Annotated in this window: 73 protein-coding genes and 4 pseudogenes; 46 read left to right on the top strand and 31 right to left on the bottom strand. The window is 69.5% G+C overall.

All coding sequences use genetic code 11. The annotated features are described in order from the left end of the window. The first annotated feature begins 113 nt into the window (after positions 1 to 113). The 4 genes from AC07AB_RS35175 to AC07AB_RS35160 all read left to right on the top strand — a co-directional run bounded on the left by AC07AB_RS35175 (position 114) and on the right by AC07AB_RS35160 (position 2,749). Positions 114 to 317 (top strand): MafI family immunity protein, encoded by a 204-nt coding sequence (locus tag AC07AB_RS35175; protein WP_478575847.1) that lies wholly within the window; start codon positions 114 to 116, stop codon positions 315 to 317. 441 nt (positions 318 to 758) lie between these two features. Beyond that, on the top strand, positions 759 to 1,175 hold the full coding sequence (locus AC07AB_RS35170) for a hypothetical protein (protein WP_478575840.1): 417 nt from the start codon (positions 759 to 761) through the stop codon (positions 1,173 to 1,175). 4 nt (positions 1,176 to 1,179) lie between these two features. Next, positions 1,180 to 1,683, top strand: a complete 504-nt coding sequence (locus AC07AB_RS35165) for a hypothetical protein (RefSeq protein WP_478575839.1) — start codon at positions 1,180 to 1,182, stop codon at positions 1,681 to 1,683. Positions 1,684 to 1,729: 46 nt separating this feature from the next. Next, positions 1,730 to 2,749, top strand: coding sequence for an ISL3 family transposase (locus tag AC07AB_RS35160; protein WP_478575838.1), 1,020 nt, complete (start codon positions 1,730 to 1,732; stop codon positions 2,747 to 2,749). A 320-nt stretch (positions 2,750 to 3,069) separates the two neighbouring features. Here AC07AB_RS35160 and AC07AB_RS35155 read toward each other — a convergent pair whose 3' ends face one another. Continuing rightward, positions 3,070 to 3,285 (bottom strand): hypothetical protein, encoded by a 216-nt coding sequence (locus AC07AB_RS35155; protein WP_478575836.1) that lies wholly within the window; start codon positions 3,283 to 3,285, stop codon positions 3,070 to 3,072. Between the two features lie 99 nt (positions 3,286 to 3,384). After that, on the bottom strand, positions 3,385 to 3,882 hold the full coding sequence (locus AC07AB_RS35150; RefSeq protein WP_478575835.1) for a hypothetical protein: 498 nt from the start codon (positions 3,880 to 3,882) through the stop codon (positions 3,385 to 3,387). Positions 3,883 to 4,166: 284 nt separating this feature from the next. On the opposite strand from AC07AB_RS35150, the gene AC07AB_RS35145 reads away from it, so the two are divergent. Beyond that, complete coding sequence (locus AC07AB_RS35145; protein WP_478575834.1) at positions 4,167 to 4,430, top strand: DUF6087 family protein; 264 nt, start codon at positions 4,167 to 4,169, stop codon at positions 4,428 to 4,430. Positions 4,431 to 4,835: 405 nt separating this feature from the next. Continuing rightward, on the top strand, positions 4,836 to 6,650 hold the full coding sequence (locus AC07AB_RS35140) for an ATP-dependent helicase (RefSeq protein ID WP_478575832.1): 1,815 nt from the start codon (positions 4,836 to 4,838) through the stop codon (positions 6,648 to 6,650). 477 nt (positions 6,651 to 7,127) lie between these two features. Here AC07AB_RS35140 and AC07AB_RS35135 read toward each other — a convergent pair whose 3' ends face one another. The 6 genes and pseudogenes from AC07AB_RS35135 to AC07AB_RS35110 all read right to left on the bottom strand — a co-directional run bounded on the left by AC07AB_RS35135 (position 7,128) and on the right by AC07AB_RS35110 (position 11,332). Further along, entirely contained in the window at positions 7,128 to 7,862 is a 735-nt protein-coding gene (locus AC07AB_RS35135) for an ATP-dependent DNA helicase (protein WP_478575831.1), read from the bottom strand. Between the two features lie 46 nt (positions 7,863 to 7,908). Continuing rightward, the gene (locus AC07AB_RS35130; RefSeq protein WP_478575830.1) at positions 7,909 to 9,483 is read right to left on the bottom strand and encodes an AAA family ATPase; all 1,575 of its coding nucleotides are present in this window, start codon (positions 9,481 to 9,483) and stop codon (positions 7,909 to 7,911) included. A gap of 116 nt (positions 9,484 to 9,599) precedes the next feature. Continuing rightward, positions 9,600 to 10,025: an SLOG family protein gene (locus AC07AB_RS35125; protein ID WP_478575828.1), complete on the bottom strand. Its 426-nt coding sequence runs from the start codon at positions 10,023 to 10,025 to the stop codon at positions 9,600 to 9,602. Next, positions 10,022 to 10,345, bottom strand: a complete 324-nt coding sequence (locus AC07AB_RS35120; protein WP_478575850.1) for a hypothetical protein — start codon at positions 10,343 to 10,345, stop codon at positions 10,022 to 10,024. The genes AC07AB_RS35125 and AC07AB_RS35120 overlap by 4 nt, the downstream gene beginning before the upstream one ends. 191 nt (positions 10,346 to 10,536) lie before the next feature. Beyond that, positions 10,537 to 10,890, bottom strand: a pseudogene (locus AC07AB_RS35115) (DUF6083 domain-containing protein); the annotation flags it as partial. A gap of 178 nt (positions 10,891 to 11,068) precedes the next feature. After that, positions 11,069 to 11,332, bottom strand: a complete 264-nt coding sequence (locus tag AC07AB_RS35110; protein WP_478575827.1) for a helix-turn-helix transcriptional regulator — start codon at positions 11,330 to 11,332, stop codon at positions 11,069 to 11,071. A gap of 167 nt (positions 11,333 to 11,499) precedes the next feature. Here AC07AB_RS35110 and AC07AB_RS35105 point away from each other — a divergent pair, with 167 nt between their 5' ends. Further along, positions 11,500 to 12,519, top strand: coding sequence for a hypothetical protein (locus AC07AB_RS35105; protein WP_478575825.1), 1,020 nt, complete (start codon positions 11,500 to 11,502; stop codon positions 12,517 to 12,519). 879 nt (positions 12,520 to 13,398) lie between these two features. On the opposite strand, the gene AC07AB_RS35100 is transcribed toward AC07AB_RS35105, so the two are convergent. The 4 genes from AC07AB_RS35100 to AC07AB_RS35085 all read right to left on the bottom strand — a co-directional run bounded on the left by AC07AB_RS35100 (position 13,399) and on the right by AC07AB_RS35085 (position 16,890). Further along, positions 13,399 to 13,971, bottom strand: coding sequence for a transcriptional regulator (locus AC07AB_RS35100; protein WP_478575823.1), 573 nt, complete (start codon positions 13,969 to 13,971; stop codon positions 13,399 to 13,401). After that, entirely contained in the window at positions 13,971 to 15,506 is a 1,536-nt protein-coding gene (locus AC07AB_RS35095; protein WP_478575822.1) for a helix-turn-helix domain-containing protein, read from the bottom strand. Before AC07AB_RS35095 ends, AC07AB_RS35100 begins: the two co-directional genes overlap by 1 nt. Further along, a complete protein-coding gene (locus tag AC07AB_RS35090; RefSeq protein ID WP_478575820.1) occupies positions 15,503 to 15,862 on the bottom strand; it encodes a hypothetical protein in 360 nt (119 codons plus the stop codon). The genes AC07AB_RS35095 and AC07AB_RS35090 overlap by 4 nt, the downstream gene beginning before the upstream one ends. 278 nt (positions 15,863 to 16,140) lie before the next feature. After that, on the bottom strand, positions 16,141 to 16,890 hold the full coding sequence (locus tag AC07AB_RS35085) for a hypothetical protein (RefSeq protein ID WP_478575819.1): 750 nt from the start codon (positions 16,888 to 16,890) through the stop codon (positions 16,141 to 16,143). A 319-nt stretch (positions 16,891 to 17,209) separates the two neighbouring features. Between AC07AB_RS35085 and AC07AB_RS35080 the strand changes: the two genes are divergently transcribed. The 3 genes from AC07AB_RS35080 to AC07AB_RS35070 all read left to right on the top strand — a co-directional run bounded on the left by AC07AB_RS35080 (position 17,210) and on the right by AC07AB_RS35070 (position 21,471). Beyond that, positions 17,210 to 17,968: a TnsA-like heteromeric transposase endonuclease subunit gene (locus AC07AB_RS35080; RefSeq protein ID WP_478575817.1), complete on the top strand. Its 759-nt coding sequence runs from the start codon at positions 17,210 to 17,212 to the stop codon at positions 17,966 to 17,968. Between the two features lie 131 nt (positions 17,969 to 18,099). Next, entirely contained in the window at positions 18,100 to 20,382 is a 2,283-nt protein-coding gene (locus AC07AB_RS35075; protein WP_478575816.1) for a transposase, read from the top strand. A 45-nt stretch (positions 20,383 to 20,427) separates the two neighbouring features. Continuing rightward, positions 20,428 to 21,471 carry an ATP-binding protein gene (locus AC07AB_RS35070; RefSeq protein ID WP_478575845.1) on the top strand — a complete coding sequence of 348 codons (1,044 nt, stop codon included), beginning with the start codon at positions 20,428 to 20,430 and terminating at the stop codon, positions 21,469 to 21,471. Here AC07AB_RS35070 and AC07AB_RS35065 read toward each other — a convergent pair. After that, positions 21,419 to 23,881, bottom strand: coding sequence for a helicase associated domain-containing protein (locus AC07AB_RS35065; protein WP_478575814.1), 2,463 nt, complete (start codon positions 23,879 to 23,881; stop codon positions 21,419 to 21,421). The two genes, AC07AB_RS35070 and AC07AB_RS35065, sit on opposite strands and share 53 nt — an antisense overlap. Positions 23,882 to 24,133: 252 nt before the next feature. Here AC07AB_RS35065 and AC07AB_RS35060 point away from each other — a divergent pair, with 252 nt between their 5' ends. Continuing rightward, positions 24,134 to 25,297, top strand: a complete 1,164-nt coding sequence (locus tag AC07AB_RS35060) for a hypothetical protein (protein ID WP_478575812.1) — start codon at positions 24,134 to 24,136, stop codon at positions 25,295 to 25,297. Between the two features lie 19 nt (positions 25,298 to 25,316). Here the strand turns inward: AC07AB_RS35060 and AC07AB_RS35055 are convergent, their stop codons facing one another. Further along, positions 25,317 to 28,073, bottom strand: a complete 2,757-nt coding sequence (locus AC07AB_RS35055) for a helicase associated domain-containing protein (RefSeq protein ID WP_478575810.1) — start codon at positions 28,071 to 28,073, stop codon at positions 25,317 to 25,319. A gap of 427 nt (positions 28,074 to 28,500) precedes the next feature. Here AC07AB_RS35055 and AC07AB_RS35050 point away from each other — a divergent pair, with 427 nt between their 5' ends. The 6 genes and pseudogenes from AC07AB_RS35050 to AC07AB_RS35025 all read left to right on the top strand — a co-directional run bounded on the left by AC07AB_RS35050 (position 28,501) and on the right by AC07AB_RS35025 (position 39,629). Beyond that, on the top strand, positions 28,501 to 30,009 hold the full coding sequence (locus AC07AB_RS35050; protein WP_478575808.1) for a DUF2397 family protein: 1,509 nt from the start codon (positions 28,501 to 28,503) through the stop codon (positions 30,007 to 30,009). Then, positions 30,006 to 31,274: a DUF2398 family protein gene (locus AC07AB_RS35045; RefSeq protein ID WP_478575806.1), complete on the top strand. Its 1,269-nt coding sequence runs from the start codon at positions 30,006 to 30,008 to the stop codon at positions 31,272 to 31,274. The genes AC07AB_RS35050 and AC07AB_RS35045 overlap by 4 nt, the downstream gene beginning before the upstream one ends. After that, complete coding sequence (locus AC07AB_RS35040) at positions 31,267 to 36,561, top strand: SbcC/MukB-like Walker B domain-containing protein (RefSeq protein WP_478575804.1); 5,295 nt, start codon at positions 31,267 to 31,269, stop codon at positions 36,559 to 36,561. The genes AC07AB_RS35045 and AC07AB_RS35040 overlap by 8 nt, the downstream gene beginning before the upstream one ends. Next, positions 36,551 to 37,945: a DUF2399 domain-containing protein gene (locus tag AC07AB_RS35035; protein WP_478575802.1), complete on the top strand. Its 1,395-nt coding sequence runs from the start codon at positions 36,551 to 36,553 to the stop codon at positions 37,943 to 37,945. Before AC07AB_RS35040 ends, AC07AB_RS35035 begins: the two co-directional genes overlap by 11 nt. 215 nt (positions 37,946 to 38,160) lie before the next feature. Further along, positions 38,161 to 38,577 (top strand): annotated as a pseudogene (locus AC07AB_RS35030) (P-loop NTPase fold protein); the annotation flags it as partial. Between the two features lie 65 nt (positions 38,578 to 38,642). Next, the gene (locus AC07AB_RS35025; RefSeq protein ID WP_478575848.1) at positions 38,643 to 39,629 is read left to right on the top strand and encodes a hypothetical protein; all 987 of its coding nucleotides are present in this window, start codon (positions 38,643 to 38,645) and stop codon (positions 39,627 to 39,629) included. Between the two features lie 727 nt (positions 39,630 to 40,356). Here the strand turns inward: AC07AB_RS35025 and AC07AB_RS35020 are convergent. Continuing rightward, positions 40,357 to 41,007, bottom strand: a complete 651-nt coding sequence (locus tag AC07AB_RS35020; protein WP_478575801.1) for an HAD family hydrolase — start codon at positions 41,005 to 41,007, stop codon at positions 40,357 to 40,359. 282 nt (positions 41,008 to 41,289) lie between these two features. Beyond that, entirely contained in the window at positions 41,290 to 41,643 is a 354-nt protein-coding gene (locus tag AC07AB_RS35015; RefSeq protein ID WP_478575799.1) for a hypothetical protein, read from the bottom strand. 487 nt (positions 41,644 to 42,130) lie between these two features. On the opposite strand from AC07AB_RS35015, the gene AC07AB_RS35010 reads away from it, so the two are divergent. Beyond that, positions 42,131 to 42,670, top strand: coding sequence for a hypothetical protein (locus AC07AB_RS35010; RefSeq protein ID WP_478575797.1), 540 nt, complete (start codon positions 42,131 to 42,133; stop codon positions 42,668 to 42,670). Between the two features lie 169 nt (positions 42,671 to 42,839). On the opposite strand, the gene AC07AB_RS35005 is transcribed toward AC07AB_RS35010, so the two are convergent. Next, entirely contained in the window at positions 42,840 to 43,202 is a 363-nt protein-coding gene (locus AC07AB_RS35005) for a helix-turn-helix domain-containing protein (protein WP_478575795.1), read from the bottom strand. 75 nt (positions 43,203 to 43,277) lie between these two features. Here AC07AB_RS35005 and AC07AB_RS35000 point away from each other — a divergent pair, with 75 nt between their 5' ends. From AC07AB_RS35000 to AC07AB_RS34980, 5 genes are all read left to right on the top strand, one after another. Next, positions 43,278 to 43,691 carry a hypothetical protein gene (locus AC07AB_RS35000; protein ID WP_478575793.1) on the top strand — a complete coding sequence of 138 codons (414 nt, stop codon included), beginning with the start codon at positions 43,278 to 43,280 and terminating at the stop codon, positions 43,689 to 43,691. After that, positions 43,679 to 44,203, top strand: a complete 525-nt coding sequence (locus AC07AB_RS34995) for a hypothetical protein (RefSeq protein ID WP_478575791.1) — start codon at positions 43,679 to 43,681, stop codon at positions 44,201 to 44,203. The genes AC07AB_RS35000 and AC07AB_RS34995 overlap by 13 nt, the downstream gene beginning before the upstream one ends. Then, positions 44,203 to 46,023: a hypothetical protein gene (locus AC07AB_RS34990; RefSeq protein WP_478575789.1), complete on the top strand. Its 1,821-nt coding sequence runs from the start codon at positions 44,203 to 44,205 to the stop codon at positions 46,021 to 46,023. Before AC07AB_RS34995 ends, AC07AB_RS34990 begins: the two co-directional genes overlap by 1 nt. A gap of 228 nt (positions 46,024 to 46,251) precedes the next feature. Further along, complete coding sequence (locus AC07AB_RS34985) at positions 46,252 to 47,172, top strand: helicase associated domain-containing protein (protein WP_478575787.1); 921 nt, start codon at positions 46,252 to 46,254, stop codon at positions 47,170 to 47,172. A 95-nt stretch (positions 47,173 to 47,267) separates the two neighbouring features. Continuing rightward, complete coding sequence (locus AC07AB_RS34980) at positions 47,268 to 47,582, top strand: hypothetical protein (RefSeq protein WP_478575786.1); 315 nt, start codon at positions 47,268 to 47,270, stop codon at positions 47,580 to 47,582. A gap of 46 nt (positions 47,583 to 47,628) precedes the next feature. On the opposite strand, the gene AC07AB_RS34975 is transcribed toward AC07AB_RS34980, so the two are convergent. The 6 genes from AC07AB_RS34975 to AC07AB_RS34950 all read right to left on the bottom strand — a co-directional run bounded on the left by AC07AB_RS34975 (position 47,629) and on the right by AC07AB_RS34950 (position 58,223). Further along, positions 47,629 to 47,937: a hypothetical protein gene (locus AC07AB_RS34975; RefSeq protein ID WP_478575785.1), complete on the bottom strand. Its 309-nt coding sequence runs from the start codon at positions 47,935 to 47,937 to the stop codon at positions 47,629 to 47,631. Between the two features lie 379 nt (positions 47,938 to 48,316). Then, a complete protein-coding gene (locus AC07AB_RS34970) occupies positions 48,317 to 50,332 on the bottom strand; it encodes a hypothetical protein (RefSeq protein WP_478575783.1) in 2,016 nt (671 codons plus the stop codon). A gap of 43 nt (positions 50,333 to 50,375) precedes the next feature. After that, on the bottom strand, positions 50,376 to 52,451 hold the full coding sequence (locus AC07AB_RS34965; RefSeq protein WP_478575781.1) for a hypothetical protein: 2,076 nt from the start codon (positions 52,449 to 52,451) through the stop codon (positions 50,376 to 50,378). Continuing rightward, entirely contained in the window at positions 52,451 to 53,161 is a 711-nt protein-coding gene (locus tag AC07AB_RS34960; protein ID WP_478575779.1) for a hypothetical protein, read from the bottom strand. Before AC07AB_RS34960 ends, AC07AB_RS34965 begins: the two co-directional genes overlap by 1 nt. Positions 53,162 to 53,286: 125 nt before the next feature. Next, on the bottom strand, positions 53,287 to 57,381 hold the full coding sequence (locus AC07AB_RS34955) for a hypothetical protein (RefSeq protein WP_478575777.1): 4,095 nt from the start codon (positions 57,379 to 57,381) through the stop codon (positions 53,287 to 53,289). Between the two features lie 263 nt (positions 57,382 to 57,644). After that, entirely contained in the window at positions 57,645 to 58,223 is a 579-nt protein-coding gene (locus AC07AB_RS34950) for a hypothetical protein (protein WP_478575775.1), read from the bottom strand. Between the two features lie 632 nt (positions 58,224 to 58,855). Here AC07AB_RS34950 and AC07AB_RS34945 point away from each other — a divergent pair. From AC07AB_RS34945 to AC07AB_RS34930, 4 genes and pseudogenes are all read left to right on the top strand, one after another. After that, a pseudogene (locus AC07AB_RS34945) lies at positions 58,856 to 59,118 on the top strand (helix-turn-helix transcriptional regulator). A gap of 221 nt (positions 59,119 to 59,339) precedes the next feature. Further along, positions 59,340 to 60,143 carry a DUF6083 domain-containing protein gene (locus AC07AB_RS34940; protein ID WP_478575774.1) on the top strand — a complete coding sequence of 268 codons (804 nt, stop codon included), beginning with the start codon at positions 59,340 to 59,342 and terminating at the stop codon, positions 60,141 to 60,143. Then, complete coding sequence (locus AC07AB_RS34935) at positions 60,140 to 60,619, top strand: hypothetical protein (protein WP_478575772.1); 480 nt, start codon at positions 60,140 to 60,142, stop codon at positions 60,617 to 60,619. Before AC07AB_RS34940 ends, AC07AB_RS34935 begins: the two co-directional genes overlap by 4 nt. Before the next feature lie 71 nt (positions 60,620 to 60,690). Then, entirely contained in the window at positions 60,691 to 62,160 is a 1,470-nt protein-coding gene (locus AC07AB_RS34930) for a UvrD-helicase domain-containing protein (RefSeq protein WP_478575771.1), read from the top strand. A 291-nt stretch (positions 62,161 to 62,451) separates the two neighbouring features. Here the strand turns inward: AC07AB_RS34930 and tpg are convergent, their stop codons facing one another. Together tpg and tap are read right to left on the bottom strand one after the other, a co-directional pair. After that, entirely contained in the window at positions 62,452 to 63,009 is a 558-nt protein-coding gene (tpg, locus tag AC07AB_RS34925) for a telomere-protecting terminal protein Tpg (protein ID WP_478575769.1), read from the bottom strand. A gap of 6 nt (positions 63,010 to 63,015) precedes the next feature. Beyond that, a pseudogene (gene tap, locus AC07AB_RS34920) lies at positions 63,016 to 65,137 on the bottom strand (telomere-associated protein Tap). 394 nt (positions 65,138 to 65,531) lie between these two features. Between tap and AC07AB_RS34915 the strand changes: the two are divergent. The 4 genes from AC07AB_RS34915 to AC07AB_RS34900 all read left to right on the top strand — a co-directional run bounded on the left by AC07AB_RS34915 (position 65,532) and on the right by AC07AB_RS34900 (position 67,772). Then, positions 65,532 to 66,089 carry a DUF2813 domain-containing protein gene (locus tag AC07AB_RS34915; RefSeq protein ID WP_478575767.1) on the top strand — a complete coding sequence of 186 codons (558 nt, stop codon included), beginning with the start codon at positions 65,532 to 65,534 and terminating at the stop codon, positions 66,087 to 66,089. Beyond that, entirely contained in the window at positions 65,987 to 66,754 is a 768-nt protein-coding gene (locus AC07AB_RS34910) for a UvrD-helicase domain-containing protein (protein WP_478575844.1), read from the top strand. The genes AC07AB_RS34915 and AC07AB_RS34910 overlap by 103 nt, the downstream gene beginning before the upstream one ends. Continuing rightward, positions 66,724 to 67,260, top strand: coding sequence for a 3'-5' exonuclease (locus AC07AB_RS34905; RefSeq protein WP_478575843.1), 537 nt, complete (start codon positions 66,724 to 66,726; stop codon positions 67,258 to 67,260). Before AC07AB_RS34910 ends, AC07AB_RS34905 begins: the two co-directional genes overlap by 31 nt. A gap of 119 nt (positions 67,261 to 67,379) precedes the next feature. Continuing rightward, a complete protein-coding gene (locus tag AC07AB_RS34900; protein ID WP_478575765.1) occupies positions 67,380 to 67,772 on the top strand; it encodes a hypothetical protein in 393 nt (130 codons plus the stop codon). Between the two features lie 233 nt (positions 67,773 to 68,005). On the opposite strand, the gene AC07AB_RS34895 is transcribed toward AC07AB_RS34900, so the two are convergent. Next, positions 68,006 to 70,312, bottom strand: a complete 2,307-nt coding sequence (locus AC07AB_RS34895) for a helicase associated domain-containing protein (RefSeq protein WP_478575763.1) — start codon at positions 70,310 to 70,312, stop codon at positions 68,006 to 68,008. A gap of 119 nt (positions 70,313 to 70,431) precedes the next feature. Here AC07AB_RS34895 and AC07AB_RS34890 point away from each other — a divergent pair, with 119 nt between their 5' ends. The 5 genes from AC07AB_RS34890 to AC07AB_RS34870 all read left to right on the top strand — a co-directional run bounded on the left by AC07AB_RS34890 (position 70,432) and on the right by AC07AB_RS34870 (position 75,909). Further along, on the top strand, positions 70,432 to 71,502 hold the full coding sequence (locus tag AC07AB_RS34890) for a TniQ family protein (RefSeq protein WP_478575761.1): 1,071 nt from the start codon (positions 70,432 to 70,434) through the stop codon (positions 71,500 to 71,502). Positions 71,503 to 71,872: 370 nt separating this feature from the next. Then, positions 71,873 to 72,604 (top strand): TnsA-like heteromeric transposase endonuclease subunit, encoded by a 732-nt coding sequence (locus AC07AB_RS34885; protein WP_478575759.1) that lies wholly within the window; start codon positions 71,873 to 71,875, stop codon positions 72,602 to 72,604. Further along, positions 72,601 to 73,806 (top strand): transposase family protein, encoded by a 1,206-nt coding sequence (locus tag AC07AB_RS34880; RefSeq protein WP_478575757.1) that lies wholly within the window; start codon positions 72,601 to 72,603, stop codon positions 73,804 to 73,806. Before AC07AB_RS34885 ends, AC07AB_RS34880 begins: the two co-directional genes overlap by 4 nt. Beyond that, positions 73,772 to 74,743: a hypothetical protein gene (locus AC07AB_RS34875; protein ID WP_478575755.1), complete on the top strand. Its 972-nt coding sequence runs from the start codon at positions 73,772 to 73,774 to the stop codon at positions 74,741 to 74,743. Before AC07AB_RS34880 ends, AC07AB_RS34875 begins: the two co-directional genes overlap by 35 nt. A gap of 38 nt (positions 74,744 to 74,781) precedes the next feature. Beyond that, positions 74,782 to 75,909, top strand: a complete 1,128-nt coding sequence (locus AC07AB_RS34870) for an AAA family ATPase (protein ID WP_478575753.1) — start codon at positions 74,782 to 74,784, stop codon at positions 75,907 to 75,909. Positions 75,910 to 76,049: 140 nt separating this feature from the next. Here the strand turns inward: AC07AB_RS34870 and AC07AB_RS34865 are convergent, their stop codons facing one another. Beyond that, positions 76,050 to 77,147 carry a hypothetical protein gene (locus AC07AB_RS34865; RefSeq protein WP_478575751.1) on the bottom strand — a complete coding sequence of 366 codons (1,098 nt, stop codon included), beginning with the start codon at positions 77,145 to 77,147 and terminating at the stop codon, positions 76,050 to 76,052. A 313-nt stretch (positions 77,148 to 77,460) separates the two neighbouring features. On the opposite strand from AC07AB_RS34865, the gene AC07AB_RS34860 reads away from it, so the two are divergent. Further along, complete coding sequence (locus tag AC07AB_RS34860; protein WP_478575749.1) at positions 77,461 to 79,698, top strand: hypothetical protein; 2,238 nt, start codon at positions 77,461 to 77,463, stop codon at positions 79,696 to 79,698. Between the two features lie 82 nt (positions 79,699 to 79,780). On the opposite strand, the gene AC07AB_RS34855 is transcribed toward AC07AB_RS34860, so the two are convergent. Beyond that, positions 79,781 to 80,887, bottom strand: a complete 1,107-nt coding sequence (locus AC07AB_RS34855; protein ID WP_478575747.1) for a hypothetical protein — start codon at positions 80,885 to 80,887, stop codon at positions 79,781 to 79,783. Positions 80,888 to 81,329: 442 nt separating this feature from the next. Between AC07AB_RS34855 and AC07AB_RS34850 the strand changes: the two genes are divergently transcribed. The 3 genes from AC07AB_RS34850 to AC07AB_RS34840 are packed head-to-tail and all read left to right on the top strand — an operon-like array spanning position 81,330 to position 84,126. Continuing rightward, positions 81,330 to 81,905, top strand: coding sequence for a hypothetical protein (locus AC07AB_RS34850; RefSeq protein ID WP_478575745.1), 576 nt, complete (start codon positions 81,330 to 81,332; stop codon positions 81,903 to 81,905). After that, a complete protein-coding gene (locus tag AC07AB_RS34845) occupies positions 81,902 to 82,636 on the top strand; it encodes an endonuclease domain-containing protein (protein WP_478575743.1) in 735 nt (244 codons plus the stop codon). The genes AC07AB_RS34850 and AC07AB_RS34845 overlap by 4 nt, the downstream gene beginning before the upstream one ends. Continuing rightward, positions 82,633 to 84,126: a TerD family protein gene (locus tag AC07AB_RS34840; RefSeq protein WP_478575742.1), complete on the top strand. Its 1,494-nt coding sequence runs from the start codon at positions 82,633 to 82,635 to the stop codon at positions 84,124 to 84,126. Before AC07AB_RS34845 ends, AC07AB_RS34840 begins: the two co-directional genes overlap by 4 nt. Before the next feature lie 467 nt (positions 84,127 to 84,593). On the opposite strand, the gene AC07AB_RS34835 is transcribed toward AC07AB_RS34840, so the two are convergent. Together AC07AB_RS34835 and AC07AB_RS34830 are read right to left on the bottom strand one after the other, a co-directional pair. After that, positions 84,594 to 85,622, bottom strand: coding sequence for a methyltransferase (locus AC07AB_RS34835; protein WP_478575842.1), 1,029 nt, complete (start codon positions 85,620 to 85,622; stop codon positions 84,594 to 84,596). Positions 85,623 to 85,772: 150 nt separating this feature from the next. After that, entirely contained in the window at positions 85,773 to 87,098 is a 1,326-nt protein-coding gene (locus AC07AB_RS34830; RefSeq protein WP_478575741.1) for an FAD-dependent monooxygenase, read from the bottom strand. 412 nt (positions 87,099 to 87,510) lie between these two features. On the opposite strand from AC07AB_RS34830, the gene AC07AB_RS34825 reads away from it, so the two are divergent. From AC07AB_RS34825 to AC07AB_RS34800, 6 genes are all read left to right on the top strand, one after another. Beyond that, on the top strand, positions 87,511 to 88,326 hold the full coding sequence (locus tag AC07AB_RS34825; protein ID WP_478575841.1) for a class I SAM-dependent methyltransferase: 816 nt from the start codon (positions 87,511 to 87,513) through the stop codon (positions 88,324 to 88,326). Positions 88,327 to 88,440: 114 nt separating this feature from the next. Continuing rightward, positions 88,441 to 88,635, top strand: a complete 195-nt coding sequence (locus AC07AB_RS34820) for a hypothetical protein (RefSeq protein WP_478575740.1) — start codon at positions 88,441 to 88,443, stop codon at positions 88,633 to 88,635. A 568-nt stretch (positions 88,636 to 89,203) separates the two neighbouring features. Further along, positions 89,204 to 90,568: a tryptophanase gene (locus tag AC07AB_RS34815; RefSeq protein ID WP_478575738.1), complete on the top strand. Its 1,365-nt coding sequence runs from the start codon at positions 89,204 to 89,206 to the stop codon at positions 90,566 to 90,568. Beyond that, positions 90,565 to 92,265, top strand: a complete 1,701-nt coding sequence (tsrT, locus tag AC07AB_RS34810; RefSeq protein ID WP_478575737.1) for a tryptophan 2-C-methyltransferase — start codon at positions 90,565 to 90,567, stop codon at positions 92,263 to 92,265. The genes AC07AB_RS34815 and tsrT overlap by 4 nt, the downstream gene beginning before the upstream one ends. Positions 92,266 to 92,447: 182 nt before the next feature. Next, positions 92,448 to 93,116: a Type 1 glutamine amidotransferase-like domain-containing protein gene (locus tag AC07AB_RS34805; RefSeq protein WP_478575735.1), complete on the top strand. Its 669-nt coding sequence runs from the start codon at positions 92,448 to 92,450 to the stop codon at positions 93,114 to 93,116. Next, positions 93,079 to 93,414, top strand: a complete 336-nt coding sequence (locus AC07AB_RS34800) for a hypothetical protein (RefSeq protein ID WP_478575733.1) — start codon at positions 93,079 to 93,081, stop codon at positions 93,412 to 93,414. The genes AC07AB_RS34805 and AC07AB_RS34800 overlap by 38 nt, the downstream gene beginning before the upstream one ends. Positions 93,415 to 93,575: 161 nt before the next feature. Here the strand turns inward: AC07AB_RS34800 and AC07AB_RS34795 are convergent, their stop codons facing one another. Beyond that, positions 93,576 to 94,688 (bottom strand): carboxylesterase family protein, encoded by a 1,113-nt coding sequence (locus tag AC07AB_RS34795; RefSeq protein WP_478575731.1) that lies wholly within the window; start codon positions 94,686 to 94,688, stop codon positions 93,576 to 93,578. Positions 94,689 to 94,788: the final 100 nt, after the last annotated feature.

Genomic DNA, 94,788 nt, shown 5'->3' with positions numbered 1-94,788 from the left:
CCTCAAGCGAATGCAGCACCATCCCGGCCTCGTCGAGGGCTACCTCGCCAAGACCGGCTTGGACCTCGAACCCCCGTAACCCCAACCATTAATGACCTCTAGAGGAATCTCCCATTGCTGCGCCTTCAGTCGCAGTTGACGTGCGAGACCTGCTGGCGGCCGAAGAGTTCGCCCTAGCTTTCGACACCATGTGCTCATGGATTTACGAAGACGAGTTGTCGATTAGCGAGGAGTATTACGAGCGGCTTGTTCGGCTGTCGGGAGACCTCGGATCTCGTGATCTAATCGCGCGGATGCGTGAGCTGGTAACGGGATAAGCGAGTGCGTGCGATCCCGCCGCTGCTTCGGATTGGGGTGCGTCGTGATCGTCTGATACGGACCAGCTCGGAGTGAGCGATCGCAAACCTGAAGCCCCGCCAGGTGCGTCCTGACAGGGCTTCTGCGTGGGGTGACGGCAGTAGTTGACGGCAACGTCAGCGGACGGGGGCCGCGCAGAGCGGTGGTTCGTCGCCGCCGTCGGGCTTGCCGGTGATCGTGGATCCACTTCACCGACGACGGGCGCCGGCCTTCTGAGTCCGGCTCCTCCCCATCCCCCTCCGCACGCTGGCTGATCATTCCGCTGACACGGCTTCGGCCCCGTGGCAGGGTGCGGTGATCGGTTCAGCAGATAGCAGGGGGCTCCCGTGGAAGCACGGATGTGGGACAGACTGGTCGGAACGACGAAGGGTGCGTACACCGCAGGTCTGGGTGCAGGGGCCGTGCCACGTCCACTGATGATGCCGCTGGTGCGCGGCGAACTGGTCGGGATGATCTGGGTCCGCCCGCTCAAGGTCGGCCAGGACGAGGTCGTCCTCGCCGGCGAGCTGCCGATCGTCGGCCCGGCGCCCTGCTCGAACATGGTGCTCACTCCCTCGGGCGGGCACGTCCTGTACCAGTTCCTCTGCAGCGAGCAGCTCCTGTCCCGCGGCCCCGAGGGCTGGGCGTCGGTTGCCCCCGACTGGAGGCCGGCCCCCGCGCCGCAGCCCGGCGGCGAGCTGGTGCCGCCAATCCAGGCCGCGGCGAACTTCTCCTTCACCCCCATCGAGCTGGACTACCCCGATCCGTTCGGCGTCACCGTCGGGCTGATGGAAGAGGACGGCTATCGCATCAGCCTGACCGAAGCGTTCGCCCGCTGATCCCATGGCCCGCGACTTCGACGACGACGCTCCCCGCCGGATCGGGGACGCGAACGACCTGGTCCTCGCTCGCCAGCGGGACGCCGACGAACGGATCTACGTGGTGACCACCAACCTCGTCATCGACGCCCAGGAGCAGCTCGCCCGGCGCCGGCGGCTGGACCGCATCGGGCGCGCCGGGGCGGCCATCAGCTGGCTGTCCTTACTCGCCGCCGTCATCGGCACAGCTATCGCCTGGGGCACGGCAGGCGATCCGGCACGGTTCGTCGTGGGGTACCTGATCTGCGGCAGCCTGCTCCTGATGTCTCTGCTGACGCTGGTCGGCGTGTACTTCGCCGGGCGGAACGTGTCCAGCCTTCAGCAGCTGGAGGCCCGTCTCGCCTCACAGCAGGAGTCGCTGTGGCAGCAGAAGGTCAAGAACAACCCGGACGTGGACTGGCTTTATCGAGCAGTAGTGGGTTCAGGCACATATTCCGTGAGGACGATCACCGGCATTCCCATGCGGTGACACAGCGTCATCTGGGACCGTGGTGCGGTGTGATGACCTCGTCCGTGTGCTGTTCCCGTATCTCGACTCCGTGCTGGTGAAGCGGGTCTTCCTCGCGGACGGGACGGTCCGCATCAGAGCCCGTACCGGTGACTACGACGTGTCGTGCCCGGACTGTGCGGTGGTGTCGGGACGGGTGCACAGCACCTACGACAGGCACCTTGCGGACAGCCCAGTGGGCGATCAAGCGGTGCTGATTGTGCTGACTGTTCGGCGTCTGTACTGCGAGAACACCATGTGTTCGCGTCGTACGTTCGTTGAGCAGGTCGCGGGGCTGACGGTGCGGTACGGGCGGCGAACTCCGCCTTCTCGTCGGGTCCTTGAGGCCGTTGCTGTGGCTCTCGCGGGTCGTTCCGGTTCCCGCTTCGCGGGGGTCCTGCACGGACTCGTCAGCCGCACCACGTTGCTGCGGCTGGTGATGGAACTGCCCGACCCCGACTGGACAGTGCCCAGGGTCCTGGGCGTGGACGATTTCGCTACCCGCCGCGGTCAGCACTACGGCACTGTGCTCATCGACTGCGAAACCGGTCAGCCCCTCGACCTGCTGCCCGGCCGGGATGCCGGAACGCTGGCCTCCTGGCTCCGAGCCCATCCCGGAGCCGAGATCATTTGCCGGGACCGGGCCGGCGCCTACGCCGACGGCGCCCGCACCGGAGCGCCGAACGCGGTGCAGGTCGCAGACGGCTTTCATTTGTGGCAGAACCTCGGCACCGCCGTGGAACGCTGCGTGCACCGCCACCAGGCGTGTTTCCAGGAGGCGGCATCCAATGCGGTCGGCGTCGCGGACATCTCCTTCGCCGACGCGACCGCTCCGGTGAAGGAGATGTCGCCGATCGAAGCCCGTTTCCGCGCACGGCATGCCGCCGTCCACGCCCTGCTCGACCAGGGCCACGGCATCCGGGAGATCGGCCGCGAACTGCACATGGGCGGCAACACCGTCCGCCGGGCCGCTGACTCGCGTGACTTGGGGATCGTTCTGATTTCGGTCCAGGGTGGGTGGCGCAGCGGGCCTCTTGCCGGGCCTTGACGCTTGGCCGACCATGCGTTACAAGCGGTTTGCTGAACCGCGGCGGTCATGTCCACGGGAACGGGTGCTGCTCACATGCGTCGGTCGCGATGTCGCGACCTGGAGATCCTCCGCAGCGCGTATTCGATGATTCGTGCCCCCAGTCCTGCGACAACTGCCCAAAGGACGAGGAGCCCCACGCCGCTCAGACTGTTCAAGCCGCCGGCGGCAGAGCTGAAGACCTCCCGGAGTATTACCAAGAGCACGAGGCTGATGACGACAGGGCGCACGGGGTGCGCTGCTTCGGGGGACTCGTGAGTGCCGTTGACCGTTTTCATGCCTCAGTTACCTCGCGCTGTTTGGTAGCCGTAGACGCCCAGCCCCGCCAGGGCTCCGCCGAATCCGCCGACGACGGCACCGGGAACGCAGCCGGCTTCCAGCGAGCCGACGCAGCCGGCAATGGTGCCTCCGACCGCCCAGTCTATGGAGCTCTTGGCTGCGTTCTTCATGCCGTTCCACAGGCCGTCCCAGAAGCCGCCCCCGCCCGAGTCGGACACTCGAGCGGCAAGCTCGGGGCGGATGTTGATGTCGTGGCCGGGGCCGGTCGGGGAGTCGCTGCCGCACGGGCCGTAGCGGCAGGCGCCGGCACCGGGCGGCTACGGTGTGCCGTCGTATCCCGCGTCGCTGCCGTTGAGGTTGCCCACATTGCGGCGGTAGCGGCCCTGGGCGGCCTGCTCGGACTCGACGCCGAGCGCATCGGCGATCCGCCGGAAAGTCAGCAGCGGCTTCCCGGTACGGGTGCTCGTGGAGCGCGCGGCCAGCAGCAGAATCCCCTCCAGCCCGTCGAGATCGGCGCGGGCCACCCGCAGCAGAGCGAGGGCATCGGCCACATCCTCGGCCCGGTCCTCGGGGATCTCCGTCACCCCTGTGGCCTCCCGCCAGCGCGAATCACACGCGAACAGACGGCGGGCCTGGTGAGCGTGGACCGCGTGCAGCACCACCGGGACCGAAGTCTCCTGTTGGCGCTCGCGGATGCCCTCCAGCGCATCGGCGTACCGCTCACGCAGCCGCACCAGGACCGCGGCCTGCGCCTCATCCATCACATGCGGCACCGGCCGCGGCGGCCGGGCCCGGGTGTCCTCGGAGTTCGGCATGACCGCACCGTCCTGCCACAGCGCCGTGCTGTCAACCTCGCGCTGTGCGACGCGCAGGAAGCCGCCGCCGGGCCCGCTTCCGCGACGCGGACCGGCGCATCACCGGTCCGTACGGGCCGGTGATGCGCGGACCCTCGACCCCGTGGGCCCGGGCCAGGAAACTCGGAGCATGGCGCGTGAGGATGCGGACCAGAATGGCCAGGTCACCGAGGAAGCCGCCGACATGAGTCCTTTCTCCACGCTCGACCCGGGTGACACGAAAGATCAGGAGGAGGACGAGGGCGATGCCGGCTGGCTGGTCCGAGGAGGTCGTCGAACGGTGGGGGCGGCGGCTCCTGGCCCGCACCTACCAGCCAGGCCGACTGCGGACGGTGACGCTCGGCCAGGACCCACCCCGTGCCGCGCACATCGACCCCGAGCTCCCGCGGGCCGTCATGCGATGGACCGGTGAGGCGACCGGCTGGAAACTGGTCAAGGTCGTACCGGACCTCATGGCAGCGCAGACCCTGATGAGGCCCGCTGGGAAACCCCGTCCCGAGCCCTGGTGACCACAGTTGGCCGTTCTCACGGTGCGTGCCTGCCCAATTCGAAACAGCTGCCGGCCCGTCCGGACAGCTCCGTGTTCCCTGGGCCCAAGTCGTCGAGTTGTATCGCAGATCGGCCGATCGGAGGCACGCGCATTGGAGATCATGTGGCCCGGCTGTAGGCGCTCGGCTGGTCACGAAGGTCCCGCTGCTGTTTGAGGTGAGCCCTGGTGTGATCAGCCGGTGTCGGGCATGGGCGGACAGGGCCGCTCGGCGCGACGTCGGTTCTCGTCCCAGATCGCCCCGAATACCGGTGGCAAACCAACGGGGCGGGGGTGGGCGGAGCAGACAAGGTTGTGGGGGATGCGGACGTGGGCATCAGCGGGTACCCGGCTGTCGCCCCATTTCAGAGCGCGTCCGTCCGGGACGATGAGCCAGCGCTTCCCTAGTACTCCAGTTGCGGTTCTCCACCCCGGCGATGTCGTCCTGCGGGCCGGGCCCGGCAGCGGCAAGACGCACACTCTCGTCGCCCGCATCGCCTATCTGCTGCAGACACAGATCTCGCCCTTTCGCGGAGTCGCGTGCATCGCCTACACCGATGCCGCGGCTGACGAGATACGCCGTCGCGTCCTGCGCAGCGGTGTGTCCGAAGGACGGATCGCCTGCTCCACGGTCCATGCCTTCTGCCTGAACGAGATCCTGCGGGCCTTCGCCTCCCTCACCCGTCAGCCGACACCTCATGCGGGGCAAGTCTTGAACAGAACAGCCACCGAAGCGCTCCTGCAGCGCTGCTTCGACCAGGTGGGCATCAGCGAGGCCCTCGCCCAGTACCGCACCGCCGAATGCACCCGCATTCGCCGCGCTCTGGCCTGCGAGGAGCCACTGGACGTCTTCGACCCGCGCGAAGTGCAAGCCGCCCGCCTCTACGAGGAACAGCTCCTTGCCCGCGAAGAGACTGACTTCGAAGCCATGGTGACGCGCGCGGTGCGCATCGTCCGCGACCACGAGCCGATCCGCGACCTCCTGCACGCACGGTTTCCTCACCTGATCGTGGACGAGTACCAGGACCTCGGCGGAGTTTTGCACGAACTGGTAGTGGCTCTACACGACCTGGCCGGCATCACCGTCTTCGCGGTCGGGGACACCGACCAGTCCGTCTACGGATTCAGCGGTGCCGACCCCAGGTATCTGACTGCCTTGGCGGCCCGGGATGACTTCCGCGACCTGGAACTCGACGTCAACTATCGAAGCGGGCAGAACATCATCACCGCCGCAGAAGCCGCCCCGGGGGCGTCGGGCACGCGACGAGGCACCCCCGGAGATGTCAGTCTCGTACAGGTTGAGGGGGCGCTTGATGCGCATGCCCTCCTGGCCTGCGATCTCGTTCAGCAGGCAGAGCACCAGCAGATCAGCCTGGAGCGGATCGCCGTCCTGTACCCGCAGCGCGGCCCTCTGCTCGACGCCCTTTACACGGACCTGATGCACCGCCAGCTGCCGTTCCTGTACGAGCGGGACGACGAACTGCCCGCTGGCGCGCTCTCGCGGTTCATCCAGCGCTGTGCGAGCCGCGCCATGACCAACTTCCAGGTCCACGCCGCCCCGGACGCCGACCGCCCCGACATGCTGTGCAGGGCAGAAGCGCCGTCGCTCGCCGCCCTGACCCGTACCCTCACAACACTGCGTACCGAGGCACATCTCCCGCGCCCCGCATCGCGGCTGGCCTTGCCGCGGACGCTGCAGACCTGCCTTGATCCCCAGCCGCCCTACCCGGCCGACGGACCTGCCCAGGGCTGGCTGCAGCGGCTGCGCTCGGGCCTGGAACTGGATGCGGTTGCCGCATCGCACCCCGATCAGGACAACACCAACTGTCTGGACGAATTGACTCGCCTATGCCGGTCCAAGGGCCTCCTGCTGCAGGACCTCGCCCAGGGAGAGCAGGTGATCGGCAAGGTCCTCCTCACCACATATCACGCGGCCAAGGGCCGGGAGTTCGACACGGTGATCTTGCCCGGACTGCTCAACGGCATCATCCCGCGCAATGTTTCCGACCGGGGCGGGTGGCGAAGCCCCACGGCGCAGGAACGCGCGGAACAACGACGCACCTTCTATGTGGCGCTGACCAGGGCCGAGAGGGCCCTGCACCTAATCGTCGGCCCCGGTTACCACACCAAGAACGGTTGCTGGTGGCCTGGTGGCCCTTCAGACTTTGTGGTCGAGATGGCCGGTCGCATACCTCCGACTTGAGCACCTGTCCTACGTACGGCCGGTCAGGTACGTGGCCGAGGAAGTTGGGTGCGGGCTGCTCCCCGGAGCGGAGTTCCGACCGCGGGCGTCGGGGCGGCCAGGGTCTGACAGGCGCTGCGCGGAACTTCGCCGACAGAGCCCGGCGGGTCACGGCAGTCGTGGAACGGGTACCAGGCAAGCGCGGCACCGCCGACCGGCGCCGCCGTGGCGCTGTCGTTCCCGTGCGCCCGCGGTTGCGGCGCTACGAAGCCGATATCGCGCCGACTCCTTACGTACCTAGATGTATGCCGAGCGGATCCGGAGTTGGCGCGCCGGATCTTGCCCTCAGTGAGTTCGCGCTGGTGTCCGTAACCTCCGGTCGAGGAGCGGTTCCTGGGCCCCCGCGCGGCCGGGAGTCAAGACCGTACGGGGGGGGCTTGCCGGGTGTCGCGGCCGGTCCCGCCGGACAGCGGTCTACCGGCATAGTCCCGGGCTGGTTCAGATCCAGGAGAGTTGTCCTGTCAGACGTTGTAGGCGGGCCGGTGCGGGCCGGTCCGGTTGAGTGATACGGGTGTCCAGTGCCGTGTTGCGGTGCCCTACGCGGTTGTTGCGTAGTGCTCTTTCGACGGCAGTCCGGTGGCCGATCAGCAGAACGCCGCGTCGGGCTCGGGTCACGGCGGTGTAGAGGAGGTTGCGCTGGAGCAGGATGCCCGCCGCGGTGATCATGGGGATGACGACGTAGGGGTACTCGCTGCCTTGGGAGCGGTGCACGGCCAGGGCGTAGCTGTGCAGGAGTTCGTCGGCGACGTCGGGAAAGGGGTAGGGGACTTGCTCGCCGTCCTGGAAGGTCACGGTGAGGCGGTGGTCTTCGGGATTCATGTGGGTGATGGTTCCGGTGGCGCCGTTGAAGACTCCGGCGGTGCCGCGGCGGGGGTTGTTGCGGATTTGCAGGACGCGGTCGCCGAGGCGGTAGATGCGGCCCTCGACGTGGTGTTCGGGCCGTCCGGCGGCGGGTGGGTTGAGGCGGGCCTGGAGACGGAGGTTGAGGTCGGTCATGCCGGCGGCGTTCTTCTTGCCGGGGCACAGGACCTGGACGTCCTCGGCACGGACGCCGAAGGCGCGGGGGATGCGGTCGGCGACGTGGGCGACCACCGCGTCGGCCAGGCGGGCGGGGTCGCCGTGGGCGGTGTCGGACAGGATGCATCCGAAGACGCCGGGGGCGGGCTCGGGCATGTGTCCGCGCAGGATGCGGTGGGCGTTGGTGACGATGGCGGCGCTGTCACCGTGCTGGCGGAAGACGCGGGTCAGCCGGGTGCGGGGGGGTGGCGTCGGTGGCCGGCAGGTCGCGCAGGATGCGGCCGGGCCCCACGCTGGGCAGTTGGTCGGTGTCGCCGACGAGCAGGAGGTGGCAGCCGCTGGGGACGGCGGTGGCCAGGTCGGCGGCGAGTCTGACGTCCAGTATGGAGGCCTCGTCGATCACGACGAGGTCGGCGGTGCTCAGCGGGCCGGTCGGGTCGAAGAGTGTGGTGGGGTCGGCGGGGCGCAGGGGGCGGTGGACGGTCTGTGCCGGTCGGCCGGTGGTCTCTTCCAGGCGTTTGGCGGCCTTGCCGGTGGGGGCGGCCAGGGCGACGCTGGCGCCGGCGTTGTGGGCGGCTTCGATCAGGGTGTGCAGGGTGTGGGTTTTGCCGCAGCCGGGGCCGCCGGTCAGGACGGATACGGGGCGGGCGAGGGCGGTCAGCACCGCTTGGTGCTGTTCGTCGGTCAGACCGGCGGTGTCGTCGGGGCGCAGCGCAGTGAGGGTGGCTTGCCAGTCGGTGCGGCCGACGAGGGCGGAGGGTGCGTTGAGGAGGCGGCGGATGTGGCGGGCGAGGCTGGTCTCCGCTTGGTGGATGTGTGCGGCGCTGACGATGGGGGTGTCGTGGGCGTTGTTGGGGGCGAGGGGCAGGGGGAGGGTTTCGGTGACGGCTTCGCCGCGGTCGGTCAGGGCTCGCAGGGCGTGGCGCAGGAGCGGGAGTTCGAGGAGGTCGGCGGTGTGGGGGTCGTCGTCGGTGAGGAGTTGGCGGGTGCGGGCGAGCAGGGTGTGTTCGCTGAGGTGGCAGTGTCCTTCTGTGGTGATGGAGGAGTGCAGGGTGTGCAGGAGGGCGGCCTGGAGGCGTTGGTCGCTGTGTTTGGGGATGCCGACGGCGAGGGCGATCTTGTCGGCGGTGTCGAAGCCGATGCCGCGGACGTCGCGGATCAGTTGGTAGGGGTGGTTGCGGACGGTTTCTAGGGGGGTGTGGCCGCTGTTTTCGTAGGTTTTGTAGATCTTTACGGCGAGGGTGGCGGAGATCTGGAGTCCGTGGAGGAAGGCCATGATCTCGGCGATGTTTTTCTGGGTCTGCCAGGCGGCGGTGATGCGGGCCAGGCGGGTGGGGCCGATGCCGTGGACCTCGGTCAGCCGTTCGGGGTGTGTGTCGATGATGTGCAGGGTCTGGTCGTGGAAGCGGTCGGTGATGGCGGTGGCCAGGGTGGGGCCGATGCCGTGGATCATGCCGGAGGCGAGGTAGAGGCGGATCGCGCGCAGGGTGGTGGGCTGGGTGCGCGCGCAGTGCTGTACCGCCAGTTGGGGGCCGTGGCGGGGGTGCCGCGTCCAGCGGCCGGTCAGGCGCAGGCACTCCCCCGGCTGGGCGCCGAAGAGTGCCTTGCCCGTGGCGGTGATGGGGCGGGCCTGGGGGTTGGTCTCTCCGGTGGTCAGGCGCAGGACGGTGTGCTGGTCGTGGCTGACGTAGAGGATGCAGTCGACGATACCTTCGACGGCGGCGGGGACGGCGCGGGGCGGGCGCGGGAGGCGGTTCTCCGGGCGTTCAACGGTCATAGCGGGGCGCGAGATGGTCGGAGCGGGTCCGGTCGCAGGGCTGCCGATGGCAGGCGGAGTCGGCGTCCGGGTGGCGGGCGGCTGCGGCGGGGGCGGTTCGGTCTTCGAGGGCGCTGTCAGGTCAGCCATTGGCCGTGGTCGGGGTCGGCGCTGGGGGTGAGCCAGACGGGGATGTTCTCGGAGAGGGCGCGGCGGCATATGGCGGCGGTGTTGCCGCGGTCGGGGGCGAATTGGTGGTGGAAGACGAGGAGCAGGCGGGGCTGTTCGTCGTGGAGCATGTGCTGGTTGCGGACGGCCTCGTTGATGCGTGGGGGCAGGCCGCGGCAGGAGCGGGCGGGGTAGCAGCGGTGGCGCCAGGCGCGGAGTCGGTGGTGTTCGCACCAGCGGTGGGCGGCCTGGGCGGCGCCGGTGGCGGCGTTTTCGATGATCACGAGGTCGTCGGGGTGGCGGGCGGCGGCGCGGTCGAGGAGGGCGTGGACGGTGTCGGGCCAGGGCCAGGTGCGGCTGCCGCAGACCAGGATGCGGGAGGCGGGGGTGGTCATGGGCGGTGGGGGCGGCGGGTGTTGGTGGGCAGGCGGGGGTGGATGTGCTGGTGGTGGATCAGGGGGTCGAAGGGCTCCCAGGCGGCGAGGGCGGTGTCGGCGGCGGTGGAGGCGGCGGCGTGCTGGGGGCAGCGCTGGGCGCGCCAGCGTAGTTGTTCGGCGTAGGGCAGGTGGCTCAGGTCGTAGACGGCCATGGTTGCGGTGGGCAGCGGGAGTTGGGCTGAGCCGGGGGTGGTGGGCAGCAGGGCCCAGAGGCCGGGGGCGGCGGTGGGGTCGGGCAGGGAGCGGGTGCAGCGGTGGCGGGTGCGGGTCTGGGCCACGCACCGGATGTCCTCGAGGGGGCTGGGGGCGAGGTAGCGGACGTAGAGGAGTTGCACGACGGGGCGGGCGGGCCGGCAGAGGGCGGGGACCGGCGGGCCAGGGTGGCTGGGGGCGGGGTGAGGGCGCCGGTGTCGATCAGGCGGCGGGTGCGGAGAGCGAGGCGGGTGCGCAATTCGGCCAGGTGGGGTGTCAGCGCTGCGGCAGGCTGCCGGGCCGGGCACAGCAGGGGGTGCGGGATGCGGGACCAGGCGGTGCCATCGCCAGCGGGGTGAGCGATACCGGAGGCGACGTGCCAGCGGTGACAGGCGGGGACGGCGGCGGTGGCGAGCTCGGCAGGGTGGAGGCCGACGGGGCGGGAGTCGCCGTCGGCGCGGTAGTACCACTCGATGCGGTGGCCGCAGTGGCGGCAGCGGCCGCTCTGGGCGGTGCGCAGGAGCCTGCTGGGGCTGTCCGGGGCGACGCGCAGAGCACGGGAGCGGCGGGCGGCGGCGGGGCTGCCGTCCCAGTAGCGGCCGCAGACGGCCGGAGTAGTGGTGGAGCGCATGGCGGTGAAGTTGGCAGGCGGCGCGCCGTGGTGGCGGGGGCCGGGCCGGAATGTCCCGCGTTCGGCGTCATCCGCTGCGACAGGCGTGCGACGGGTCGGCCGTTTGTTCTGGCCTGGTTCCCGGATCGAGTGATCCGCCACGCCCCTCAGGGAGCGTGCGAGGGCGTGCGGGCGAGGGTCAGCCGAGAGGTTCGGCGGGCGGGGGGTGCCCCTCACAGAGGGGGGCGAAGAGGTGGTCGACGGGGACGTGCAGGGCGTGGGCGAGGGCGTGCCAGGACTTGAGGCTGCCGATGGTGCGGCCCTGTTCGATCTCGATGAGGGTGCGCCGGGCCAGGCCACTGCGTTCGGCGAGTTCGTCGTAGGTCCATCCGCGTTCGGCCCGCAGCCGCGCCAGCTCCAGGCGGAGCGCGGTGAGGTTGGGCTCGGGCGGGATGATCGTCACCCCACCATCCGATGGTGCAGCACCCTGCCCTGTCAGTGCAGACCTCTGCCCTATTTGCGCAGGCGGGGACACTCCGAAGAGGGCAGAGGTCTGCACTACGGTGGCCGTCCGCCGACGGACTGGCCGGCCCGAGGCCGACATCGACCAGACAGGAGGACGCGTGCCCGATGAGGCCCTGCACGACGGCACCGGCGGTGCCGCGCACCTGGACCGTGGAACTGCGCCCACGCCGGGACGGCACCGTCCTGGTCTGCGCCCAGTGCACCCTGACCACCGAAGTGCCGCACACCACACGGACGCGCTCCGCCGCCCTGGCGCACCTGGCCCGGCACGCCCGCCGCGACGCCCTCCCGCCCCATCTGCGCACCTGCCGGTGCCATGAACGCGGCTGCCGGTGGCATCCGCGCCACCGCGGCTGCTCCGGCCCCGTCGAACTCGTCCTCGCCCGCGAGTACGGCGGGCGGCTCTGGCGCCTGGCAGACGTCTGCACCGCCTGCGCACGGGCCACCGCCCACGCCGCTATCGTCCCCCAGGAGACGCTCACCGCTCCCCCGCCGCCCCTCAGGTCCGACCGGTCCCGACACAGGCCGAGGCCGCGAGGACCAGGCGAGCGGGTCCGGGTGCAGGAGATGCTCAGCTACCTCGCCTGCGCCCTGCCTCCGAAGACCAGCGCGGCGGCCCGGCTGCTGGCCCTGCAGTGCGCCCTGCGCACCACGACAGCAGGACACGTCCGGCTGCCCGGCGGACTGCTGCGCGCAATGCGCCTGGCCCACACCGCTTTCCCGTGGCAGGAGTTGCACCAAGCCCGCTGGCTCCACCACTGGGCCGCCGATCCCCCCTCCCCCGGCCGCGCGATCACAGCGCGGCTCCTCGACCCCACCGTCCTGACCCAGGCCCCCAGCCGCGACGACCGCGCCCGCGCCGCCGACTGGGCCCTGCGCACCACCGCCCGGGCACCCCTGCCGCACCTGGGACCGGCCGCCCAGATCGTGGCCCTGGCGCTCGCTGCCCACCGCTCCCCCGGCCAGGACGGCACCGCAGAAGCCGACCGCCTGACCCACGCCTGCGGCCTGCCTCTCGAGCTGCTGGCCTCGGCGCTCGACCAACTCACCGCAGCAGAAACCATTCTGGAATGGTCCCTGGACCCGTCAACCGGCGACCTGCACTGGCCGGCTGCTCCGCGCTGAGGACTGTTTGCGCCGGTGCTGAACTGTGGTGCCACGGCGTGAGACGGGGGTGACGGCCTGTCTGTAAGCACTTCCGTGGGGACCACGGTTCCAAGGTCTTTTGGTGCCAAGCTCGAACCGGTGGTCGACGGCTCACCCGCGCCCCTGACGGCCTCTTCTCGCTGGCTGCGCCTGTGCATCAGCCTGCCACCGGCCCGGCGGCCGAACGGCTGTCGGAGCCAAAAGAACCTGGTGCGCTGGTACCAACGAGCCTTGCTACAAACATTGCCTGCGAAGCCCTGCGCCTCGCCCCAGTGACGGTGGCACTGCTGACGATGAGGTCACGCCCTGGGCCACGAGGCAGCCCACAACACTTGACCTGGCCGTGGACTACGGCGACGAGGCCGACAGCGGGCCTCGCCGATGCGGGAGGTCATGGCGTTGCTCACGTACCTTGCGTACGGCGTGGTCACGGGGCGTCGCTGTCGGCATCTGTCTGATCTTGGCGGATCGCGCGTTGCTGTGGACAGAGTTCCGGGGATGGATCTACTGCCGCAGGACGAAGGGGCGTGCTGCTGCGCTGGCGGAGGAGTTCTCTCCCGCAGCTCACGCAGTGAAGCGTGCGGTGGAGCAGGAACGGGTCCGCAAGAATGTCCGGTCCGCCACTCAGTGTGGGCCTGGGCAAGGGGGGCGCGGATCCGTCACTCACAGCCCGGTCGGCAAGCATCTGCCGCTCCGAATGAGATCGAGTGGGAATTCGCCGGCTTGAACGCGACAGGGCACCTCAGTTTTCCGGACCCCGTGTTGTGCCGGCGGTCTTGGTGACAGCACGCCTGTCTATGTGACAGCCAGCGTGCTGCGGCTCATCTCATATCTGTTCCGTACCGTGCGGATGGTTGGTCAGGCGGCGAAGCCGATGTTCGTCACGTACTCGTACTGGCCCCACTGGCTGCCCAAGTCCGGCAGGACATCGGTGGTCCAGGCATCGTCGAGGGCGCGAGCGTCGCCGGTGGCCCAGGCGGTCACGATGGGGTCCCAATGGCGGATGTTGATGCGCCGGAACTCAAGAGTGCGCTGGTGCGGTCTGGGGACCTGGGACTGGTTGAGGGGGTGGATCTCTACCCGGGTGCCGCCGGAAGAATTGAGACGTTTCAGAAGGTGGCGGGCGACATTGTGACGGCGTACCACACGATAGGCCTGTTCGATACGGTTCAGGTTGGCCTTCGAGGGTTTCTGTGTGCCGACGAGCCATGCCTTCAGTGTGCGGTCGGTGACGGTCAGCCCGGCCACGCGGGCGGCTTGGAGCGTCTTGGGCGACTTCGTCAGGTAGCGGAGGCGAGCGAGCAGGCCGCGCGGGGTGGTGACGGAGGTGGCGATGAAGTCGACCAGCTCGTCCAGTTGGCGGGCGACCAGGTCGCTTCCCTTGGCGCCGCGGGCTCCGAACTTTCCGAAGTCATGGTTCTTCTCCGGCATCAGTTTCCCCTTCCCGCCAGGTTCGCGGTGCCGGCAGTGTATTCGTCCTTTACCTTCACCTCGGCAACACCGCGGCCCTCGGGGAAGACCTTGCGCCAGTCGCCGATGACGTGGAGTTCGTCGGTACCCATCGCGCGGACGACGGTGAGGCCTTCGCCGTGGGCTTTGAAGGCCTTCATCCACAGGTTGGCGAAGGCCTGCGAGCGGATCAGGTGCATCCAGTCGGGGCGGTGGAGCTCCCGGTTGTAGTTCGACTCCCCCATCGTGGACACGAACTTGGAGTACATCGCCTTCACGTACTCCAGCGCCGCCTCGTCGCCGGCGGCGATTGCGCTGTCGCGGGCGTTCTTGAGCGCGATGCGGAACTTCTCCAGCAGCCCCTCGGTCGCGCCCGAGGTGAACGACTCGTGGATCTCGGGGGGCTCGCACAGTCCGTACTTCGGGCCGGACAGGCGCAGCAGCAGGCGCAGGGTGGGCTCGGTCACCCACAGGGGGCCGGGTTCGTCGCGCTGTCCGATCGGGTTGGGCAGCACGTCCTCGTGGTCCCAGTGGGGCGGCGTGATCAGGTGGACGCCGGCCCGGCGACGGTCGTGGCCGATGCCGCCTGAGGAGTGCTCCAGCTGTCCCAGAGGGAGGTGCGTCTTCAGCGCGGAGAGGTAGGCGCCGTTGATGTCGAGGGCGGTCACCTGGTGCTCACCGGGTGGCAGTTCGGCCCGCGTCCACTTGGGGCGGGCTTCCCAGACCTGGTCGGGGCCGCGCGAGGACTGTTTCTTCAGGATGTCCGGCATCCACGGGTGCGCGATCACGTCGTACCGGCCGCCCTTGCGGGTGGCGTCCAGCAGGGCCATCGCGTCCGGGATCGCCTTCTTCACCAGCGCGGCCGTCGCCGCCTCCACGTCACCGCCGTGTGCGGCGAGCGCGGCCTCGACCGACTTGCCGATGAGGTCTGCCGACTCGTCGGAGGGCGGGAAGGCGCGGCGAATCGGTGAGGCAGGGCACGCGGAGCCGGTGCCGCGTGATGTGTGCGGCGTGCTGCGGACCGCGTTCGGGGCCTGTGGCGATGCGGGCTCGGGCTGCTGTGCAGCGGGTTCGGCGGCCTGGGCTCTGCAGTCCGCGGCGTCCAGGTGCTGCGGGAAGCCTGCCACTCGCTGCGCGGCCGGCCCCCCGCACAACACGCACGGCTCAGGCTCGGACAGTGCTTGGACTTCGTCCGCGTCCTCACCTGCCGCCGGACCGGGCGTCTCCGGGGAGGTTTCCTCGGTGTCCTTCGGCAGGGGCGCTTCCTCGGCTGCCGAGGCGAGCTTGGCCGCCAGGCCGTCCAACAGGTATCCGTACTTGGTGCGCACCTCGCCTACCGGTTCCCGGCCCGCTTCCCAGGCGGCGAGCGTGGACGGGCTCACGCCGAGCGCCCTGGCTGCCTGCGCTTTGGACAGGCGGGCCTGTTCGCGCAGTTCACGCCGCACCTGCGGTGCGGGCAGTTCGGTCTCGGGCACGACGGAGGCGAGCAGCGAATCGATGGCGTCGAAGTCGCTCACCGGGTGCCTCTTTTCTGGTTCTCGTCGATATAGGCGACGGGGTTACGGGACAGGTGGGGGTATGGGCTTGACCTGCCGATGCGGGGGTCGCCGTGCAGGAGTTCGCCCTCGAGGGCGTAGCGGCCTTGGCACTTGGTGACGCCGGTGATCCGTGCGACGGCGAGGACGATGCCTTCGGCGTTGACGATCTGGGCCTCGTCCTGGGCCAGAGCCCGGTCCGCCCTGACCTTCCACACCCCCCGGCCGACCTCCCATGCCTCGTCTTCGCTCATCCCTGCACGCCAGCCGAGGAAGGTGCGGCCAAGGCCGTCTCCGTCGGGCGCGGCCCGCCCGGGGCCGATCTGGATCTGCAGCACCGCCTATCCTTCCTCCAAGCTTTTCAACTTGTAGAAAAGTTATCACCTCGCGGCAGTACGGCGTGCGGGGAAAACGGACGGCGAGGTGGCATGCCCGCCGAGCCGGTGGGCTCCGCGCGTACGGGTTCGTGCAAGCGACGCACTGCGCTGTCCGTCGCTGCCCGCTGGTCCAGGTGTCACCGGGGGCCAGCGGGGTCGTGGGCCCAGCGTGCCGCTGCGATGCGGCGCATGGTGGGTGCTCTGGTCCAGGTAGGGCAGCAGAGTCCGCTCATCATCGCTCAGCCTGTCCCAGATCTCGCCGGCCTGCGCCTCGGACTCGGTCGGGGCTGTTCCGGGCGAAATGCGCGCGTCCATGGTGTGGTGGGGTCGCGCAGGGCACCGTTGTCCCCGTGCAGAGCGACGAACTGCGCCGGGGCCAACAGCTCGAACCGTGCTTCCAGCGCTCTGGCCAGGTCTTCTTCCCTGACCGCTCCCCCGGCTTGTTCAAGGATCGCCGTGAGGACCGTCATCAGCGCGTGAACTGTCCCGGCCGGAGTCGGGCCCGAGCGGTTCCAGCGGGTGACACCCACGCCTCGGACATTCCAGGCCGTGTCGATCAGCTCCCCCACGCCCCCCTGCCAGACGGCGTTGTCAAGACATGACGCCAGGGTCCACCGTGGCGAGATGCCCCGGACCTTCCGGAAGTGTGTATCCGTAGCCAATCGGGAGGAGAGCCTCCGGCGGAGCTTCCCGCGGTCGGTCATCTTCGCCTGATCGATCAAGAAGTTCCTGATCGAGGTGAGGAACAGGCGTTCCAGGGAAGCCTCATCGACAGCTTTGACGAAGCACGTCATGACGAATCGCTGACCGGCGCCCTCCCGGGACAGCATGTCCGCCAGCAGATCGTCGACCGCGTCGTCGGACCAGCGGTCATGGTCCTGCGGTGGGGGGAAACTCGACGTGCGGGTCACCTGCCGGCCCAGTCCGGAGCAGTTCCAGTGTCTGGCCGCCCAACTCACCGCTCTGGAGCAGCTCTTCGTACGCTCCATGTTCCACAGGCCACCCCCGGCTCATCCTGGACAGCGCCGTCCAGGATGACTCCGATATGCACCCGTTCGGCTGCCATGTCGCGTCCGCCGCACCGCTGGCGGCCCAGAGCCTTGGTGCTCCGCACGGCCGAGGGCTGAATCGGCCGGGCAGAAGAGCGGCCCCGCGGGCTTCGAAAGACGCTGGTACCGCGGCGGGCCCGCATGGTTGTCCGGATCGCGTTGTCTGCCGCTCCGGGGCGGTGATCATTGTGCTATTGGTCTGGCTGTCCAGTGTCTGTGGTGTGCCGCGGGCAGTACGACGTGATGCCAGGGAGGCGTCATGGCAAAGGAGTTGCGGGTCCTTCACCTGGACACCAACGAGGTGCGCCGGAGCCTGCCGCCGGACCGGCTGGCAGGGGCAGCGCTGGCGGAGCGGGGCGAGGTGTGGAAGCCGACACGGCATCCCTCGCAACGCAGCATCGTCACCTGGTGGTGGGCGGCGACCAACCGACGCCACGTGGGGTGCCGTTCGCTGGATCGGCTGTCGACCGCAATGCTGCTGGACTTCCACCCCGGTGTGGTCGACTTCGGCGCCTGGTCGGCGCAGCTGGTCTGGCGGGAGCGGGGGCGTGAGCGGCGCCTGGTGCCGGACTTCTTCGTGCAGACCGTCTCGGGGTCGACGGTGATGGTGGTCGCCCGGCCGGCGAACGAGCCGGGCGAGCGGTTCGACCGGCAGATGGCGGTGTGTCGCGAGGCGTGCGGGCAGGCGGGCTGGGAACTGGCGACGCCTCGGCTGCCGAACAGGACGGCGCTGGCGAACCTGCGGTGGGTGTCGCGGCGGCGTCATCCGCGCTTCGGTAACGCGGACGTGGAGTCGGCGCTGGCCAGCGCGTTCGCGCAGCCGCAGCCGCTCGCGGAGGGGGTCAAGGAGTGCGGGGTGCGGCGCACGCTGGCCCTGCCCCGCCTCTACCACATGCTGTGGAAGAGGCGTTTGGGCGTGGACTGGTCCGTGCCCCTGGGGCCCGGTTCGCTGGTGGGCCCGATGGGCGCGGGCGAGCCGGAGGCGATGGGCCGCCCGTTCGCGCCGGGGCAGCCGTGAACGCGTCGGCGCCGGTCCCCGCTGCGGAGCGGGCGCAGCTGAAGGTGCGCAGCGCGCCGCGCGGGGTGTTGGCGCGTGGGGACGAGGTGCGGTGGCGGGGCGACCGGTATGTCGTGGCTGGTCTCGATGGGATGACAGTGGTGCTGGGCTCGGTGGGCGGCGGCGGGGTGCCGGCCGCGATGCTGCTGTCGGTGCTGGCGGCGGCGGACGACTTCGCTGTCCTGGACGCGGCCGGGCGTCCCTTGGTCCAGTCGGAGATGCCTGACTTCGCGGAGCTGGAGGGTGTACCGGCCAGCGCCGCGGAAGCGGCTCGGCGGTGGCAGCGTGCGGTGGTCGAGGTGGATACCGGGCTGCCGCTGGGGGCGGCGCCGGGTGCGCGGCCACGGCCCGCGTTCGATCCGGCGACGACGACGTTGATCCAGCGGTACCAGGCCAAGGCGGCCGAGATGAGCGCGGTGCTGGGCGGGCCGGTGTCCTGGCAGACGGTGCAGGTCAAGCGGCTCGCCTACCGCAGGCGGCGCAGCGTGGTCGATCTCCTGGACGGGCGGAGCACGAAGCGGCGGCGGCTGTACGGGGCGACCGACGCGCTCGTGGTGGAGCAGCTTCTGGTGCTGGTCGAGCGCCAGCGTCGGCGGGTGGACGCGCCGTCGGACGCGCGGAAGTTGTTCAAGTCGCTGCGGCGGGTGATGCGTGCCGCGCACGGGGAGAGCGTGAAGGTCCCCAAGGAGCCGACCCTGTACAAGCTGCTGGGACGGCTGGGCATCGATCCCAGGGACTGGGGCTCTTCCCGGGGTGCGCGTGCGGCGGGAGCGCGGGTGGGGCCGCCGTTCTCGGTGACGAAGGCGACGATGCCGGGTGAGCTGGTCCAGATCGACTCGACCGATCTGGATGTGTGGGTGCTGGGGGACGACGGCCGGCCTGCCCGGGTCGAGCTGACAGTGGCGATCTGCGTGGCGACGCGCAGCATCATCGCCGCGGTGCTGCGGCCCAAGCAGCCGGGCCGGCGGGGCAGGCGGCGGAAAGTCGGCCGGGGCGGCCTGGTGTCGGCGCCGCGTGCCAAGGGGCGGGCGACGAAGGCGGTGGACGCCTGCGAATTGCTGGCGCAGGCCCTGGTCCCGGCGCCGATGCGGCCCGGGTACGACGCGGCCGTCCACGCCAGCTTCTCGGACCTGCCGTATGAGGAACTGGTCGCCGTCGACCCCCGGTTCGCGCATGCCGCGGCCCGGCCGGTGATCATTCCCGACCTGGTCGTCATCGACCACGGCACGGTGTTCGCCGGGCGGACGTTCTTCGACGCCTGCGAGTACCTGGGTATCTCGGTGCGGCCGGCCCGCAAGCGCACCGGCCAGGACAAGGCGGTCGTCGAGCGGAGCTTCGGGTCGGTCAAGTCGAAGTTCAGCCAGCACGTGAACAGTTACACCGGCCGGGATCCGGTGCGGGTGCGGGTGCGGCGGACCGTGGACGGTGAGCAGTTGTGGACGCTTGCCGAACTCGACGACCTGCTCCAGCAGTGGATCGCCCTGGAGTGGCAGAACACACCTCACCCGGAACTCGCCGACCCCTATGAGGCATATCTGCCTCATTTGACGCCGAACCAGATGTACGCGGCATGCGTGGCGGTGGAGGGCTACCTGCCGATCCCCCTGACCCGCGAGGACTATCTGCGGCTGCTGCCGACGGCGTGGATCGGGGTGAGCGAGCAGGGCATCCGCCTGCACAACCGCACCTACGACCACCCCTCCCGGGATCCACGCAAGGGGCTGAACCCGTATCGGCGGACGCGTTCGGACCTGCGTGGCAAGGGAAAGGGCCGCTGGGAGGTCCGGTACACCCCCAACGACCTGTCCCGGGTGTGGCTGCGCGATCACAACACCAACCGGTGGGTGGAGGCCACATGGGTGCACAGCCATGTGATCGGGGCACCGTTCACACAGTTCCTGTGGGACATCGCCGTCTCCCAGCATCTGGAGCGCGGCGGGCGCACCGAGGACGAGGAGGCGATCGCGCACGCTCTGGCCGAGTTGCTGGAGCAGGCGGAACAGGGGCCTGAGCAGGTCCGGCGGGTGCTGGTGCCGGACGGCTACACTCCGCTACCCGAACCGGCTCCGCAGCGGGAGTTCGACCCGTACGCGGATCGCGGTCCCATCGACTGGTCGAAGGTTCCCGAAGGCGTCCCGGACCCGGACAGTGATCCTCTCGGTCTGGACGACACCGGTCTGTACGGCGGGCCGGATGGCGAGGAGGGGCCGGAGATCGACTGGGAGCAGGATGCGATGGCTCCGGATCCCGCACTCGACGCCTGGGCGAGTGCCGGCGGGGCGGAAGGCGAGGAGGGAAGTCTCAAAGAGCGCTACCAGCAGATCTTCGCCGAGTTCGATCAGGCTCAGGATGCCGTTGCCGACGACGCCCCGTGAGGTGGCGGAAGGGGCTGCACGGATGGAGAGGAGAACATCGTGAAAATGGAGCTGACGATCGGGGAGGAACGGCTGCTGCGCGACACGAGTGCGGCCGGGCCGTTGCTGCTGGCCCCGCCGACACCGTTGTGGCCGCAGGACTGTCATACATGGAAGGCGCAAGCCCAGTCGTCGTTGCACGCCCCGAAGCTGGAGGACAGCGCCCCGGAAGGGTCAAAGGTCAGCAGCCTGGACCCGCGGCTGCTGTTCCACGGACGCCTGCGCACGGTCAGCACCCCCGCGATCACCAAGGCGCAGCGGCTGGTGGCCGAGCAGATCATGGCCAACCAGCAGCGCCGGCACGGCAAGGCCGGAATCATCCTGGACGGGCCGCGCGGGACGGGTAAAAGCACGCTGCTGCAGGCGATCGGAGTTCACTGGGAGCGGCGGCTGTCGTCGCTGTACGGGCCGGACGAGAACAGGACCCCGGTCATCGCATTGAGCGTGCCCCCGCCGACACGCGGCAGCATGCGCAACTGGGCCGGTGCGTTCGCACGGTTCCTGGGCCAGGAGCGGGAGAGCGGGGATCCCACCGAGTCGGTGATCCGGGCCATGCGCAACGCGCGGACGCTTCTGGTCCTCATCGACGGCATGGAGCGGCTGCGGACAGCCGCGGACGCGGAGCTGGCCTTCCAGTACCTGGATGTAATCAGCGAGGAGACCGGGGCAACGTTCGTCTACTGCGGGCGTGGCGCCCAGTTCATCGTCGATCCCCTCACTCGGGACAACGACACCAAGCTCGATGCTTCGGAGCAGTTGCAGGGCGACCACATGGTGCTGCGTACGAACCGGATGGGATTCAGCCCCGAGGAATCGATCGTCTTCGCGCGGGTCATCGACCTGTTCGATGCGGAGCTGGTGCTGTACCGGCACCAGAAGCACGATCTGCGGAAGGTGGCCGAGTATCTGCATAAGCGCAGCCGGGGGTACATGCGGTCGCTGTCCCAGTTGATCTGCCAGGCCGCGCAGATCGCGATCCGCTCGGGCGAGGAGCGCATCACGCTGGAGGTGCTGGAGAAGGTGTCGCTCGGCCGTGTCGTGAATCTGTGACCGGCAAGCCGGGCGGGCACGGTGTGGCGGTTCCTGGGGTGGCCCGGTGCCCTCGCACACGGCCCGGTGGCGTCACGCCGGCGGCAGGCCGGGGCGTCGGCGCGCTCGGAGGGCGGGGTTCCAGACCATGCGCAGCGCTTCGAGGGCGCGGCGTTGTTCCGGGGTGAGGACTTCTGGGTGCTTGCGGCACTGGTGGATCCACTGGCCCAGAGCGAAGGCAGGGGCGTCCGTGTAGCGGGGCGGGGCGAGTTCCGTGTGGCGGCGGGGGACGTCGAGGTGGCCTTCGCGGTCGAGGAACTCCGCGGCGTGTGCGAGGCCCGCGTAGAAGGCGTGGTGCCGGGGGTCGTAGGCACGGTTGTAGTACATGACGTAGGCCATGGGCGGGATGCCCAGGCTGATCAGCAGTTCCTGCTGGCGGGGCTGGAGTTGGAAACTTCACCCGCTGGGCGAAAACCCAGTTCACGGTGGCGTGGTCCCCTGGTCGAGGGGCGGTGGAGAACATGGCGGGCCTCCAGCCGGTGGTGGCGATGAGTGTTCTGGCACGGATGTAGTGGCGCTGCCAGTCCGTCGAAGGCCGGTCCCAGTCCGGGTCGATCGCCTCGAGCGCCTGACGGTGCTCGGGCGAAAGCCGTCCGGTCTTGGCTTTGTGGCGCTGGGCAGCCAGCCAGGAGCCGACCGGATGGCCGCCCCGTTTCTCCTTGACGGGAACGCCGAGGTCGCCGAATTCGGCCGCCCAGGCTCGGGCGTGTTCGAGCATGGACTGAAAACTGCGGGACGGTGTCGCCCACACCATGCCCAGTGCGTCCAGGACGTGCTGGTGCTCGGCGGGCAGGCGGCCCAGGAGGTGGCGCAGGCGAAGGTTGGTCACGCACTCGCCCAGGGCGAAGCCGTCTGGGTCGGTGTAGTGCGTGGGGACGTCGAGGTGTCCGAAGGAGGTGTGGTAGCGGTGGGCGGAGGTGCGGGATTCCTCCCAGGTGCCGATTGCCGGCACGGTGATCTCCAGGCCCAGTGCGCGGGCGAGTTGCGCGGCCTGTTCGGGGCGGGCGTAGTAGGTGTCGCGGGCGGGGAGCGTGCGGCTTTCCCTGAGGGCGGGCAGGGCGATACGGTCCATGAAGGAGCTGTCGTGGGCGCGCAGGGCCTGCAGGAGGGTGAGGAGGCTCGCGAAGGCGGAGCCTTTCAGCAGGTTGTCGGGGTCCAGGCCGTGGCGGAGGTAGACGGGGATGACCAGGGTGGTCTTCTTGCCCGCGCCGGGCGGCTGGCGCAGGCTGCGGCCGATGGCCTGGACGGCGTCGATGACGCTGTAGCGGGGAGCGGTGAAGACGACGGAGTCGACGTCGGGCATGTCGACTCCCTCGTTCAGGACCCGCACGTTGGACAGCACCGCGCGGTCGGGGTCGGGATCGGCGAAGTTCTCCAGCAGGTCCCGGCGCCATTCGCCGGACTGTTCGCCATGGATGACCCGCGACCACAGGTCCTCGCTACCCAGCTGCTCGCCGGTTTCCTGCGCGGTGGTCGGCAGGGACTCGGCGAAGGCTTCCGCGAGAGCGATGCGGTTGTGGAAGACCAGGATGCGGCGCAGCCCGTGTTCGGCGATCGCGCGCAGGACCGCGACCTGGATCGCGCCGTTACGTACGCCGTCGTGGTGGGCGGTGTTGCCGGGGCGGCGGTCGGCGAGGATGTCGTGCAGGTCGGCGTCGTCCACGACGGGCATCACGACCTGGTAGTCGGCCAGGAGGCCCCGCTCGATGGCCTCGGCCATACCCAGCTCGAACGCGGTCGGGCCGAAGATCTCACGGTGGTCCATGGTGGCGAGGGGCGCGCGCTCCATGAGCGGGTGAAGCTCGGTGGGGGCCGACGCGGCCCAGACCCGGGGCGTCGCGGTCATGTAGAGGCGGGTCTTGGCGGGGACGGCGTCGTCGTCGTGGATGGTGCCCCAGCCGTCGCCGAACGCGGAGCACGTGCGGTGGGCCTCGTCGATGATCACGAGGTCCCAGGGCGGCAGCCCGTACAGCTCGTGGGCGTCGCGGATGTGGTGGAGGGAGCCGTAGGTCGAGAACACGGTGACCGGGCCGGCCGTGCGGACGGTACGGGCGATGGTGCGGGGGCCGCGGCGGCACAGCACCGCCTCTGCTCGGGCCAGGCCGCTCTCTTTCTGGCCGAGGGAACACACGGCGAGCGCCGGTCCCGTCCGACCTGCCTCACGCCAGCGTCGGACGGTCTGGGTCACCAGTGCCTTGGTCGGCATCAGCACCAGCACGGTGCCCTGCGGTGCCAGGTGGTGCGCGGCCTGCTGGGCCACCAGCGTCTTGCCCGTGCCGCACGCCGAGACGACTGTCATGCGTTTCTCACCGGCTGCCACTGCGGCCTGAATTGCGGCCAAGGCCGCGAGCTGGTGCTCCCGCAGTTCCATGGGCGCCCCCGTCCCCTTCTCGGGGCGGCGCCCCTGCATCGGATCGCGCGGAATGTACTGGCCGACCGGAGAAGCCTCGAAGATTTTCGGCCAAGAACACCGCCGCGCCGGCGAGAGGGGACCGTCAGCCCACACAGGTTGACGGCCGCCGGATATACACGGGCTTGCCCGTCCCGGTGTGAGAAGCGGATGCCGTGCCGGAGAAAAGCGTCACCCTGATACAGGGGTGTCCAGCGGAAGGGGCATGTGAGAGTGGTTCGTACGGGAGTCGTCGTGGCCGGCCGGCCACGACGGAAGAAGCCCTGGCGTCCGCCACAGCGGCTGGCGCTGTCGGTGCGGTTCATCGGCGGGGAGTCGAACGGCTCTTACATCCGGCGCCTGGCGGATGCCAACGGCATCCCCGACCAGGAGTTCTGGCCCATGTTCGGCACGCCGCTGCGGAAGGACGGCGTACCGGACGATCCGCGCTACCGCGAGGGGTATCTCAATGCGGCCGCGCTGGACCGGCTCGTCGTGATGACGGGCCGTTCGGTCGGCGAGCTGCAGTCCGCTCTGCCGAACCTGCGCACGAAACGGCTGCTGAGCACGGCAGGCGGGCCGGCGTGGGACTGGCCCTGGGACACCCGCGGCTGCTTCCTGGTAAGGATGTGCGAGGTGTGCGCCCGTATCAAGGGCACGGCGTGGGATTCCTATCTGGCCGCCGATGCGACGTGGCAGGTCTGCGCCGCGCACGGGCGGTGGCTGGACAACCGGCGCAACCACGAAGCCGCGGCCATCCCGCTCTCAGCCCTGCCGGAGGTCGCCGATGCCCACCGCCTGCGGGTGCTGCTGGAGCGCCGGTTGGGCGCGGGCGGGCGGGCAATGTTCGCCGACGCCTACGCCATCACATCGTGCTGGTGGAACATCCCCGTATTCAACGCTCCGGTGTGGCGCGCCCGCAGACGGGCGCTGGGCAGCGCGGGCCGGGACGAGCTGCGCGTCGCGCCGCTGGCGTTCTACCCGGAGGCGGTACACCTCGCGTACCGTCTGGCCGCGCGGGAGCGGCAGCGGCAGCGCCACGCCCTGACCGAGGACGCAGACCGGGCGTGGCTGGAGAAGGTGGGGTCGCTGCTGAAGGAGTGGGGCATCCCCGTGACGGAAGGCCTGGCCGTGGTCGAGAAGTGGATGGTGCAGCATCCCCCGGCGTCTCCGGCGCCTGCGGGCCGGGCCGGGCTTGAGGAGAGGCAGAGCGACGTGGAGCGGCCTACCCGCGGCCGCTACCGGCGTCTGCCCCTGCCCGCCCCGCACACCGGCCTGGTACTGGGTGCGAAATCGACGTTCGTGGACCACTCCTGTCTGCGCTGGCGGCTGGGCGACCTGATCACCACTCAGCTGCAGCCAGCGGCACGCGGCTGGTCTTTGGGAGGCCGAGCCTGACCACTCCCCGGACGGTTCACTACGCGTCTTCGACGACGAAGCCGTAGTAGCCGATCGCGTCACGCAGATGCTCCTGGGTCACGCTGTGCAGACGGACGGCCCAGCTGCGGGCGGTTTCCTCGTCAGGCAGTCCGCCGACCGAGAAATGGACGGGCCCGGTGCTCCCCCAGGCCGCCTTGCCCGTGCGGACTGCTTCGCCGATCATCATTTGCAGCTCAAAAGCCGTTTCGCGCTGCACCACGACCAGTTTGGTGGTGGAGGTGTCGACCCGGGCGCTCCACCCCTCAGCGCGCTGCAGGACGAAGGCGGCTGGCGTTTTACCCCGGCGGGCCTTCCTGTAGACGGCGGCCAACGCGTGCGGGCGACCGGTGAGGTCTGCGACAGCCTCCTTCTCGCCGGCTCCCGCCCGCGTCCGGCTCCGGCGCGCCTGTGGGGAACGGGACTCGAAGGGGGTGTGGCCGAACTCGGCCGCACGGCGGGCCAGTTCAAGAATCGCGTTCAGAGCGCGGTATTCGACGGGGGGCAGGGTCGCCAGGATCGTGAGGTGCTCATGGAACCAGGCTCCCAGCGGGAAGGAGCCGGCGGGACCGCGCGCGCTTCTCTCCCCCGTGGCCTGGTGGCCCACGGGGATGTCCAGATGACCTTGCTCTGCCAGAAAACGGGCCGCGTGGGACAAGCCCAGGCTGAAATCGTCCCTGCTGCCTGTGCCCCAGTCAGGCCGCAGCAGGATCTCGGTGCCGGGTTGTACTCCGATCTGCAGGAGCAGGTCCTGCTGCTCGGGCGTCAGGCGGAAGAACTCTCTCTCCTGCGTCCTCATCCACTGGGCGGCGGCAAAGTCGCGGCGGGATCGTGTGTGCGTGTCCAGGTTCCGTGTGTGGCCCCGGCCTCGGTAGCAGGTCTTGGCCAGGGCGTAGTAGGACTGCCAGGTCGGCGCCCACGGCGGGTTCCACCACCGGTCGATCCGGTCCAGGGCGCTCTGCACCTCGACGTCCAGGATCCCGGCGCCGGCGCGGGTGCGGCACCTGCCCAGCCAGCTGCCCAACGCGTATCCGCCGACCACGGTGGTGGTGGGGACGCCGAGGTGCCCGTGCGTACGGGCGAACAGGCGGGCGTGGTCGAGCATGCCCTGAAGCTGGGTGGGCGGCGTCCAGCTCATGCCAAGGCGTTCCAGCGCGGTGCGGCGCTCGGCGGGCAGGGCACCCAGCAGGTGGTGAAGCCGCTGGCCGGCCGTCCATCGGCCCAGGCCGAAACCGTCCTCGTCGGCGTAGTCGAAAGGGACGTTCAGGTGGCTGAAGGAGCGGTGGTAGTCGGTGGCGGAGTTCAGCCCCTCGGTCCAGGTCCCGGCTGCAGGGACAAGTACCTTCAGGCCCAGGAGACGGGCGAGTTGGGTAGCGCGTTCGGGCTCGCTGTAGAGCAGGTCGCGGGTGACCAGGGAGTTGTGGCGGGTCGGCGGAGGCAGCGTGACCCGGTCCATGAACGACTCGTCATGTGAGCGCAGCGCCTGCAGGATCGCGATCAGGGCGGCGAAGTCGGAGCTTTCGAGGATGTCGGCGCCGTCGCCGGTCTCGGGCAGGTAGACGGGAATCAGCAAGGTGGTGCGCTTGCCCGCGCCCGGGCTCTGGCGCAGCCCCCGGGCAACTCCTTGGACGGCGTCGATGGTGCTGTAGCGGGGTGCGGCGAAGACGACAGCGTCCAGGTCGGGCAGGTCGACGCCCTCGTTGAGGATGCGGGCGTTCGACAGGACCGCGACGTCCTGCCCGGGGTCGTCGAAAGCGGCGAGCAGGGACCGGGTCACGGTGTCGTCCTGCTCGCCGTAGACGGCGTGCGACCACAGGTGGTCGCGGCGCAGTGGGTCGTGGACTTTGGCGGCGGTCTGCGGCAGGGTGCGGGCGAAGCCAGTCGCGGCTTCGACACGGTTGTGGAAGGCCAGGATCCGGCGCAGCTTGTGTTCGTGGATGGCGCGCACCACGGCGACCTGCACGGCGGCGTTGCGCAGACCGTCGTGGTGCGCGCTGCCGGCAGGATGGGGGTCGTTGAGGATGCTGAGCAGATCCTGGTCCTGGTCGTCGACGACAACGACCACGACCTGGTAATCGGCGACGATGCCGCGTTCGATGGCGTCGGCCAGGCCCAGGCGGTAGACGGTGGGGCCGAAGACCTCCTCGTGCTCCATCGTCGCCAAGGGCGGGCGGTCCTCGGTATCGAGGATGCCTGCGTCGGTGCGGGCCGCCCAGATCCTCGGCGTGGCAGTCATGTAGAGACGAGTGGCGGCAGGTATCAGGGTGTCGTCGTGGACGGTGCCCCAGCCCTCGCCGAACGCAGCGCAGGTTCGGTGGGCCTCGTCGGCGATCAACAGATCCCAGGGGTCCAGGCCGCTGGAGTGCGCGGCGGTCAGGTGATGGAGGGAGGCGTAGGTCGCCACCACCACCACCGGCCCGGGTGCCCCCGCCACCCGGGCCGCGACAGTGGCCGGGTCGCTGGTCATGGTCAGTTCCCCGGGCGGCAGGCCGCTGTCGTCCTGGGACAGGGAACACACGCCGATCAGCGGGCCCCTGTACCCGGCCTCGCGCCACTTGCGGGCGGTCTGCACGACCAGCGCCTTGGTCGGCACCAGCACCAGCGTCGCTCCCTGAGGGGCGAGTTCGGCACAGGCACGCTGGGCGATGAGGGTCTTGCCGCTGCCGCTGGCGGCGACCACCGTCATCCGCGGCCGCCCCTCCCCCGCGGCCGCCCGGATCGCTGCCAGGGCCTCTTGCTGGTGGGGGCGTAACCGCATCGCGCTCCTTCACACGGTGAGCGTGCTGTGCGGGGGCTTGGGTGCCACAGCGTCGGTCGGGTCGGCGGGGACAGGTTATCCCTTGGGGTTACGCCGTGTTGTCGGTTCTGTGGGGAGGCCGGAGGGCCTGTTCCGGCCGCTCTTTCCGTTACGGGCCATGGATCGACGCAACCGGACGGCTGCGGACGGCGCGCGGGGTCGACGTCTTGACACGGGGCGAAGCCCTTGGCGCTGCGATTTCCCGTCCTTTCCGCCCGCTCCGTGCGCGAATGAATATTCGACTAATTCTCTTTATGAGAAATCGCGTTCGGTTATTTGATGAATTGTCAGTGCCGCTCTCTAGGGTCATTTCAGGTGCTGTTCGTCGGGCAGCATCCTCGGCCGTGCCCGCATGGCGGCCTGCTCTTCTCCGGTCGGAGGGACCTGGATGAACACCCCTTGGTGGCGGATGGTAGACGCTGAACTCTTCAGTGTATTTGCGGATGACAGAAATCCGCGACGCCGGGCTTTGGACATGGCGGCGCTGGCAGCGCTTTTGGCCGGGAGTACCCGCGGGCCGACGTGGCCGCTGTCGGACATTCACAAACTGCTGCGGGAGGTGGGCTACGGGGAGCCGGTCAGCAGTGAGGACCTCGCGGAGTCGGTCGAAAGGCTGGTCACGGCGGGACTGGTGGTGGCCGATTCGAACTACGCGGATCCGGTGGTGAGTTACGCAGACGGCTTGCGGCGCCGCGAGGCGTGGTCGCTGACGCGCCAGGGCCGGGTGGTCGTCGCAGCGGTGCGCGATGCGCAGGGGCGCCTGGAGCGCACGCTGCAGTTGCCCGCGCGTCTGCTCGACTCGATCGAGCAGACACTGCGCGCCTTGGTCGAGCACTGCCAGGGGGATGCGGAGATGCTCGCCCCGGCACTCGCCCAGGTGCGCACGCATCTGGAGCAGTTGCAGGAGGCCAGCGGGGACTTCTACAGCGCGGTCGGGGCGTTGACGCGGCCGGATGTGAGCGACGACGAAGCGTTCTCCGCGAGCTGCCGGCACATCCTGTTGGCGCTGCAGCAGTTCGCGCGGCGCACGGACCAGTCGCTGGGGCAGGTGCGGGTGGCGTTCGGTGAGATCCACGGAGTGGGAGCGCAGGTCGTGGTCCGGTGCGCGCTTGAGGGGGCCGGGCTGTTGGAGCTGGAGGCTCAGGACGCCTGGGTGGCGGAGCGCCTGCGGGAGCTGTCGGATCTGCAGGCGTGGCTGGACCCCGGCGGCTCGGTGGAGGTGCTGGTGGGGGCTGCGGTCGAGGCAGTTCACGCACTGCTGGAGGCGATCGACCGGCGGTTCCACGCCGCGACACGCGGCAGCGACCTGGGGGCGGACTTCAGGCAGGTGGCGCGGATGATGCACGCACAGCCGGACGCCGCTGACGCGTTCGCGGTATTCGCGGCGGCGTTCGGGCTGTGGCCTTCGCGACACCCGCTGGCGCCGGCCGTCGAGGATGTCGCCGCCGACGCGGCAGCGGCCTTTCGCCCGGGCTGGCCGGTGCAGGCGGTACTGCGGCGCACGGCGCGGGGGGCAGCGTCGGCTGGACGGTCGCGAGGCATCCCCGACCTGTCGAGAGCGCGCCAGGAGGCCACGGTGCACAACCGGCAGGAGCTGGAGCGCCTGCAGGCGGTGACCGAGTCGCTGGTGACTTCAGGGCGGGTGCCGCTGTCGCATTTCGAGGGGTTGGACGCCGAGCACCTGGCCGCGCTCGCCGCGCTGCTGGACGAAGCTCTGGACGCGTTCGACGAGGCAGCCGGCTGCGGGGCGGGCGAGTTGGTCGGGGTGCGGCTGACGGTGTGGCCGGGCCCGGCGGCCCGGTGGGTCGACACGGAGTTCGAGGAGGGCGTGCTGAGCACGGTGGACTTGATGGTGGAGGTGTGCGCAGTGGCGTACGACGACGAGGACGCCGCGTGAGCGGGCAGCGGGCTGTGGGCGCCGCCGCGTTCGGGATGCGCCCGCCGGTGTTGTCCGCGGAGGCGGGGCGGGTGGCTGCCGCGCTGCTCGCGAAGCCGGTCGTGGACGCCGGACAGGACCGCGAGCTGTTCCAGCTGGCGGTACACCATCAGCGGGATGTCACCGACTGGTTCGCCTACCAGTGCGGGTGGCCCGTGGTGCTGGACGCCGCGCAGGGGGTGGGCCGGCTGCATAAGCAGCGCCTGGACCCGCCGCGGGACCGGCCGCCGTGCGTGCCGCGCAGATCGGGTCCGGTAGCGGCGACTCCCCTGGTCCTGATCCTGGTGTGCCTGGTGTGCGAGCAGTTGTGGCGGCGCCCCTCGGCCACCTTCAACAGCCTGCAGCAGGCGGTGGTCCAGGCCTGCGGCATCGAGGCGGGCAGCGGGCGGCTGCCCGCCTTCCGGCCGGTCGCGCTGCCCGGCGAAGGGCAGGCGACGGCCGCCGCGCACCGGCGCGCGTTCATCGACGCGCTGCTGCTGCTGGAGTCTTGGCACGTGGTGCGCTCCGATCATCCGCTGGCCCTGCTGGAGCAGGACGAGGCCCGCGACTTGCTCCTCACTGCCCGGCGCGAGCGGATCCTGCTGCTGCCGGCGGCGCTTGCCGGGGCTGTTCCGGAGGTGGACCTCGACCAGCCGTCGACGCACGTGCCGACGCTGACCGGTGGCGGGCCCGGCGAACCGGCTGCGGGCGCGCCGGAGCGCAGGCACACGGCGATTCGCAGGGTGCTGGACGACCCGGGGCTGTGCCCCGACGACTTCCTGGCCACACGCGCGGGCCGCGAGCAGGCCCTGGACGCGGCGGCCGCGGTGGGACTGGTGTGCACGGTCCGCAAGGACTGGTGGATGGTCAGCGATCCCGGCGGACACGCGAGCGACCTGGCCTTCCCCCAGGGCAGGTCGCTGGAGCAGCAGGCGGCACTGCTGCTGATGCGGTGGCTGGCGGGGCGGCCGGAGCCGTTGGGCTGGTTCGGGCCGGGGGCCGCTGCGGTGGTTCTGCAGGAGGAGCTGGACTGCAACCGGTGGTGGGCGAGCGCGTACCAGGATGCGCGCGGTGCCCGGCGGCTGGCCCGGGCCGCGCTTGGCCTGTTGCAGGACGCCGGTGTCGTGACCCTGGACACCGATGAGCAGCAGGGGTGGCGGCCGACCCCGGCCGTGCACATGTGGCAGATCACTGTCGCCGTGGCCGGCCGGCCGGGCGAGGTCCGCGAGGAGGACTCCCGTGACTGACGAGACCATCCGTTCCCTGTCCGGCCTGGCACCGAGGCGCCGCCCCGGATCGGGGTTCGTGAAGTGGGAGCCGCGCCCCGGTGCGCGGGACCGATGGCAGCCGACGCGGGCCGGAGCGGTCAACACCTGGCAGTGGGCCGACGAGCAATTCGCCTACGTGGGCGGGTTGCTGGCCCTGATCGGGCACAACGGCTCGGGGAAGTCGCTGACGTCGGGCGTCCTGTGCCCCACGTTCATGGACGGAGACGTGAGCGCGAAAGCACTGTCCGCGTCCGGAAACGCGGCCGGCACGCTGCTGGCCATCCACACCCAGGGGCGGACCGGTCCGCCGCGCACAGGCATGTGGTGGCAGGAGTACGGGCGCACGAGTGTGGACGCGGACGGCGGCGAGCACACCGAGTGGATCACGGCCGGGCTGTGGCTGCGCAGCAGCGGCGGTGCGCGCGCCTCCTTGGAGTCGGCGTGGTTCCTGGTATCGGGGCGTGTGGACGCAGACCTGGTGCTGCAGCGCGAGGGCGTGCCGGTCACGATCGAGGACCTGGCCGGGCAGCTGGCGCGGTGCCGGGGCGCGGTGTTCACCGACGTGAAGGCCCTCGCCCAGGGGTGTAAGGCGGGCGGGCTGCTCGCGGGCCAGCAGGACGGTTTCGTCGACGCGGTCCGCGAGGCGATGTACGCCCCGCTGGACCGCCCGCAACTCGACGCCCTCAGTTCGATCCTGCGCGTCCTGCGCAGCGTGCAGGCCAACGACAAGCTCAGCCCGGAATCGATGCAGGAGACGCTGACCAAGGCGCTGCCACCGCTGGAGGCAGGCCGGGTGCAGCGCCTGGCCGAGTCGCTGACGACCGCGGACCGCCTGCACGTCGAACTGGCCCGGGCCCGCACCGAGCAGCAACTGCTGGGCGAGGTGCGCGACGCTCACCGGCGCTACGCGGCTGCGGCGGCGGTGCGCGCCGCAGCCGGCTACCTGGCCGAGGCGCGGGCGCGCGAGCAAGTAGCCGCCGATGCCGCCGTGTTGCGGCAGCAGCGAGACGCGGCCGAGGCCGCACAACAGCAGGCCCGGGCCGACGCGCAGGAGAGCCAACGACAGCACACGCTGCTCGGGCACAGCGTGGAGAGCATGCAGCGCCGGGTGCAGGGGCACCCGGGGGCCAACGTGGAGGAGCTGGCACGCGCCGCGGAAGAGGCCGAGGAGCGTGCCCGGAACAGTCTGCGACAGGCCCAGCAGTGCCAGGCAGAGCAAGAGGTAGATGGCCGGGGCCTGGAGACAGCGCGCGACCAGGCACAGCGCTGCCGCGGGGTGCTGGCCGCCAGTTCCCGGCGGACCGGGCAGACAGCGCATGAGCTGGGCGGTGGGGCGCTGATGGGCCCGTTGCGCGACGCCGAACAGCTGCTGCAGATTGAGGCCGGAGTACCACCGACGGGCATCGAAGCCGGTATCCGTGGTGCACGTGACCACGGAGCGGCCTGGGCGCAGGCGCAGCAACAGCAGGTGAGCGCGGTGCGCGAGGCCCGCGTCGCCCTGGACGCCCGCAGCCAGGCGCACACCGGAGTGCAGGAGCGGCACGACGCGGCCCAGCAGGCGCGCGCCGAGACCGAGGAGCGGGCCCGGCTGCTGGCCAGGGCGGCGGAGGAGGCCGAGGCGGAGGCCGGCGTGGCACTGTCCCGGTATGTCACCGGGCTGCAGCAACTTCAGGCACCCGGCCCCGGGCTGCTGCGGACGGTTCCGCTGGACGCGCCGGCGATCCGGGCGTTCGTGCAACAGGAGGCACGGCGGGTGCTGGGCAAGCTGGACGAGCGCGGCCACGAAGTCCTGGCCCAGGCCGCGCAGGAGGCGCTGCGCGCCGCGGAGGCTGCCGCGCTGGCGGCAGACCGGCGCGCGGAGCATGCCCTGGAGCGCTCGCGCGGCCAGCAGGCCGCACTCGGCGCTGCGGCTGCGCCGCTCACCGATCCACCGCCCGCGCTGACCGCCGTAGTGGCGCAGGCAGCGCAGATCACCGAACAGGCCGGAGAAGGCGAGGGGCCGGCTGCGGCAGACCCGGCCCCTGCTCTGGAGCAACGCGCCGAGCACGCAACCACAGCACTGACTGAGCGCCAGCGGGCACTGCGGCACGCCGAGGGGCAGTTGAAGGACGCCGCTGACGCCGCAGCCCACGCCGGTGCGGCGGGCACGGAGGCGCAGCAGGCCGCCCAGGAAGCCGCAGGCGTCCGCGCCCACGCCCGAGACCTGGCCGGCCAGGCCGGCCAAGCGGGCAGGGCCTGGGCCGTCCAGGTCCACGCGTGGGCATCCGGTCTGCAGATGCTGGACTCCCGCGGGCTGCCGCTGCCGGACCAGGAGCGGCCCGCACCGGACAGCGCCGCCCGCGTGGGCGAGGAGGCGGACCAGCGCTATCTGGCCGCCGCCAACACCCTGACCCGGGAACAGGCCCAGCTGACCCACCAGCACGACGCGCAGCGGACGGCGGTCAAGGACCTGGACCGGCAGATCGACCGGGCGCGCCGCACCGAGCAGGGCCCCGAGCAGCCCAGGTGGCGGCCGGGGCGTGCGGGCCGGCCCGGCGCGCCGCTGTGGAAACTCGTCAGCTTCGCCCCGGACCTGGGCGAGCAGGAGCACGGGCCCCTGGAAGGCGCCCTGCTAGCGGTCGGGTTGTTGGACGCGTGGATGTCCCCCGAGGGGACCGTGACTGCAGGCGACGTGTGCCTGGCGCCCGGGGCCCGTGTCGCGGGCACCACCCTGGCGCAATTCCTGGTTCCGGATCCAGATGCCCCGGTGGCACCCGAGCGCATCCAGGCGCTGCTGGACAGCGTGGGCGTCCAGGACCCCGGGCCGGCCGCCGCTTGCGAAGACCGCGCCACCTGGACCGGGGGCGCCGTGCGCATCGGCCCGCTGGCGGCCGCCGCACCCGACGGCTGGCAGCCGCGGTACATCGGTGCTGCCGCCCGCGAGCGGGCCCGCCAGCGGTGGCTGGCCGAACTGGCCCAGGCCCGTGAGCAGGCCGTGGCCGAACTCGCTCTGACCGCCGATGCGCTGGGCGTGGTCAAGGCGCAGCTCGCGCAGGCCCAGGGTGAGCGCGTGGTGCCGGACCCGGCCCCCTGGCAGCGCCTGCTGACCCAGGCCGGTGCTGCCGCCGAGCGGGCACAGCACCGCGAGCAGCTGGCCCAGCAGGCGGCCGAGGCGGCGCAGAGCGCCCAGGTTCGCGCGGACCAGGCGCAGGACAAGGCGGTTGGGGCCTGCCGCACGGCGCGGGTGGATCCGGAGCCGGGCTCGGTACAGGCCGCTCAAGAGGTGTGCGCCCGGTTGCACACCTGTCTGCCCGGTGCCGTACGCGAGGCCCGGGCCGCCTGGGAGGAGGCCCGGGCGGCGGGGGCTGCACGCAAGGAGGCCGCCGGGCAGGCTGAACGCAGCGAGCAGGCGCACACCGCCTGGCAACAGGCCCGGGAGAGCGTCGCGCAGGCGGAGCAGGACCTGGCGGCACTGCCCGGGGAGCTCGACCTGCTGGAGCCGGCGCGCCAGGCGGCCGAGTCCGTGCGGGTCGCGAGCGCGGACAAGGCGCGGGCCGCCGCCCAGGCGGAGGACGAACTGGCGCAGCACAGTGCCCTGCTGCGCCAGGACACCACCGCCTTGCACCGGGCCGCTCACACCGGCGCCGATCCCCTGCCCACCGCTCTGGAGGAACTCCGGCGACGGCACGCCCTGCTGGGTGCTCTGGAAGAGGCCCTGCGCTCCTGGGCGGACCAGGCCGCCGCCACCGTCACCGCCCTGGCTCATGCTTCCTCGGCCCAGTCCCTGGCCGCCCAGGCGCAGGACCGAGCCGAGCGGGCCCAGGAGTGCGCGCAGGCCGAGGCCGCCGCAGCGGAGGTGGCCCGGCACCGGTACACCCAGGAGAAGCAACAGCACGGCACGGACTACCACTCCCTCCTGGAGGAGCTGCTGGAGGCCAGACGACGGCACACGGCCCTGCAGGAGGCGGTGACCGAGCACCAGCAAAACGCCCGCGACGCGGAGGTTTCCGCGGCTGTCCTGAGCAGCCAGGTCGACAACAAGAGCACGGCCCTGGCCCAGGCCACCGTGCAGCGCGACGCCGCACTGGGCACCCTGCAGGAGTTGTTCGACCACCGGCTCGCCTACGAGCTCGCAGACGACGCCCTGCTGCACCGCCCCACCGACGAGGACCAGGCTTCGGCCACCGCCCAGGTGATCTTGGACCAACGTGGTCAGGGCCCGGACCTGGACGCAGCCCGGGCGCTGGCGAACGAGCAACGCGCGCGCATCGCCGTCGACACCTGCATCCGCCACCTGCTGCCCGGCCTGCTGGACATCGGCCGGCACGTGTCCTGCGAGGACCTGCCCGGCACCGGCTGGCGGCGCGTGGTGGTCAGCCAACAGGCGCAGGGGCGCACCTTGACCGGTGCCCGCGAGCTGCGCGACGCCCTGGCGGGCGTGGGGATGGCCGTGACCAAGCTCGAGCACGACTTCAACGAACAGGTCCAAAACGAGGTCAAGGGTGTGGTGTTCTCCGAACTGCGCCGGTCCATCAACGTCCGCATCGACCTGGCCGAGGGCATCGTCAAGGACATCCGACAGACCCTCAAGGGCGTGCGCACCGGCGTGGAACGAGTCGGGATCAGGCTCAGCTGGGCGCCCAAGGACCAGGACCCGATGGCGATGAAGGCGCTGCACCTGATCCGCGACGCCGACCAGGACGGCACGTTCGACGAGATGTACGACTTCTTCATCGCCCAGCTCAACGCCGAGAACGGTAAGCACGACAGCTGGGCCAAGCAGGTCGCGCACGTCTTCGACTACCGGGCCTGGCACGCTTGGAAGATCGAGCTCACCCACCAGCGCTTCAGCGACCCCACCACCCCCGACCAGGAGGTCTTCAAGGTCGCATCCAGTCGCAGCAATCCGCTGAGCACCCTGTCGGCCGGCGAGAAGCGCCTGGTGACCATGCTCCCGCTGCTGGCGGCCGCCCACTCCTTCTACTCCACCGCCGGCTACCAGGGCCCGCGCATGATCTTCATCGACGAACTCAACGCGGCCCTGGACACCGCGAACCTGCGGATGCTCCTGCAGCTGTTGCGCAGGTGGGACTTCGACGCGGTGTTCACCCTGCCCTCCATGCAGCCCCTGCTCGTGCCCGAGATCAGCCACATCAGCATTCACCGCATCCACCACCCCGACAGCAACACCCGCATCACCGTGCCCAGCATCTGGACCGGTACCGGGCGCCCCCAGGCCCTTGCGGTGCGCGTCCCCCGGCCCACGGAGGCACCCGATGCCCAGTGACCTGGTCGACCCCGAGATCCGCCCGCTGTGGGAGGCGGTGGCCCAGCGCCTGGCCCAGGGCCATGATCCGGCCGCGATCCGCACCGTCACCGCACCGCTGTCCCGTACCGGCCAGGCCATGATCCACGGCTGGCTGCACACCCCCGCCGGCCGCCGGCCCGCCCCAGGGACGCGCGGCACCACGGTCCCCGTCGCCCGGCTACTGGCCGCGCTCGGCCGCAGTCCCGCAGATCTGCGCACCCTGGTCGAACAGGCCAGCGTCGACATCCCCGACCTGCACGGGCCCCGCCTGCGCGCACGCGCACTGCGGAACCAGGTCACCGAGCACACCACCGGCTGGCTGCCCGACGCCCCGTTGCTGCGCGCCCGTCTGCTGGCCGTCGGCGTCACGGACGCCAACGTGGACGAACGCCTGCACCTGACCCACGCCCTGGCGACCATCCGCTCCCTGGTCCCGTTGCCGCGCCCCGTCTGCCTCGCGCGCCTGGCCCACGACGCGGGCAGCGACCCGCATCTGTTCGACCTCGTCGAGGGCCGGCACGGCGACAAACTGGTCCTGCTCGCCCGCGACCTGCTCGACGCACCGCAGCCGCAGACCCCCTTCGAGGAGCGCGCCCTGCTCGCGCGTCTGGGCATCACCGCTGACCGGCTGTCCCAGACCGTGCTCGTGCTCAACGTGGGCGCCACCGGCCAGGGCCCGACCGACCGCGCGCTGGAACAAGCCCGCGCCGACCACCGCCCCGTGCACCTGACCCTCTACGACCTGACCCAGCATCCCCCGCACCTGGACACCTCCACGCCCTGGACCGTGGTCGAGAACCCGTCGGTGGTCGAGGAGGCTCTGATGCGTGGCACGCCCACCCCGCTGGTGTGCACCTCCGGCGCCCTGACCGCCGTCGACCACGCCCTGCTCGCCCTCGCCCGCGACCAGGGCGTGCCCCTGCACTACGGCGGCGACCTCGACCCCGCCGGCCACGCGATCGCCACCAGCGCGCACAACCGCTACGGGGCGACGATCCACCACATGGGCCATGGCACCCGGCAGCACGCTGCCACCTACGTTCGCCGGACGTCCGCCCATGCCCCGCGCCCAGGGCGGCCGTGCTGCGACCCCCCGCCGGGCGCGGATGAGGAACGCCCGCTGTACCAGGAGCACCCCGCGCTACTGGACCTCCTGCTCGGCCCCAGCCCCGAGGACCCCCTGGCCAGGCTGTGGCACTCCCCCGCCCTCATCAGCACAATGCCGCCGGCCCGGCTCCCGCTCGAAGGGATTACGGATACGACCGACGACGGGCAACCCCCGCCACGCGCAGTCACCCGGCTGCGTGCCACCCAGGTCGCCGAAGATACGTCCACGTCCAGGGCGAGCGGCAGCTCCCGCTGAGGATCCGTCCCCCGGCTGGCCGGGCCGACAGAGGGCACGGCCTCCTCTCGGCCCGACAGGCAGACGGGACACCAAAGGGCCCCTACCCGCACCGGGTAGTTGGCACAGGCGGCAGCCGAGGGTTTGGACAGCGCCGATGACGCCGTAAAGGAGGATCAGCGAACGCCACAGCACCCTCGGGACGTGTTCTGCCCCGGTGACCGCCGCCGGGCCGGATGCGCCGGTACCCCGGACAGCGCGCCACTCGTCCGGGTGAGGGACGGGATCTCACTGACCCCGTATGCTCACGTTGCTCAACTGCACCTGTGCCGTCAGCAGTTCCGCACGACCGCACCGGGCGCTGCGGGCAGGAATTGGAGCGGCGCCCTGTGTGGTCAGACAACGAAGCTGACATCGATCTCCTCGGCTTCGACTTCCTCGTGGACGAGCTGATGGTGGCACTGACCCGGCCGCAGTTGCTGCCGCTGACCGTGGGCCTGCTCGGGGACTGGGGCTCGGGCAAGAGCAGCCTGTTGAAGATCGTGGCCTCGCAGCTCAAGAGCGAGGCGCCGGCCGATGGAGGCCACTACGTGGTGGTGCCCTTCAGCCCGTGGCAGTTCGAGGGCTATGACGACATCAAGATCGCGCTGATGGACAGTGTTCTGGGCCAGCTCGTGGTTCCGGGTCCACCTCGGATCTCCTGCCGGAGACCTTCGCGGTGGCTGAGGCCCTGGCTTTGGCCACCGTCAAGAAGAGGCCCTTGGAGCAGGCGGTACTCCACGTCTTCAGCACGCGCCCTCAGGCCTGCGCGGCCGCGTCGGCACTGCTACCCGAACCTGCGGTTCGACGGGCTCTGGCCTGGTATATGGCCCGCGACGACTCCCATCCGCTGGCCGCCATCGAGAACGCCGCACGGTCCGCAGGCAGTTGCCCTGACAAGGCCATGGACGCCGCTTTAGCGGCGGCTCACCGCTACTACGCCAAGCTGTACCGTCAGGCGAAACAAAAAGGCCACCCTGCGGGCATAGCGGTGCCCGATAGCCTCGCCGACGCCCGCGGTCTCGCCACCTTCGCCGTGGCCGTAGTGCGCGGCTTCGAGCACTTCGGTGCCGACGCCATCGTGGAGGCAGTCAGCATGTCGCGGCCGGAACTCGCTGACGAGTACGGTGTACAGATCTTCGAGCAGTTGAGTAAGATATCCCGTGAGGTAGAAAGTGAAGGCGGGAATCCGTTTTCCCGCCGCTCTCGCTGGCCGTCACTCCAAGACCGGATCCAGAGTATGGAGCAGGTGGAGTACCCGTTTATCTGCGCGGTCCGCGACGTGCTGGCCCTCCTCGTAGAAGCCTCCCCTGCCCTGGCTGTGGCCCGCAACGAGGGGATCGAGGACCCGGACGTTCGGCACGTTGAGGTAATTCGGATTTCGAACCGGCGGACGGACGACTACCTGAGGCGGGCCGAGGCCATCAGCCGCCAGCCCGCAGAACGGGCCTGGAAAGACTTCACCGGCCTTCTCCTCAACGTGTGCACTACCCCGCGACGACGGAGCATGTTCCCGGACGATGTCACGGCCCTCGATCCTGCTCTGGACGACGTGCCCGGCCTGTGCCGTCGCCTACTCGCAAGCTGCGCTCCTGCGTCAGCGCCCAGCTCCGACGGCACAGCCGGAGGCCCACAAACACCGCCTTTGGAACCAAGCGGGCGGTGAACTCTGCGGCGCTCACCCCGCCTCGCGCCAGGAGGAACATCGCAGCCTGGTACATGCACAGGCCCCACCTCCACGATATCGACGAGGCATTCCCCCGTTCCCGTCGACCGGCCAGGCCAACTCGCAGACGGGACGCAGGTCGTACAGGCCGCGGCAGTCACGGAGCTACTTCGACAGCTCAGCGACCAGGGCCCCTCATCGATCTCTGCTGGCCGCCCCGTGTAGTCGAGCATCAGTCCGTAGTGACGCGTCCCTGCTGAAATCGGCGGCCTCCCCGGCACGACCCTTGGGCATCGCGCTAGCGCGCGAAGCCCCGGCTCACGTCGGCCGCTGTCTACGGCGCGCTCCCCCGTTCCGCGCGCCGAGCGAGGGTCGTTTGGTGCCATGCGAGACGACAAGGAATGTCACCCAAAAACCGCATTCCGATCACATAAAGAAGAAGCAACTAATTGCCTCATAAGGTCCGCCCACACGTCACATCCGGCGACGCGCCCCGTAGCTACTTATCAACCTGGTTACGACATTATTTGTCTAGTCGCAGCATCCCAGTTCAGGGCGCGTGAACCATCAGCCACTCGGAATGAGAGGTGCATACCATCCCAGCTCAAAGCTAGAACCAGGATCTTCTACGCCAACCCTAAGCACTGCATGTCAGAGGCGGGTTCTTGTCGTAACTACGCGGAGGATCGACAGACCGGACACCCTCAGCGCGGCCCGGTCCGCATTGTCACATCGGGATGCTGGTGACGTAGTTGATCGCGGACGCGGCGTCTTCAGTGGTGTGCGTGGGCCGGTATGCCGCTTCACCCCACGGCCGGCCGCCCGACACCCAGACGCTGCGTGCGCCGACGCCCGTCGCGCCGCGGATGTCGGCGTGCGGCGAATCACCGATCATCCAGGCTCCGAGAAGGGAGGTTCCGGTGGCGGCCGCTGCCGCGCGGAAGATCTCCGGCGCGGGCTTCTTGTGGCCGACCGCCTCAGAGATCACCCAGCCGTGGACAGCGCGGTCCAGTCCGGTGTTCCTGATCTTCGTTTCCTGCTGTACGACACGGCCGTTGGTGACGATCGCGCACGTCCACCCATCGTCGATGGCCTTGCCGAGTGCCGCGCGGGTGGCATCGGGCAAGACGACGCGATCAGCGGCGCCCCAGTCGAGGAAGGCCTGGGCTGCCCGCTCGGAGAGGGCCGCGCCGTAGCGACCGGCCATGGCCTGGGCGACGTCATGTCGCGGTGTGTAGCCGCTGGCATCGAGGGTCATCAGCCAGGGCAAGTCGCCGTCGGGCAGCGCGTGCTCGACCAGGAAACCGGTCGCCGCCTCGCGGAAGGCGGCATCGCGGTCTACCAGGGTGTTGTCGAGGTCAAGCATCAGCAACGGCATGCCCGGCAGTAGATCATGTGCTGCCCGAGCAGCTCGGCTTCACAGGCTGCACCGACGTGGTCAACGAGGGGGCGCCCAGAGCCGTCACGAGTGCCACCAGCCTGTGGCTCCCGGTCCACTCAAGGCGGCCCGGAGCCAGCGATCGACGAACTACTCGCCCTGTCTTGCTGATCCCACGCGAGTATCCGTTCGTGCCGGTCAGGGTGACCTCGGTTCTCGCTAGCCGCGTGTCGTGCCGCCCGGGCCACCACCTCTTCGCACCCAACTCAGTTGCTGGAGAGGTCAGTTCTGCTCTCGGAACTCGCCCAGGAGCCGGAAGAACTCTTCGACGGGCCTGGATCCGTCGGATGTCTCACGTTCGATCTGAGCGGCCCAGCTGAGCGAGCTCGGCCGGCCGAAGTGCTGGCAGAGCCACCGGCTGAACGGTCCGTCGCCCCAGAAGGGGAAGGGCTCGTCGATGGAGTGCACGCCCAGAGCCATCTGGTATCCGACAAGCATGGATTCCAGATGGCGAAGAGACCCTTGAGGCGGTAGCCACATGCCGGGTCGCAGGCGGATTTGCTCCAGGAAGTCGTACACATCAGTGCACTCCGGCCAGTGCTTGGCGGTGCTCTGCGAGTCATCTGCGGGCGGCATGAGCTGAGCCTACGGGTGACGCACACACGGCCGTGAGCAGTACCGCACGGGTTCACTACCTCCTATGAGGCTGTGGACGCCCGACAGGGCGCCGACAAGGTAGTCCGGGCTCCTCATGGGAAGCGTTTAGACGTGCGAGATGAGGTCAAACCAACGCTCAGGTTGCCGCAGCTGAGCTCCCGGTTCCCGATCACGGTGCAACCCTGAGCCGACAGGAGGGGCATGTGCATACCGGCTTGGGACACAAACTTCTTCCTGCACAGCACGGTCTGGCGCCCCTTCGTACCGGACCGCTCACAACAGCTCCGGAATAGCCGCAAGGACATCTTGTTCTTGTGCTCCAAATGACCACAAGAGGGCGTCAGTTGACGATTGCAGTCTTTGAGCGACAGCTCCTGCGATCTTGAACCTGCGGCTCCTACCGTGTCCGGAGGGCCTGGCGTAAGCCAGGCCCTCCGGGGTGCTTCAGGCGTGAGGGGTGGGGGTCGTGGCGTCGGTGTTTGACCGTCTGGAGCGTCAGCGGGCCGTGGTCAAGGAGGAGCTGGCCGCCCTGGGGGACGAGCTCGATGCCCTTCATCGACGAGTTGAAGCAGCCGAGGCAACCCTGCGCGACCTGGACACCGCTCGGCGGATCCTGGAATCACTGCCTGAAGACGAGAGCGAAGAGCCGGAAGAACCCGAGGCCCCGCCGTCAGAGGATTCCGACGGCCCACTGCAGGAGGATTCCGACGAGTCCTCGTCCGGACCTGACGCCGGGCCTGCCGACTCGAAGCCTCCCCTTGAGCGGGAAGAGGGCAGGCGCCGGATGTTGTCGGTCCTGACGACGGCCGGGCGGCCCATGAAGGCAAAGGCAATCGCTGCCGCCATCGGCGAGGACGTCTCCACCCCGGCACGGATTGAGACGACCCGTGCCCGCCTGAAGGCTTTGGTGAACGAAGGGCTCGTCGTCGAGGACGCCGAGTCCCAGTTCGCCATCGCGACAGCCGAGACCGCTGCCGCGGATGAGGGGGCGCCCGGGGCTTCCTGAACCCAGACTCCCGCCCCACTTTCCATTGGTGGTGCGGGGAGGTCCGGCACCGCCGTGAAGCCGTGGAAAGCGTCGGCGGTGCCGGCACGTGAGCACCCAACAGGCGGCTCCCGTGTGCTCCGAGCGTAGGCGAGACGCGCCGCGCTCGGCGGGCGGAGCCGCGAAAGCGTCATGTCCGATCGCGTTGTGCGCGAGTTCGGACACGAGATGAGGCTTCATGCCCGATCTCCCTTTCATCTGCGACTGCTTGCGGCCACAAGGCTGCACCCGCGGCGGTTCCGAGGCGGGCCACCGTGGCCACGTCGGGCCAGGAACGCCCGGCCAGGAGGTCGGCGATGGCCTGCCGGTTCACACCGGATGCATCCGCGAGGCGACGCAGGCTGAACCGCCGTTCCTCCATGGCCGCGGCGAGGACGCGGGCGATGTGCTGCACGGCGATGGCGCCGGGGTCGGCGAGGTCCGCCTGGGGCCAGGTTTCCGGATCACGGGCCAGCTCGCGCGGCGGGGTACGCCGGTTCATGCCACCGACCATGCTGTTGCACTCCTTTACGTGAAGATCGTCGCCAACCTCTTCACTGGCTGCTTGACCAGCCGGTGGGATTGGTCCGTGACGTTGAGCCCGCAGGTCTCCGCCCGTATCCGCCGCTACTGTCCCCGGCTGCCTCCGGAGCGGTGGGGGCCGGTGGCCGATCAGGTACGGGCCACCGTCGCGGCCGCCGCCCCGGTCACTTGTTATGAGGCCGGGCATCTGCTGCACGTGGTGGGCCGCCTCGCCGTCTGGGCCGACAGCTGCGGGCTGCCGCGCGATCCGGGACTGTGGCTGCGGACCGAGACCATCGATCTGTTCATCCTGCGCGGACTGGCCGGCGGGTGGGCAGCAGCCGGCAGACCTTCCGAACGTGGTTGCGGCGCACCCGTGAAGCGCTTGTATGGGTGGAGCGCGGGGAGGCCCCTCCAGTCCGGATCTCCGCCAACCGGCGACCCCAACCCCCTTACGAAACAGGCGAGTTGGCCCTGCTGAAAGGGTGGGCGGAGCTGCTGCCGGGGCAGGCCCGGCTGGACGGCCTGGCACTGATGGCCTTGTCGGCGGGCTGTGGGCTGAACCCGGGCGAGCTGCCCGCCGTACGCGGCAGTGATCTGCGTGTCACCGACGGCGGCATGGTGGTGCTCGACGCATCGTGGCTGGGACGGCTGGTGGCCTGCCGCGCGGAGTGGGAGGCCACGCTGGCTGAACTCGCCCAGGCCGCCGGGGACAACTACGTGTTCCGGCCCGGCCGTCAGGTCGAGGCTGCGAAGAATCTGGTGTCCTCCTGGCCCGCCCGACACCGGCCCCACGCGGGCCTGCCGCTGCTGTCCGCGCGGCGGCTGCGGACGACGTGGATCGTGGACCTGCTGCGCCAGCGCATCGATCCGGCCCTGGTCGCCCAGGCCGCAGGCATGGCATCGGCAGCTTCGCTGGGCCCCTACTTCCACTGGGTGCCCCCGCTCGCACCCGAGCAGGCCGCCGAACTGCTGCGCGGACCTGTCCAGTGATGCGTCGACCGGAAGACCCCTACAGCCCGGCCACCCATATCCGCCGGCTGCGGCCCAAGCCGCCGCTGAGCGGACCGGCGGAGATCCCTGACTCCAAGGTCGGTCAGCTGCTGACCCTGATCGACCGCTCCGGTGTTCCCCAGGAACTCGAAGAACTCCTCAAAGGCCGCCCCGGTCCCAAAGGCATGCGCCCACGGGTAGTGCTGGCCGGACTGCTGCTGGCCGTCTACTACAACAACCGTGCCACCGTCGCCGACGCATGGCGCATCCTGCACTACAGCCTCAGGCCCCGAGCTCGGGGCTGGCTGGGCATCCCGGAACAGCCACCACCAGACCCCTGGGCCCGCATCGCCTCCAGCAAACGCCTCTACCGCGGCCTGGACACGATCACCACCGCCCTGGACCCGGCCCGCCACGACCGCCGCTCGCGTCTGCCCCTGCGTCACGCCGACTTCCTCGCCGCGATCTGGGACAGCCCCGAGGGACGCCAGGCCGCCGCCCGACTGCAACTCCTGGCCAACCGCCTGGTGCTGACCACCGTCCGCATGGCCCACCAGCGCGGATACCTGCGCGGCTGGAACGGCGACGTCGGCGTGGACGCCACCGACATCCCCGTGAACACCCACCCTCACAGCCCCCGGCGCGGCACCGCCTCCACCGACATCACCGCAGGCTGGCACGCCAAAGGCGGCACCGGCGAGAGAGTCTTCGGATACAGCGCGGCCCTGGCCATCGCCGCCCACCACCGCGACTCGGACAACGATCCCCCCAAGGCATACCCCCAGCTGTGCCTGGGCTTCGAACTCGACACCCCCACCGTCCGCACCGGCCCCAACGCCGTCACAGTCCTGACTCAGATCACCGAGCTCGGCCTGCCCACCGGCATCCTGGCTGCCGACCGCGCGTACACCGGCTGCAGCTCCTCCACCTTCCAGACACCCGTACGCCGCCTCGGCTACCGCCTCGCCCTGGACTACAAGGTCAAGGAGCGCGGCCTGCAGGGGAGTTGGCGCGGGGCGCCGCTCGTCGACGGCTCCCTGCTCTGCCCGCTCACCCCGGCCCCGCTCATCCATGCCACCGCCGAAGCCGACGACGACACCGTCCGGTTCCGCAGCGATGCGCTCCGCGAGAAGATCGAAGCCCGCGAGCCGCACCACCTCAAGCTCAAGCAGGGCCCCGACGCCCGCGGCTCGATCCGCGTCCAGTGCCCCGCCAGCGGGCCCTGCCCGTCGGTCAACTGCGCACGCCACGATCGGCTGCATCCGCGCGCCTCTGCCCCGATGCCCGCCCGGGTGATCGACCTCGACACCCCGCAATTCCGCACGGCCCACGCGGCAGCCCGCCCCACCGTCCACATCCCTGACGCCGAACGCCTCGCTCCACCGCCGGAGAAAGCCCTGCCCAAGGTGTGCGTGGCGGGCTCGGTCACCGTGCCCGCCGACGCCGAAGGGGCCGACTGGCGCCTGGCCAAGTACCGCCAGGACGTCCCCTACCTCCACACGTCCTGGCTGAACACATACAAACCCATCCGCAGCCACAACGAAGGAGCCAACGGCCGCTTCAAGAGCGGCACCCTCGACATCGGCAACCGCAAGCACCGACCCGCCCCGGGCCAGGTCAACCAGGCACTCTTCCTCGCCCTCATGCTCACCGTCGCGAACCTGAGAATCCTCGAAAGCTGGCTTACCGAACGGGCCGGCCCCGACGAACTCACCGACATCGACTTCGACGCCACCGGCTCCCTGCCGTCGCTCAGCTCCCCAGCCGTCACGCTGCCGAAGGCCCGCACCGGGCGCCATCCGCCTCCGCGTTCCCGCTGAACCCGGCTCCGTACGACAACTCCAGCCCACCCGCGCACGCCGAACTCCCCACAGCTCGGCGTGCACAGCCATGCCCACGCCACGGCAACAGGCCGTACGGTGCACGTGCATCCGCCCCGACCTGCGCAACGAGACCTCCCGGCGAGTCCCTGAAACGACGAAATCCCGCCCGATCAAAGTGATCGGACGGGACTCGTGAACCGCTTACGAGCTAACTCGTGAACAGCCTTGCTGCGGCCGGAGGGGGAGTTCTGGCGGCGGGGTCTGCAGGCGGCGCTCGCGTTCCACGGTGACCACGGGCATCTGCGGGTCCCCTACGGGCACACGGCGCCTGATGGGTTTCCGCTGGGGATGTGGATCTCCAATCAGCGGCGCCTGAATCGTCAGGGCGGTCTTGGGCCGGAGCGGGTGGCGCAGTTGGACGAGCTCGGGATGGTGTGGTCCCACTTCACGGTCGCCTTCGACGAGGGCCTGGCCGCGGCCCGCGGCTGGGCAGCCGAACACGGCCACCTGGTGGCCCCCACGGAGGCCACCTGGGAGAACTACCCGGTCGGGATCTGGCTGAAGAATCAGCGTGCCGCTGCCCGGCGGGCCGAGGACCAACTGGCGCAGGGGTCGCGGGCCGACTCTGGGGCGGGTGGGCTGAGCCGGGAGCGGCGCCGGGCACTGGGGGAGATCGATCCCGCGTGGTGTCCGGCGTGGCCGGTGGCGTGGCAGCGGTGCTTTCACCTCGCCCGCATGCACCGGCAGGGCGGAGGTTCACTGCCGGAGCGGGAGGGTGTGCTGTTGGTGCAGGGCGAGGACATCGGGCGCTGGGTGCAGGTGCAGCGGCAGGAGTGGAATGCGCTGAGTGGCGTGCAGCAGTGGCTGCTCCGCGAAGTGTTGCGCATCGAACCCCGTGCGGAGAAGCTGGCTGCGTCTGCGGTCGTTCCTCGGCGCAGCCGGGCCCAGAAGTGGGAAGCGAATCTGGCGGCTGCCCGCCAGTACCGCACCCGAGAAGGGCATCTGAACGTACCCCGATCGCACATCGAAACCATTGACGGGGCCGAGCTGATGCTTGGTGTGTTCGTCGCCAACTCCCGTGCGCGTAAAGCCAGTCTTGCTCCCGAACGAGTGGAGGAGCTGTCCGCAGTTGGGATGCGCTGGTAGTGAGTCGATGAGAGGGCGATTGATCTGTGGTGGGCGTGGGCCCGGCACGACGGACGAGCGGGCCTCGGCCAACGCGTGCGTTCCGGCTGCATCTGATGCACGCCGAGATCGCCACGGTCTGGGCCGACTCCGGCTGTGCCGGGCCGCTGGTGGCCTGGGCCGAGGACCGCCTGAACGTCATCTTCAAGACCGTCCGCCGACTGTCGATTCCGCCCGGCTGCATCGTCCTGTCTCGCCGCTGGGTCGTGGAGCACACGCTGAGCTGGCTGGCCCGCTCACGCCGCCTCAACCGCGACCACGAACGCCGCCCCGCCCACCACGCCCAGATGGTGTGGTGGGCCGCCGTGATCAGGCTGTCCCGGCGCCTGGCCGGGGACGCTCCGCGCTGGCCGGAGAAACGCCCCGCCTGACTGCTCCGGGCGCGGGCATGAACCGCCCGTCCTTCGCCCGCACCAGTCAGCCCCGCTTCTCCAGCACGTAGGCACGGTGACGGATCTTCTCCACCTCGTTCTTGATCTCCGCCTCCCGGCCCACCGCCCGCGTCAGCTCCACCCCATTCACCGGCCCCGAAGCGGCCACCACCGCGGCGAACACCTCCCGATACAGGCCGCTGAGCACCTCCTCGCCCATGCCCGACCGCCACACCGGCGGCCTCTCGCCATGCCCCGCGCCCAAGCTGCTCGATCCCACGGCGGCAGCCGTCTCACCATCAGACGTCACGGAAACCGGCGTATTCACCGGGCCCTCCCCGGCCAGCACCGACACGAGCTCTCACGCCCCACCCGGGCCCGCTCGACTCGCTCCCGCGCGGCATCCACCTCCGCCTGAGCCTGCTCCAGGACCTCCATCCAGGACTCCAGATCCTGCCTCGCCCGCGCCTCACGCTGTTCCACCAACCCCAGCACCGACGGCATCGCACCCTCCTCGATCCACAACAAGCCGCCCGCTGCCTGCCCCTACCCCAGGCCGATCATGCCCCGCACACGAAGAAGCCCCTGCCCATCGAACAGGGACTCCCTTTGCCACAACGCACTGAAACAACTGGTCAACCACCAGTGCAGATCTCCTGGTCGCACAGGACACTGGCTGGCCTCCCCCGACCAGCCGGGGTCTTGTGTTGCGCATGGTCCGTACGCGCCCCGCGTCAGCGTGTGCGGGAGGGTGTAGGGCGTCCGATGGGCAGCACGCCGACGATGATCAGACGGGGGATCTCGGTCGGGCTGCGCGCATGCAGCGCTGTCCAGACGCGGTCGTCGATGTCTGAGTAGCCGCCGGAGTGTTCGCTGTGGTCTCCGACCAGGAGCAGGGCGAAGGGGACGCTGGTGGCCGTGTAGTTGGCGGCCTGGGCGAGGTGGGCGGTCTGCAGGTCGGTGCGTGTGGAGCGGGTGGTGCGGCGTTTGACTTCGATGGGGAAGCGGATGCCGGGCTGGGGTTCGTATTCCAGGTCGCTGCGTCCACCGCCGCGGTCGGGGTGTTCACGGTGGATGGTCCCGTGAGGGAAGACGCCGATGAGGTCGCGGTGGTAGTCGTCTTGCAGCGCCTTCTCAGACCAAATGCTGGTGCTGCCGTTGGGCGGTGGGGGGCCGAGGTAGGCGGTGCGGTCGCCGTAGAGGCTGGGCTGGCCATCGAAGCGCAGGTAGAGGAATTTCAGGAATTGCTCGACGAGGCCGGCCAGATATCCGTCGACGGGAGGGATGTAGCCGGGGTGCTGCTCAAGCTGGCCTAGCAGGGTTCTGAGGTGTTGGTCGAAGCGGGCGTTGCCGTAGCAGGCGGCTGCTTGGTGGCGCTGGGCGAGGTGACGTTCGAGGCAGTCGAGCAGCAGCGGGTCGGTGGGGGCGGGCTCGTCGGTGCGGGTGAGCAGGCTGTGCAAGTGGGGGTAGGCGGCCAGAAGGGTGTCCTGTCTGGGTTCGGGGGCTGGGAGGTGGGGGTGGTCTCCGAAGCTGGTGATGCTGTCCTCGGTGGCTTGGTGGAGGGCGGTGGCGTCCGGGTGGTCGGCGAAGTCGTGTCGGAGGGCCTGGCGTAGGTGGTGGAGCAGGGCGGCGTTGCGGGTGAAGGCGTCCACGACAACGGGGTGGATGAGGGCGTGCAGGCCGGGGGCCGGGCCGGTGGCGTGCACGGCGTGGGTGGCGCGGTAGATGTCGAGGACGTCGGCCAGGGTGCGGGCGGCTTCGTACCAGCTGGGCTCGGTGAGGCGGGCCGCGGCGTGGTGGAGGCGGGTGGCCAGTCGGTGCCAGGCGGCTTGGGCGCTGCCGCGGGCGGTGAGCCAGGGAATGTCGCCGAGGCGGGCGTTCCATGCCTGGTGGTGGGCGGTGGCGTGGCGCAGGCGGTGGAGGGCGGTGTCGAGCGGGGTGCCAGGGCTGGGGGTGAAGGCGAGGACGGCCTGGACGGCGGCGAGCCAGGCGTGGGCGTCGGGCCGGGCTTCCGAGTGGTCGATCACGTGGTGCAGGCGCAGGGCGGCGTGGTCGAGGCAGGCGCGGGCCTGGCTGCTGTCGCTTGCTTCGGCGGCGTGTCTGATCTGTGCGAGGGCGAGTTCGAAGCAGGCGTCGGTGCGTACCGGGTCGGCCAGCTGTAGGTGGTGTTCGAACCGGGTCAGGGCGGTGAGCAGGGCCGGGTCGCCGAAGTGGCTGTGAGCGATGCCGAGGAGGACGGGGAGCATCTCCAGGGCGTCGGGAGGTTCGGTTGCGTCCAGGTCGGTCAGGATCAGCAGCAGCTGGTGGGGGTTGCAGCGGTCGGTGATGGCCAGGTGGAGCAGCGCTGCCAGCGTGGGGCGGGCGAGGTGGGGCCTGGCCTCGCCCGCCAGCGCGGCGTCTGCGTGGCTGGTGAGGAGGCGGCTGAGCTGTTTGGGCTCCAATGCCTGGAGCAGGGCCGGATGGCTGCAGACGGTGTCGAGGGCTTCGGCCAGGGTCCACGCGCTGTGGGGGCGGGTCAGGCCGTGCTGGAGGGCCTGGGTGATGGGGGTGAGGGTGTGGGCGGGGTGGGTGGTGAGTGAGTGTGCGGTGGCTGTGGCCAGGATGCCGAGCAGGGGGCCGGTGGCCAGGCGGGGGGCTTCGGCGGCGACAGTGGCCGGGCCGCCGAGGTCGTCGAGGCTGGGCCCGTTGTCCAGCTGGGTGTCGGTGGCCGTGCGGCTCCAGGAGTCCAGGGTGTTCTCCACGGTCGGCACGGTGGTTCCTTCCCGGGGGTGTCCTGCGGTCCTGTGGCTGGGGTCAGAAGAGGTGGGACTGGGAGGAGGTGATGATCTTTTCGGCGGGGAGAATGCCCTCGACCATGGCGGGCTGAGCGGTGGTCAGCACGATCTGCAGTCTGGTCATCTCCTGGGCCACTGCGTGCAGTTCCTGCACAAGTCGGCGCCCGTCGTCGACGGTGGTCTCCGCGGTGCCGATGGAGTCGACGAGCAGGAGTCCGGGGTGGCCGATCGTGCCGCGTCGGCTGCCGATGCGCAGGAGCGCGATGACGGTGGCGATCCGCATGCGCAGCCGGTCGCCTGGGGGGAGACCGTTGAAGGGCATCGGTACGCCGGCCTTGACGGCGGTGATGCGCCCGGTGCGCTGCAGATGGACTGAGTCCAGGTTGGCCACGCCGAAGCGTGCGGCCAGGTCACGGATTTCTTGGTCCAGTTCGGCGAACAGGGCGTGGCCGGAGTGCTCGACGCAGTTCAGCAGCTGGGTGCGGACGGCCTGCAGGATGGCGGTGTCGGGGCTGCGTTGTCCTGTGGTGGCGGGCTGGGGGCTGGTGGCTTCGAGTTTGCCTTCCAGTGAGGCGATCGTCTTCTCGGCGTCGGCGAGCTGGGCGTGGATCTGCGAGGCGCTGGCGGTCTGCTCCACGAGCCGGCTGGCCTTGAGGTAGGTCTGGTGGGCGTTATGCTCTTTGCGCCGGGCCTGTCGGAGAGCGTTGCCGACTTGTTTTTCGTCCTCTTCGGCGCGGCCGAGCTGCCGGGCCAGTTCGGCCAGTTCCATCTCGATGGCGCGGGGGTCGGTGGTCTCGGGTGTGGGCAGCGGCCGTGTGCAGGAGCGGCAGAGACCGTCGGCCAGCTCGTTCTTCTTGCGCTCGGGCCCCAGGTCGCGCTGGCAGCGGCCACAGCAGTCGATCTCTGCCAGGCCCATGACCTGCTGGGCGCGGTGTGTCTCCACGGCGTCCAGGTGGCGTTGCTTGGCCTGGATGCGGGCTTCTTTGGCCAGCTCGGCGGCTTCGGTGGCGCGCGCGACCTGGCGGATGGCGGCCTTCCATTCCTGGGTGGCGTCCTGCTCCTTGGCCCGGCGGTCGGTGAGCTGTGTGACGGGGTCCTGGCTGCGCATCTGAGCGGCTGCGCGCCGCTGTGCCCGCAGCTCTTTCGCCCACTGGGCCCGTTCCGCGCTGCGGGCACGTGCCGCCTCCTCGGCCCGGCGCCGTGCCAGCCGGTCCTGCTTTCCCCGCTGCTGGATGGCCACCTCCACCCGGGAGAGGGTGGCGGTGTAGGGGACGTCGATGAACAGTTCCAGCAGCTGGCCGGGAAGTCCGGCGGTGGCGACATCGCCGAAGAGGAGGTTGGCGCCGCCCAGGTTGAGGTACATGGCGCCGAAGTAGGAGGTCCAGCCGTGGGTCTGGGCCGCGCCTTCACCGTCCTGGCCTGCGCTCTCGCCCCACATCATGGCCTGTTCCAGACCCAGGTCGCCGCGCATCACCACATCGACGAGTGCGCTGATGTCCGTCTGGCCGGTTGCACTGCCGAGCAGGTGCTGGGCACTGTCGGGCAGGTCGTCGAGTTCCTCCAACGTGGCGCAGGTGCGGATGGTGCAGCGGGGGCGGCGCAGGTCGGCGGTGTCCAGCACGATGCGCAGTGCCCGATGTCCGGTGCTGACGTCGGCTTCGATGCGGTGGATCCAGGTGCGGACGTCTTTGGGTAGTTGGCGCGGGGCTCCGCGCAGGGGCCAGACCGCGAACTCCAGGCAGCTGGTCTTGCCGACGTTGTTGCCGGGGTAGGTGATCGCCCACACGCCGGGGGTGAATTCCTGCTGCCAGGTGAGGATTTCACCACCAGGTTTGACGCCGTCGACGCGGACGCGGGCCAGTTGCAGGTGACGGCTGGCGGCCAGCGGGCTGGACAGTTGCACCCCGCTCTCGCGTAGCACGCTCTCCACCGTGTCGGCGCTGTGGCCGGTGGATTCGGCGGCTGCGGTGATGATCTCACCGGGGGCGGGCACCCCAGCGGCCAGAGCGGCCGCCCACTGCTGTTGGCGTGGCAGGGGCACGACGGCGGCGGGGCCGGTCAGTTGGTGCGGTGCGAAGAGCTGTTGCTGGTCCATCACCGGCCCCTGACCGGCCCGGAGGGCCGTAGCTGTTCCAGGCGCTGGCGGGCCTGGTCCGTGATGGAGGCGATGTAGGAGCCGATGGGGGTGTCGGCGTAGTCGCGCTGGAGGTACTGACGGGCCTTGACCGCGCTGGGGCCGAGCCCCTTGACCAGGCCAACCACCGTTGTGGTGCGGTCGACGTACCAATGCAGGTCGGGCACCTCGCGCACAATGGTGTCAGCCACCTCACGGCCGCGTTCGCGCAGGTAGTAATCGTGCTGGCCCACTTGGTCGCCGCGCGGGATGTGCCGTTTGGTCACCATGCTCCTTTCGATCAGCATGCCCAGAGCCTCGTGCATCTGCTCGAAGGCGCCGAAGCGGTGACGGAGCATCGGATAGCGTCGCACGTCTGGCTCGTCGGAGGACAGAATGTCTGCGGCCAGGTGCCACAGGGCTGGGTCGTCGGGGTAGGTTTCGAACTCGGTCAGCAGCTCCCAGGCGAGAAAATCCGGGCAGCGCACCCAGAAGTCGAGTTTCTGCAGGAGTACTTGGGTGCGGACCACACTGACCGCGTCTTTGGGCGCGCGGCCGTCTGCGGTGACGGGTTCGGCTGCGGTAGCGATCAGCAGGAGCAGCCGTACAGCGTTCTGCCACCGGCTGGCTCGCCGTGGTCCGGCTGGCTCCATGGCGAGCCAGCCAACCGTGCCGCCGAGTGTGATGTCCAACTGCCGTCACCCGCAGGAGTGAGAACACCGGGCAAGATCTGCATCCTCAGGCGGGTTGGCGTGTCTGGGACTCCCACCTTGGAATGGGCCGACGCCCGGCCACCGGGATGGTGTTGCGTGAGCAGCTAGGCGGTTTGAGCTCCGGGCGGCCGGCAGTCGAGGACTCGTGCGCGGACCGCAACATCTTGCTGTGCGGCCAGTGCCTGCTGTTTGGCCTCGATCTGCTGCCGGGTGTGGCTGGGCGAGCAGGGCTTCCGGTGTTCGGAGTGCCACTGGGCGCAGTCGAAGAAGCCGACGAGGAAGATGCCGGCAGTGCGGGGGTGGCGCAGGTAGCGGGCGACCAGTTGCTTGGCGAGTGCGGTGGACAGGCCTGGGTTCCAGCAGCCTTTGGCTTCGATGACTACGGTGAAAGGCTCAGCGTTGTGCGAGGGGTCAGCCGCCTGGATGTGAATGTCGGTACGGCCTCCTTGGGCTCCCGGGCGGTCGATTTGGACTTCGCGGTTGAGGATGATGCGCCGTCCGCCGAGGTGGGTCTTCAGCAGACCCATGACGAGGTCGCTGAAGTCCTCCTCCCATGTCGGCCACATCGTGCTGTAGGCGGTTGCCGCGGTGCGGTTCCACAGCAGGATGGCCATCCCGTTGGGGCCCGAGAGTGCTTCTTGAACGCGGTCGAGGGCTTCCATCGTGACGTCCAGGAGCTGGGCCTCATTGGTGATCACGCGCAGGCTGTGGTCGGAGGCCAGTTTCCGCAGCTGGTGTGCGGGCAGCGGCCGGCTCTGCTGCTGGGCAGCCTGGCGAGCGGTGGCGCGGGCCAGGCGCCGCAACCAGGTCGGGTGGCGGGACGTGACAGCGGCCAGTCGGCTGAGCTGGTCGGCCGCCTGGAAGGTTGCCCTGCGGGCGATCTGTTGTGGCAGGGCATCGGCAAGATCATGGAGGGTTTCCTGCGGCGTGGTCCAGTAGGCGACACCTGGCTCCCGCTCGGGGCGGGGCTTCCTCAGTTCCTCCCAACTGCACAACCGCTCGTAGAGGTCAGCGAGATCGGCTTCCTCGAGTTCCGCCACGCCCGCCGGCCAGCGGCCCGGGCCAGCAGCGGCCAATCCGTCGATCACGGCACGGCACAGCTCGCTGTCATCGAACGCACGGCGGATGTGCGGCCAGCTCTCCGGCAGGTCCGTGTCGGCCATCACAGCATGAGCCGCGGTGCGCCAGTGTTCCGGATCGGAACTGGCTTGGTCGGGGAGCGGACCGGCTGCCACAGTCTGCTTCACCTGGCCCCGGGCAGGACTGTCGCCGAGGCCCGACAAGGTGACCGTCACGGCGGCCCAGGCTGCGGCACTGCGATCGGGCTTGAGAGCCCAGTCCCGCATGACGGCGAGGGCGTCCGCCGCCTCCAGTGGGTGCAGGAACCGGACCAGTTCAGCGAGCCGGTAGGGATCAAGACGGTCCAGGGACATCGCCAGCGCAGTCTCGAACGCGTGGCCGCCGTGGCGGGCGCACCGCCTGAACAGGCTGTGGTGCAGGTCTGTTTCTTGCGTCGGCAGGGTCATCGTGGCCAGGGCGAGTGCCCAGCCTGCCCACTGCTCGGTACGGATTCCGGGCAGTGCGGCTTGCCAGGAGTCAGCAGGCACGCATCCCGTCACGGTCAGTTCCGGTACGTCGATCCACTCGGTGCCCCCGGCCGAGACGTCGTGTGCTTGCCATGCAGGGGCGGTGGCCAGGACGTGCAGGGCGGCCCGGGACAGCGTGGTGTGCAGAGCACTGCCTTCAGGCGGGTAGAAGGGTGCCGCGGCGACCGCGTTAAGGCGGGCGGATCCTTCTTTGACGGGCTGGCCGTCGCTGGTGCGGTAGAGGTGGCCGAGGACCGTGCGCCAGGCGGCGCGGACCTGGTCGGGGGCAGCTGTGTGCACGGCTTCCAGCGCAGCCCTGAACGCCTGTTCGTCGAAGGTGTTGCGTTGCTGCTCCTCTTGTTCTTGTGCCTGCCTGCGCAGCTGCCACTCGGAAGGAGGGGCGTCCCACCAGGCGGTGGCATCCCGAAGTTCCTCATCCGCCTGCCGGGCCTTGTCCAAAGCTCCTCGCAGCCGCGCTTCGTCCGGCCGTTGCCTGTGGCTGAAGAGCGGCTTCGCGATGTGCCGTGTCTCGGGCGGAAGGTCCGTCCAGCGCTCGGCCCAGTACAGAAGGTCTTCCTCGGGGAACAGTCCCACCTCAGGGGTTTCGAAGGTGAGTTCCAGGACCTGCTCCTGGCTGCTGTGGCGCAGAACGTAGTCGGCGAGACGGCGGCGCAGAGCGGGCACGGCGTCCAGGGAATCGCGCAGGTACTCCAGCGGCGTGCGTGCGTCGGCGGTGCTGGACAGCTCGGTGTGCGCTGCCAGGGCGACGAGCGCCTGTCCGGCCTGCTCCTCACCGGGGGCCGGCCCCCCGGCGAGGTCGAGGTGGCCGATAAGACGGATACACCGGGCCAGCAGCACAGTGGCGGCCAAGGACTTGGGGCTTTGGGTCTCAAGTGCAGCGATACACCAATCAAGTGCCTCGGTAACGTGCTCTGGTGTGACCAGGTCCATGGCCTTCTCCAGCTGCGGCCGGTAGGTGAACGGCTGCTGGTCAGGGAGCAGGTCGAAGTACTCGGCCACTCGCAGGTGCTGTGGCCACAGGTGCTCCAGTGCGGCCTCCGCAGTGCGGGTCTTCGCGCCGGTGGCAAGGGCGCGCAGGCGTGCAACCACCGCGTCGTCCTTCAGGCTCTCCTCGGCGACCGCGTACAGAGCGAAGGAGCGAAGCCGCGTCGGCACCGTGGTGTCCTCCGCAAACGACAGCAGAGCGGGCGTCAGCTCGGCTGGCCGGCACTGGGCAGCGATAGACAAAGCCAGGTACACCTGGTTCTGGTCCGTATCACGGGTCAGGAACGGTTCCAGTTGTCCGGCCAGGTGCGGGTGGGCGAGCCGCTCAAGGAGTGTGAAGTCGAGGCGGTCGAAGTCTTCATCGGGTACCGCTTCCAAGAGCGCCTGGACGGTCCGCAGCCGGGATGCGTCCGGCAGACAGGACAGATCGGCCAGGAGCAAGACGCGGGGGTCGGTGGCGAGTAGTTCCTCGAACAGCGCGGGATCGTCAACCGCCAACCGAGCGGCGATCTCCTCATGCTCCGGCACGATATGCCGTGCCGTGCCGCTGCCTGCCCACAGCAGCTCGCTGCGCACGGCCGGGGCGATGTGGTCGCGCAGGTACTGTGCCGCCAGGTACTCCTGGTAGCTGCGGTGGGCGAACACCCAGCGGCGCTGGCCCACTGGGGTCAGCAGACCGGACTCGGTCAAGTGCAGCAGTTCATGGCGGCGGCACTCCAGTTGCGGGACGGCTCCGGGGATCCCAGAGCCGGACAGGCTGTCGAGGTGCAGTTCATTCTCGAGGACGGGTTCCCGGTCGGTGAGGGCCGGGGTACGGCCGAATTGAAGAGCGGCTGCCGTCCAGCGGGCCACTTCCAGCAGAAGGTCCGCTGCCGGCCGTTCCTGACGCTGTACGAATCCTTGCGCCCAGGTCTCCGTACACAACGTGCGGCATGCCTGCTCGTAGGCCTCGGCCACCGTCTTCGGAAGTTCTTCCCCCTGAGCCCGGGCCTTCAGGAGCGGTACGAGTGTGACCGGCTGCTGAGCCAGGGCTCCAAGGCCCCGGCTGGCTACCTGCTCGGTGAACGCTGCCCCGTCCAGGCCATGCTGCTCGGCCGCGCTCTGGATGTCCTGCCGAGACAGCGGTGCAAGCGTCATCAGCGCCACCTGTCCCGGACCGGGCCACAGTTGCCGCAGCCCGCTCTCCAACGTCTCGGACCAGCGAGTGGTGCGGCAGGTGATCCGCAACCGCAGCCCTTCACGCTGCCGCAGTTGCAACGCCCGCAGTTGCAGCAGGAGAACTCTGTCGAGGCCGGGAATATCGCTCAGGCCCTCGTCCAGTCCGTCCAAGAGGACATACGGCCCGTCCTGTTCTGCGGACAAATGCTCGTACAGAACGGCGCCCGCGGAGGCCGTATCGGCGACATCACGGCCCAGATGCAGCAGCGAGGCAGCTCCCGCTTCCTGCGGGCCCAGCAGTGCTTGTTCCTGCTCCAGGGCTACGGACTTGCCCGCACCGCGCTCGCCAAGCACCACGACGACGGGCACATCCCGCATATCGTCCAACCGCAACAGATCGTCGGTCTCCCGCCAGCTGCTGCCCGGATCAGGCCGGCCACTGTCGGCCACCAGCGGCCTCAATGACCGTCGCCACGCGTATCGCATCAGCCCATTCTCACCCCGTGGGCATCCCGGGGCCCGTATCAAGACGAGCAACTCCAAGAGGGCGTTGAGTCCGATCTTCCCCGGCGCGGTCCTGGTCCGGCGCGACAGGCCGACGCTGTCAGTGCCATGCGCCGGCTCTGTGGCCAACAGATATCGCATCGGCAGAAGATCTTCCTGTCCCGAGGATGCAGGACATCCAGCCTGGACGGTTCCCTCATTCAGGGTTGTCAGGACGGTCTCTGTGCGGTGTGAGGCCGCGTTCTGTCCTCCAGGGTCCAGTACAGGTCTTCCGCATCGGGACCGGCGTTCCAGGTTTTGAGCAGTCTCGTCGCGACCAGTCGATCGAACACACGGGGCAGTTCGGCAGGATCGGTACCGCCGGCGCGCGCCATCTGCTCGAGCTCGCTCCAACCGCTGCCGGTTTGGGGATCCGTGTGGGCTGCGAGGTAGACGCTCGCCAGCTGTACCAGCGGCTCCGCGATCCCCGCCCTCGAGGGACAGCCGGCGCGCAGCGCCCAGTCGGCTGCATGCCTACGGTCGCTGCGAGCTGGCGCCTGGCCCAGCAGGGTGGCATCCAGCAGTTCGGCAACGAACTCGTTGGCGGCGTGTGCGGGAGCGGAGCGGAGCCAACGCGCTCGTTCAAGCTCGTGCCACGGTCCGGGGGTGTCGAGGCGAAGGCTGCGCAGCAGGCCTTTGGACAGACGGACATGCATGGTGGCATCCATGCGCAGGGTGCACTGGAGGGCGAGCAGGCGTGCCGCGGCCGAGGCATCGGGCGGGAGAGCGGCGGCCAGGTAGCTGAGCATTTCGCACACTCGGATCTGCTCACCGGGGCCTCTGGGCTGTCGTGGGCGTCGCCGCGCGGTCGGTGGCTGCCGCAGGGTGGCGCGCAGGGCGGTGTCGGGGACGACGGCGGCCTGGGCTGTCGCGGCGGCGCAGGCGCTGCAGGCATCGGCGAGTCGCCAGAGCCGTCCGCCGCGCTCGCAGGCGAGGAGGAGGCGGATGGGGCCGTCGCAGCCTCGGTGACGGGGGTGCCAGCGGCAGCCTCGTTCGTGGCACTGGCAGATCCTCAGATGAGGCGGGAGGAGGTCGCCGCGGGCGTGGCGGGCGTGGCGGGCGAGGTGGGCGAGTGCGGCTGAGCGGGCGGAGGCTGCGGCGACCTGGCCGCCCGCCTGCGGGCATGGCTGGCAGACCAGAAGGAGCCCGCTGGCGTGCGAGCGCAGTTCCACGGTCCAGGCGCGTGGCATCGCTGAGCATGGTGTGCGCAGCCTCATAGGCGCGTGTTCCTCCTGTCGCTTGCGCGCCGGTCCCGTCTTCGGCTGTGGGGCGGCGGCCCACCGTAGTGCAGACTTCTGCCCTGTCGTGGGCAGTGCCACCTGGGGAAATGGGGCAGAGGTCTGCACTGACAGGGCAGGGGTCTGCGCCGTCGGATGGACGGGTGACGATCTTGCCGCCCGATCCGGACCTCGATGCGCTGCGGTTGGAGCTCGCGCGTCTGCGGGCCGTGCGCGGGTGGAGCTACGACGAGCTTGCCTCCCGCAGCGGGCTGGCCAGGCGCACCGTCATCGAGATCGAGCAGGGCCGCACCATCGGCACGCTGAAGACCTGGCACGCCCTCGCCCACGCCCTGAACACCCCCTGGACGACCTCTTCAGCACCCTGTGCCGCGGGCACGAGGTGCCCGGCCCTCCATCCGACTGACGCCCTGCCAGGCCACAGACACGGATCACCCGAACGACAACACCCCATCGAACATGCGGCCGGAGATTCGCACACCAGTCACCTTGCATGCGGCTTACCGGGTGATACGGCGGGACGGGTGCCGCGCACGCGGCGCGTTGGCTGACAGGTTCGCCCGCATGCGTTCCACCCCCTCTCCTCCGGTCCGGCACGCGGCCGCTCCCCCGCGCCGCTCCTTGCGCGTGGCATCAGACAGCGGCAGCCGACTGCTGCGCTGCGGCCAGAGTGGCCGCTGCCGCGAGTGCGGCAACCGCATCGAGTGGTATCACCGCAGCACGCAGCAGCCCGTCCGCCTCCATCCGTACGAACTGCCCTCCGCACGGGTGCCCGCCGTCTGCCGCTGGCACGTCAGTTCCGGCATCGCCCACCCCGCGGGCGACGGCAGCGGCTGGTGCCGGCTGCTGCACACCGTCGTGTGCCCCGCCAGCGACGTGTCCTCGACGCCGCCCACACTGACCGGCCTGCGCCGGACACTGGCCGTCAACACCCGCTGCCTGATCGACACCGGTGCTTTCACCCCGTCCCCGGCGCCGTTGGACGGCCCGACGCCAGCACTGTGCCGCCCGGGCCGGCCGATCGTGCAGTTGCTGTACGTCCGCTATCTCGCTGCCCGCCCCGTGGACGAGATCCAGTGCGTGGCTCAGACCAGGCGCCGACGCCGCTGCACCAGTCCGCTGCTCACCCCCGCTGCCCCGTCCGGCGTCTGGAGGCTGGTCCCGGCCACCACAGCCAGCGGCCAGCTGGCGCTGCCCGCCGATGTCATGGCCGTGTACGACCTGAGCGCCCTGCCCTATGCGGCGCAGCTGCGCTGGCGCGCCCAGCGCTGCCCGCAGCACGCCGCCGTCCCGGGGGCCGCCGACCTGGCGATGGCCGACTGGGAGCCCTTCGACCCGTTGCGCCACCACGAGCACATCCACAACCGCCTGCCGGCCCCTGCCCGGCACACCGGGAGGACGGGCCGGATGCGAAAGGCGGTTCAGTTGTGAACCGGCACCACGCTGTGGAGGTCATCCTGACCCGGCCCGTCACCAGCGGCGAACTCCACCACAGCTGCCGCATCGTGCCGTTGGCGGCGAACGCCGACCGCACCCGGCTGATGGCTCTCCAGCGTGCGCACAGCCCGGGCGGCGCTCTGCACATGCTGCGCCGGCGGCTGGGCTCCCTGCTGCCCATCGACGTCCTGACCACCCACTACCCCAACCGCCACGGCCATGTCCTGCTCAACGTCGACCTCAAGCACACCGCGGCGGCCGCCATCCGACAGGCCGCCGCGGTCCGCGGACAGCGCCCACAGGATTTCCTCGGCCGGTGTGTGACCGACGCCCTCGCTGAACACGAACAGCGCCGAAGGCGGCTGCTGGAAGCCCGGCTCGAGGACCTGCTCGTCCATCACCCGCCCGAAGACATCCTGGCCTGCGCTGGCAGCCTGCTGGACCGGCGCCGCCCGCCGGCGGCGCCGTAGTCCCCCCACGGCTGGCCTCGCTCGACACACACCACGCGTCCCATCCCCTTCTTCCTTTCGCGGAGCCCTTGTTGCACACGCCCACCGACGAACAGGCCCACGCCGCCGACGCCTTCCGGACCGGCCACCATCTCGTCCTGCAAGCCGGCGCCGGAACGGGGAAAACCAGCACGCTCGGCCTGCTCGCATCCAGCACCGGGCGCCGCGGCCGCTACCTCGCCTTCAACAAGGACATCGCGCGGGACGCCGCCACCCGCTGCCCCCACACGGTGCTGTGCAAGACCGCCCACGCCACGGCCTACGCCGCGCTCGGTCACCGCTACACGAACCGGCTCAACAGCCCCCGCCAGCCCGCATGGAAGACCGGCCAGGCCCTTGGCATCACCCGCCCTCTACGCATCGGCGATCACGAGATCGGCCCCAGGGCGCTCTCCCACACCGTACTGCGCACCGTGACCCGCTACTGCTACTCCGCCGACAGCACCCTGGCCCACCACCACGTGCCACGCATGCGCGGCCTGGACACGGCCGACGACCACGCCCAACTCGTCGGCCAGATCATGCCGTTCGCGCTCAAAGCCTGGGCCGACCTGCACAACCCCGAGCGGGGCGTGGTCCGCTTCGAACACGACCACTACCTGAAAATGTGGGCCCTCACCGGACCCAGACTCGAGGCCGATTTCCTTTTTCTCGACGAGGCCCAGGACACCAACCCGGTCCTGGAGGAGGTCTTCGCCGCCCAGCGCGGCCATGCCCAGCTCGTCATGGTCGGTGACTCCGCCCAGGCCATCTACGGCTGGCGCGGCGCCCGGGACGTGATGAGCGGCTTTGACGCCACCCCTCTCACCCTGACCCGATCCTTCCGCTTCGGTCCTCTGATCGCCGATGAGGCCAACCGGTGGCTCACCCTCGCCGACGCCCCCATCCGTCTGACCGGTACCGAAGCCATCGCCACCGATGTCGGCGTCCTCAACCGGCCGGACGCGGTGCTGTGCCGCACCAACATCGGCGCCATGGCCGAAGTCATGCGCCTGCTCGCCGCCGGCCACCGCGTCGCCCTCACCCGGGGAAGGCAACAGCTGGCCGCACTTGCCCTCGCCGCCCGCGACCTCAAAGACGGCCGCCGCACCTCCCACCCCGAGCTCGTCCTCTTCACCTCATGGGGCGAACTTCAGGACTACGCCGCGTATGACCCCGCCGGACGCGACGTCCAGCCCTTCGTCGACCTCGTCGATACCCACGGACCCGATGCCATCCTCGCCGCAGTCGACCAGCTCACCGACGAGGAGCACGCCGACGTGACCGTTTCCACCGCCCACACCGCAAAGGGCCGAGAATGGCCCACTGTTCAAATCGGCAACGACTTCCCCCCGCCTAAGGACACCGACCAGCACGATGCCCAGGGAAGCCCCATCCCGGAGCCAGTCAGCGACACCGATGCCCGCCTCACTTATGTCGCCGTCACCCGCGCCCGCCGCCAACTCGACCTCGGCGGCCTCTCCTGGATCAACACGCACCCCACCACGTGCAGCGCGGTATAGACGCCGAACCGGAAATCACCGATGCGTCACCGGAGCACTTCACCCCAACTCCTTGATGCAGCCATCGCCGATCCGGTCACGACCAGGGCCACGGCTGCGACTCTGCGGAATGACGCTATCGAGTGGGCCGTCGTCCCGAGGCCGCGAGCGCAGATCGCGCTGCCGCAACACGGCGCAGCTGGCCTGCCGCCAGGTCGAGCACTGGAAATTCCCCGAGAACGTCATCATGAGCCGGAGCCCAAAACCTTCGGTACTCAAGGGGTTGGTCGGGTCCTTGACTGCGTCCTACGGTCAGTAGTCGACGTCGAGGTAGTCGATATCGGTGAAGTCCACCAGCAGGCCGTGGGCGCGCCGTCCGCGGTCTTTGAAGTAGATCTCCTGGAGTCCCTCGGCGACGATGCCCTGGAGCTGCTGCTCGGTGGCTCCGGCGGTGTGAGCGTCGAAGAGCCGTGCGGCGTAGGCCGGGGGCAGGCCTTGGGTGATGGACCGCTGCCGTGGGTCGTCGGTGGTGCCCGGGGCAGCGGCGAATCCGAAGCGTGCCCGAGCGTCGATGATGATGCCGCCGGTGGTGGTGACGGCCTGCTTTTGGGCCCGGTCGCGTACTCGGGGCTGCCATCGTTTACGGACCTCGCCCGCGAGCCGGTCCGCGAGGTGGCGGCGGGGTTGCTTGAGCTGCCCTGCGAGGTAGCGCTCGACGGTGCGCTGGGTGATGCCCAGCAAGTCGGCTGCGGCTTTGGTGCCCTTGGTCTGCTTGACCAGGAACTGCATCTGTTTCTGGGCCGACTTCGGGATGGGGCGGGTGAAGTGTGCGGCGTCGGCCTGGTCGAGGCTGTCGGCGATGATGCCCATCGGTGCCTACTCCCCTTCGTCCTGGCCGGAGACGATGCCGGTTTTGATGTGCCGGGCGATGTTCACGTCAGGGCTGTGTTCTTCCAGCAGGCCTTCGGCCCACAGCACGCTCTGGGTGCCCTCGTGTTTGACCATTCCGGGTGAGACGCCGAGCCGGAAGCCGCCGGGCAGGGGCTTGCCGTCCTGGTAGGGCAGGAAGTCGAGCGGGCTTGGGCCGTCGGAGGCGTACACGGCGCAGTCGGAGAGGATCGCGACCGGGTACAGGTCGGCGTGGTGGGCAAGCTTGAGCATCTTGCGGTGCATGTTGACGCGGGCGTTGGCGATGACAGCGGCGCGGATGTCGGGGCGCCAGGTCGGGCGGGCGAGGGCGGGCCAGGGCTCGCCCGGCCGCCAGCCGCCGCTGCGGGCCCGCTCGCGCAGTTTGCCGATGCCGCCTTTGACGGTGGCCTTGATGGCGCTGAGAACGGCGGCAAGGACGGGGTCGGTGTGCTGGTGGCCGTTCATCGCGGCCAGGAACTGTTCCTTGGGCATGCCGGGGGTGATGCCGAGGTCGGCCATCGTGGTGATGTAGGCGTCCCGCAGCCGGGTGTACCAGGAGTCGAGGTAGGGGCCGTGCTCGTAGCGCAGGTAGGCCTCCAAAGGAGTGATCTGGTAGCCGAGTTCTGCCGCGTAGGCGAGGGTCGGGGTGGCGTACCAGGCCGGGCCTGTGGGGCGTTCGCCGTGGGGGGGGTGAACGGGCTGGGCAGGCGTTCGTCGAAGGTGATGTGAGAGAGGTCGGCCAGCCAGGAGCCGGGCAGTTTCGCGTCGAAGACCGGGCGGTGGACGTGGACGGGGGCGGACAGGCCGACGGTCAGCCGGTTGGCGGCCGCGGCGAAGGCCATGTTGACGTCGATGCCGACCACGTAGGGCTTCATGCATTCCTCGTCCGTCAGTGGCCGGGCCCACTGGTAGGCCTCTTCGTCCAGCACCTGGTCGGGGGTGCGCTGGTGGAAGCGGGGATACAGGGCGGCGACGGCCGGGTGTCCGTCGGGGGCCTCGGGCGGTGCGCACTCGACCGCTTCGCTCAGCGAGCCGGGCATCGCACCGGACACCCAGTTACCGGTGGCGGGGTCCTTGACCGCGCGGGTCGGCGGGCGCAGCGCGGTCATCAGTTCCAGTCCGGTGACGGCAGTGGAGCCGCACGGCGTGAGTACGCGGGTGGCGTACGTACCGAGCAGGCGGGCGAGTTCGGCCGGCTGCAGCTGGTGTGCACTCCCCCAGGAGCGGGTGTCGAGCGCGCCCCATGGGACGACGGCGAACTGCACGCACTGGCGGCGTGTGCTGTCGGCCGTGCGGTAGACCCGCGCCCATGGGCCGAAGCCTCGCTTCGTCAACTTCCAATGGGCTTTGGCGAGTTGTTTGAGCACGGGATGGTCGTCGGGCAGGCGTAGGCCGCGCCGGTCCTCCAGTACGGCCGGCAGGCCGAGGCGCTGGATGGCGGAGACGGTCAGCACGATCAGCGGGTCGGCGTCCTTGCCCGAGCGGTGCAGACGCCCAGCGCCCAGTTGACCAGTGCCGGGAGGTCGGTGAGCGGGCATGCGAGCACCTGGCCGTCCGCGCAGTATGCCGCCCCGTCGCCGTCCACGACGGTGAGCGGGCCATGGGCAAAGCGTGCCTCGGTTGCGGGCACGGCCGCCGCCTTCCTGGCCACCGGCGGGTTCGCCGTGGGCGGCCGGGCGGGGGCAGCCGTGCTTGCCGCGGGCAGGACGGCCGACATGGGTGTCTCCGGCTGCGAGATGGCGGTCGGGCCGGTACGAGGTGCTGACGCCGAGCCAGAGAGCGGCTGAGGAGCGGGGAAGCGTTCAGCGAGGCCGTCGAGGAGGCGGATGTAGGCGGCCCGTGTGGGAGGGCGCGGCTCGGTACGGCCTGCCTCCCAGCCGGCCACCGTCTCGCGTCGCACGTTCAGCGCCTTCGCGACCTGGTCCTGGCTCAGGCCCGCAGCCTCGCGCAGCCGCTTGCGTTCGGCGGGGAGCGGCAGGGCATCCGGCGCTGCCGCCTGTTCCAGCAGGGCATCGACCGATGCGAAGAACCCGTTCTGCTCGTCCGACACGAGAGTCACCTCCACCCTCACCCTATACGAAGCACACATCGAATCGCACATCAAACACACATATGCATCGGGAGTTGAGGGCGCACACACGTCCGGACGCCCCCGCCCCGCATCGGGCGGCCAAACGATCGGGGTCCGGGTGCGCTGCGTCGGCTCCGGAAGCAGCCGACGTTCGTGAGCACGTCCGCTTCGACTGCCGCACCACCACGAGAGGGATCCTGCGGGTCGCGGCGACAGTGCAGCTACGGAGGAACGCGCCTGCTCACGCGCCGAGCCCCTTGCGGGATGGGTGGGGCGAAAGGGCCACAATCTCACCAATGGCTTTCGCCTGGCTGGGCAAGTCCTCTCCCCTACCGGGCAGTTGTGTCTGCGCGGAGCACGGACACCTGCACTGGCTGAGCCGTCCCGGGCGGGTTGAGAGAGGGCAAGCAGGGTGAGGGTACGGCGGCTATCGCTGCAGCACTTCCGCGGCGTCAGCAAGGGCACGGTGCTGTTGGACGGGCATTCGCTGCTGGTGGGCTCCAACAGCGTCGGCAAATCCACCGTCTGCGACGCCCTGGAGCTCATCCTGGGGCCGGAGCGCATGTTCCGCCGGCCGGTGATCGACGAGTACGACTTCCACGGCGCCCGCTACCAGCCGGTGGACGGAGAGCTGCCGGAGATCCGACTGGAGGCCATGCTGACCGGCCTGTCGCCGGAGGCGGAGCGCCGCTTCGGCTCCCATCTGCGGCGCTGGTCGACCGCATCCGATGATTTCGCCGACCTGGAACCGGGCCAGCTCGTCGAGGCGGATGCCGGCGAGTGTGCCTGCCAGACAGCCGCTACGTGTTCGACCTGCTGGCCGCCACCGCCGCCACCCTGCTGGAGAACAGCCGTGCGGTACGCGCCCTGTACAGCAGCATCTACCCGCTGGTCATCGTCGACGAGTTCCAGGACACCAGCATCGACCAGTGGCGGGCTGTGCGGGCACTCGGCCAGGCCTCCACCGTGATCTGCCTGGCCGACCCCGACCAGCGCATCTTCGGGCACCTGCCCGGTGTCGACGAGGAACGCATCGCGCACGCCGTCGCCCACCTGCAGCCGGAGCGCTTCGACCTGTCGAAGGACAACCATCGCAGCCCCGAAGGCGGCCTGCTCGGCTACGCCAACGCCGTCCTGCACAACACCCCCGCGCCCGTCCCGGACAGCGTCAGAACCCTCACCTACGCGCAGGCGGTGGGGAGCTCTTCCGGTGGAGATCCGCACCCACCAGGCGGTGATCGCCCTGCGGGAACACCTGCGGGCCGAGCTCGGACGCGAGCTCACCCTCGCCGTCCTGGCCACCACCAACAGCCTCGTCGGCCGCATCTCCGAGAAGATCAGCGTCGAGAACGTGACCGCCCGGGGCGTGCTGCCGCCGGTGGAGCACGCCCTGCACTGGGACCCCGAACTGGCGGCCGCGGCCGGGTTCGTCGTCGCCTCCCTCCTGGAGTGGCCCGCCCTGCCCCGCCAGGAGGCGCTCGCCAGGACCCCTGCGCGCTATGGCCGACTTCTACCGCACCAAGTTCGCCCGCGGCACCGCGGGCGCCCGCGCCAAGATCCAGACCATCGAGCGGGCCATCACCGCCCTGGCCGAGGGCAAGCCCGTGCGCGCCAAGACGGCGCAGGCTCCCCTGACCGCCTACGACGCCGGCCTGAAGCTGGCCGGACAGCCCATCACCGACTGGCAGGAGGCCCGCGCCCGGCTGCGGGGCTCCGCCGAACTCGAGGAACTGTCCAAGCAGGTGCGGATGCTGCGCCTGCTGAACGCCACCGACACCCTCGCCCTCACCCTCACCCAGGCCTGGGACGGGTCCGCTGCCTACACCGACGCGGCCGCCGCCGTGCGCCGCGCGCTGGCCGGCGACCAGTTGACGGTCCCCGAACAGAACACCGCTGCGGTCAGCCTGATGAGCATGCACCGCTCCAAGGGCAAGGAGTTCGACGGAGTGGTCATCGCCGAAGGCGCCCACCACAGCCGGCTGCTGGATGCCACCTGGGACGAGGAGCGCATCCGGGCCAACCGGCGCCTGCTGCGGGTGGCGATCACCCGCGCCCGCCACATGGTGGTCTTCGTCCGCCCCGAGGACGCCGTGCCTCTCATCCCCCGCGTCGAGCCAAAGACTGTCTCTGACGGAGCGTGATGCCTTCGGGGCGCTTCGCTGCGCCGCGCACCGGCTTCCTTGGCTCCAGGTGAGCCGGTGGAGTGCTCAAGGCGTGTGCCGCAGACGTGGTTACCGGCAGGGTGCAGGACGATGGCGGGATGGACGAACAGGGCGAGGCGGCGCCGGTACAGATCCCTGACCGCGCCCACGTGGTGGGTCCTGGCTGGCAGGAGCTCCTGGCCCGCCTGCACCAGCAGTTGTGCACGCTTGCCCCCGGCTACGTACTCACCGGCCTCAAGGAGAAGCTCGGCGGGCTGCGGGTTCAGGTGGAGGCCGAGGGTGCCGACCCTTCCATGCTGCGTGCCGTGGTGACTGCGGCGGAGACGGAGTCGGTGCACATCTGCGAGTTCTGTGGCGCGCCCGGCGACGTCCGTACCCGCAACGACGAGCCAGGAGGCTGGCGCATGGCCGTGTGCGACACCTGCCACAGCGGATGGTCCGCCCACCAGCTCATGATCCTTCACGGTGTGGTGCGGAAGCGGTGCAGATGAGGCGAGGACCCGTCCCGAGTTCCCGTCACCGGCACCGGCCCTCCGGCCGGTGTGTTCAGGCCAGTTGACCGCGCCCACCCGCCGCTATCTGCAGTGCTGGGATGGCGAAAGATCCTCCGGCCTTTCCCGAGAACGCCTCGCCCACGCCGACCGCGACACCCACCTCGTCGGCGCCTACCCCAGCCCATCACCACAGTGACGGGGTCGGTCGACCTTGCGCTCGACCGACCCCGTCAGATCCATCGCATGTCGAGGGCTTCCAGAGCGTCGAGGTGTTCCCGGGTGTGCTGGGTGGGGTCGCAGCGCCGTTCCCTGACCCAGCGCCCCAGGTCGAGGGGGTGCCCGTCGATGGTGCACGGGTAGCTGCGGGGGACGTTGAGGTGCTGGTGGGAGCGCCAGAAGATGCGGGCGGCGCGCAGGCCGCGGGCGAAGGCCCAGTCGGGCAGGCCGCGGGGCCGGCGCAGGAGGAGAGCGAGGGGGTGCTGGAGCGGGAGGGCGCCCAGCAGGTTGTGCTGCATGTCGGTAAGGCTGCCGAGGTGGTCGATCTGATGGTCCAGCCAGCGGGTGAGGGGGCTGTCGTCGCTGTCGGGGCTGAGGTCGGGAAAGGTGAGGTCGCCGTGCCGGGCTGCCTTGAGGACCTTGGCGTAGGTGCGTTTCCACTCCTCTTTCCATCGGGCGGCCCACCAGGGGTAGATGTCGCTGAGCGCCCGCCGGTAGCAGTCGGGCAGAGCGCGTTGGCGGGCTTCTCGGCGCCAGTCGGCGACGTGGCGGCCCAGGGCGATGCCTGCGTGGTGTTCGTTGGCGCGGGGTGCGAGGTGGCCGTGCTGGGCGGTGTAGTCGCGGGCGATGTCGAGTTTATATTCGATGCTGCGGGGCGGGTGCTGCCAGGTCATGCCGAGTGCGCTCAGGCGTTTGATGCGGTCGGGCAGGAGCATGCGGTTGGCGTGCAGGGAGCGCTGCTGGCCGACCCACCAGCCCAGGTAGAAGCGGTCGGAGGTCAGATGCCGGCTGGCGACGTCGAGGCTGCCGTGTTCGGCGTGATAGCGCTGGGCCTGTTCGAAGCCCATCTCCCAGACCTGGTTGGGGGCATCGACGTGGTCAAGCCCCAGGACGGCGAGGATCTCGTCGACGCGGATGGGGTGGGCCGCGAGTTCGGGCTCGGTGGGCTCGCCGTCCCCGTTGAGGTATTCGACACGCTCGAAGACGTGCTCGTCATAGACGCTGAGTTCGATGAGGACTTGATAGATCAGGTGGAACCGGGTGCGCCGGGTGGCCTGCCCGATGTCCTCTCCCGGCGCGGTATAGACAGGGATGACGATGGTGGAGATCTTGCCGTCGCCGGGGGTCTGGCGCAGGGTGCGGCCGACGGACTGGACGATGTCGATGGTGCTGGTCTTGGGGTGGGCGAACAGCAGGGAGTCGATGGCGGGGATGTCGATGCCTTCGGCGCAGCAGCGGCAGTTGGTCAGCACGCCCCGCCGCGGCCGGGCGTCGGCAGGGTGGGTGGAGAGCGGGGCGGTGCGGAAGGCCTCGTAGTTCTGGTAGCGGACGAAGGAGTTCTGTTTGGAGTTGACAGTGTTGACCTGGAGCCGCGACAGGTCATGGCCGGGCATGCGGGCGGCGGTCTGCGGCAGTGTTTCGGCGCAGGCCTCGGCGGCCGCAATGCAGGGGTGGAAGGTGAGGGTGCGCCTGAGGTCATAGCGCTTCTGGGCCACCAGGAGAGCGATCTGGGCTGCGGCGGCCCGCAGTGCTTCGCCGGTGTAGCTGGTGACGCTGCCACGCAGGCTGTGGCGTAGGTCCTTGTCGGTGATCGTGATGACGGCGATACGGTAGTCGGCAAGCAGGCCTTGCTGGATGGCCTCGGCCATGGAGAGGCGGTAGACGACGGGCCCGTACAGGCTCTGGTCGTCCATGGAGGCGATTTCGACGCTGAGCCCGCCGTCCGCGATCTTTCGGCGGTCGAACTTGCGGAACGTGGCGGTCATGTACAGGCGGTGGCGGGCGGGCAGCGCGTCGTTGTCGTGGACGGCGCCCCAGGCTTTGTCGAGGCGGCCTGCGGTGTGGTGGGCCTCGTCGGCGATGACGACGTCCCAGTCCGGCAGGTGGTAATCGGCGTGTGCCTGGACGACTTTGAACAGCGACTGGTAGGTGCAGAACACGCTGAGAGGACCGTCGACGTCCGCGGCGACCTCGGCGAGGCTCTCGGGTGTGTTCACCACCGTCAGCGTCTTGGCCAGGGAACGGCTGAGGGCCTCGCCGGGCGAGCAGATGCCCAGGTAGCGGCCGGGACGTCCCTCCCGGTGCCAGGTTCTCGCGGTCTGTTCCAGCAGGTCCTGCGAGGGCACCAGGACCAGAGACCGTCCCTGGGGTGCGGTCTCGTGTACGACGTGGAGACCTACGTGGGTCTTGCCGGTGCCGGTGGCCATGGTGCTGGTGACGCGGGTGGCGCCTTCGGCGAAGCCGGTGACGATGGCGTCCACGGCCATGTCCTGGTGACCGTACAGCGGTGTCTTGAGCCCGTTGAGGGTCACGGTTGCCACGTGTTGTCCTCCCCTGGATGTCATGGCAGTCCTCGGCCGAGGGTGAGGAGGATTTCGAGGTTCCGGGGCCGGGGCGGGGCAGGTTCACCCGAAGGTGTTATCGGGTCTTGACTGCCTGTATGAAGCGGCACGAGTGTCGCTGGTGGGGCGTGCTGTGGCGGGGAGGAAGTCCCATGGATTTAACGGGGTTGCTGGGGCCGAGCCGTCCGCTGCCGGTGCAGGTGCGGCCGGTGGGCGGGGAATCGACCGGATCGTTCGTGCGGCGGCTGGGGCGGGCCAACGGTCTGGACCTGGCCTCGTTCCTGGAGCGTGTCGGGCAGGGTGAAGCGTCCCGGGACCCGGAGCAGGTGGAGAAGTATCCGCAGTACACCGAGATGAAGGTGAACGCGGCGGGCCGCGCCTATCTGTCGGTACTGGCGGGCCTGGACGTGGGGCTGCTGCAGTGGGCGTTGCCGTCCCTGGCGGATGGCCTGCTGTTGCCCGGTACGGGGCCGGCGATGTGGCAGTGGCCGTGGGAAGCAGAGGGCGGGCATCTGGTGCCGTGGTGCACGTCGTGCGGACACCGGCGGCAGGTCGGTGAGCGGGTGTGGTTGATGTCGGCGGACAGCTGGCAGGTGTGCGGCCGGCATCTGCGGTGGACGGACGACTCGCGCAGCACCGATCCGGAGGCCGTATCGGTGGCCGCGCTGCCAGCCTGCGTGACAGCACACCGGGACAGGCTGCGTCTGCAGGGCAAGTTCAAGTCGGTCGGCGAGGAGTTGTTCGCCGATGCCTGTCAGGTCATGTACCAGTGGTGGACGTATGCGACCGACACTCTGGTGTGGGTGCAGCGCGCCTGGACGGCAGGGCTGGAGGCCCGTTCGGCGCGTGCTGTGCCGCTGGTCGTCTTCCCTGAGGCGGTCAAGCTGGCCTGGCTGATGCTGCGATTCGAGCAGGCGGGGCTGCGCACGCCGAAGGACCGGGGCAGGTGGCTGGTGCGAGTGCAGCATCAAGCGGACATGTGGGATGTCGACTTCGCCGCGGGCAAGAACGCACTGTTGCAGTGGCTGGAACGCCACAGCCGTCCGGCCGCGACGAGCGCGGAAGCCGCCGCGGCAGGACGGCGCCGGCTCGTGCTGGCGGAGCGGCACAACCGGCTCGCGGCCCGTTCGGGCTCACTTCAGCAGCGCTCATGCATGCCTGGCGCATGAGCCTTCATGGGGGCTGCCGCGGAGAATCGTGTGGTCGGGGGCGCGGCCGCCATCAAGCTCTCCCTCGCCGCCGTACGCGCAGGCTGCGTTCGGTCGGAGTAGTCCTGGTGGCCGAGTTCAGTCCTCCCCTGCCCGCTGCCCGAGGGAACCGTCCCGCCCGGTTGGCTGGCCGGCTGCTGGAGGCATGTGCGCCGCGTTGCGGGGTGGACGGCTCTTCTCCCCGTCCGCCGGGGATCACCTCTCGGCAGAAAACCGCTCAGGGGAGACCGCACCTTCGTGGCGGATCTGTCAAGAGCATGCCCTCGAACGGAGGAACTCTCGCTGCTTGCCTGCTGTGCGCTGTCGGCCAGCGCTCACCCTGGGCTGAGCGGTGAGCGGTGAGGGTGCCCTGCATGACGTACGGGTGTGCTACCTGGATGAGCGTGAGCAGTTGGTGTCGGCGGCGCCCGCTGCTCTGGTGGGGGTGGCGCTGGAGGAGCGGCGTCCGCCGAGCGAGCCGGTGGCCTTTCACGGTCGTCCGGGCAAGCTGTCCGACTGCTGGTGCTCCACGACCGGTGGGCATGTGGTGTGCGGTTCGCTGCGGCGCCGTCGGGTGGCACTGGAACTGGACTTCGATCCGGAGATCGCCTGGATCGGCGGGGAGCCGGTGGAACTGCACTGGCAGGGCGCGCAGGGCAAGCGGCGCTGGCGTCCGGATTTCGTGACGCGCACGGTCACCGGGGCACGCCAACTCGTGCTGGTGGAGCCCGAGAAAGGCGGTCCGCAGTGGCGGGAGGACCTGGAGGTCGCATGCCACGTCGCGGCGGCGGCCGACTGGCAGGTGTCGGTGCGGCGGGTGCCGGAGGGGGTGCGCCTGGCCAATCTGGAATGGGCGGCCGACTACCGCCAGGCGGCGCCGGTGACAGCCGTGGAACGGGAGGCGGTCGAGGAAGCCTTTCGCCGTGAACGTCCCATCGGCGAGGGGGCGCGGGCCAGCGGCGTGCCGTACGCTGCGGCGCTTGATCTGGTGTACCGGCTGGTGTGGCAGCGCCGTCTGGAGATCCACTGGGACCAGCCCCTAATGCCCCGGGCGACGGCGTGGCGTGCCGATGGGGCGGCATGAGCGGGCCGGCCGCGTTCACGCCGGGGCAGGTGCGCCTGGGTGACCGGGTGCCGTGGCTGGGCAGGGCCCACCAGGTGGTGGCGTTTCAGGGGTCGAACGTGGTGCTCCTGGACGAGGACACGTCCGCGCCGGTAGAGGTGCTGTACACGGCCATGGTCTGCGCGCCGGGCTTCGCTGTCCTGGATGGTGGCAACTCCCCCGTTGCGTCGGCCCCGTTGCCCGCCTTGGACGGTCCGCCGTCCAAGGCCCAGCGCAAGGAGGCCAAACGGTGGCATCGGCACATGAAGGAGCTCGACACCGGCCTGCTGCCGGGCAGCAGCCAGGCCCGGCCCGGATACGAGCCTGGAGAGACGACGCTGGCTGAGCGTTATGCCTGCAAGTCATGGGAGTTGGCGGCCGCCGGCGTGGAGGTCAGCGCCAAGACGCTGGAGTCGATGCGGCTGAAGTGGAAACGGGCGGGCGAGAATCCGCTGGTTCTGATCGAGCGGCGCCCCCGCGAGAGCGGGCATCGCACGGACCCCCGGGTCATCGAGATCATGCGGGAAGTGGTGATGAGCCACGGCCGCGGTTCAGAGGTGGACATCCAGGCCATCTGGGATGAGGTGCTCGATGCCGTCCAGGACCGCTTCAAGACGGAGCTGGAGGATCCGCGGGAGGCGCAGCGGCTGTTGCTGAAGCGGGCCACGTTCTACCGGCGGATGGAGGACACCGGGCTCGCCGAGTACCTGGCCGCTCCCACGCGGCGGCGCGCGCAGCAGGCGAGCAAGCCGCCTCCCCCGTACCGGCCCTCCCATGCGCGGCGACCAGGCGAGGTGGTGCAGATCGACACCTCGCCGCTGAAGGTGAAGGCGATCGGGGACGACGCCCAGGTGATCTCCGCTGAGCTGACGTCGGCGATCGATGTGGCGTCCCGGTCCAACTGCGCGGTGATGGTCGTTCCGGTGGTCACCGGGGAGGGCTTGCCGGGCAAGCGGATCGGGGGCCGGGCAACGAGGGCGTACGACCTGGTGCTGCTGCTGGCGCAGTGCTTTGCCCCGCTTGCCTGGCGGCCGCACTGGGATCCGCTGGCGCTGGCCGCCAACTCGGCGTTGCCGTTTGAGGATCTGCCGGACGCGGATGCGCGGTTCGCGCGCGGTTGCGGCACGTCCGGTCATTCATCCCCGCACGGTGATCATCGACCAGGGCAGCCCCTACCTGAGTGAGCATTTCAAGTACGTGTGCGACATGCTCGACGTCACCATCGTGTACGCGCGCAAGGACACCCCGACCGACAAGCCGATCAAAGAACGGTTCTTCCGCACCCTGGGCAGCCGGTTCAGCCAGCACGTGGTGGGCTGGACCGGAAAGGGCTTCGCCCACCGAGGGCTGGGGATCGACAAGGGTCCCCTGTATCCCATCAACACACTGCAGGACCTGGCCGAGCAGTGGGTCGCCCTCGACTACCAGCAGACACCGCACAAGGGACTGCGCAGCCCCTACACCCCGGGCCTGGTCCTGTCGCCGAACGAGATGTACGCGCAGCTGATGCCCATGACGGGCTACCGGCCGCGGCCGATCACCGCAACCGAGGCACGCGAGCTGCTGATCCCGGCCTGGGTGAAGATCAACGACAAGGGCATCACGATCGAGAACCGCACCTATCAGAGTGCGGACCGGCGGATGCGGCTGCTGATCGACCAGCGGTCCGGGATCAACGAGCACCATGACCGGTTCAAGGCCCGCTACAACCCCTACCACCCCGAAGTGGCCTACCTCTTCGACCACCTGTACTCGCAGGAGTGGATTGAGGTGGAGTTCACCTACCGGGGTCTACTCGAGGACGGGTGGACGCAGGACCTGTGGGAGCGGGCCACCGCGGCAGTCGTGGACAACGAAGGCCGCAAGGACGACCAGCTGGCGATCGTCAAGGCGGTCCGCGCGCTGCGCCGTTCCCTGCGCCAGGGCCCCAGCAAGGCGCAGCGGAACGCCCCCAAGATCCCGTTCCAGGGGCTGGAGGTGGACGCAGAGCCGGAGCCGGTGATGGACCCGTATGCGGGAGTGTCCATCGACATCGAGGCGGTCACCGCCTACCCGGCCCTGCCCATCGCCGGCCGGGAGATCCACCGGCCACCGCCCCCAGACAACGCAGACGCTTCGTGAGATTCAACTGCCCACCGACCGTCCCCGAGGAGGACACCGTGACAACCTCCACCACCGCACGCGCAGCCGCTCGCGCCGAGCGGGAACGACAGATCCTCGACCATGCACGGGCCGCGCCGATGGCACCGCGCTGGATCTTCACCCTGCAGGGCTGGAACACCTACGTCCACGAGATGATCAAGCGCCCCGAGATCGCGGAGGCCGCTCCGCTCGGCACCCCGGTCACCTCAGACGATCCCCGCCTGCGCTATCACGGGCATCTGCTGCTGGTCCCCAATCCCGCATTCGATGCGGCGCTGTTGAAGACGCACCGGCTGCTGCTGGTCAACCGCAACCGGCGCGAGGGGCTGATGGACCGGGTGATCGACGGGCCCCCCGGCACCGGCAAGACCTTCCTGTTGCGGGCCATCGGCCGGGAGTTCCAGAGCAGCATCGAGGATGTGCACGACGACCGGATCCCCGTCGTGCACATCATGGCCCCAAAGGATGCGGACAACCTGGTGAACTGGGTATGGGCGATCGCCGAGTTCCTGGGCCTGGCCCCGGCGCCGCTGACCGAGGACGAGGTGCGTCAGCCCAGGCGCACGCCCGATCTCTCCCAGTCCGTGTGGCACGTTCTGAAAGGGCGCTGGACCGAGTTGCTGCTCGTGGACGGTATGCAGCGGGTACACCCGGACCAGCTCGTCCCGGTGCTGCCCTACTTCGACTCCCTGCGCGAGGAGCTCGGCATCACGACCATCTTCTGCGGCACCGGTGCCCGTGAGATCGTGCGGGCGGCCCGCGTGAAGGCGGACGGACTCAGCGAGGCCCATCAAAGCCTGAGTCAGCAGGCGCCGCTCATAACCGGCGAAGACGGCAAGGAGCACAAGGTGCTCCCCCAGGCGGATCCCAGCCGGCTACCGGTGACCTGGCTCGACCCCATCCCGCTGTACAACGGTGACCAGGAGACCTGGCCCAGCGTCCTGTCCGGCTTCGAAGAGGCGCTCTGTCTGCACCGTCTCTCGCCCCACGCGCTGGTCCGTGAGGCCGAGTACCTGCACCGCCGCACCGGCGGTTATCTCAAACTGCTGTCCCAGCTCATCTGCCAGGCAGCCGTCACGGCCATCGAAGAGGGCATCGAAGACATCACCTTGGAGCTGCTGGAAGACATCGACGTCGGTGGGTGACGCCCCGGCCGGGCAGGAGGGATCGCTCGCCGCAGCCCACCCTGCTGCTCGGCGCAGTGACGGGCTGCGCCGGCGCCGCCGACGGTCCCCGGCCGACAGCATCTCTCGCCGAGGGCCGCCTGCCCGGGCACGGGAACGGGTCAGCTGCCTGTGGCCGTGTGCGGCCTCAGGCCGGCCCAGTCCATACAGAACTCCTCCCCGTCCCTGACCCAGTCCTCGCCGTCCCCACTGCTGTGCGCCGCCTGGGCGGTCAGGTCGGCCAGGACATCGGGCAGATCCCGCAGACCACGCAGCACGTGCGTACCGTTGCGCGGCCCGGCTTGCGAGCGGCCCATGAGATCGGCGATCTCTCGGTCGGGGACGACGATGTGGCAGTAGGGAACAGCTCGGCTCACCGCGTCGATGTCGTACACCGTGTTGCGGTTCCACTTCCTGGCCGCGTTGCGGAACAGCTCCACCTTCACGTCGACGGCGATACGCACCGACGGGATGCGGTCGGCGAAAGCGACCATGCGCTGACGGGATGCCTCGGGGCGGGCCGGATCGGCTCCGGTGGCCCGCAGCAGGTCCAGCCGGTACTCGGCGCACAGGTCGCGAAGGAGTTCGTGGTGTTCGTGGATGATTTCGCGGGCCTGGACGCGCACCCGCAGCTCCGGGCGGCTGACCGGATCGCCGGCCAGCAGATCCGCGAAGAAGGTTTCCCAGTCAACTCTGCTCTGGCCGGCCTTCTCGACCTCCTCGGGCCGGTAGCCGAGTTGCCGAAGCCGCGGGACGTCGGCGTCTTGCGGCCCCGCCAGGAGCTGGTACTCGGTGAACTGGGCGGCCCTGCGCAGGAAGTCGGGCATCCCTGGCGCGGTGGCCGGGTTCACAGGACCGGATGGTCCGCGCAGTTGCGGCTGCAGGCGCGTCCCGGCGTGCGCCCAGCCCCACCCGATTCCCAGCGGCTGAGGTGGGGTGGGCCGGAACGTCGGCCGGCCGAAGCTCAGATGCATGGCCTCCAGGAACTGATGACGCAGCAGGATCCTGCCGGAGCACAGGGTGCGGCAGTGCGAGATCGACGCCATCGTGCGGGCGAGGTCGGCCCTCTGGCGGGGGTGAGTGATGCGGGCCGTCTCCTGGTAGTGGGTGACGGACAGGGGAAAGGCGACGCCGGCTCCGCTGGCCTGGCGCACCGCGGCAAGCACCCGCAGGTCGGACGGCTCGCGCGGTTGGCCGATCGCCGCGCTCGCCAGCCGCACCCACACCCCACTGATCCAGGTAGACCGAGGGAACGGCCGTCTTCAGGCTGGCTGGCTGTGCGGCCTGTACCATCGCGGTCCTGCCCGTCTGGATCGTTGCTGGTGTACGCGTCGGCGAGGCTGCGGTGCCTCTGTTCCGGTGATGGTGCCATCCCCCACTGACATGAGGCCCGCGCATTTCCTGCCGGTGGCCTCAGCCGAGGCGGCCGTGCGCGCTCACGGCCGCCGCACAGGCTGCGGGCAGGTCGTCTGGGTGGTGACAGCTGCGCCCGGGACCGGTTCGATGTCAGTGGCCGCCGTTAGGGTCGATGCTGTGATCAAGGAGTACTACCCGCGGGCGTGGCAGCATCTGGACAACGCGCGGCGGGCCGAGGTGGCGATGGCGCGGTTGTGGAACACGCTGCTCGAGGACGGGCTCGTCGAGGAGGGCGTGGTCACGGATCCGGACGGGTCGGGGGTCATCACGGCCTGGCTGGCTTGGCCGCCGGGCGGGCAGGCGGAGCTGACCGAGCTGTTCGGCGGGTGTGTGCAGGAGCTGTGGGCGTGCCTGGATGCGCTGGTGACGGAGTCGGTTGAGGCATTCAGTGCGCTGCAGCGGCTGCGCAGACCGGAGTGCCCCCGGTTCTTTCCGGTCGCTGACTCTCTCGAAGGATTCCGGGAGTCGCTGGCCGAGTCGTGCATGGACGGCGCCCTGCGTTCGCACGTGGCGATGGTGGAGGACTGCCAGCCCTTTCAGGACAGCGACGGCGACGAGGTCATCGACCGGATCCGCCGGGGGCTGACCCTTCTGCTGGAATGGGAGGCGGCGCTGGATACCGGGGCGGTGATGGGCGCGTGGGCGACCCCCATCGAACCGCAGGTCCGTGCCGCAGCGCCCGCAGTGATCGAGAGCGTTAAGGCGGCGGAGCCCGGCGTGCTCGGCGAGCAGGAACATGTCCTGGCCCGCTACCGGCTGACCTCCTACCAGAGCGGGTGTGCTGTGACCGCGCGGGCGGGCACGTATGTCGATGTGTGTTTCACGGAGGGGTTCGTCCCGGCAGATGACGAGGACACCTTCGTCCGGCGGCTGTCACTGGTGATCGAGGCGGTCACCCGGTTCGCTGTCTCGTTTGCGTGGCTGTCCAGCCAGGTGCCGGGCAGCCGGCGCGTGCTATCTGCCGGACACTCCGCCCCCGGGGATACCTGGATCGCAGCCACACGCTCGTCGAGGAACTGGTCCGCCGAGCAGCTGGCCGCGCTGGCCTCCTCGGACATCGGCCTGGGACGAGTCGAGGACGCCGACACGCTCACGCTGATGGTGAGCACTCCGAGCGGAGTGTTCGAGCGGGTCATCCCGCACGCGACGCCCTTGCGCAGCCACGACCGGCGGGGCACGGCCGCGGAGATGGCCGTGCAGGATGCGGCGGCCACCTGGGGCCTGCCGGATTTCGTGATGGCCCCGAGTGTGGAACGCAAGGGGCGCGGCGTGCGGGAGATCAGCGACGGTCTACTGGTGGTCGGCGACCAGGGGGTCGTCGTGCAGATCAAGGCGCGCGAGGGCGAGCCGGCCTCAGCAGAGCGGGAGACGTCCTGGGTCCTGAAGCAAATCACCGCGGCGGGCAAGCAGATCCAGGGCACCGCCCGCCGGCTGCGGGCAGGGAGCGTGCACATGGTCAACGGACGGGGCCGCCGCGTCCGCATCGACGGACCGGCCATCGACTGGGTCGGCGTCGCCATCATCGAACACCCCGATCCCCCACAGGAGTTGGCTGTCGCGGAGCATCACGGACACACGCCGGTGATCGCTCTGCTGCGACGCGACTGGGAGTTCTTGTTCAACCAGCTGCGCTCCACCCACGCCGTGGTTGGCTATCTGCACCGGATCGGCACGTCGGCGCCCGTTCTGGGCGGCGAGCCGGAGCGTTACTACGAGCTGGCCGCCGCGGACGCCGAGGCAGTACCGGGAGAGGCGGACCTGTCCTGGACTCGGAGCGGCGGACAGCCGCACAGTGTGCCGCTGCTGCCCGCCGCTCCGGCCGGCAGTGACGACGGCGAAGCCCACACCATGGTCCGCATCCTGCTCGAGGACGTAGCCACCAGCCCACTGGACCCGGACGAGTGGGATACCCGGCAACGCGTCCTGGCCTCTGTCGATAGCCTGCCGGTCGGCTACCGCACAGATCTGGGCCGATTTCTGCTGGACGCGCTGGCCGCGGTCGCCGACCCCGAGACAGGCACCACGGTATGGCGGATGCGCACCTTCATCGCCGGGCCTGATCGGGATCAGCTTGGCTTTGCCGTCTGTTCCGCCCTGACCGACCACACCCGCGCCGCGTTCTCCGCCTGGCTTCAGCTGCGCCATCACGAACGCGGCGAGCATGCGGACCTCGCCCAGCTCACGTCGGTCGGTGTGCTGCTCACTCCCCGCGCCGACGGCTACCGGGAATGGGACACCACCATGAGTGCCATCGGCGGCGACCCGGAACTGACAGGTGAGGAACTATGCGCCTATCAGGATCTGTTCAATACGCCCGGCGGCCCGGCAGGTACGGCCTCGAGGCCATCGCCCTGAGAGGGCGGCAAGACCGACAGCGGCGCCGCCCGCGCTGCGGCCGCCTTCAGCCGTTCGGTGATCGGTCGGGCTGCCGCTGTGGTCAGTGATGTTCGTGCAGCCGGGTGAGGAACTGGCGGATGAGGGCGTCGACTTCGCGGTCGGCGCTGAATCCCTTGAGCTGGATGCGTTCGATGTGGGCGATTCCGCTGTTGCGCCAGGATCTGTCGAGGGCGGCGTCCGCGGCGAAGTGTTCGTGGGGTTCGTCGACCTCCATGGCACCCACCCGGCCGGAAGCGGTGACGAGGAAGTCCGGGGCCCAGGTGCTGCCGCTGCCGACCCGGGCCCTCGGCAGCGGGAAGATGGCGATGGTGGAGTCCTGCGGCAGCTGTGCCTGTGCCCGCTTCAACGCCTCGTAGACGAGCATTTGCTCCCGGGCATCGAAGGCGAACCCGTCCCTGCTGAGAGTGGCGGCTGTCTCCTCGGCACGGGGCCGAGGGTACTGGCTGGGGGACGTTATGTTGATCAGCTTCTCTTGGAGGCTCTGCCTCCAGTCGTCACCGGTCTCGGGGAGGGCCGGAATGGCGCTGACGTTGTCGACCAGCAGGTCGTGACGTGCCGCCACGTGGACGAGCAGGGGCTGGATGGCGGCGAGGACCTCTGGGGTGAAGCGGGCAACGAGGTAAAGCGGCACGATGAGGGCGATGTCTTCACCTTCCTCAGATCGGTCACTGGGGACATGCTCGATGTCTTCCACGTCCGCCAGCAGGGCGGCGGCCTGGCTGTTTCCGTCCTCGTGCAGCAGGAACGCTGTCTGGGCCAGGACGAGATCCAAGATGGTCGTCAGGGCCTTGTCCGGCTCCGCTGACGTCTCGGTGACCGGAACGGTACCGGGCGCATGCACCTGCGGGGGGCCTTCGGGGCTGGGGAGGTCGGGGGGAGACGGGATCCTGCCTTGCACCAGCAGCTCTACGGCGGGCGGAGGACTGAGAAGCTCTGCGAGCACCTCCTTGAGCACGCGGCGACAATCCGAGTTGATCAAGGTTTCATATGCGCCCGGGCTGAACATGTTGAGTGTCAGCGTGGTGCCGTCGTAGAAGAGCACACTCGCGTTCTGGCTCAGCAGGATCCAGGCGAACCGCATCCGCTCTTCGATGGCTTGCAGAAGCTGCGGCCACAGCTCCTGCACGTCTGCCGTCGTGTCCGCCATGGCACCCTCCCCGTGTGCTGCCCCACCAGCAGCATAGGAAGAGACGCTGGCCGCCAGAGGCGGATCGCTGCTGCCGTTACCCGTATGCCTGAACTCCGTCCGCACGGTGGCCTTGGACTTGCCGATCGAGAACTCGCCGCATCCGCACACACCGCGACCGGAGGCCCATCGAACCAACTCGTCCACCCCCGGTTAGAGATGCGGCTGTTAGCGACGTACCGAGCGGCCGTCGCTCAATCGGCGTGCTGTTCGAGAGAATCCTGCGCCCGACCAGGGGCTGCGCGAGAGGATGCACTGGGTCGGGGAGCAGTACGCAGTGGGTCACCGGGGGCGCATGATCCTTGGGACCGGGCCGAATCGCAGCATGGCTGTGGGGGCTGGGTGGCGGTGGACGCTGTGGGAGTGGGATGAGTGGGGGGACATGGCAACGTGGTTTGAACGTATGGCAGCGATTCCTGGTGTGCGGTTCGCCGGGAGCCCTGGTGTCGTCCGCGAAGCGCTCGCAGAGGCACGTGCCCGTCCGGAGGTGTCGTACGGCTCGCTGATGTGGCCGTCTGCTGAGGGCCGTACGTCGGCAACACCGGCCAGCCGACATGTGCCGGCGGAGGCGAGCGGAGCGGACCTGGTCACCCGGGTCTGGGAGGCGCTGGAGCTTCCCGCCGGGGCGATGGACTACCACTTCGTCCTCCAAGGCGCGGTGGACCGCTTGTGGAGCGGTAGACGCTCCTACTCTGACGGGCTTGAGCTGCTTGAGGTGTTCGCGCTGCTGGACTTGGAGTTGATGGAGGCTGCCCCGCAGGCGGTCTCCTTTGACACCGGCTCCGTCCCGACATCGTTCGTGCACGTGACGTCCGTTCCCCGGCTGGTGATGCTACTGGAACGCGAAGGCGCCTTCACCGACGCCCTCGAAGTGGCGCGACGGCTGGCCCGTTTCGACCAGGGTGAGGACGCAGTGGCCCGTCTCTCGGAGAAGATTGGCGCGCTGGCGGCCGAGGCGAGGGCTGGTGGGGCGGCATGAGTGCCGGGCTGGAGCAGCTGATCCCCTCGGCGTCCTACCTGGAAGAGGCCTTCCTGCGCTGGGTGCTCACTCCGGCCGCGCAGCGGGGCATCGTGGCGCATGTGGACAGCCAGCATCCGGTGACGGTCAACGAGCGCACCTACCGGCTGGACTATCTGATCGCGGGCGAGTCGCTGAACCTGGCCGTGGAGTTGGACGGGTTCACCTTCCACAGTGACCGTGCCGCCTTCACCTACGACCGGCTGCGGCAGAACGACCTGGCGGCCACGGGGCTGACGGTGCTGCGGTTTTCCTACGACGCGGTGCGCCTGGACACCGCACGCTGTGTGGCTCAACTGCAGGCGATGCTGCGCCAGGATGCTGTGCTGGCGCCGCTGGTGATCGCCGCCCCGCGCGTTGAGGTCCCGGAGATGGTGGGCGATCCGCTGCGGGCGGCCGATCCGCCTTGGGGCGTCCAATCGCCCGCCGATGAGGCCTACTTCGCCGGTGTGCGCGCTCGGGTCGTCCGGGAGCCGTTGCGGGCCTGCCAGGACGAGGCGCTGGCCGCGCTGGCCAACTACTACGCCTCCGGCGGCCGGCATGCGGCCACGGTGATGGCGGTCGGGGCCGGCAAGACCGCGCTGGGGGTGGCGGCCGCGTTGTCGTTCACCAGGCGGCGAGCGCTGGTGGTGACGCCGGGCTCAGTCATCCGCGGCACCTTCGCCAAGGCCCTCGGCTGTGGCAGTCGGTGACCTTGCAACGGCACGCCAAGAGCATCGTCAGCAACCCACGCCCCCACCAGCTGATGGCCGAAACCCTCGGCCCGGCCCTGGAGTTCTGGCACGGCGTCGCACTCACCGCCTGGTTCGTGTGCGAAGGCCCCTACTCCCGCGCCCCTCTGTCCGGTGTGGCCGACTACTACAGCCGCCCCCTCACCGCGCTGCGAGATGCCGGCTGCCCCGTCTCGCCGGAGCTGTTCGAGGAACTGCGCACTGTGGAGCGGCATTTGGGGCCGGAGGAAGCGATCACCGGGGAGCGCAGGAAACTACCGGTGGAAACGGGCATCGGCTCCTTCACCCTGACGATGAGTCACAGTAGTGGCAGCCGCCGGGAAGGCTTCGAGCGGGTGCGCGACGTCGTCACCCGCCATCGCCGTGCCTGGGCCGAGCAGTATCTCGATGCCTACCTTCAGCAGCGCTGGTGCACCGCGCTGGAAGATGTCGCCCGGTCCCATCACCGGTTCGTCGCCGCGAAGAGCCGGCCGCCCACCCTGATCCAGTTCGCCCAGTTCGCGACCGCCACGGCCAACCAGTGGACCGGTGGTGACCTCGGAGGTCTGTACACCGCGATCGGAGAGCCCGCGCCCGCCCAGCAGGAGCGCCCGGTCCGACTCCTGCCGGGCGACGGCTGTGACTTCGCCCGCCGCGTCTACACCGCGCTCGGCGGCATCGCCGTCGACGACGACCTGCGCATGAACCAGCCCGAAGTCGCCCAACGGCAATGGCAACTCACCCGCCTGGCCGTCGAGAGCCTGCGCTACCTGCAGCTCCACGAAGCCCTCGGCCAGCCCCCCACGCCCAAGCAGTTCGGCTCCGCACGGCTGGCCTGGCCCTGGCCCGGAGAAGAAGCCGAAGGCTGGCCCGTCTTCCAGCACATCCTGGCCGCACTGACCAACAGCAGCCCGCCCTCGAAGACAGCGGACGCGCAAGCCGCCGAGAGCCGCCTCGCTACCCTGCCAGGTGCCAGGACGACGCTGGCCAAGGGGGCCAACGCCCGCCTGGAAGCCGAATCCGTCACGGTGCGCCTCATCACCACCGGTGCACCCGTCGATGTCTCCGCCGTACTCCTGACCAGCCACGGCAAGGTACGCGGCGACCACGACCTCGTCTTCTACAACCACCCCCACCAAGACGGTGTCCACAGCAGTACAGCCGCTATCACCGCAGAACTGCCCCAGATCCCTGCTGACATCCACAGCATCGCCGTCATCGCCAGCATCGACCTCGAAACACAGCCCACGGCCGTCTTCAACCAGCACTCCACATGGCGTGCGGAGACCACCCAGCCCTCGGGCACCAGCTTGTCCTTCCACCCAGCACCCTTCACTGCGGGCGAGACCGTCTCCGTCGTCGTGGAGATCTATCGGCAGGCAGCGGGCTGGAAGGTGCGCGCTGTCGGTCAGGGCTACGACAGAGGCCTGGCAGGCATGGCCACGGACTTCGGCATCAACGTCGAGAGCTGACGGCGCCAAACGAGAGGCCCGGCCAGGGATCATCACGGCTGAGCACGGCACTTCCACGGCGGGGCCCCACCGGTCAGCGCATGCAGGTCCCGCCACACCGAAGACCACCGGATCGGGCTTCCCAACGCCCCTGCACGTGCGGTCCTAGGCACGTCCAACGGGATACGAAGACCGCTCAGCCGCATAAGGGTTCTCAACAACCTCGGGGAATCTCAGGCACGTTCAGGTAGTGCAGGTCAAGCCCCTTCAGGCCCTCAGGTCATAGGCGTACACACCGTCATGCGCACAGGTCATGAGCCAGATGAGTTGAGATCAAGATCAATCTCATTTGTGGGCAGGGATCCGAGCTAACAAGGCAGCAGGCGATCTAACGCACCCGAGGAGAGACGAGAACCCACAGTGCACCGGCAGTTCGGGGGGCGGCGCCCCCGTGGGCCTGCACTCCTCGCCGTCGCCGTCCGCCTGGATCAAAAAGCCTGGGCTTCGATGATGGATGCGGGTGCCGAGGTCGGCAGGATGTGAGTCAGCCGGAATCCGGAGCGGTTCAGCAAACTCTCGAACTCCTCGGCCGTGCGCTCACGCCCTCGGAGCAGCATGAGCATGACGATGTCGAGAGTGATGGCCGGGTGCGGGCTGCTGCCGGCGGGCAGCACTGCGTCGATCACGAGCAGCTGGGTGCCGGGCGTCACAGCCCGGCGGATGGTGCTCAAGATGCGTAGACAGTCCTCGTCGGGCCAGTCATGCAAGACGCTTTTCAGGACATAGAGATCTCCACCCTCGGGTACGGCCACGAAGAGGTCGCCGCCCTCCGTGTGCCAGCGGCCCGCCAGTGGCTCGATGTCCAACAGATGGTCCGCGACCGTCTCGGGCAGATCGAAGAGGATCCCGTGGAGGCCCGGAGATCGCATGAGTACTTCACGCAGCAGTCCACCCCGGCCACCCGCCACATCGACCACCGTGCCGCTGCTCGGGAACGGGTAGCTTCGGCAGATGGCTTCCTGCACAGCTCCCGTGCGCGAGGTCATCGCGGCATCGAACAGACGGCGCTTGTCGGGGACGGCCGCCAGGTAGCTGAAAAACGGATTTCCATAAGCGGCGTCAAAACCAGGCTGCCCCGTGCGTACGGTGTGCTCCAGTTCCTCGGCGGATCGGCGATACATCTCACCGGTGAACAGCAGAACAGCATCCCTCTGAGAACCCGGCACACCGGTGCACAGGGCCCGTCCGCTCTCGGTCAGACCGAAGGCCCCGTCCTGTCGCGTCTCGAAAATGCCGTGTCCGGCGAGCAGACGCAGTACGCGGCGCAGCGGGCCGGCCTGTGTACCGGAGCGCGAGGCGAGTTCGTCGACGCTCTGTGGCCCCTGGACCAGTAGGTCCGGAATGCCGTGTACGACAACGACGCGCAGCGCAGAGGCATAGATGTGGCCGTACATCAATTCGTGCACAGGTGACTTGGGGAGATCGCTGGTGCGATCGGACTGCTGGGCGAAAGGCATGACAGCCAAGGGAATGCTCCTGGGTTGGCGTGCGCTGGCAGTTGGCTCCCACTATCTACGAGGGCGCAAGGAAGAGGGCGGTTACTGGATACTTCGCCTGGAAGTAGATCCGCCGCGAGGCCGACAGCCACTTCGCGACGGCCGACCAGCTCAATGGGGCGCACCTTCCGCATGGCCAGCGTCGGTCGGGCCCTCGGTGTCCGTCTCCTGGGGCCCGGCCGAGACCAGCGGGATGGGTGTGAATATCGGGGGTTCCTGGTCCGGGGTCAGCGCGGTCGGGCCGTAGACCCAGTCGGTGAAGCCGTAGACGGACGAGCCCACATTCCGCATGATCGCGTTGCGCCGCAGCCGCTGACGACCGTCCAGGTGCCACAGATCTCCCCAGGCACGAGCGGTGGACTGAATACGCCGGCAGTGCTCGACGCGGACGGCCTCGTACGAGGCGAGAACGGCGCCCCAGTCCGGCGCTCCCCCGGCGTTCCGTTCCAACTGACGGGCGACGTGCTGGGCGAGAACCCAGCCGTCCTCGATCGCCATGACCGCGCCCTGCGCCATGTACTGCAGTGGCGGATGGGCGGCGTCGCCGAGCAGGACGATTCTGCCGTGCACCCACGTCTCGATGGGGTCCCGGTCGAGTACCTTCCAGCAGCGGTCGCGCCATATCAGTGAGATGCCCTTCCGGACGGTGTCGCAGGTGCCCTCGAAGGCCGCGTCCAGTTCATCGGACGCGGCCCGGTCGTCCTGGCCCGCCACGGCCTTGGGTGACTCGAAGACGGCGACTTGGTTGAACATGCCGCCGCCGCGCAGGGCGTATTGCACGAAGTGGCAGCGGGGGCCGATGTGGACGGTGATGTCCTTTTCCGCGATGCCGTTGCCCCGGGCCTGCTCGATCGGGACAGCCGCGCGGTAGGCAACGTAGCCGGAGCTGACCACGTCGTCACCGACCAGCTTGCGGCGGGCCACCGAGTGCAGGCCGTCCGCGGCGATGACCAGTGGGGCTTCCTCGATACGGCCGTCCGCCAGATGGACTCGGGCTCCGCCCTCAAAGGGTTCGTAGTCAACGACCGTCCTGTCGGTCAGCAGGTCGACGCCGGCCCGCTGGCAGGCGCGCAAGAAGATGCCGTGCAGGTCGCTGCGGTGGATGACGAGGTACGGGGAGCCGTAGCGCCGATCCACCTCTCGCAGGTCGAGCCGGGTCAGCTCGCGGGAGTCGAGGGCGTCGCGCATCACCATGTTCTGCGGGAGTACGCCCAGTTCCTTGGCCTCATCGAGCAGGCCGTGTTCGGCGAGGATGCGGGTGCAGTTGGGGGCGATCTGGATGCCGGCACCGACCTCGCCGAACTGGGGCGCCCGTTCGAGGACGCGTACACACAGCCCCTCCCGGGCGAGGGCGGACGCGGAGCTGAGACCGCCGATTCCTCCTCCGACGATGAGCACGTCGGCCTGGCCATTGGGGAGAAGGGACGCAGAATTCATCTTCTTTCCTCATATGGCAGAGAAAGTTTTCGAACGAGAGAGCGCGCCGGCCCCTGTGGCAAGGACAATGAGGTCTCCCTGTCTTGCTTCGGTTCGATCCCCATTTCCGAACTGCCGAAAGGCCCGGCCTTCACGCCCGCAACTCCGAATGATCACCCGACCAGGAACCCTGTTCGATCAAGACGTTCCAACATCGGTTCAGGAACCGCTTCCAACCCTGGCCCACTTCGGGTCGCACACACAGGGTCGCTGTTGATCTTCGCCTCGTGGCGGTTTTAGTGGTCGCAGACAGTCAGTGCGCGCATGACTGGCTGGCCGCGCATGAAGCTAGCGCCCTTCATCAGGCCCCTTGGAATCGATCATTTAGGCTGGCGCGGTGACTGATGAGCGGGAGCGGGTGCAGCCGTCGGGAGTGTGGGCCACGGCGGTGGGGGTAGCCAGGGTGCGAGCGCTGGAGACTGAGCGGGAGAACGCGCTGTTCCGCGACCCATTGGCACAGGCCTTCGCCACCGCCGGCGGCCTGTGGCCCTCCTCGGCGCCACTGCCCGATGACGAGGCCGCACGACGCCGCCGGCTGGCCGTGTCTTTCTCCATCGTCATCAGGACGAAGTTCCTCGACGACCTGTTGCAGCGGGCCTCCGCGTCCGGGGTCCGGCAGGTCGTGCTGCTCGGCGCCGGCATGGACAGCCGGGCCTTCCGGATGGACTGGCCCGAGGGCACCCGGCTGTTCGAGGTCGACACCGCCGCGCCGCTGGACTTCAAGGCTTCGGTGCTGCGCCAGGAGCGGGCCGTCGCGCGCTGCGAGCGAATCACCGTCGCGGTGGATCTGCGAGAGGACTGGCCAGGCGCGCTGGCCGCCGCAGGGCACGATCCGGCCGTGCCGACCGCGTGGATCGCCGAAGGGCTACTGATCTATCTGCCCGAGGACGCGGTGGAGCTACTGCTGGCCCGGATCAGCACGCAGTCGGCGGCAGGCAGTCGGATGGGGCTGACATTGGGCTCGCGCGGTGTGATCGAGCGCTTCGGCGCGGACGCCGCGCCGGGATCGGCGGCGTCCATGTGGATCTCGGAGATGCCCGACGACCCGACGAGCTGGCTGGCCGGGCACGGCTGGGAGGCCGACAGTCACACCCTGCGCGAGAGCGCTGCCGCCTACGGCCGCCCGATCAGCACCCCGCCGCAGCGCGAGGAGCGGCCCGGCGGACTGATCTCGGCGATCCGCCGGTAAAGCGCCTCCCGGTTCCCTGGATGATCGGTTCCAAGGGGCCTGATGAGTGGAGCCAGCCTCATGCGCGGAGCCAGCCGGTCATGCGCGCGCTGACCGCCTACGACCACTGAAGTCGTGATCGAAACGGTCGTCCGGGCCGAGGCCCGTACGACCGCAGGACTGGCGGCCTGCCCCAAGGGCCTGATCAGCTACGGACGGATGGCGACCGCCCCGCTCCCCCTCCGCAGCCAGTGGAAGGGCAAGCTGGAGGACATCCTCCTGAAGGACCGCCTTCGCCTGGCAGCGCGCCACCGCCTTGGCCGGCTCTGACATCGTTCAGCGGCCCCGGCATGTTGGCTTCCAGCGGCCCCGGTCGGTGAAGATCCTGGGCTGCCCGGACGTACGCAATTGGCCCCGGCGCTTGACTTGCGCTGGGGACCACTTGAGGCACTGTGGCGGGATGAATCACTGCACTTCGACGCCCTTCAGTTTCTTGGGATATCCCTCGACAAGCCCGGCCGGAGCACCGTTGCATTGCCGAGCGGATGCCCTGACCGTAGTCGTCGTCGCTGAGCACGTCGAGGTTTTCTTGGGTCTGGCGTCCCCATGCTCGTCTGAGTACTGAGCGCTATTTTTTCCCTGTGCTCGGCTGCACGATCAGAACGGTCGGAGAGTTTCACACATGGAGGCGGCCGACGGGATCCCCGGCGTCGTTGCTGCTCACGTCGGTGGCCTGGACAGAGTTCATCGGCGGCATCCGAGTTGCCCTCGACAGGTGATCGATGTCGATCAGCGGTACGGTCGGTCCTACACAGAATCCATATATGTCCACGCATTGCTTGATGCCGGTCGGTCTCCCCCCTCCGGGGAACCCCATTCGGCGGAATGGAGTGCGGTGATGGAGCCGTTTCGCATCAAGGCCGTGGAACCTATCCCCTTGCGTACCGTCGAGGAGCGACAGCAGATCCTGGCCAAAGCCGACTACAACGTTTTCCGCGTACATTCCGCCGACGTCACCATCGATCTGCTGACCGACTCGGGAACGACGGCGATGTCGTCCAAGCAGTGGGCGGCCATGTTTCTGGGAGACGAGTCCTACGCCTGGGCCACGTCCTATGAGCGGTTCGAGCGGACCGTGCGGGAGCTGACCGGCTTCCCGGAGGTCATCCCCATTCATCAGGGGCGTGCGGCGGAGCGGCTTCTCTTCACCACGATGCTGCGTCCCGGGCAGATCACCGCTGCCAACGGCCACTTCGACTCCACTCGCGCCAACATCGAACTGCTGGACTGCCGGGCGGTGGACCTGCCGTCCCCCGAGGCCGCCGATCTCGTCAGCGAGGCGCCTTTCAAGGGAAACATCGATCTCGACCGGCTGCGGAAGCTGCTGGACGGACCGGCCGGCAAGCAGGTGGCCGTGGTGATCGTGACGGTGACCAACAACGGCGGCGGCGGCCAGCCCGTGTCACTGGAGAACCTCCGGTCCGTACGGGAGATCTGCCGGCAGCACGGGGTGCCGCTGCTGCTGGACGCGTCCCGGTTCGCCGAGAACGCTCACCTGATCATCACGCGTGAACCCGGCCAGCAGGACCGCACCCCGCGTGAGGTGGCGCGCGCGATGTTCGACCTCGTGGACGGCTGCTGGGCCTCGCTGAAGAAGGACGGCATGGCCAACACCGGCGGTCTCATCGCTCTGCGCGACGCGGAGACGGCGGCGCGCTGCCGTGAGCTGCTGACCACTTCGGAAGGGTTCCCGACATACGGAGGACTCGCGGGACGTGACCTGGAAACCCTGGCCCAGGGGTTGCAGGAGGTCACCGACCCCGCCTACCTGGCGCACCGGGCCGACACCGCGGCGTGGTTCGCCGACGCTCTGGCCAAGGCGGGCCTTCGCACCTTGCGTCCGGCCGGCTGCCATGCCGTCTACGCCGATGCCGGGCAGCTGCTGCCGCACATCTCCCCCGAGAACTTCCCTGGCCAGGCACTGGTCTGCGAGCTGTACCGGCTGGCGGGGGTGCGCACGGTGGAGTTCGGCACGCTGACGTTCGGCCACGACGGCCGGCAGGCTCCGAACGAGCTGGTGCGGCTGGCGCTGCCGCGCCGCGTCTACACCCGCTCGCACCTGGAGTACGTGGCGGAGGCGGTGAGGGACGTTGTCGGCCGGGCCGGGGAGCTGACCGGCTTCACGATCACCGGTCCACAGCCGCCGATGCGGCACTTCACCGTCAAGCTCATCCCTCTCAGGGAAGGCAGGGACACCCAGTGACCGGACTGATCACGCTGATCAACCCGAACAAGGTCCACCCACCGATCACCCCGTACGCACTGGACGTCCTCACCACCCAGTTGGAGCAGCACGGCTACACCGCGGAGGTCGTGGACCTGTGTTTCGCACGGGATGCCTGGCCGGAGCTGCTGGAGGAGTACTTCACCTCCCGTCCGACGCCGCTGCTGGTGGGGACCTCGATGCGCAACACCGACACCCTCTACGCGCAGCAGCAGCGCGTCTTCCTCCCCGAGCACCTGGAGATCGTGCGGAAGATCCGCTCACTGACCTCGGCGCCCCTGGTGGGGGGCGGGGTGGGGTTCTCCACGATGCCGTTCGCGTGCGTGGACTACCTCGGTCTGGACTACGGCGTCAAAGGTCCGGGGGAACGCATCCTGGTGGACCTCGCCGACCGGCTGTCCCACCACGCCGACCCGGCCTCGGTGCCGGGCCTGCTCGTCAACCGGGGGAACGGCCGGGTGACCCGCTCCCCCACCCCCGACCCCGACACCGCTCTGGGTGGAGTCGGGGAGGTCGGCGCCGGACAGTCGCGCGCCTGGCAGGTCGACACCGACTCCTCCTACACGCGGCGCTCCGGCGACCGCTGGAAGGTCGACAACCTCGGCTACTACGAACGCGGCGGGCTGGGGAACATCCTCACCAAGAGCGGCTGCCCCTACGCGTGCGCGCACTGCGTGGAACCCGATGCCAAAGGAACGGCGTTCGCGAAACGGTCCGTACACGCCGTGGTCGACGAACTGGCCGAACTGGTGGATCAGGGAGTGTGCGACGTGCACACCGCCGACTCCGAGTTCAACCTCGCCATCGCGAACACCAAGGCCGTGCTGCGTGAGATCGGTCGCCGCAAGGACACCACCCCAGACTCCCCGCTGCACCGGCTGCGCCTGTGGATCTACGCTCAGCCCAAACCCTTCGACGACGAGTTCGCCGAGTTGCTGGCGGCGGCCGGATGCGTTGGGGTGAACGTGGCACCCGACCACGTGCGCGACGACATGCTGGACGGCTGGAAGGTCACCAGCAAGGGAACCCGCTACTACACCTGGTCCGACACCGAACACCTGGTGAAGCTCTGCAACAAGTACGACATGGCCTGCATGGTGGAGGTCCTGGCGGGAATGCCGGGAGAGACCTGGCCGACCCTGCGTGAAGCCATCGACCGCACCCTGGCGCTGGACGCGACCGTGTCCGGGTTCAGCCTGGGACTGCGCTGTTTCCCCTACCAGCCGCTGGGCCAGTGGCTGGCCCGGGAGAGCGCGGGTGTACGGCACGTACCCGGGACGCAGTCCGACACCGCCACCGAACCCATCGTGCTGCGCACGGCCGACCAGTGCCACTCCCCCGTCGAGTACGAGCGGCAGTTCATGTTCCAGTCCGACGGCACCGTCCGTCCGGTGTGCTACTTCTCGACCGGCCTTCCCGAGGATCCTGCCACCATGGCCGACCCCGCCGGACGCTGGCTGCACACCGTCGAACTGATGTGGGAGCACATCGACCCCGCCGACTACCCGCGCGTCATGCTGCCGACCGCTCCCGGCAGTTCCAAGGACGACAACAACTACGCCGACAACCCCTTCCTCACCGCGCTCACCGCCATGGGATACCGCGGCGCGTTCTGGGCGAAGTGGAGGGAACGCGACGCCATCCTCGCCGAAGCCGAGAGGCTCGGGATCGCCTGACGGCCCGGCAGAGGCTGTTCTCGATGACTCCCCTGTAGAGGAGCCTGTGGTTGCCATCCGCGACGAGCCAAGCGATGGCGCGCTCGACCGGGAGACGCCGCTCTTGATGCGACCATGCCATGACGGTAGGGAGGGATCCTGGGTTCGTTGCACGCGTCCGCCAGCCGTGCTTGGCTCGCCCGATGAACTTTCTGCTGACTGCGAGTGGCCTGCGCAACGAGACACTGCGGGATGCGCTGCGGGACATGCTGGGAAAGCCGTTCGGATCGGCAAACGTCGTGTACGTTCCCACGGCATCAGTCGCCGAGCCCGGGGACCACGGGTGGTTCGTCGAGGACCTGAACCGGCTGCACGGACTCGGCTGGCGGGAGTTCGACGTCCTTGAGCTGAACGGCCTGCCCCGGCAGATGGTGCTCGACCGGCTGCTGCACGCCGACGTCATCTATGTCGAGGGCGGTAGCCACTACCACCTCGCGCGCAGCATCACCGGCAACGGCTTGGCCGACGGCTTCCTGGAGGCGCTGGAGAACCGGGTCTATGTGGGGGTCAGCGCCGGATCAATGATCTTCAGTCGTCATCTCACCGGAAACTCCGCCGACGTCATCGGGGACACCGCGGACCTCCACGTGCTCGGCGCGACGGCCGTGGAGCCGCCGTTCGGCCTCTTCGACTGGTATCTCAAGCCCCACCTGTACTCGCCGGATTTCCCCGAGCGGGACGACGCCTGGGCTGATCGCATCGCTGCGCGGGCGGACTTCCCGATCTACTTCATCGACGACGAGACGGCCCTTCGCGTCAGGGACGGCAAGGTGGATGTCATTTCTGAAGGCCGGTGGCGGTTCCTTCCGTGACGCCACGGGTGGGAGCTCCGGGCAGGGCAGGGCAGTGCCGCGCCCAGGGGCGCGCTGGTGCTCGTCCGGCAGGCGGCTGGGCGTGGTCGCGCTGGACTTCATCGACCACCACAACGCCGTAACAACCGCCATCGTCAAGATGATCAAGACCGGCAGGTACCCCATCGCGCTGGACATGAGCGCTACCGCGGTGGCCAGCGGCTCGTACAACGGCGGCGCGGGGCAGAGCTTCAACCTCGTCCCACAGGCCGACGGGTCCACAGGGATCCGCGGCAGGTATCTGTGGTCCGGCTCGTAACCCGATCGGGGTGCGCCGCCGACTCCACACCGAACCGCACCTACCCCGGCGCCACCGCATGGGACGCCGACTGACTCTCCGAGGGCGGCGGGCCAAGGACGCGCAGGCAGTCGTATCCACGCCTCACGGATCGGGAAGACCCGGGCCGACGGGATCCTCGTCTACATGAGGTCGAAGGGGGCCGGGTCGTGTCCCTCCCAGATCTGGCGAGAGGCCTCTTCTGGGTAAGGCAATGTCTTCGGCCCGATGTCCAGGACGCGAGTCAGCCGTCGCTCGGGCCGGTGGGCGGGCCACCCGGGGTCGCCGGTCGTGGCGAAGCGGACCCATCCGCGCCGCAGTTCCCGGGATACCGCCGTGACCTCCGGGGTTGGCCGGTCGCCGAAGAGGTACCGGCCGGCGGGGCTGTCCAACGTGCCGAACGCCAGGGGTACATCGAGGCTGTGGCAGGCGCCCAGGACTCCGCCGGAGGCCGGAGCCGCCAGTTGCAGCTCGAAGAGAAACGACGTGCCTCCGGCCGCTTGGTTCGCCTGTGCCAGTTGCAGTGAGGGCATCCGGAAGAGGGCGTCGGAGTACACCAGTTCAACCAGCTCTTCAGGGGTGGCTCGTGGGTAGGCGGCGTGGTAGGCGTCGGCGCCGGCTGGTGCCGGGGCGAACAGCTCCAGGGCCGTACGGGCCTCGTCCTCGGTGAAGGTGCCCAGTCGCCCCATCATGACGCTGAACAGCCGGAATTCATCGCGCGTGTGGCCGACGAGGAGCTCGATCCCGTCTGTACGGCCGTCGGCCAGCGCCCTCCAGGGCGTGTTGTTGAGCACCACGCCGTCGAGGACCGGGCACACGGCGACACCGGTCAGCGAGAGCCGTCCCCAGCTCTTGCGGCGGCCGGGAAGGTCGGCGCCGAGGGCGGTGAGCTCGCCGGCCAGGCGCAAGGGGTCGACGCCGGACAGGACGTCAGCGTCAGGAGCCGCACCTACCCGGCCCGCAAGCGCGGCGGCGACATCTTCCGCCAGCGCGCGGGTACACAGCGATCCCGGCACCGAGTGCACGATGGCCCTGCGGAACAGCCCGTGTGCCCGCTCCATCGTCAGCAGGGCCGCGATCGACCCCGCCCCGGCGGACTGTCCCGCTACCGTGACCTGGTCAGGGTCTCCGCCGAAAGCGGCGATGTTGCGCTGTACCCATTCCAAGGCCGCGATCTGGTCGAGAAACCCGCGGTTGGCCGGAGCTCCCCGGACAAGGGCGAAACCCTCGGCTGCCATCCGGTAGTTGATGCTCACGACGACTAGGCAGTGTCTGATGGTTCTTTGGCGAGGCTGCGGAGCCAGATCACGATGGCTGCGGTGGCCAGGGTGCCGTGGAAGATGTAATCGCGTTTGT

The sequence above is a fragment of the Streptomyces sp. NPDC044033 genome (assembly GCF_056434425.1).
The sequence above is the reverse complement of the archived record's forward strand: the minus strand, read 5'-3'. Positions and strand labels throughout refer to the sequence as shown.

What these genes read in the sequence shown, in the direction of transcription:
- AC07AB_RS34965 (WP_478575781.1), bottom strand. Translation starts at nt 52,451, where the DNA reads ATGGACCAGCAACAGCTCTTCGCACCGCACCAACTGACCGGCCCCGCC.
- AC07AB_RS34950 (WP_478575775.1), bottom strand. Translation starts at nt 58,223, where the DNA reads ATGCTCAGCTACCTGGCCGCCGCTCTCCCGCCCGATGCCTCGGCCGCG.
- AC07AB_RS35100 (WP_478575823.1), bottom strand. Translation starts at nt 13,971, where the DNA reads ATGCCGGAGAAGAACCATGACTTCGGAAAGTTCGGAGCCCGCGGCGCC.
- AC07AB_RS34835 (WP_478575842.1), bottom strand. Translation starts at nt 85,622, where the DNA reads ATGCCTTTCGCCCAGCAGTCCGATCGCACCAGCGATCTCCCCAAGTCA.
- AC07AB_RS35140 (WP_478575832.1), top strand. Translation starts at nt 4,836, where the DNA reads ATGAGCCAGCGCTTCCCTAGTACTCCAGTTGCGGTTCTCCACCCCGGC.
- AC07AB_RS34815 (WP_478575738.1), top strand. Translation starts at nt 89,204, where the DNA reads ATGGAGCCGTTTCGCATCAAGGCCGTGGAACCTATCCCCTTGCGTACC.
- AC07AB_RS35015 (WP_478575799.1), bottom strand. Translation starts at nt 41,643, where the DNA reads ATGCCGCCCGCAGATGACTCGCAGAGCACCGCCAAGCACTGGCCGGAG.
- AC07AB_RS35020 (WP_478575801.1), bottom strand. Translation starts at nt 41,007, where the DNA reads ATGCCGTTGCTGATGCTTGACCTCGACAACACCCTGGTAGACCGCGAT.
- AC07AB_RS35050 (WP_478575808.1), top strand. Translation starts at nt 28,501, where the DNA reads ATGAACACCCCTTGGTGGCGGATGGTAGACGCTGAACTCTTCAGTGTA.
- AC07AB_RS34980 (WP_478575786.1), top strand. Translation starts at nt 47,268, where the DNA reads ATGCACGCCGAGATCGCCACGGTCTGGGCCGACTCCGGCTGTGCCGGG.
- AC07AB_RS35075 (WP_478575816.1), top strand. Translation starts at nt 18,100, where the DNA reads ATGACAGTGGTGCTGGGCTCGGTGGGCGGCGGCGGGGTGCCGGCCGCG.
- AC07AB_RS34990 (WP_478575789.1), top strand. Translation starts at nt 44,203, where the DNA reads ATGCGTCGACCGGAAGACCCCTACAGCCCGGCCACCCATATCCGCCGG.
- AC07AB_RS35035 (WP_478575802.1), top strand. Translation starts at nt 36,551, where the DNA reads ATGCCCAGTGACCTGGTCGACCCCGAGATCCGCCCGCTGTGGGAGGCG.
- AC07AB_RS34855 (WP_478575747.1), bottom strand. Translation starts at nt 80,887, where the DNA reads ATGGCGGACACGACGGCAGACGTGCAGGAGCTGTGGCCGCAGCTTCTG.
- AC07AB_RS35085 (WP_478575819.1), bottom strand. Translation starts at nt 16,890, where the DNA reads ATGGAGCGTACGAAGAGCTGCTCCAGAGCGGTGAGTTGGGCGGCCAGA.
- AC07AB_RS35070 (WP_478575845.1), top strand. Translation starts at nt 20,428, where the DNA reads ATGGAGCTGACGATCGGGGAGGAACGGCTGCTGCGCGACACGAGTGCG.
- AC07AB_RS35130 (WP_478575830.1), bottom strand. Translation starts at nt 9,483, where the DNA reads ATGACCGTTGAACGCCCGGAGAACCGCCTCCCGCGCCCGCCCCGCGCC.
- AC07AB_RS35135 (WP_478575831.1), bottom strand. Translation starts at nt 7,862, where the DNA reads ATGCCCGAGCCCGCCCCCGGCGTCTTCGGATGCATCCTGTCCGACACC.
- AC07AB_RS35125 (WP_478575828.1), bottom strand. Translation starts at nt 10,025, where the DNA reads ATGACCACCCCCGCCTCCCGCATCCTGGTCTGCGGCAGCCGCACCTGG.
- AC07AB_RS34890 (WP_478575761.1), top strand. Translation starts at nt 70,432, where the DNA reads ATGAAGCGGCACGAGTGTCGCTGGTGGGGCGTGCTGTGGCGGGGAGGA.
- AC07AB_RS35055 (WP_478575810.1), bottom strand. Translation starts at nt 28,073, where the DNA reads ATGCGGTTACGCCCCCACCAGCAAGAGGCCCTGGCAGCGATCCGGGCG.
- AC07AB_RS34830 (WP_478575741.1), bottom strand. Translation starts at nt 87,098, where the DNA reads ATGAATTCTGCGTCCCTTCTCCCCAATGGCCAGGCCGACGTGCTCATC.
- AC07AB_RS35080 (WP_478575817.1), top strand. Translation starts at nt 17,210, where the DNA reads ATGGCAAAGGAGTTGCGGGTCCTTCACCTGGACACCAACGAGGTGCGC.
- AC07AB_RS35165 (WP_478575839.1), top strand. Translation starts at nt 1,180, where the DNA reads ATGGCCCGCGACTTCGACGACGACGCTCCCCGCCGGATCGGGGACGCG.
- AC07AB_RS35105 (WP_478575825.1), top strand. Translation starts at nt 11,500, where the DNA reads ATGAGGCCCTGCACGACGGCACCGGCGGTGCCGCGCACCTGGACCGTG.
- AC07AB_RS35150 (WP_478575835.1), bottom strand. Translation starts at nt 3,882, where the DNA reads ATGCCGAACTCCGAGGACACCCGGGCCCGGCCGCCGCGGCCGGTGCCG.
- AC07AB_RS34850 (WP_478575745.1), top strand. Translation starts at nt 81,330, where the DNA reads ATGGCAGCGATTCCTGGTGTGCGGTTCGCCGGGAGCCCTGGTGTCGTC.
- tpg (WP_478575769.1), bottom strand. Translation starts at nt 63,009, where the DNA reads ATGGGCATCATCGCCGACAGCCTCGACCAGGCCGACGCCGCACACTTC.
- AC07AB_RS35065 (WP_478575814.1), bottom strand. Translation starts at nt 23,881, where the DNA reads ATGGAACTGCGGGAGCACCAGCTCGCGGCCTTGGCCGCAATTCAGGCC.
- AC07AB_RS34800 (WP_478575733.1), top strand. Translation starts at nt 93,079, where the DNA reads ATGTCATTTCTGAAGGCCGGTGGCGGTTCCTTCCGTGACGCCACGGGT.
- AC07AB_RS34845 (WP_478575743.1), top strand. Translation starts at nt 81,902, where the DNA reads ATGAGTGCCGGGCTGGAGCAGCTGATCCCCTCGGCGTCCTACCTGGAA.
- AC07AB_RS35005 (WP_478575795.1), bottom strand. Translation starts at nt 43,202, where the DNA reads ATGGTCGGTGGCATGAACCGGCGTACCCCGCCGCGCGAGCTGGCCCGT.
- AC07AB_RS35145 (WP_478575834.1), top strand. Translation starts at nt 4,167, where the DNA reads ATGCCGGCTGGCTGGTCCGAGGAGGTCGTCGAACGGTGGGGGCGGCGG.
- AC07AB_RS34880 (WP_478575757.1), top strand. Translation starts at nt 72,601, where the DNA reads ATGAGCGGGCCGGCCGCGTTCACGCCGGGGCAGGTGCGCCTGGGTGAC.
- AC07AB_RS34900 (WP_478575765.1), top strand. Translation starts at nt 67,380, where the DNA reads ATGGACGAACAGGGCGAGGCGGCGCCGGTACAGATCCCTGACCGCGCC.
- AC07AB_RS34805 (WP_478575735.1), top strand. Translation starts at nt 92,448, where the DNA reads ATGAACTTTCTGCTGACTGCGAGTGGCCTGCGCAACGAGACACTGCGG.